The 92,589-nt window shown below is 67.8% G+C and carries 68 protein-coding genes and 1 tRNA gene (1 of these 69 cut by a window edge); 39 read left to right on the plus strand and 30 right to left on the minus strand.

Annotation, left to right across the window (positions count from 1 at the left end; genetic code table 11):
• The 4 genes from J2W22_RS23095 to J2W22_RS23110 all read left to right on the plus strand — a co-directional run.
• On the plus strand, positions 1-412 hold the 3' portion of the coding sequence (locus tag J2W22_RS23095; RefSeq protein ID WP_307120619.1) for an Hsp70 family protein. The gene continues 878 nt to the left of window position 1, outside the view; the window shows 412 of its 1,290 coding nt (coding positions 879-1,290); the start codon falls outside the window, past its left edge; its stop codon occupies positions 410-412.
• Positions 413-635: 223 nt separating this feature from the next.
• Positions 636-977, plus strand: coding sequence for an iron-sulfur cluster insertion protein ErpA (erpA, locus tag J2W22_RS23100; RefSeq protein WP_307120620.1), 342 nt, complete (start codon positions 636-638; stop codon positions 975-977).
• A gap of 10 nt (positions 978-987) precedes the next feature.
• Complete coding sequence (gene xth, locus J2W22_RS23105) at positions 988-1,761, plus strand: exodeoxyribonuclease III (RefSeq protein WP_307120621.1); 774 nt, start codon at positions 988-990, stop codon at positions 1,759-1,761.
• A gap of 360 nt (positions 1,762-2,121) precedes the next feature.
• Complete coding sequence (locus J2W22_RS23110; RefSeq protein ID WP_307120622.1) at positions 2,122-2,397, plus strand: hypothetical protein; 276 nt, start codon at positions 2,122-2,124, stop codon at positions 2,395-2,397.
• 127 nt (positions 2,398-2,524) lie between these two features.
• Here the strand turns inward: J2W22_RS23110 and J2W22_RS23115 are convergent, their stop codons facing one another.
• The gene (locus tag J2W22_RS23115) at positions 2,525-3,682 is read right to left on the minus strand and encodes a GNAT family N-acetyltransferase (protein WP_307120623.1); all 1,158 of its coding nucleotides are present in this window, start codon (positions 3,680-3,682) and stop codon (positions 2,525-2,527) included.
• Positions 3,683-3,836: 154 nt separating this feature from the next.
• Here J2W22_RS23115 and J2W22_RS23120 point away from each other — a divergent pair, with 154 nt between their 5' ends.
• Positions 3,837-4,940, plus strand: coding sequence for a fatty acid desaturase family protein (locus tag J2W22_RS23120; protein ID WP_307120624.1), 1,104 nt, complete (start codon positions 3,837-3,839; stop codon positions 4,938-4,940).
• 205 nt (positions 4,941-5,145) lie between these two features.
• Here the strand turns inward: J2W22_RS23120 and obgE are convergent, their stop codons facing one another.
• Positions 5,146-6,195, minus strand: a complete 1,050-nt coding sequence (gene obgE, locus J2W22_RS23125; RefSeq protein ID WP_307120625.1) for a GTPase ObgE — start codon at positions 6,193-6,195, stop codon at positions 5,146-5,148.
• Between the two features lie 104 nt (positions 6,196-6,299).
• Here obgE and J2W22_RS23130 point away from each other — a divergent pair, with 104 nt between their 5' ends.
• The 6 genes from J2W22_RS23130 to J2W22_RS23155 all read left to right on the plus strand — a co-directional run bounded on the left by J2W22_RS23130 (position 6,300) and on the right by J2W22_RS23155 (position 12,983).
• The gene (locus J2W22_RS23130) at positions 6,300-6,935 is read left to right on the plus strand and encodes an SRPBCC family protein (RefSeq protein ID WP_307120626.1); all 636 of its coding nucleotides are present in this window, start codon (positions 6,300-6,302) and stop codon (positions 6,933-6,935) included.
• 112 nt (positions 6,936-7,047) lie between these two features.
• A complete protein-coding gene (lptF, locus tag J2W22_RS23135; RefSeq protein WP_307120627.1) occupies positions 7,048-8,259 on the plus strand; it encodes an LPS export ABC transporter permease LptF in 1,212 nt (403 codons plus the stop codon).
• The gene (gene lptG / locus J2W22_RS23140) at positions 8,256-9,350 is read left to right on the plus strand and encodes an LPS export ABC transporter permease LptG (RefSeq protein ID WP_307120628.1); all 1,095 of its coding nucleotides are present in this window, start codon (positions 8,256-8,258) and stop codon (positions 9,348-9,350) included. The genes lptF and lptG overlap by 4 nt, the downstream gene beginning before the upstream one ends.
• A 68-nt stretch (positions 9,351-9,418) precedes the next feature.
• The gene (proB, locus tag J2W22_RS23145) at positions 9,419-10,525 is read left to right on the plus strand and encodes a glutamate 5-kinase (RefSeq protein ID WP_307120629.1); all 1,107 of its coding nucleotides are present in this window, start codon (positions 9,419-9,421) and stop codon (positions 10,523-10,525) included.
• Positions 10,522-11,427 (plus strand): NAD-dependent epimerase/dehydratase family protein, encoded by a 906-nt coding sequence (locus J2W22_RS23150; protein WP_307120630.1) that lies wholly within the window; start codon positions 10,522-10,524, stop codon positions 11,425-11,427. Before proB ends, J2W22_RS23150 begins: the two co-directional genes overlap by 4 nt.
• Before the next feature lie 23 nt (positions 11,428-11,450).
• Entirely contained in the window at positions 11,451-12,983 is a 1,533-nt protein-coding gene (locus J2W22_RS23155) for an HAD-IIIC family phosphatase (RefSeq protein ID WP_307120631.1), read from the plus strand.
• Positions 12,984-13,093: 110 nt separating this feature from the next.
• Here J2W22_RS23155 and J2W22_RS23160 read toward each other — a convergent pair whose 3' ends face one another.
• Positions 13,094-13,582, minus strand: a complete 489-nt coding sequence (locus J2W22_RS23160) for an Lrp/AsnC family transcriptional regulator (RefSeq protein WP_307120632.1) — start codon at positions 13,580-13,582, stop codon at positions 13,094-13,096.
• 83 nt (positions 13,583-13,665) lie between these two features.
• Between J2W22_RS23160 and J2W22_RS23165 the strand changes: the two genes are divergently transcribed.
• Positions 13,666-14,658 (plus strand): DMT family transporter, encoded by a 993-nt coding sequence (locus J2W22_RS23165; protein WP_373423014.1) that lies wholly within the window; start codon positions 13,666-13,668, stop codon positions 14,656-14,658.
• A gap of 97 nt (positions 14,659-14,755) precedes the next feature.
• Here the strand turns inward: J2W22_RS23165 and J2W22_RS23170 are convergent, their stop codons facing one another.
• Positions 14,756-16,378, minus strand: a complete 1,623-nt coding sequence (locus J2W22_RS23170; protein ID WP_307120634.1) for an NAD(P)/FAD-dependent oxidoreductase — start codon at positions 16,376-16,378, stop codon at positions 14,756-14,758.
• A 220-nt stretch (positions 16,379-16,598) separates the two neighbouring features.
• On the opposite strand from J2W22_RS23170, the gene J2W22_RS23175 reads away from it, so the two are divergent.
• The 3 genes from J2W22_RS23175 (at position 16,599) to J2W22_RS23185 (ending at position 20,117) form a co-directional block, all read left to right on the plus strand.
• Positions 16,599-16,841, plus strand: coding sequence for an acyl carrier protein (locus tag J2W22_RS23175; RefSeq protein ID WP_116842527.1), 243 nt, complete (start codon positions 16,599-16,601; stop codon positions 16,839-16,841).
• A gap of 78 nt (positions 16,842-16,919) precedes the next feature.
• Complete coding sequence (gene spt / locus J2W22_RS23180; RefSeq protein WP_307120709.1) at positions 16,920-18,110, plus strand: serine palmitoyltransferase; 1,191 nt, start codon at positions 16,920-16,922, stop codon at positions 18,108-18,110.
• A 45-nt stretch (positions 18,111-18,155) separates the two neighbouring features.
• Entirely contained in the window at positions 18,156-20,117 is a 1,962-nt protein-coding gene (locus J2W22_RS23185) for an ATP-binding protein (protein WP_307120635.1), read from the plus strand.
• Between the two features lie 151 nt (positions 20,118-20,268).
• On the opposite strand, the gene J2W22_RS23190 is transcribed toward J2W22_RS23185, so the two are convergent.
• Positions 20,269-20,616 (minus strand): hypothetical protein, encoded by a 348-nt coding sequence (locus J2W22_RS23190; RefSeq protein WP_307120636.1) that lies wholly within the window; start codon positions 20,614-20,616, stop codon positions 20,269-20,271.
• Positions 20,617-20,621: 5 nt separating this feature from the next.
• Positions 20,622-21,236, minus strand: a complete 615-nt coding sequence (locus J2W22_RS23195) for a TetR/AcrR family transcriptional regulator (protein WP_307120637.1) — start codon at positions 21,234-21,236, stop codon at positions 20,622-20,624.
• A 110-nt stretch (positions 21,237-21,346) separates the two neighbouring features.
• On the opposite strand from J2W22_RS23195, the gene J2W22_RS23200 reads away from it, so the two are divergent.
• Positions 21,347-22,501 (plus strand): hypothetical protein, encoded by a 1,155-nt coding sequence (locus J2W22_RS23200; RefSeq protein WP_307120638.1) that lies wholly within the window; start codon positions 21,347-21,349, stop codon positions 22,499-22,501.
• 3 nt (positions 22,502-22,504) lie between these two features.
• Here J2W22_RS23200 and J2W22_RS23205 read toward each other — a convergent pair whose 3' ends face one another.
• The 4 genes from J2W22_RS23205 to hspQ form a co-directional block, all read right to left on the minus strand.
• On the minus strand, positions 22,505-23,065 hold the full coding sequence (locus J2W22_RS23205) for a GNAT family N-acetyltransferase (RefSeq protein WP_307120639.1): 561 nt from the start codon (positions 23,063-23,065) through the stop codon (positions 22,505-22,507).
• 174 nt (positions 23,066-23,239) lie between these two features.
• On the minus strand, positions 23,240-23,509 hold the full coding sequence (rpmA, locus tag J2W22_RS23210) for a 50S ribosomal protein L27 (protein WP_307120640.1): 270 nt from the start codon (positions 23,507-23,509) through the stop codon (positions 23,240-23,242).
• 24 nt (positions 23,510-23,533) lie between these two features.
• Entirely contained in the window at positions 23,534-23,911 is a 378-nt protein-coding gene (rplU, locus tag J2W22_RS23215) for a 50S ribosomal protein L21 (protein ID WP_184000535.1), read from the minus strand.
• A gap of 119 nt (positions 23,912-24,030) precedes the next feature.
• On the minus strand, positions 24,031-24,414 hold the full coding sequence (gene hspQ / locus J2W22_RS23220; RefSeq protein WP_307120641.1) for a heat shock protein HspQ: 384 nt from the start codon (positions 24,412-24,414) through the stop codon (positions 24,031-24,033).
• Between the two features lie 121 nt (positions 24,415-24,535).
• On the opposite strand from hspQ, the gene J2W22_RS23225 reads away from it, so the two are divergent.
• The 10 genes from J2W22_RS23225 to J2W22_RS23270 all read left to right on the plus strand — a co-directional run bounded on the left by J2W22_RS23225 (position 24,536) and on the right by J2W22_RS23270 (position 39,294).
• Positions 24,536-24,625 (plus strand) — tRNA-Ser (locus tag J2W22_RS23225).
• 161 nt (positions 24,626-24,786) lie between these two features.
• Positions 24,787-27,030: a M20/M25/M40 family metallo-hydrolase gene (locus tag J2W22_RS23230; RefSeq protein ID WP_307120642.1), complete on the plus strand. Its 2,244-nt coding sequence runs from the start codon at positions 24,787-24,789 to the stop codon at positions 27,028-27,030.
• Positions 27,031-27,235: 205 nt separating this feature from the next.
• Positions 27,236-30,343 carry a YdbH domain-containing protein gene (locus tag J2W22_RS23235; RefSeq protein ID WP_307120643.1) on the plus strand — a complete coding sequence of 1,036 codons (3,108 nt, stop codon included), beginning with the start codon at positions 27,236-27,238 and terminating at the stop codon, positions 30,341-30,343.
• A gap of 37 nt (positions 30,344-30,380) precedes the next feature.
• Complete coding sequence (locus tag J2W22_RS23240) at positions 30,381-30,563, plus strand: YnbE family lipoprotein (RefSeq protein WP_307120710.1); 183 nt, start codon at positions 30,381-30,383, stop codon at positions 30,561-30,563.
• Positions 30,563-30,940 carry a YdbL family protein gene (locus J2W22_RS23245; protein ID WP_307120644.1) on the plus strand — a complete coding sequence of 126 codons (378 nt, stop codon included), beginning with the start codon at positions 30,563-30,565 and terminating at the stop codon, positions 30,938-30,940. The genes J2W22_RS23240 and J2W22_RS23245 overlap by 1 nt, the downstream gene beginning before the upstream one ends.
• Before the next feature lie 166 nt (positions 30,941-31,106).
• Positions 31,107-32,144, plus strand: coding sequence for an N-acetyltransferase DgcN (gene dgcN, locus J2W22_RS23250; RefSeq protein ID WP_307120645.1), 1,038 nt, complete (start codon positions 31,107-31,109; stop codon positions 32,142-32,144).
• Positions 32,102-33,091 (plus strand): N-acetyl-D-Glu racemase DgcA, encoded by a 990-nt coding sequence (dgcA, locus tag J2W22_RS23255; protein WP_307120646.1) that lies wholly within the window; start codon positions 32,102-32,104, stop codon positions 33,089-33,091. The genes dgcN and dgcA overlap by 43 nt, the downstream gene beginning before the upstream one ends.
• A 33-nt stretch (positions 33,092-33,124) precedes the next feature.
• A complete protein-coding gene (locus tag J2W22_RS23260) occupies positions 33,125-34,765 on the plus strand; it encodes an N-acyl-D-amino-acid deacylase family protein (RefSeq protein ID WP_307120647.1) in 1,641 nt (546 codons plus the stop codon).
• 103 nt (positions 34,766-34,868) lie between these two features.
• Positions 34,869-37,706, plus strand: a complete 2,838-nt coding sequence (locus J2W22_RS23265; protein ID WP_307120648.1) for a TonB-dependent receptor domain-containing protein — start codon at positions 34,869-34,871, stop codon at positions 37,704-37,706.
• A 13-nt stretch (positions 37,707-37,719) separates the two neighbouring features.
• A complete protein-coding gene (locus J2W22_RS23270) occupies positions 37,720-39,294 on the plus strand; it encodes an N-acyl-D-amino-acid deacylase family protein (RefSeq protein ID WP_307120649.1) in 1,575 nt (524 codons plus the stop codon).
• An 8-nt stretch (positions 39,295-39,302) separates the two neighbouring features.
• Here J2W22_RS23270 and J2W22_RS23275 read toward each other — a convergent pair whose 3' ends face one another.
• A complete protein-coding gene (locus J2W22_RS23275) occupies positions 39,303-39,740 on the minus strand; it encodes an Lrp/AsnC family transcriptional regulator (protein ID WP_307120650.1) in 438 nt (145 codons plus the stop codon).
• Complete coding sequence (locus J2W22_RS23280; RefSeq protein WP_307120651.1) at positions 39,737-40,729, minus strand: cyanophycinase; 993 nt, start codon at positions 40,727-40,729, stop codon at positions 39,737-39,739. The genes J2W22_RS23275 and J2W22_RS23280 overlap by 4 nt, the downstream gene beginning before the upstream one ends.
• A 112-nt stretch (positions 40,730-40,841) precedes the next feature.
• Here J2W22_RS23280 and J2W22_RS23285 point away from each other — a divergent pair, with 112 nt between their 5' ends.
• Positions 40,842-43,649 (plus strand): TonB-dependent receptor plug domain-containing protein, encoded by a 2,808-nt coding sequence (locus tag J2W22_RS23285; RefSeq protein WP_307120652.1) that lies wholly within the window; start codon positions 40,842-40,844, stop codon positions 43,647-43,649.
• Positions 43,649-44,959: a M20/M25/M40 family metallo-hydrolase gene (locus J2W22_RS23290; RefSeq protein ID WP_307120653.1), complete on the plus strand. Its 1,311-nt coding sequence runs from the start codon at positions 43,649-43,651 to the stop codon at positions 44,957-44,959. Before J2W22_RS23285 ends, J2W22_RS23290 begins: the two co-directional genes overlap by 1 nt.
• A 3-nt stretch (positions 44,960-44,962) precedes the next feature.
• Here J2W22_RS23290 and J2W22_RS23295 read toward each other — a convergent pair whose 3' ends face one another.
• The 3 genes from J2W22_RS23295 to J2W22_RS23305 form a co-directional block, all read right to left on the minus strand.
• The gene (locus tag J2W22_RS23295; protein ID WP_307120654.1) at positions 44,963-45,145 is read right to left on the minus strand and encodes a hypothetical protein; all 183 of its coding nucleotides are present in this window, start codon (positions 45,143-45,145) and stop codon (positions 44,963-44,965) included.
• 168 nt (positions 45,146-45,313) lie between these two features.
• Positions 45,314-48,235 carry a TonB-dependent receptor plug domain-containing protein gene (locus tag J2W22_RS23300; protein WP_373423021.1) on the minus strand — a complete coding sequence of 974 codons (2,922 nt, stop codon included), beginning with the start codon at positions 48,233-48,235 and terminating at the stop codon, positions 45,314-45,316.
• 199 nt (positions 48,236-48,434) lie between these two features.
• Positions 48,435-51,494, minus strand: a complete 3,060-nt coding sequence (locus J2W22_RS23305; protein WP_373423015.1) for a glycosyl hydrolase family 28-related protein — start codon at positions 51,492-51,494, stop codon at positions 48,435-48,437.
• Positions 51,495-51,650: 156 nt separating this feature from the next.
• On the opposite strand from J2W22_RS23305, the gene J2W22_RS23310 reads away from it, so the two are divergent.
• Complete coding sequence (locus tag J2W22_RS23310) at positions 51,651-52,178, plus strand: gluconokinase (RefSeq protein WP_307120656.1); 528 nt, start codon at positions 51,651-51,653, stop codon at positions 52,176-52,178.
• Positions 52,179-52,754: 576 nt separating this feature from the next.
• Here J2W22_RS23310 and J2W22_RS23315 read toward each other — a convergent pair.
• Complete coding sequence (locus J2W22_RS23315) at positions 52,755-53,432, minus strand: FadR/GntR family transcriptional regulator (protein ID WP_307120657.1); 678 nt, start codon at positions 53,430-53,432, stop codon at positions 52,755-52,757.
• Positions 53,433-53,475: 43 nt separating this feature from the next.
• Entirely contained in the window at positions 53,476-54,816 is a 1,341-nt protein-coding gene (locus J2W22_RS23320; RefSeq protein WP_307120658.1) for a GntP family permease, read from the minus strand.
• A gap of 318 nt (positions 54,817-55,134) precedes the next feature.
• On the opposite strand from J2W22_RS23320, the gene J2W22_RS23325 reads away from it, so the two are divergent.
• Positions 55,135-55,365, plus strand: a complete 231-nt coding sequence (locus J2W22_RS23325; protein ID WP_184000650.1) for a helix-turn-helix domain-containing protein — start codon at positions 55,135-55,137, stop codon at positions 55,363-55,365.
• A 66-nt stretch (positions 55,366-55,431) separates the two neighbouring features.
• Positions 55,432-58,422 carry a glycosyl hydrolase family 28-related protein gene (locus J2W22_RS23330; protein WP_307120659.1) on the plus strand — a complete coding sequence of 997 codons (2,991 nt, stop codon included), beginning with the start codon at positions 55,432-55,434 and terminating at the stop codon, positions 58,420-58,422.
• A 17-nt stretch (positions 58,423-58,439) separates the two neighbouring features.
• On the opposite strand, the gene J2W22_RS23335 is transcribed toward J2W22_RS23330, so the two are convergent.
• The 3 genes from J2W22_RS23335 to J2W22_RS23345 all read right to left on the minus strand — a co-directional run bounded on the left by J2W22_RS23335 (position 58,440) and on the right by J2W22_RS23345 (position 62,722).
• Complete coding sequence (locus J2W22_RS23335) at positions 58,440-59,222, minus strand: DeoR/GlpR family DNA-binding transcription regulator (protein WP_307120660.1); 783 nt, start codon at positions 59,220-59,222, stop codon at positions 58,440-58,442.
• A 68-nt stretch (positions 59,223-59,290) separates the two neighbouring features.
• Entirely contained in the window at positions 59,291-60,586 is a 1,296-nt protein-coding gene (gene rhaI / locus J2W22_RS23340) for an L-rhamnose catabolism isomerase (RefSeq protein WP_307120661.1), read from the minus strand.
• 18 nt (positions 60,587-60,604) lie between these two features.
• Entirely contained in the window at positions 60,605-62,722 is a 2,118-nt protein-coding gene (locus J2W22_RS23345; protein WP_307120662.1) for a bifunctional rhamnulose-1-phosphate aldolase/short-chain dehydrogenase, read from the minus strand.
• Positions 62,723-62,837: 115 nt separating this feature from the next.
• Between J2W22_RS23345 and J2W22_RS23350 the strand changes: the two genes are divergently transcribed.
• From J2W22_RS23350 to J2W22_RS23365, 4 genes are read left to right on the plus strand one after another with little or no spacing between them, the layout of a single operon-like run.
• Positions 62,838-64,271 carry an FGGY-family carbohydrate kinase gene (locus J2W22_RS23350; RefSeq protein ID WP_307120663.1) on the plus strand — a complete coding sequence of 478 codons (1,434 nt, stop codon included), beginning with the start codon at positions 62,838-62,840 and terminating at the stop codon, positions 64,269-64,271.
• Positions 64,268-65,416 carry an FMN-dependent L-lactate dehydrogenase LldD gene (gene lldD, locus J2W22_RS23355; RefSeq protein WP_307120664.1) on the plus strand — a complete coding sequence of 383 codons (1,149 nt, stop codon included), beginning with the start codon at positions 64,268-64,270 and terminating at the stop codon, positions 65,414-65,416. The genes J2W22_RS23350 and lldD overlap by 4 nt, the downstream gene beginning before the upstream one ends.
• A gap of 1 nt (position 65,417) precedes the next feature.
• A complete protein-coding gene (gene rhaT, locus J2W22_RS23360; RefSeq protein ID WP_307120665.1) occupies positions 65,418-66,473 on the plus strand; it encodes an L-rhamnose/proton symporter RhaT in 1,056 nt (351 codons plus the stop codon).
• A 2-nt stretch (positions 66,474-66,475) separates the two neighbouring features.
• Positions 66,476-67,171: a triose-phosphate isomerase gene (locus J2W22_RS23365; protein WP_307120666.1), complete on the plus strand. Its 696-nt coding sequence runs from the start codon at positions 66,476-66,478 to the stop codon at positions 67,169-67,171.
• Between the two features lie 523 nt (positions 67,172-67,694).
• Here the strand turns inward: J2W22_RS23365 and J2W22_RS23370 are convergent.
• The 9 genes from J2W22_RS23370 to J2W22_RS23410 all read right to left on the minus strand — a co-directional run bounded on the left by J2W22_RS23370 (position 67,695) and on the right by J2W22_RS23410 (position 83,280).
• The gene (locus J2W22_RS23370; protein ID WP_307120667.1) at positions 67,695-70,157 is read right to left on the minus strand and encodes a glycoside hydrolase family 3 protein; all 2,463 of its coding nucleotides are present in this window, start codon (positions 70,155-70,157) and stop codon (positions 67,695-67,697) included.
• Positions 70,158-70,243: 86 nt separating this feature from the next.
• The gene (locus tag J2W22_RS23375) at positions 70,244-70,555 is read right to left on the minus strand and encodes a hypothetical protein (protein WP_307120668.1); all 312 of its coding nucleotides are present in this window, start codon (positions 70,553-70,555) and stop codon (positions 70,244-70,246) included.
• 5 nt (positions 70,556-70,560) lie between these two features.
• Positions 70,561-72,210 (minus strand): AMP-binding protein, encoded by a 1,650-nt coding sequence (locus J2W22_RS23380; RefSeq protein WP_307120669.1) that lies wholly within the window; start codon positions 72,208-72,210, stop codon positions 70,561-70,563.
• Positions 72,207-73,811: a tannase/feruloyl esterase family alpha/beta hydrolase gene (locus J2W22_RS23385; protein WP_307120670.1), complete on the minus strand. Its 1,605-nt coding sequence runs from the start codon at positions 73,809-73,811 to the stop codon at positions 72,207-72,209. Before J2W22_RS23385 ends, J2W22_RS23380 begins: the two co-directional genes overlap by 4 nt.
• Entirely contained in the window at positions 73,808-74,683 is an 876-nt protein-coding gene (locus J2W22_RS23390; RefSeq protein WP_307120671.1) for an alpha/beta hydrolase, read from the minus strand. The genes J2W22_RS23385 and J2W22_RS23390 overlap by 4 nt, the downstream gene beginning before the upstream one ends.
• An 8-nt stretch (positions 74,684-74,691) precedes the next feature.
• The gene (locus J2W22_RS23395; RefSeq protein ID WP_307120672.1) at positions 74,692-76,170 is read right to left on the minus strand and encodes a carboxylesterase/lipase family protein; all 1,479 of its coding nucleotides are present in this window, start codon (positions 76,168-76,170) and stop codon (positions 74,692-74,694) included.
• Complete coding sequence (locus J2W22_RS23400; RefSeq protein ID WP_307120673.1) at positions 76,167-79,373, minus strand: alpha-L-rhamnosidase; 3,207 nt, start codon at positions 79,371-79,373, stop codon at positions 76,167-76,169. Before J2W22_RS23400 ends, J2W22_RS23395 begins: the two co-directional genes overlap by 4 nt.
• A 101-nt stretch (positions 79,374-79,474) precedes the next feature.
• Entirely contained in the window at positions 79,475-82,159 is a 2,685-nt protein-coding gene (locus tag J2W22_RS23405; RefSeq protein ID WP_307120674.1) for a TonB-dependent receptor domain-containing protein, read from the minus strand.
• 245 nt (positions 82,160-82,404) lie between these two features.
• The gene (locus J2W22_RS23410; protein WP_307120675.1) at positions 82,405-83,280 is read right to left on the minus strand and encodes a metallophosphoesterase; all 876 of its coding nucleotides are present in this window, start codon (positions 83,278-83,280) and stop codon (positions 82,405-82,407) included.
• Positions 83,281-83,416: 136 nt separating this feature from the next.
• On the opposite strand from J2W22_RS23410, the gene J2W22_RS23415 reads away from it, so the two are divergent.
• The 3 genes from J2W22_RS23415 (at position 83,417) to J2W22_RS23425 (ending at position 88,008) form a co-directional block, all read left to right on the plus strand.
• The gene (locus tag J2W22_RS23415; RefSeq protein ID WP_307120676.1) at positions 83,417-83,953 is read left to right on the plus strand and encodes an RNA polymerase sigma factor; all 537 of its coding nucleotides are present in this window, start codon (positions 83,417-83,419) and stop codon (positions 83,951-83,953) included.
• Positions 83,950-84,906: a FecR family protein gene (locus tag J2W22_RS23420; protein WP_307120677.1), complete on the plus strand. Its 957-nt coding sequence runs from the start codon at positions 83,950-83,952 to the stop codon at positions 84,904-84,906. Before J2W22_RS23415 ends, J2W22_RS23420 begins: the two co-directional genes overlap by 4 nt.
• Positions 84,907-84,996: 90 nt before the next feature.
• On the plus strand, positions 84,997-88,008 hold the full coding sequence (locus J2W22_RS23425; protein WP_307120678.1) for a TonB-dependent receptor: 3,012 nt from the start codon (positions 84,997-84,999) through the stop codon (positions 88,006-88,008).
• An 88-nt stretch (positions 88,009-88,096) separates the two neighbouring features.
• On the opposite strand, the gene J2W22_RS23430 is transcribed toward J2W22_RS23425, so the two are convergent.
• Positions 88,097-90,976, minus strand: a complete 2,880-nt coding sequence (locus J2W22_RS23430; RefSeq protein WP_307120679.1) for a TonB-dependent receptor domain-containing protein — start codon at positions 90,974-90,976, stop codon at positions 88,097-88,099.
• Between the two features lie 206 nt (positions 90,977-91,182).
• Between J2W22_RS23430 and J2W22_RS23435 the strand changes: the two genes are divergently transcribed.
• Complete coding sequence (locus tag J2W22_RS23435; RefSeq protein WP_307120680.1) at positions 91,183-92,277, plus strand: membrane dipeptidase; 1,095 nt, start codon at positions 91,183-91,185, stop codon at positions 92,275-92,277.
• Positions 92,278-92,589: the final 312 nt, after the last annotated feature.

A 92,589-nucleotide genomic window follows, 5' to 3' on the forward strand; every position in this document is an offset into this window, starting at 1 on the left:
CGAGCGGATGATCGCGATCGTCGAGGGCGAGATGGGTTATCAGCTCTATCACGCGGTCGGTGCGCTCAAGCGGGCGCTGTCGGCCGAGGAGCAGGCGCATTTCCATTTCGAAGGTCCGGACCTCCGCATCGAGGCGGACGTCACCCGCGCCGCCTTCGAGGCGTGGATCGCGCCCGACATCGCCCGGATCGAAGGCGCGGTCGACCAGGCACTGACCCAGGCTGGCGTCGAGCCCGCCGCGATAGACCGGGTCTTCCTCACCGGCGGCACCTCGCTCACTCCGCGCGTCCGCCGGCTGTTCACAGATCGCTTCGGCGCCGAGCGCATCGCCAGCGGCGGCGAGCTGACATCGATCGCGCACGGCCTCGCCCTGATCGGCCAGCAGGACGACATCGCCGCCTGGGCGGCCTAGGCGGGCAGTACCACTTCGCCGATGCGATCCGGGAGCAGGTGGAACAGCCTATAAATTGTCACCCCGGCCTTGTGCCGGGGTCCACTACGCCGCACGTCCGATCCCATGGCCTCTTGTCCCGTGCTCGCCTCCCGGTGGACCCCGGCACAAGGCCGGGGTGACGAGGATAATTGGATCTCTTGGTGACATTGCCTCTCGGCCCCCGCGCGCCTATCTCCACCCCATGGCAACGCTAACCCAGCCCGAGATCGCATTGACCCCGTCCGCCGCCGCGCGCGTCGCGGCGATTGCGGCGAAACAGGGCAAGCCGGCGATCCTTCGCCTCTCGGTCGAGGGCGGCGGCTGCTCGGGCTTCCAGTACAAGTTCGGTTTCGCCGAGGACGTGGAAGGCGACGACACCGTCGCAGAGCTGGACGGCGTCCGGCTGGTGGTCGATTCGATCAGCCTCGACCTCGTCCGTGGCTCGGCCGTGGACTTCGTCGACAATCTCGGCGGCGCGCATTTCACCGTGACCAACCCCAACGCGGCCTCGGGCTGCGGTTGCGGCACCAGCTTCTCCGTCTGAAGAGCGCCCCTTGCCCAAGATCGTCACCTACAATGTCAACGGCATCAAGGCGCGCATGGAGCGCCTGCTGGAGTATCTCGCCGAGCAGCAGCCCGACGTGGTCTGCCTGCAGGAACTGAAGGGGGCCGACGAGACGCTGCCGGTCAAGGATATCGAGGCGGCGGGCTATGGGGCCGTGTGGCACGGACAGAAGGGCTTCAACGGCGTTGCGGTGCTGGCGAAGGGCCAGCAGCCGGTCGAGCGCCAGCGCGGCCTGGCGGGTGATCCAGAGGACGCCCACAGCCGCTATATCGAAGCGGAGATCGGCGACCTGGTCGTCGCCTCCATCTATCTGCCCAACGGCAATCCGCAGCCCGGCCCCAAGTTCGATTACAAGCTGAAGTGGATGGAGCGCCTCGCCGATCGTGCCCGGGCGCTGCTCGCCGAGGAGCGCCCGGTGGTGCTGGCAGGCGATTACAACGTCATCCCCAATGATGACGACACTTTCTCGGTCCGCGCCATGTCGCAGGACGCGCTGATGCAGCCCGAGAGCCGCGAGCGGTACCGCGCGCTGCTGGCGCAGGGCTGGACCGATTCGCTGCGCACCCGTTTCCCGGGCGGCGGCGTCTGGACCTTCTGGGACTATCAGGCGGGCGCCTGGCAGCGCGACGCGGGCTTTCGCATCGATCACCTGCTGCTCAGTCCGATCGCGGCCGACCGTTACCTCGGCGCCGGCGTCGACAAGGAATATCGCGGCCGCGAAAAGGCCAGCGACCACGCCCCGACCTGGGTGTCGCTCCGCTAGATCGAAGCGGCAGGTTAAGGCTAAAACCCAATACTCGTGCTCCTGCGAAAGCAGGAGCCCGGAGCCGCGCGGGTCTAGGCTAGGTGACCCTGGGCACCTGCTTTCGCAGGGGCGCCCGGAGGATCCCAGGACTGGAACTGGCCGCTTCTGAACAGCGCAGTGTCCGCTTCCGGACGCCTCGTTCCATGCGCGCACCAATATTTGGTGTGTATTGCCGTGTTATAGCACGTCATCACACCGTCATAATCATGTAAGTCATTGATATTACGTGTTTCTCGAAATTGGCACGCCGATTGCGAAGCATGGGGCACAGGCGGAAAGCAGCGCCTGTCCATGTCTAAGGTTCGAGGAGTAATGGATATGCACAGCAAGACCCTTTCCGCCGCCGCTGCCCTTTTCGCCAGCGTTGCCCTGGTTGCCGGCGCCGTCTCGCCCGCCGTTGCCGCTGCCGCCAACGACCCGGCTGCCCCCGCCAAGGCGCGCCAGGAGCAGACGGAAGCCAAGAACGACACCCGCAAATATTGCATCGACACCACGGCGACCGGATCGCGCATCGAGAAGCGCGAATGCCGCACCCGCGCCGATTGGCTCGAGGTCGGTGTCGATCCGCTGAAGCTGATGAAGCAGGCCCGCTAAGACCCATGGAGCGTCGCGCGGCGGATTTCGTGAGCGTTCGCCGCCGCCCGGTGCTCCCCCCGGTCATGCCCCGACCGGTGCCGGCCTGTTCCCCCAGGAGCAGGCCGGCTGGTCGCGTCCAGTGCCGTCAGAGCGGCTTCTGGTAGATCACATATTCGCGGTTCACCCAGGAATCGATCGCCGCGGCGATCGCGTTCATGCCCTGGTTGTCGTCGAGCACCCAGCCGATCTCGCCGCGGCTGGCGCCGTAATTGGCCACTGCCGCGCGGCGGATATACTCGATCATCATGAAGGCCAGCTGGCTCGCCATGCGCGACGCCTGGAGCCGCTTGACCACGCCCATCAGCGGCACGCGCATCGTCCGCACCTTCGGCTTGCGCAGCCACCACAGCAGCTTGGCCCAGCCGAACGGGAACAGCGAGCCGTTTAGCGGCTTCACCGCCTCGTTGAGGTCGGGCAGGGTGACCATGAACGCCACCGGCTCGCCCTCGAGCTCGGCGATCATGATCAGGTCCTCGAACACCAGCGGCTTCAGCTTCTTGCCGACATCGTCGATCTCGGGCTGGGTGAGCGGGATGAATCCCCAATTGTCCGACCATGCGTCGTTGAGGATCGCCAGGATGATCGCGGCCTCCTCGTCGAATTTCGACTTGTCGACCTTGCGGATGCGGATCTTGGGGTTCTTCTCGCCATTCTCGACGATGCGGTTGATCAGCGGCGGGAAGCGCTTGCTGACGTCGAGCTCATAGGTGAGCAGCGACTTGGCCGGCTTGTAGCCTGCCGCCTCGATCCAGCCCTGATATTTCGCCGGGTGATGCCCCATCAGCACGGTGGGGGAATGGTCGTGCCCCTTCACCAGCAGGCCGGGCTCCTCCCAGATCGACAGGCTGACCGGGCCGAGCGCCCGGGTCATGCCCTTGCCGCGCAGCCAGTCCTCGGCGGCGTTGATCAGCGCGCGGGCGGCATTCTGGTCCTCGGCCTCGAACATCCCCCAGAAGCCGGTGCCCGGGCCGAAGCCCTGCTCCGCCGGCATTTCCAGAGCGAGGAAATCGATATGCGCCGAGATGCGGCCCACCGCCTCGCCGTCGCGCTCGGCGAGGAAATATTGCGCCTCGGCATGGCTGAACCAGCCATTCTTCTTCGGGCTGATCGTTCCCGCCACCTCGTCGCGCAGCGGCGGCACCCAGGCCGGGTCGCCGCTGTTCAGGCGGTAGGCGACTTCGATGAACTGCTTGGTGTCGCGCTTGGAGGAGACGGGACGGATGCTGAGCGGGCCGCTGGCCAAGGGGAAAACCCTTCCTGAGGTTTGATTCAGCGCAATGCAGTCCTTCGCCAGCGGTTCAGTGTCAAGCGCGGCAATCATGGCGGGCCGGGGTGCCTCTCCCTGACCCCTGGAATGCCACCATAAAGCCACTATCTCCCGCCAAATGGCAGACATCATGACGAAATCGCTTGCCCTGAAGATCCATGATGCCGAGCCGGCGACGACCCCGGCCCCGGCGCGTATCAAGCTTTCCGGCGTCCCCGACGATCGCGCGATGCTGCGTGCCGCGGCCGAACTGACCCGCGACCTGCACACGCCCAATCCGCGCATCTACTGGACGGACATGTTCGTGTCGGCCGGGATCGGCTATGGCGCGCTTGCCGCGGCCATGCTGGTGCCGAGCGTGCCGCTGGCGCTGCTCGCTGGCGTGGTGGCGGTGCTCGCGCTCTACCGCGCCAGCTTGTTCATCCACGAGCTGACCCACCTCAAGCATGCGCTGCTGCCCAATTTCCGGCTCGGCTGGAACCTGCTGGTCGGCATCCCGCTGCTCGTGCCGAGCTTCACCTATGAGGGCGTTCACACCCTCCACCACGCCCGTACCCGCTATGGCACGGTCGAGGATCCCGAATATCTGCCGCTCGCGATGATGAAGCCGTGGACGCTGCCGGTATTCCTGCTCGCCGCCGTGCTGCTGCCGGTCGCCATGCTGATCCGCTTCGCCGTGCTGGCGCCGCTCTCGGCGGTGATCCCCAGCCTGCGCCGCGTCGTCGTCGCCAAATATTCGGGTCTGAAGATCAACCCGGCCTTCGAGCGCCGCCCCCCAGAGGGCGAGCTCAAGAGCCAGTGGTTCTGGCAGGAGCTGGGCGCCAGCATCTATTCGATCGCGCTGCTCGCGCTGGTTGCGACGGGGATCATCCCGCTGCACGCCTTCGCCATCTATCTCGGGGTGATCGCGGGCGTGGCGGTGATCAACCAGGTCCGCACGCTGGTCGCGCATCTCTGGGAGAATGACGGCGAGCCGCTCACCGTCACCGCCCAGTATCTCGACAGCGTCAACGTGCCGACCCCGGGCTTCATGGCCTATCTCTGGGCGCCGATCGGCCTGCGCTACCACGCGCTGCACCATCTGCTGCCGAGCCTGCCCTATCACGCGCTGAACGAGGCGCACCGTCGCCTGTCCGACGCGCTCGAAGAGGCCTCGGCCTACCACAAGGCCAACTACCCCTCGTTGCGCGGGCTGATGCACCGCCTTGCCGCCAGCACGATGGGCGCCCGCTGAACCAGCGGAACGACTGAAACAGAAAAAGGCCGGGCAGCGATGCCCGGCCTTTTTGTTTGTGCGTCGCTCCACACCAACCCGTCACCCCGGCCTTGTGCCGGGGTCCACCGGGAGGCGAGGGAGGAGCAAGAGGCTCTTCTGGCAGTTCGGGAGGCGTAGTGGACCCCGGCACAAGGCCGGGGTGACGAAGGTTATTTGGCTAGCTTCAAATCGGCGACCACTCGATCGCGTCCTCGCCCTCGTCATCCTCGGCGACCTTGCCGTGATCGGTGCCGATCGCCTCGAGCAGCTGGTCGAGCGCCCAGTCCACGCCGACGCCGCTCGCGCCCGAGATCGGGATCACCGGCCCGCCGCTCGCTTCCTCCAGCTCGGCGGAGAGCGCCGCGATCAGCTCGTCGTCGAGCATGTCGATCTTGTTGAGTGCCACCACCACCGGCTTGTCGACCAGCCCGGCGCCATAGGCTTCCAGCTCGCCGCGCACGATCCGGTAGCTTTCGGCGACATCGGGATCATTGGCGTCGACCAGGTGCAGCAGCACCCGGCAGCGCTCGATATGGCCCAGGAAGCGGTCGCCGATGCCGGCGCCTTCCGCCGCGCCTTCGATCAGGCCCGGGATGTCGGCGACGACGAACTCGCGTTCCTTGTGCCGCACCACGCCCAACTGGGGGCGGGTGGTGGTGAAGGCATAGGCGCCCACCTTGGCCTGGGCGTTGGTCACCTGGTTGATGAAGGTCGACTTGCCGGCGTTGGGCAGGCCCACCAGGCCCGCATCGGCGAGCAGCTTGAGCCGCAGCCAGACATAGGCCTCGTCGCTCGGCCAGCCGGTGCCGTGCTGGCGCGGCGCGCGATTGGTCGAGGTCTTGTAGCTGGCGTTGCCGCGGCCGCCGTCACCGCCGCGCAGGAAGACGACGCGCTGGCCCTCCTTGGTCATGTCGAGCAGCAGCGTGCGCTCCTCGTCATCGGCCAGCACCTGGGTGCCGATCGGCACCTGGATCACCAGGTCCTCGCCGCCCGCGCCGGTACGGTTCGAGCCCGCGCCGCCGCTGCCGCGCGGGGCGCGGAAATGCTGGGTGTAGCGGAAGTCGATCAGCGTATTGAGGCCGGCGACCGCCTCGAAGATGATGTCGCCGCCCTTGCCGCCATTGCCGCCGTCGGGGCCGCCATATTCGATGAACTTCTCGCGCCGGAAGCTCACGGCGCCCGGGCCGCCCGCGCCGGAGCGGACGAAGATCTTTGCCTGGTCCAGGAAATGCATCGCAGGCCCATAGGCGAATGTCGCAAATCCGTCACCCCATGGTGACGGACTATTTACGGTGGCGCGCGACAATCGCGCCGAAATCAACGGCGGGGATTGGGGCGATGATCCGCGAGGCACTGATCGGATGCGCGCTGCTGGGCGGCGGCGGCTATTATGCGATATCGAGCTACAACAGCGCGGACGTGGTCCGCACGGTCAACGCGACGCCGCACGACACCTGGCGCGGCTTCGATCTGGTGCTGAACGGCGCCAAAGACGGCTGGAAGGGCGACGGACCCGGCCAGGGGCTCAGCTGGCCCAAGGTGACCAGCGTCGATTCGCGCTCGATCGACTATAGCGTCAGCAAGGACGGCGCCGAGGCGATCCGCCTGACCTTCCGCTTCGAGCCGCTCGATGGCGGCCGCAAGACGAAGCTCAGCTTCGACGCCGATTTCAAGGGCAGGGCGGCGATTGCCAACTACAACCCCAAGGTGCGCGAGGCGATGGCCAGGGTGCTCGACGAGTTCATCGTCCAGATCGAGAATGGCAAGGCGATCAGCTCGGCCGAGCGCTTCTTCGACATGGAGCGCCAGATGCGGGCCAGCCCAGGCTATGCCGAAGGGCAGCGCCAGGCCGAGCAATGGCGCCAGCAGCGCGCCCAGGCCGCGGCGGCTGCGCCGATGGTCGATCCGGACAGGGGCAAGCTCGACCCGAAAGGCGCCGATACGACGCCACGGAATCCGTCCCTGCGTTACTGACGCGCAACTTTCCTGCTGGCGCTGTCCGGAACCGGGAGTATAGGCTTTCGGTTGACTAGGACGGCGCCCCGCGCGCCGGCGAGAATAAACCTAAGGCAACCGTCGCGCGCAGATGAACTCGATCGATCGGTACATGGCGCGGCTGATCGCGGTGCCCCTGGTCTCGACATTGCTCATATCGGCAATGCTGCTGGTGCTCGACCGCATGCTGCGCCTGTTCGAGTTCGTCGCGACCGAGGGCGGGCCGGTCAGCGTCGTCTGGCGCATGCTCGCCAACCTGCTTCCCGAATATCTCGGCCTGGGCATCCCGATCGGCTTGATGCTGGGCTGCCTGCTCGCCTTCCGCCGCCTGGCGACCTCGTCGGAGCTCGACGTGCTGCGCGCGGTGGGCATGGGCTATACGCGCCTGCTCAAGGTGCCCTTCATGTATGCGATGGCGCTGGCGGCGCTCAACCTGGCGATCGTCGGCTTCGTCCAGCCCTGGTCGCGCTACAATTACGAGCAGCTTCGCTTCGAGCTGCGTTCGGGTGCGCTCGGCGCCTCGATCAAGGTGGGCGAGTTCACCAGCTTCGGCGCGAAGATGACGCTGCGCATCGAGGAGAGCAAGGACGAGGGCCGCAAGCTCTCGGGCATCTTCGTGCAGATGATGACCAAGGACGGCACGCCCGTGGCGGTCACCGCCCAGAGCGGCCAGTTCCTGCGCTCCGACGATCCGGACGTGATCATCTTCCGCCTGCAGAACGGCACGCTTGTCCACCAGGACCGCAACTCGCCGGTGCCGCGCGTGCTCACCTTCACCACGCACAATCTGCCGATCCCGCTGCCCAAATATGAGCAGTTCCGCACCCGCGGCGGCAAGAATATCGAGCGGACCCTGCCCGAGCTGGCGGTGATCGGCCGCAATCCCAATTCGAGCACTGAGGATCGCGAGACCAGTCGCGCGGCCTTCCACTTCCGCCTGGCGGAAGTCGCCTCGATGTTCCTGCTGCCCTTCCTCGCGGTGGCGCTGGGCGTGCCGCCCAAGCGCTCGACCTCGGCGCTGGGCGTGTTCCTCTCGATCGTGATGATCGTCACCTATCACAAGATCAACGAGTTCGGGCAGTCGTTCGGCAGCAGCGGCGCGGTCGATCCGATCATCGCGCTCTGGGGGCCGTTCCTGGTCTTCGCCGCCCTGGTGATGTGGATGTACTATCAGATCGCCTATGTGCCGGGCGGCCAGCCGATCGCCGGGCTCGAGAAGGTCTTCTCCAAGCTCACCAAGTTCGTCCTGCGCTACATGCCCGGGCGCCGCCGCAGGCTGCGCCGCGAGGAGGCTGCGGCATGATGAGCAGCTTTTTCCCGTCGCGGACCATGTCCGCCTACATGGCGCGCATGTTCCTCACGCGCACCTTCGCCATCCTCGGCGCGCTGGTGCTCATCCTCCAGTCGCTCGACCTGCTGACCGAGAGCGGCACGATCCTGGCGCATGCCGGCAACGGCGATGCCGAGATCTGGCGCTATGTCAGCCTGCGCGTGCCGCAGATCGCCGCGACCTTCCTGCCCTATTCGGTGCTGCTCGGCTCGATCCTGACCCTGAGCCAGCTCAACCAGAACAGCGAAGTGATCGCGATGAAGGCCTCGGGCCTGTCCGCGCACCAGGTGCTGGCGCCGCTGCTGCTCACCGGCATGGTGGTGGCGGTCATCTCCTTCGGCTTCAACGATCGCATCGTCACCCGCGCCACCTCCACGCTCGAGCAGTGGAAGAAGGTCAACTACGCCCCGTTGCCGATTGATCGCGGCGACCGCAGCAATGTCTGGGTGAAGGGCGACAACAACCTGATTCAGGTGCAGCAGGTCCGCGGGCGCGGCGATGCTGCGCAGCTCTACGGCATCACCGTCTATGAGCGGCAGGACCGCTCGCTGGTCAGCATCCTCACCGCGCCGCACGGCGTGCGCGACGGCAAGGGCTGGCGCGTCGACAATGCCGAGCGCTTCACCGTCGCCAGCGGGCAGAAGACCAAGGTCGGCACCACCATTGTCGGCCATGACCTCCGCCCGGACCAGTTCACCCTCGCGCATGTCGATGCCGATTCGATGGGCTTCTTCGCGCTCAACGAGGCGATCGGGGACCTCAAGGTCGCCGGCCGCCAGACCGACGCGCTCGAAGGCGCCCTGTGGCACAAGCTGGCCGGGCCGCTCTCGGCGATCCTGATGCCGCTGCTCGGCGCCGTCTCGGCCTTCGGCATCGCCCGCTCGGGCAAGCTGTTCGTGCGCGCCGTGATCGGCATGGCGCTCGGCTTCCTCTATTTCGTCGCCGACAATTTCGCGCTCGCGATGGGCAATCTCGGCGCCTATCCGCCGTTCCTCGCCGCCTGGGCGCCGTTCCTGCTGTTCCTGATGATCGGCGAGGCCGTCCTCCTCCGCACCGAGGAATAGCCGCTCTCACGGCTCTCCCAAGCCTTCCTGTCTGGCGGGATGGGGCGGGGGACCATATAGCGGCGGCCATGTCGCTCTTCCCGCCTGCTTCCTGCCCGCGCATCGTCGTCAAGATCGGTTCGGCCCTGCTGGTCGATCCGGATGGCAGCGTGCGCCGCGCCTGGCTCGAGGGTATCGCCGCCGATATCGCCGAACGGGTCAAGGCGGGCCAGCAGGTCGCGGTGGTCTCCTCGGGCGCGATCGCGCTCGGTGCGCGGCGGCTCAAGCTCGCCAGGGGCGGCCGCGCCAGCCTCGAGGATGCGCAGGCTGCCGCCGCCACCGGGCAGATCGAGCTGAGCCGGGTATGGGCGGACGTGCTGGGTGCCAATGGCCTCACCGCCGCGCAGATGCTGGTCACGCTAGGCGACCTCGAGGATCGCCGCCGCTATCTCAACGCCGCCGCCACGCTCGACCGGCTGCTCGGCCTGGGCGTCGTGCCCGTGCTCAACGAGAATGACAGCGTCGCCACCGAGGAGATCCGCTTCGGCGACAATGACCGGCTCGCCGCGCGCGTCGCCCAGGCGGCGGGGGCGGGGGGCGTAGTGCTGCTCTCCGACGTCGACGGGCTCTACGACCGCAACCCGGCGCTGCCCGGCGCGGTCCATATCCCCCGGGTCGAGCGGATCGATAGCGGGATCGAGAACATGGCCGACAAGGGCTCGGCCTCGGGCATGGGATCGGGCGGCATGGTCTCGAAGATCGCCGCCGCGCGCATCGCCAATGCCGCCGGCGCGCATCTCGCCATCGCCTCGGGCCGGATCGCGCATCCGCTGGGGAGCGAGGCGAAGCACACGCTGTTCGTCGCCGAAAAGGCGGCACCGGCCCGCAAGGCCTGGCTGGCCGGCGGAATCACCGCGCATGGCACGGTTCATGTCGACGAAGGTGCGGTAAAGGCGCTGAAACAGGGCAAAAGCCTGCTCGCCGCGGGCGCAAACCGTATCGAGGGGGTCTTCGCCCGCGGCGATCTGGTCGTGATCGCCGGCCCCGACGGCAGGCCGCTCGCCCGCGGCCTCGCCGAATATCCGAGCGACGACGCCACCCGAATCCTCGGCCGCCGCAACGAGGAACAGGCCGAACTCCTCGGCTACGCCCCCCGCTCGACACTGGTCCACCGCAGCCATATGGCGCTGCTGTGACCACCATCGCCCTCACCGGCGGCACCGGCTTTGTCGGCACCCGCCTGATCGCCCTAGCCCTCGAAGCCGGCCATCACGTCCGCGCCCTCACGCGCCGCCAACAGGCCGAGCGCGCGGGCATCACCTGGGTGCAGGGTGACCTGAACAACACCGCCGCCCTCGCCGAGCTGTGCGAAGGCGCCGACGCGGTCATCCATGTCGCCGGCGTGGTCAACGCCCCCGACAAGGCAGGCTTCGCCGCCGGCAATATCGACGGCACCCGCAACATGCTCGACGCGGCGAAGGCAAAAGGTGTCGGCCGCTTCGTGCATGTCTCCTCGCTCGCCGCGCGCGAGCCCGATCTCTCCGCCTATGGCTGGTCCAAGGCCGAGGGCGACAAGCTGGTCATGGCCTCGGGCTTCGACTGGGCGATCGTCCGCCCGCCGGCGATCTACGGCCCTGGCGACCTCGAGATGCTCGAGCTGTTCCGGCTGGCGAAGAAGGGCCTCGCGCTCATGCCCCGCGGCGGGCGCATCTCGCTGATCGAGGTCGGCGATCTCGGCCGCCTGCTGCTCGCACTCGCCACCACCGATGGCTGCAACCAGATCCTCGACGCCGATGACGGCACCGAGAGTGGCTGGAGCCACAAGCAGTTCGCCCAGGCGATCGGCACCGCGCTCGGCAAGCGGGTCGCCAGCTTCGCGCTGCCGCGCATGCTGCTGATGGCCGGCGCGCATATGGACCGGCTGGTCCGCGGCAAGAACGCGAAGCTCACGCCGGACCGCGTCGCCTATTTCTGCCACGAGGACTGGGTGATCGATTCGAGCCGCCGGCCGCCCTCCAACCTGTGGAAGCCCCAGGTCGAAGCCGAAGCCGGCCTCGCCGCCACCGCAGCCTGGTATCGCCAGCAGGGGCTGCTCTGACGAAAAGCATCCTAAAATGAAGGATGCTCAAGCTCATCATCTGGGATCTCGACGATACGCTCTGGTCCGGCACGCTCGCCGATGGTGAGGCCGTGCAGCTCCATCGCCACCGCGCCGAACTGGTCCGCGCCTTCAACGCGCGCGGCGTCGTCTCCTCGATCTGCTCGAAGAACGACTTCGCCACCGCCGAGGCGAAGCTGCGCGAGTTGGGCCTGTGGGACGAATTCGTCTTCCCGCACATCGCCTTCACGCCCAAGCCCGAGGCGATCCGCGCGATCATCGCCGACATGCAGCTGCGCCCCGCCGACGTCCTGTTCGTCGACGACAATCCGGTGAACCTGCGCGAAGTCGCGCATGCGATCCCCGAGATCCAGCTGCTCGAGATCACCCTGTCCGACGCCGATGATCACCTCGCCGGCCTGCTCGCGCTCACGCCTCCGGGCAAGAGCCGGGTCGAACGCTACCGGATGCTGGAGCGCCGCAAGGCCGATCGCGCCGCCGTCCCCGCACTCTCGAACCACGCATTCCTGCGCACCTGCGGCATCCGCGCCAGCGCGCCGTACCTGATGGACAATCTCGATTTCGCCCCGCGCATCGCGGACCTGATCAACCGCTCGAACCAGCTCAACTACACTGGCTCGCGCGTCGAGCAGACCCGGCTGGAGGCCGATATCATCGACGTCGTCCGCTTCGACAGCTGGTCGATCTTCGCCTGGGACAGCTATGGCCGCCACGGCCTGGTCGGCTTCGTCATGGTCGACCGTGAGGCCAGGGCCTTCGTCCATTTCACATTCTCCTGCCGGATCATGCACATGGGCATCGAGGCTTATGCCCTGTCCAAGGTCCGCGAGAAATGGCCGGAGATCGAAACCGGCGCCTGGGATTTCGATCGCACCGACCCGGACTGGATCGCCGATGCCGATTTCCACGACCCTGAGGTCCGCGGCGCGATCCTCGCCGAGCAGGCCCCGCAGCTGATGGCCGAGCCTGCGGTGCGCATCATGTTCGATTGCCAGTCCGGCGGCATCGCGCATTACAGCCGCTTCCGCCCGGCGATCGAGTTCGATCACCACCCGCGCGTCTTCGCGATGCGGATGATGGACGAGGGCAGCTGGCGCGACCAGGATTTCCCGCCCTTCCTCGTCTATGGCGCGGCGGTCGATTATCTCGACGGCCGCTGGGGCGAGCGCTGGCCGCTGGTCGATATCGGCCTCTACCAGACCTGCGTCGTCCGCACGCTGATCATGCTGATCGAGCAGGAGCGCCGCATGCTCGTCGTCCTGCCGCCCGAGGACGCGCCCGAGGACAAGTACCGTGCCGTCCACAACCTCACGTCCGAGCGCTGCCGTCGCCTCAATGCGATCTGGCGCAAGGCGGCGCGCGAGAATCCCGACCATGTCTGGGTGCTCGACGTGGCGGACATCGCCGGGCCGGACGAGATGTCCGACGTCACCCATCTCCACGCCGGGCTGCTCCAGAAGATCGCCGGCCAGGTCGATTGCTGGATCGAGGCGGTCGCGCTGGGCAGCGGGGGCGAGGTGCGCGACGCTGCCTAACTCCAACCGTCATCCCCGCGAAGGCGGGGATCCAGGGTAACAGAGTGCTGTCCCAGGTGACTCTGGATCCCCGCCTTCACGGGGATGACGGGTGAGAGGGGTAATGCGCCTCAAGGAATGATAATGCTCGTATCCGTCTTCACCCGGTCGAGGGCGATCAGCGAGCGATAGCTGGCGATGAACGGCTTCTCGGCGAACAGCTTCTTGGTCAGCGCCGAATAGGCGCGCATGTCCGAGGTGACGATCACCAGCATGAAGCTCACCCCGCCGGTGACGTAATAGCATTGCTGGACCTCGGGCGTGTCGAGGAACATCCGGCGCGCCAGCTCCACCGTCGGCGCATGCTCGTTGATCAGCTGCACCTCGACGATCGAGGTGATGGTGAGTGGCACCGCGTCGGGATCGACGATCGCCACGTTGCGCGCGATCACCCCCGATGCCTCCATCGCCGCGATCCGCCGCTGCACTGCCGCCGCCGACAGGTTCACCGCCTCGCCGATCCGGCGCTGGGGCATCTTGTTGTCCGCCTGGACGAGTCGGAGGATCGCCCAGTCGAAATCGTCGAGCGCCCGTGCGGATTTGTCGCGTTCCCTTGCCATGCAGCGAGTTTTTGTTGCATCGGGAGCATGAATCAAGAGCGCTCAGCCCGCACTCGCGATGATATTCCCCGCTTCAGAAGGGAATGCGCATGCCGAACGAACGCGGATCACTGGTGCTGGGCGTGCTGTGCGGGGCCGCCGCCGGCGCGCTCTGGGGGCTGGTGTTCCTCGCCCCCGAACTGGCCCGCGCCTTCGGCCCGCTCGAGCTGACCATCGGCCGCTACCTTGCCTATGGCCTGATCTCTGCCGCCCTGATCGCCCCGCGCTGGCGCAGCTTGGCCGCGCAGCTGGGTGGGAGTGAGTGGCGCGCGCTCGCCTGGCTCGCGCTCTTGGGAAACACGCTTTACTACATCCTCCTCGCCAGCTCGGTGCAACTCGGCGGCGCCGCGATCACCGCGCTGGTCATCGGCTTTCTCCCCGTCGTCGTGACCATCGTCGGCAGCCGTGCCAAGGATGCCGTGCCGCTCGCCCGGCTCGCGCCGTCGCTGCTGCTCTGCGTCGCCGGCGCGCTGTGCATCGGCTGGCAGGCGCTGTTCCTGCCCTCGGCCCGCCCGGTCACCGCCCAGCTCGCCGGCCTGCTCTGCGCGATCGGCGCGCTCGCCTCGTGGGGCGCCTATGCGGTGTACAACAACCATATGCTGGCGCGGGTGCGGACCGTGTCCTCGCACGACTGGAGCCTGCTGATCGGCATCGCCACGGGTGCGCAGAGCCTGGTGCTGATCCCGCTCGCGCTGCTGCTCGGCACGCGCGGCCATGGGGCAGGGGACTGGGCGCTGTTCGTCGCGGTCTCGGCTGGGGTGGCGGTGTTCGCCTCGATCGTCGGCAATGCGCTGTGGAACCGGATGAGCCGGCTGCTGCCGCTCACCCTGTCCGGCCAGATGATCACCTTCGAGACGCTGTTCGCCTTGCTCTACGCCTTCGCCTGGGAGCATCGCGGGCCGACGGCGCTGGAGGCGGCAGCGTTCGTGCTGGTGGTGGCGAGCGTCGTGACCTGCGTCGCGGCGCATCGGCGGCCCAATTCCCTCTCCCGCTTTCGCGGGAGAGGGAGGGAGACGCCGAAGGCGGCGAAAGGGTGAGGGCCTGTACGGCGGGCTAGGTGCTCGCCGCCCCTACGGACCCTCACCCTGCCTCGCTGTGCTCGGCGTCCCTCTCCCGCAACAGCGGTAGAAGGAGTCAGCCGCCCACCAAGCTCCGCGCCACCGCCTCGGCGGTCTTGATCCCGTCGATCGCCGCGGACAGAATCCCGCCCGCATAGCCCGCGCCTTCACCCGCCGGGAACAGCTGCGCCACGTTCAGGCTCTGATGATCCTTCCCCCGGGTGATCCGCACCGGTGAGGAGGTGCGCGTCTCCACGCCTGTCATGATCGCGTCGGGATGGTCGTAGTTCGCGATCTGCCGCCCGAATACCGGCAGCGCCTCGCGGAACGCCTCGATCACGAAGCCGGGCAGGCATTCCGAAAGGTCAGTCATCTTCACCCCCGGCTTGTACGAGGGGATGACTTCTCCCAGCGCGGTCGAGGCGCGGCCGGCGAGCAGGTCGCCCACCCGCTGTCCCGGCGCATGATAGTTGGAGCCGCCGGCGATATAGGCCAGGTCCTCCCAGTGCCGCTGCAGCTCGATGCCTGCCAGCGGTCCGCCCGGAAAATCCTTGGCCGGATCGATTGCGACGACGAGGCCCGAGTTCGCGTTGAACTCGGCGCGCGAATATTGGCTCATCCCGTTGGTGACGACCCGGCCTTCCTCGCTGGTCGCCGCCACCACGCGCCCGCCCGGGCACATGCAGAAGCTGTAGACGCTGCGTCCGTTCGAGGCGTGATGCACCAGGCTGTATGCCGCCGCGCCCAGGTCCGGATGGCCGGCGCAATTGCCGAAGCGCGCCCGGTCGATCCAGCTCTGCGGATGCTCGATCCGCACCCCGATCGCGAAGGGCTTGGCCTCCATGTGAACGCCGCGCCGGTGGAGCATCTCGAAGGTCGGCCGGGCGCTGTGGCCCACCGCCAGCACGACGTGATCCACCTCGAGGAAGCTGCCGTCCTGCAGGTGGAGCCCGCGCATCCGCTGGTTGCCGTCGGGGGTGCGTTCCAGCTCGATATCGTCGACCCGGGTCTCCCAGCGATATTCGCCGCCCAGCGCCTCGATCGTGCGGCGCATGCTCTCCACCATGGTGACCAGGCGGAAGGTGCCGATATGCGGATGCGCTTCCCAGAGAATGTCGTCGGGCGCGCCGGCCTTGACGAACTCCTCCAGCACCTTTCGGCCGAGGAAGCGCGGGTCCTTCACCCGGCAATAGAGCTTGCCGTCGGAAAAGGTGCCGGCGCCGCCCTCGCCGAACTGGACGTTGCTGTCGGGATCGAGCTTGCCCTGGCGCCAGAGGCCCCAGGTGTCCTTGGTCCGCTGGCGCACCACCTTGCCGCGGTCGAGAATGATCGGCCGGAAGCCCATCTGCGCCAGGATCAGCCCGGCGAACAGCCCACAGGGGCCCGCGCCGATCACTACCGGTCGCAGCCCGCTCCAGCCGTTCGGGGCCATCACCGGGAAGTTGTAGGTCATGTCCGGCGTCGGACGCAGGTCCTTGTCGCCCGGAAAGCGCACCAGCACCGCCGCCTCGTCGGCCAGTTCCACGTCCACCGTGTAGACCAGCTGGATCGCATTGCGCCTGCGTGCGTCATTGCCCCGGCGATAGACCGAGTGGCTCTTCAGCTCGGCGGGCTCGATTCCCAGCCGTTTGACGATCGCTTCGGGCAGGGCCTCGGGCGAATGGTCGAGCGGCAGATAGAGTCCGGAGAGACGAAGCATCCCGGGCCTCTAGCGGGGAATGCCCCGCGCCTCAAATCCTCCGCTTGCAATGTAGGATTTTGTCTGCTTGCCTTCTCGCGGGCGGCCCTGCCGGCCCGGGTGGCGGGCGGCTGAAAACGCGTTTGGCGTGTACTTCGTGTACTTTGGCGCGCGCCGCAGGAACGGCCCGTTGTTGCCGCAATCGCTTGGCACTGGGTGACGATACCACTAGAGGGACCCCATGACCGACCGCGCTTCCGTCTTCGAGACCGTCACCGCCCAGATCGAGCCCTTCAACAAGAAGGGCGTCGCGCTGACCGACAGCACCACCTTCGCCGGGGATCTGGAGTGGGACAGCCTGACCGTGATGGATTTCGTCGCGGCGATCGAGGACGAGTTCGACATCATCATCACGATGAACATGCAGGCCGAAATCGAGAATATCGGCCAGCTGGTCGATGCCGTGCAGAAGCTCAAGGGCTGATTTGACGTGACCGATGGCCTGAACACTGCCGACGCGCTCCCCGCCAATCCGGCCGCGGTTGCGCCCGAAACCGACCTGATGTCGAAGTTCGACGCGCTCATCGGCGAGCGCGAGCGCCTGCTCGCCAGCGGCGTCACCGATCCCTATGCGGTGGTGATGGAGCAGGTGAAGTCGCCCACCGAGGCGGTGATCAAGGGGAAGGATACGATCCTCCTCGGCACCTACAACTATATGGGCATGACCTTCGATCCGGACGTGATCCAGGCCGGCAAGGACGCGCTCGAGAAGTTCGGCTCCGGCACCAACGGCAGCCGGATGCTCAACGGTACCTTCCACGATCACATGGAAGTCGAGCAGGCGCTGCGCGACTTCTACGGCGTCACCGGCGCGATCGTCTTCTCGACCGGCTACATGGCCAATCTCGGCATGATCTCCACGCTCGTCGGCAAGGGCGAGTATGTCATCCTCGACGCCGACAGCCACGCCTCGATCTATGACGGCTGCAAGCAGGGCAATGCCGAGATCGTCCGCTTCCGCCACAACAGCGTCGAGGATCTCGACAAGCGCCTTGGCCGGCTACCCAAGGAAGCCGGCAAGCTCGTGGTGCTCGAGGGCGTCTATTCGATGCTCGGCGACATCGCCCCGCTGAAGGAAATGGTCGAGGTCGCCAAGAAGCACGGCGCAATGGTGCTGTCGGACGAAGCGCACTCGATGGGCTTTTTCGGCCCGAACGGCCGCGGCGTCTACGAAGAGCAGGGCCTCGAAGGCCAGGTCGACTTCGTCGTCGGCACCTTCTCCAAGTCGGTCGGCACCGTCGGCGGCTTCTGCGTGTCGAACCACCCGAAGTTCGAGGCGATCCGCCTGGCCTGCCGTCCGTACATCTTCACCGCCTCGCTGCCGCCCAGCGTCGTGGCGACCGCGGCGATGTCGATCCGCAAGCTGATGCACGCGCACAACAAGCGCGCGCATCTCTGGGAAAATGCCCGCACGCTGCATGCCGGCCTCAAGGAAATGGGCTTCAAGCTCGGCACCGAGAACCCGGACTCTGCGATCATCGCGGTGATCCTCGAGGATCAGGTCCAGGGCGCGATGATGTGGCAGGCGCTGCTCGAGGGCGGCCTCTATGTGAACCTCGCCCGTCCGCCGGCGACGCCGGCCGGCACCTTCCTGCTGCGCTGCTCGCTCTGCGCCGAGCACACCGCCGAGCAGATCCAGCGCGTGCTGGGCATGTTCAAGGCGGCGGGCCAGGCCGTGGGCGTTATCGGCTGAGGACTCTTTCCTGTGCGCCCGGGCTCGACTAAAAACGATCCCGTAATGAGTGAGAGTAACACCGCTCTGGAACGTGCCATTCGGGCGACCAACTGGCGGTTCCTGATGCTCGGCGGGCTTGCGCTGCTGGGGATCGCCGTGCTCGTCGCGGTGGCGCTCCTCCAGCAGCGCACCGATGCCGAGCGCGATCGGGCGATCGCACGCCAGCAGCACACGTTCGACGTGATCATGCGCGCCAACCAGCTTTCCGGCGCGATCGCCGGGGCGGAGGCCGCGCTCGGCCGCTATGTGGTCAGCGCCGACAAGAATCTCGGCCAGCAATATGGCGACCAATGGGGCCGTGCGGGCGAGCAGCTGGCGCGGCTGAAGCAGATCACCGCCGACAATCCCGCCCAGCAGGCCCGCATCGTCCGGCTGAAACAGGCCTTCGACGCCCGCGGCAAGGAGCTCGCCACCACCGCCCTCTACTCGACCTACAAGCGGCACAGCGATGCCTGGGGCAGCTATTACCAGGTCCGCCTGAGCCCGGCCCGCACCCAGCTCGAGCAGGTGCTCAACGAAGTGGTCGATGCCGAGCGGGTCACCCTGCACGACCGCACCAAGGCAGCCGCGGACCTGCTCGCCAATTCGGGCCTGGCGTCGCGGGTGCTCACCGGGTTCGGCGTCCTGATCGTGCTTGGCGCGGTGCTGCTCGGCTGGATGGCGATCGAGGCGCAGGGCGACCGGGCGGTCGCCGACGCCAATGCCGAGACCGAACGCGAGCGCTCCGTCGAGCTGCAGCGGGCCGTCGCCGATGCGACCGAGCAGCTGCGTGCCGAGGCCGCCGAGCGCGAGGCGGCGCAGGAGCAGCTTCGCCAGGCGCAGAAGATGGAGGCGGTCGGCCAGCTCACTGGCGGGATCGCCCATGATTTCAACAATATGCTGGCCGTGGTTCTGGGCGGGCTGGAGCTCGCAAAGCGCCATCTCCACACCGGCGGTCCCGATGCGCAGCGCCATATCGAGAATGCGATGGAAGGCGCCAATCGCGCCGCGGCGCTCACCCGCCGCCTGCTCGCCTTCTCCCGCGCCGAGCCGTTGCTGCCCGAAGCGGTGGAAGCCGGTGCGCTGATCGACGGCATGGCCGATCTGCTCGACCGCACCCTGGGCGACGGCATCGCGGTGGCAACCTCGGATGAAGGCACCGGCTGGCGGATCTGGGTCGATCGCCACCAGCTCGAGAATGCGCTGCTCAACCTCGCGGTGAACGCGCGCGACGCGATGGAGGGGAAGGGGACGCTCAGCTTCGTCACCGGCGGCACGAGCCTGGCCGAGAACCAGGTCGGCGAGTGCGCCGCGGGTGATTACGTCACCATCGAAGTGGGCGACACCGGCATGGGGATGACGCCCGAGGTGCTGGCGCGTGTGTTCGAACCTTTCTTCACCACCAAGCCGGTGGGCAAGGGCACCGGGCTGGGGCTCAGCCAGATCTTCGGCTTCGTCCGCCAGTCGGGAGGCGAGATCGGCATCGACACGGCGCCGGGCAAGGGCACCCGGGTGACGCTTTACATGCCCCGCCATCTCGGCGAAGCGAGGGCCGAAGCCGCGCCCGCGTCCGAGGGCGTTCCCGTGTATAGTGGCCGGCCGCTGGAAATCCTGGTGGTGGAGGACGACCCGCGCGTGCTCACTGCGACGCTGGGCGCGCTCAAGGAACTCGGCCACCAGGCCATGGGCTGCGACGATCCGCATGCCGCGCCCGGCGCGATCGCGACGCTGCGGTCGCTCGACCTGATCGTCTCCGACGTGCTGATGCCGGGCCAGACCGGCCCCGAGATGATCGCTGCCCTGGGCGATCGGATCGACGGCGTCGCGGTGCTGTTCGTCACCGGCTTCGCCGGCGAGGCGGACGCGGCGATGTTCGGCGGCCGCACCGTGCTGCGCAAGCCCTTCACCATCGCCGGCCTGGCGGCGGCGGTGGAAGAGGCGATGGCGCAGGAGGCACGCCGCTCGGGCCGGGTGGCGGCGGCGTAGGGGCAGGCCGCTCCGGCTTTACTTTCCTGACTTCTTTTTCCCCGGCGAAGGCCGGGGGCCAGACTAAGCGTGCGCGGCGAAGTCGCGCCAAGGCACGCGACTTTCAAGGACTGGGCCCCGGCCTTCGCCGGGGAAAAGAAGGTACTCCGGACTAGTCCGCCTTCGCGGTCTCGGGCTTGTAGCTCACCACGCACCAGGCCGGAGCGCAATTGGCCGAGGCCTCGATGATCGCGGCATAGCGCTCGATCACCGCGCAGTCCGTGCCTGCGGCGTAGAGGATGATCGGCCGGCGCGGCGTCTCGCGGCCAGCGCCGCTGGCGAAATCCTCCAGCGCGGTGTCGCTGGTCGGCAGGATGCCCCAGAGCGCCTGTCCGCCCTGGTCGCGCACCGCATGCGCGTTGGCGCTCTTCTTCGGCAGCCTGTCGCCCCATTGGGCGGAGAGATTGCAGGTCTTGTCCGGCACGCTCAGCGACAGCAACGCGATCGGGAACAGGATCATTGCAGTTACTCCTCGCGGATATGCTGGTGCCCGTGATGCTCGCCCATGGTGCGCGAGAGCTGCGCCGCGGCGATCTCGCGGGCCTTGTTGCGCGGCAGGCCGAGCGCGCGGGCCATCGGCGCGCCGAGCAGCGCGTCGCCCACCGCCATCAGCACCAGCTGCAGCGTCTCCTCGTGGAGCGAATGGGTCTTGTCGTCATGCCCCTCGGCCAGCTCGTCGACCAGCCGGTGGATCGCCTCCAGGATCGGATCGAGCGCGTCCTGGTTGCCGGTCAGGATCATCCAGCTCGCCAGCGCGCCGGCGCCGCCCTTGTCGAACGCGTCGAAGGTCAGGTTGACGACTTCATGGTCGTCATGGTCGCCGGCGCGGGCGCGCATCACCGCCGCGCCGATCTTGCCGGTGACGCTACCCGCGATATTGGCGGCCAGCGCCTTTTGCAGGCCCGCCGCCGAGCCGAAATGGTGGAGCAGATTGGCGTGCGTCCGCCCGATCTTCGCCGCCACCGCCTTCAACGTCACCGCGCCCGGCCCGGCCTCGAGCAGCAGCTCGCGCGCGGCCTCGAGCGCGGCGTCGCGGGATTCTTCGGGAGAAAGGCGTTTACGGGGTGCAGTGGCGGTCAATTTGGGGGATGGCTCCTGTTGTCCCAGCTTAGTGACCCAAAGGCGCCGTAAAGCAAAGTCCTATCATCTTTCGGTAATCGGCTCGGATCAGGCTGGCGTGGGAGGATTGCATGCGACAGCGGCTCTGGTGGATCCTGATGGCAGGGCTTCTCGGCTGGCCTCCGGCCGCGCATGCCGAATATGGCGTCGAGATCGTCTGCAGCCGCACTGCCAATATCGCACTGGTGCGGTTCGGCTGGAGCGAAGCGGGCTCGCCGGTCGCCTATCGTGCGCTGCCGATGCGGATCGATGGTGGCCTGTCCCATGGCCGTTCGCAGCGTCGGAGCGAGTGCCGATTGCCCAATGGCTGGAAACTGCGGATCCGCGACGGCGAGATGCAGGGGGTCGCCCATGGCATGGGCGGGGCCGATCCGCCCGCCTTCTTCAGCCTGTGGGTCAACCGGCGACGGGTGCTCTCACGCGTCGAATGGAAGCCGGGCTATGGCGACAGCGGCTCCGAAAAGCCGTGGCTGGTCGGGCTGGTGATCCAGCCGGATCGCATGAGCCGCTGCGAAGCCGGGCCGGGAGCCGGGGAAACCGAGCCTGGCACCGGACCGATTGCGTGTCGAAGCGAGCGCCTCCGGCTTGCCGATCATCGGATCGATCGCATCGAATATCCGCTGAACGGCCGCAAGTGGAAGGAGGGCAGTTGGTTCGCCGATCCGGTTGCCGCCGATCGGGGCTTCTGCGCGCGTTACCTCCGTACGATGCTGAAACCGATGTTCGGCCGCCCGGCGATATATTCCGCGCTGCAGGGGGACGAGCGCGCCCCGCTCGCCGCCCGTTTGCCGAAGCGGCCGCTGCCGAGCACGCCAGGAGTGGAGCTTGCCGACACCGAGATCGCACCGGGCGTCCGGCGGCGCCTGGTACTGCGGGGCGGGTCGGATCACTTCTTCGATGGCGATCTGGTTCTCGTGCTGCCGCCCGACACCGATGTGGCGCCGTTGCTGCCCAGCTTCGATTTCGATCCGAAAGAGGCAGGGGACGCGCTGATGCTGGCGCCGCGGCGGGAATGGACGCTGCTCGCCGGCGGGCAGCGCGGCATCTATCCCGGCGTAAGCCCGCGTTACGCCCACTTCGTGCCCCAGCGCATCGACGGGCGGCTCTATTTCCTTGCCAGCCCCGCCAATCAGGAGATCCAGCCGACCGCGCTGCTGCTCGGGCTGAAGCCCGAAGGCGGTGTCCGCCGGATGTGCGTCATCCGGCGGATCGAACCGCATTTCTAGGGCTCACGCCGCCATTCGGTGGTCCTCGTCGCCACCGCCGCTGCAATCGCCTTCGGACAGGTCGATTTCGTAGCGTGCGGTGGTCGCCTCGCAGCCGCGGCCGCGCGAGTAGATGGTGGCGAGCTTGCCGGTCGGGCGGAAGCCGAGCTTGCGCAGCACCCGGCCCGATGCGGGGTTGTCGATGAAGTGGCCGGCGGTCACCCGGCGGATGCCGAGCGCCCGCGCGGCGTGCAGCACCGCGCGCCCGGCTTCGGTCGCGAAGCCGCGGCCCCAGGCATCGGGGGTGTACCAATAGCCGAGCTCGTTGGGCTCGTCCTTCCATTCGCTCAGGCCCGTGCCGCCGATCAGGCGCGTGGCGCCGTCCCGGTGCTCGAACACCAGGAACTTGGTATCGACGGGATTGTCGAAGCTGGCGAGGAAGGTCTCGGCCGCTTCCACAGGATAGGGCCAGGGCGCGCGCGACAGATTGCGCACGACGTTCTCATGGCCGATCGCCTGGGTGAGGGCGGCCGCATCCTCGGGCCAGCCGGGCCGCAATGTCAGTCTCTGCGTTCGCACGAACATGACCGTCTCCTTGGTCCTGCGACGCCCCACGCCACTTTAGTGTGACGAGCTTGTTGCGCCGTGGTGTCAGGGAGGAAATAAAAAAGGGAGCCGGGGCGACCCGTCTCCCTTTTCAGCTGGTTCGTTCGTCGAACCCGGGTCACCCTGGTGGGCAACCCGGTCGGTCACCCGATGTTATTCGGCAGCTTCCGCAATCATGTCTACCGAGCAGAACTTGCGGCCGAGCTTGCCTTCCTTGAACGACACGCGGCCATCGACGAGCGCGAAAAGGGTATGGTCCTTGCCCATGCCCACGTTCACGCCCGGATAGATCTTGGTGCCGCGCTGACGCACGAGGATGTTGCCGGCGACGACTGCTTCGCTGCCGAACTTCTTCACGCCAAGACGACGACCGGCCGAATCACGACCGTTACGCGAAGAACCGCCTGCCTTCTTATGTGCCATGGTCTATACTCCTCGTATCTTCGCTTACGCTTCAGCAGCCGGGGCTTCAGCCTCGGCGGGAGCGGCGGCCTTCTTCGCCTTCGGCGCGGCCTTCTTGGCTTCCTGAGCACCGATCGCGGTGATCTTCAGGATGGTGTGGTTCTGGCGGTGGCCGTTCTTGCGACGATAATTGTGGCGACGGCGCTTCTTGAAGACGATGACCTTCTCGCCCTTCGCCTGCGCAATGATCTCGGCCGAGACGGTCAGGCCGTCGGTCGACTTCAGCTCACCACCTTCGCCGGCGAGCAGAACGTCGCCGAGCGTGACCGTCGAACCGGCCTCGCCGTCGAGCTTCTCGACAACGATCTTGTCTCCCGCGGCAACGCGATACTGCTTGCCGCCCGTGCGCACGATAGCGAACATCGGATCTCTTCTCTGGTTCAAATGCTTGTGCCCGCCAAGGTTGCACCCCGGCAGGAGGAAGGGCGCAGCTAAGGGAGAGAGTCGCCGAAGTCAACCGATAACTACCCATAAAGGGCAGTTTAGTGACGGTGCGTACGCTTCAAAGTGTAGCGGCCCGCGGCATAGCCGTCGAAAAGCCCGCTGATCGCCGGGTGGTCGATCGGCTCCTCGCTTTCGTCGGCCACCAGATTCTGCTGGCTGACATAGGCGACATAGCTCGATTCGTCGTTCTCGGCGAGCAGATGGTAGAAGGGCTGGTCCTTGCGGGGGCGGACGTCCTCGGGAATCGCCTCGTACCATTCCTCGCTGTTGGCGAAGACGGGGTCGACGTCGAAGATCACGCCGCGGAACTCGAACTGGCGGTGGCGCACCACATCGCCGATCGCAAAGCGCGCGGTGGCGACCGGGGGCATCGGGGCTCCGGGATCATAGGGGGCAGGGGAGGCGCCGGGCGTCTGAGTCATGCCCTTAATCTAATATCTCTGTGATTTGGTACAAGGATGCGCTTGCAGTATCCGAAACGCTGCGCTAGGGGCCGCCCCTCACAGCGACCGACGCGGAGTTTTCCGCGTACAATCGCCTCGCGGAGAGGTGGCAGAGTGGTCGAATGCGCCGCACTCGAAATGCGGTTTACGGGTAACCGTAACGAGGGTTCGAATCCCTCCCTCTCCGCCACTTAATCCATTGAATTTTCAGTATATTTTGGGCGATGAGGGCGGGCGTTCTGCTGCATCCGCAACGCGCTCGCAGGGGCGTGTCCCAACCATCATCCCCACCTCCAGGCTTGTCCCCTCGCCAATCCCCTGAAATGATCTCCGCAAAAGGGGGAGGCGAACATGGGGTTCTCGCGGTTCAAGAGCGGATGGCGGCTGGCCATCCTGTGTCTGGCGCTGCTGCTGATCTGGACGCTCCGCCCGATCGGCGTCGAATCCCCGCATCGCGCGCCCGGCGAATTCAACGCCCAGCGCGCCGTTGGCCGCCTCGCCACGATCCTCGGCGACGAGCGCGCCCATCCAGCCGGCACCCCGGCCAATGAAGCGGTCCTCCAGCGGCTGATTCAGCAGGTCCGCGCGCTCGGCTTCACCCCCGAGATCGACGAGCGCTTTCACTGCAACACGGTCCGCAAGGGCGCCGCGATCTGTGCCCGCCCGCGCAACCTGCGCTTCTGGGTGACCGCGCCCGGCGACGGCGCAGTGATGCTCGCCGCCCATTATGACTCGGTCCCCGCCGGTCCCGGCGCCTCGGACGACGGCATCGGCGTCGCCACCGTGCTCGAGGTCGCGCACCTGCTCAAGGCCAGCGCGCCCAAACGCCCGGTGCTGGTGGTCATCACCGATGCCGAGGAAGCCGGGCTGGTCGGCGGCGCCGCCTTCGCGGCCCAGGACCCGCTCGCGAAGCGCATCGGCGCGGTGGTCAATTTCGAGGCGCGCGGCACCACCGGCCCCGCCAACATGTTCCAGACCAGCACCCCCAATGGCCGCGACGTCCAGGCGCTGGTCGCGGGCGGCTATGTGCCCGCCGCCGATTCACTCGCCAGCGATCTCTATTCGATCCTGCCCAACGATACCGACCTGACCGTGCTGCTCCCGCTCGGCATCGACGCCGCCAATTTCGCGATCATCGGCGGCGGCAAACGCTACCACACGCCGCTCGACTCGCTCGCCAATCTCGATCGCGCCTCGCTCCAGCAGATGGGCGACAGCGCGCTCTCGGCGGTTCGCGGCTTCGGGGTCACGCCGAAGCAGGGCGTCGAAGGTTCGAAGCTGTTCATCGACCTGAACGGCTGGTGGTTCCTCGTCCTCGCCAAGGGCGCCGCTCTCGCGCTGACGCTGATCGGCCTGGGCGCCGCGATCCTGCTCTTCGCCCGCGAGCGGTCCGGCGCCTCGGTTCGCACCGCCTTCGCACCGCTCGCTGCGGTGGTCGCCGGCACCGGCGTGGCGATCGGTGCAACCGCGCTCATCGCCCTGCTGCGCGCCGAAGCCGACTATGCCACTGCCTGGCCCGCCGCGATCCGGCTGGTACAGGGCGCGGCGGCGCTGGCCGGTGCCACACTGGCGTTGCGCGTCCTCCGCGTGCCGGCAGGCGCCCAGCTCGCCGCCGCCGCCTGGTGCTGGTTCGCCGCGATCGTGCTGGCGCTGTTCGCCTTCGTTCCGGGCCTGTCGGTGCTGGCGGTATGGCCGCTGCTGCTCGTCGTCGCCGCCGCTGCGACCCGGCTCGTCCCGCGCCTCCGGCCCGCCACGCCCTGGCCTATGGGCCTGGCCGGACTACTGTTCGGTCTGCTCGTCCTGCCGGTGATCGGCGGCTTCCAGGAGGGGCTGTTCCCTGAACATGCCGCGCCGATCGCGCTGATGCTTGTCTTCCTGCTGCTGTTCCTCACCGTCTTCCGCGAGGCAACGGCCTGGACCGCCACCGCCGCCAATGCCGTGGTGCTGGCGATCGCTGCGGTCACGGCCCTCTCCGTACCCGCCTTCAGCGCCAGCGAGCCGCGCCACCTGACCATCGTCCACGCGCAGATCGAGGGCAGGTCCTTCTTCGCGATCGCCGACAATGGCCCGCTGCCCCCCGCGATGCGCCAGGCTGCGCGTTTCGCCGATACCCCGGCCGAGTCCGGTGACCGGGCGGACCGAGGCAAGTCGTGGCAGGCTCCCGCGCCTGCGCTGGCCGAAGACGGCGCGTTGACCGTCCTCTCCGACACGACGGACGCCAGGGGCCGCACGCTCAGCCTGCGCGCCGTCGCGCCGCTGGCCGATCGGCAGGAGCTCTTAGCCCAAAACGGCGAGGGCGTGCGCGGCATCACCGTGCAGGGCGCCCCGCAGAAGCTGGAAGGCCCGCTGCGCTATATCGGCTGTGCCGGCCAGAGCTGCCGCACGCTCGACGTAACCCTGCTCCTCGATCCCAAGGCACCGCTGCCCGAACTGAGCTGGCGCCGGACCCGCTATGGCGCGGGCGCGGCCGCTGCCGCGCTGGTGGCGGCCCGACCCGCCACTGCGCAGCCCGCCCATGTCGGGGACCGTCAGGTCATCGTCCGCAAGGTCGACCTCACGCCGCCTGCCGCCGCGCCACCGGCCGGCGCCCACTGACCAGGCCGAACAACGTCGCTCGCTTCGGCTGGCGGCGGTGGCCGATCGCGTTTCGCGGGCGGCCCGGCGCTGCTCGCCTTCAATTCGGAACTTTGATACGGCGAAATAGCTCTGGGTGATTGCGGCCCCGCAACGATATGGGCGCAGGCGAGTTGGAGCGGGTGTGGACCGTAGCGAAGAAGACCGGAGCGCTGGGGAGGACGCAGTGGCGGTGCCGCGCGCGCTTCGGCGCTGGCGGCGGCCCGCGCTCGGCCTGCTTGTCCTCGTCGCGGTGGTGGCTACGGCGGCGTGGCTTCAGCGGCGCACCATCGCGCGCAGCTTTGTAGATCGGGAACTGGCCCGGCTCGGCGTTCCCGCCCGCTACGAGATCGAGCAATTGTCGCCCTGGCAGCAGCGGCTGACCAATGTTTCGATCGGCGATCCGCGCAATCCTGACCTGACGGCGGACTGGATCGAGCTGCGCACTTCGCTCTCCCCCTGGCGCGCCGAGGTGCTGGTGGTGAAGACCGGCACGGTCCGGATGCGCGGGCGGATCGTCGACGGCGCGCTTTCGCTGGGCACGATAGACCGGCTGATGCCGGCACCGTCCGGCAAGCCGTTCGTGCTGCCGCGCCTGATCGTCGATGTCCGCGACGCGCAGCTCCGGCTCGACAGCGATGCCGGCCAGGTCGATCTCGGCCTGAGCGGCAAGGGGATGCTGAGCGACGGGTTCGCCGGCATGCTGCGTGCGCGGTCTGCACGCCTGCAGGCTTCCGGCTGCGTTCTCGACGGGTTCACCTCGCAGATGCGCGTGCGGATCCGCAGCGGTGCTCCGGCTATGGAAGGTCCCGCCCACGCCACCCAACTCGCCTGTGGGGACACGCGCATCGCGCAACCGCGCATCGACCTGCGGGCATCGCTGGATGCATCGCTCGCGCGCTGGAGCGGGCAGGCAGGAGTGAGCGCGGCGACCGTAGAAGCGGGGCCGGGACGGCTGAAAGGGCTGGGCGGCAGCATCGATTTCACCGGCGACCGGCGCCGTACCCAGGGGAGCCTTTCCCTGCGCTCCCGGGAGATCGCCGCCACCGAGGCAAAGGCGGCTGCGGCGACGATATCCGGTCGCTACACCATTGGCGACGAGGTCGCGTTTCAGGGCAAGGCAGCGGTGGAAGACGGTGTCTTGCCACAGGCTTCGCTCGACCGGATCTCCGGATATGCGGACAGCGGTGCAGGTACGCCCGTCGCGCCGCTCGCCCGGCAGCTGGCGGGTGCCCTGCGCGAGGCCGGTCGCAGCTTCGATGGTTCCACCGGCATCGACCTCGCCATGTGGAACGGCCGTACCGACCTACGCCTCACCAACCTGGATATCGCAGCCCGTTCGGGTGCGCGACTGCGCTTCGGGCAGGGGGCGGGTGTCGCGCTTGGCCTGCCGGGTGGCGGCGTATCGCTGGAAGGCCAACTTTCGCTGGGCGGCGGCGGGCTGCCGGACGCGATGCTGCGGCTGTCCCGCCGCGTCGGCAGCCCGGAGCTGCGCGGCACCGGCTTTGTCCGGCCCTATGCAGCGGGCGACGCCAGGCTCGAGCTGGCGCGGCTCGATTTCAGCATGCGCGGCACCGCCGGCTCAGTCCGCACCGTTGCGACCCTGTCGGGGCCGTTCAGCGGCGGACGGGTCGAGGGGCTGTCGATGCCGCTCCAGGCGCGCTGGGATGCCCGCGCCATCGAGGTGAACCCCGGCTGCACCCCCGTCAGCTTCGCGCGCATCGCCCTGTCGAGCCTCGTCGTGAACGGCGATCGCCTCCAGCTCTGCCCGGTCGGGCCCGCGATGCTGCGCTGGAACGCCAAGGCGCTCTCCGGCGGCATCCGCACGCTCAAGCCCAAGCTGGAGGGCAGGATCGGCGACAGCCCCCTGCATTTCTCGGCGGACATGGCGCAGCTCGAACTGGCCGCGAGCCGCTTCGCCCTCGCCAATGCAGCGATACGGTTGGGAACCGATACGCCGACCCGTCTCGATATCGGCACGCTGACCGGCAGCTACCGCTCCGGCCTGGGCGGAAGCTTCGAGGGGCTTGGCGGCCGGATCGGCGCGGTGCCGCTGCTGCTGTCCGAGGGCAAGGGCGAATGGGTGTTCGAACGCGGCGACCTGTCCCTGAAGGGCGGCTTCACCCTGGCCGATACCGAGGCGCCCGCGCGCTTCGAGCCGCTCGCGAGCCGGAATGCGACCCTGTCCCTCCACGACGGCAAGATCACCGCGCGGGCCGGCCTGATCGCGCCGAAGCAGCAGCTGCCGGTGGGCACGGTGGACGTCTCCCATGACCTGGAGAGCGGCACCGGGCAGGCGCTGCTCGATATCCCGGGCATCGCCTTCCACACCGACGGGCTCCAGCCCAGCGACCTCACCCGGCTTACCTATGGCGTGATCGCCGATGTCGACGGGCTCGTCGCCGGCTCGGGCCGCTTCGCCTGGAACAGCGAGGGCGTCACCAGCACCGGCCGCTTCACCGCGACCGATATCGACCTCGCCGCCGCGTTCGGCCCGGTGCAGGGGCTCACCACCCAGCTCGACTTCACCGACCTGCTGGGCCTGCGCACCGCGCCGGGCCAGACGGCGAGCGTCCGCGTGGTCAATCCCGGCGTTCCGGTCCGCGACGGCCTGGTCCGCTACGAACTGCTCGACGCCACCCGGGTGCGCGTCGAGGCCGGGCGCTGGCCGTTCGCTGGCGGCGAGCTGGTCCTCGACCCCACCGTCCTCGACTTCGGCGAGAAGGGCGAGCGCCGGCTGACCTTCCATGTGAAGGGCGTCGATGCCGCGCTGTTCCTGAAGGAGATGGCCTTCGACAATCTCGACGCCACCGGCGTGTTCGACGGCACGCTGCCGATGATCTTCGACGCCAATGGCGGGCGGATCGAGGGCGGCGAGCTCCACGCCCGGGCCGGCGGCCACATCGCCTATGTCGGCGAGGTCACCCGCAACGATGTCGGCATCTGGGGGAACATGGCGTTCCAGGCGCTGAAGTCCCTGAACTACAAGAACCTCGCCATCCGGATGAACGGCCCGCTGGCCGGCGAGATGATCACCGACATCAGCTTCTCCGGGATCAGCCAAGGCAAGGGCACCCGCTCCAATTTCCTGATCCGCCGGCTGGCGAAGCTGCCCTTCGTGTTCAACGTGCGGATCAGCGCGCCCTTCCGCCAGCTGCTCGACTCCGCCCAGTCCTGGTACGATCCCAGCCGGCTGATCGAGCGCAACCTGCCTGCATTGATCGAGGAGCAGAATCGTGCAGAGGAAGCCGCCAAACAGACCGTTCAGCCGCGCGAAAGCGCTCCTGTTCCATGAAAGGTACGCTATGCAGCTTGGAAGCATGACACAGGCAATGCCGCGCTGGCTCGGGCGCCTCGGGGTGATGCCCGTGGTGCTCGCCGGCGGCTGCATCAACGTGACCGCGCCCGACAAGCCGATCGTCATCAACCTCAATATTTCGATCACCCAGGAAGTGGTCTATCGTCTCGACAACAAGGCGAAGGCTCTCATCCAGGAAAATCCGGGAATTTTCTGATGCGCAAGTTGCTCTCCACCTCCGGCCTGGCGGCGCTCCTCTCGGTCGCCCTGATCGTCCCCGCTTCGGCCCAGCGCGATCCCGCCTATCAGGCGGCGCGCCAGGCGGGCCTCGTCGGCGAGCAGCCCGACGGCTATCTCGGGATCGTCGGCACGGCTACGCCCGAGCTCCAGGCCATCATCAACAACATCAACATCCAGCGGAAGCGCCAGTACACGCAGCAGGCGGCGTCGGGCTCCACCGTGGAGCAGATGGCCTTCGTCACCGGCTGCAACCTGATCTCGCGCACCGTTGCGGGCGAGAAGTATCGTGCGCCCGACGGCCGTTGGCTCACCCGCGGCAGCGACGCGCCGGTGCGGGATCCGCGCTGCCTCTGATCATGAAGGGAAGGGCGGCGGGATGCTGCCCTTCCGCTTTCCTGCGCTGATCGGGCGGCTGCAGGCCTGTCCATAACCATAGGCTATGCTGCAGCGCAGCCTTCGACGCTATCAAGCCCGGCATATTTGGCAATCATGTGACTCGCAGCGGCAGGCGGAGTTTCCAATGATTGCCAGTCCCTATCTCCTCTATCTCGGCCATTCGAACGACGAGGTCGGCATCAAGACCTCGCGCGGGCTGGCGGTGTTCCGCCCGGACGAATGTGTCGGCGAGTTCCGCCATGACGATTGCCCGCTGACCCTCGGCCTGCCGCGCATCGGCTTCGCCGAGGCAGTCGCCGCCGGCGCGAAGACCCTGGTGCTCGGCATCGCCAATGCCGGCGGGCGGATGGGTGCCGATCTGGTCGCCGATGCGATCGCCGGGATCGAGGCGGGGCTCGACGTCGCCTCGGGCCTGCACCACCGGCTGCGCGAGGAACCTTCGATCGTCGCGGCAGCGGCGAAGCATGGCCGCAAGCTTCACGACGTCCGCGATCCCAAGGCCGGCATTCCGGTCGGCAACGGCAAGCGCCGCGCGGGCAAGCGGCTGCTCACCGTCGGCACCGATTGCTCGGTCGGCAAGATGTACGCCACGCTCTGCCTGGAGCAGGGCATGCGCGTCCGCGGCATGACCGCCGATTTCCGCGCGACCGGCCAGACCGGCATCCTGATCGCCGGCAGCGGCGTGCCGCTCGACGCAGTGATCGCCGACTTCATCTCGGGCGCGATCGAGGAGATATCACCGGCGCGCGACGATGACGGCTGGGACCTGATCGAAGGCCAGGGCTCGCTGTTCCACCCGAGCTTCGCCGGCGTCTCGACCGGCCTGCTGCACGGCGCCCAGCCGGCGGCTTTGGTGCTCTGCCACGATCCGATGCGCGCCCATATGCGCGGCCTGCCGCACTATCCGGTGCCGGGGCTCAGGGAAACGCTGGAGGCCAATCTGGCCGTCGCGCGGCTCACCAGCCCGGACGTGCAGGCGGTCGGCATCGCGCTCAACACTTCCAAGCTCGCGCGGGCGGAAGCGGAGCGGCTCTGCGCCGAGACCGCCGACGCGCTCGGGCTGCCCTGCACCGACCCGTTCGCCATGGGCGTGGACCCCATCATCGACAGGATCGACCAATGCTTCGAACCCTCGCCGCGCGTAGCGACGCTTTCAAACTAAGCACCCCGTTCCGCATCTCGCGGGGGGTGAAGACGGTCGCCGAGGTGGTGACTGTCTCGATCTTGGCCGAGGGCGTGACCGGTTGGGGCGAGGGTGTGCCCTATCCGCGCTACGGGGAGTCGATCGAAGGCGCGCTGGCCGAGATCGAGACTGCCCGCAGCGCGATCGAGGGCGGAGCCTCCCGCGAGGAACTGCTCGCACTGATGCCGGCCGGCGCGGCACGGAACGCGGTCGACTGCGCGCTCTGGGACCTGGAGGCGAAGCTCGCTGGACGCAGCGTGACCGAACTGCTCGGCCTTCCGCCGCTGGGTGCGACGCCGACGGCGATGACCGTAAGCCTCGACACGCCCGACGCGATGGCTGTGGCTGCGGGCAAGCTGGCGGACGTGCCGCTCATCAAGATCAAGGTCGATCGCAGCGATCCCGAGGCGCAGATCCGCCGCGTGCGCGAGATGGCGCCGAAGCCGCGGGTGATCGTCGATCCGAACGAGAGCTGGACGATCGTCGAGATAGAGCGGCTCCAGCCGATGCTCGCCGAGCTGCGCATCGACCTGCTCGAACAGCCGCTGCCGGCGGGTGAGGACGATGCCCTGGAGGGCTTCAACCCGCTGATCCCGATCGCCGCCGACGAATCCGCCCATATCGCCGACGATGTCGCGGCGCTGGCGAGCAAATATCAGGTGATCAACATCAAGCTCGACAAGACCGGCGGCCTCACCGGCGCGCTCGCGCTCGCCGATGCGGCGGCCGCGGCGGGGCTGGGGGTGATGACCGGCAGCATGATCTCGACTTCGCTGTCGATCGCACCCGCGCTGGTGATCGCCGCGCGCTCGAGCTTCGTCGATCTCGATGGCCCGCTCTGGCTGGCGGAAGACCGGCCGGGCGGCGTGCGCGGGGAGGGCGGCGTGCTGTCGCCGCCGGCGCCGGGCTTCTGGGGAGCGCCATAACCGAAAGTAATAACCAAAAGAGGGAGTCGCGACATGGTTCAGGGTCGGAAGGGGAAGATCGGCGTGGCGGCGGGCGCTGCGCTGGTGGCCGTAGCGGGCGTCGCGCTGGCGCGCGGCGCCGACCAGGAACCTCCCGCCGACCTGATCCTGCGCGGCGGCACCGTCTATCCGGGCAACGCCGCCCCCTTCAAAGGCGATGTCGCGGTCCGCGGCGATCGCATCGTCTATGTCGGCCCCAAGGCGCCGGGCGGTGCGAAGAAGATCATCGACGCGACCGGCATGATCGTCGCGCCCGGCTTCATCGACACGCATAGCCATGTGAACAACGCGCTGGCCTCGGGCGATCCGGCCGCGCGGCTGGTGCTGCCCTTCCTTACCCAGGGTGTGACCACCGCCTTCATCGGCGTGGACGGCGGTGGCGATCCCGAGGTCGCCCGCACCTTCGGCCGCGACAGCGGCGCCAAGGGCGGCGAGGGCGAGGCGGCGCTGGGCCAGTCGAGCCGCGACTATGGCATCAACTTCGCAACCTATGTCGGCCTGGGCGCCGTCCGGCTCAAGGTGATCGGCCCCGACGACCGGGCACCCACGCCCGAAGAGCTGGCCAGGATGCAGGGCCTGGTCTCCACCGCGATGTGCCAGGGCGCGCTCGGTCTCTCTACCGGCCTGTTCTACGCGCCGCAGAGCTTCGCCAGGCTGGACGAGGTGGTCGCGCTGGCCAGGGCCGCGGCGGAAAAGGGTGGCATCTATGATAGCCATCTGCGCGACGAATCCTCCTACACGATCGGCCTGAAGGGCGCGGTCGCAGAGGCGATCGAGATCGGCCGCGAGGCGGGCATCCCGGTCCATATCGCGCATATCAAGGCGCTCGGCGTCGATGTGCAGGGGCAGGCGCAGGCGATCATCGCCCAGATCGAGGCGGCGCAGAAGGCAGGGCAGATCGTCCACGCCGATCAATATCCCTGGTCCGCCTCCGGCACCGGGCTGTCGGCGGCGCTGATGCCCCGCTGGGCGCAGGATGGCGGGCGTGCGGCGATGCTCAAGCGGTTCGAGAATCCGGCGGCGATGGCGAAGATGCGGCCCGAGATCGCCGACAACCTCCGCCGCCGCGGTGGTCCCGCGTCGCTGCTCATCACCTCCGGCCCGGCCGATGCCGAGGGCAAGACGCTCGAGCAGATCGCCAAGGCCAGCGGCGTCGATCCGATCGATGCGGCGATCGCGATCCTCAAGAGGCGCGAGGCCGGTGTCGCTTCGTTCAACCAGAGCGAGGCGGACATCGCCGCCTTCATGCAGCGGCCCTGGGTTGTGACCAGCTCGGACGCCTCGCAGGGGCATCCGCGCTACTATGCCTCCTTCGCCCGCAAATACGCGACCTATGTGAAGGACAGGCAGGTGATCGACCTGCGCGCCTTCATCGATCGCAGCACCGCCGTCACCGCGGCGATGTTCGGGCTGGAAGGCCGCGGGCAGCTCAAGGCCGGCGCCTTTGCCGACGTGATCATGTTCGATCCGGCCCGCTTCGCGCCGCGCGCCGACTACATCCATCCCGCGCTGTTCTCCACCGGCATGCGCACGGTGGTCGTGAACGGCGTGGTTGCGATCGAGAATGGCGAGCCGACCGGCGCTGCCGGCGGCCGCCCGCTACCCCGCCAGCCGAAACCGGGGAGCTGTCGATAGGAGGCCAATAAGGAACCGCAGGACGGGGCCGATGCGGTGCAGCCGGGGCAACCGGCGCACGGAAGGCATCATCGCTCCACTACACCGATGAAGGGGAAGAAATATGACAAGGTCACTGAGAGCCGCCTCTCTGCCCGCGCTGGCAGTCGCGCTGCTGTGGAACGCCGCGGCGTTCGCGCAGGACACCCAGACCCCGCCGGCACCGGCGCCCGAACCCGAAGCCCAATCGGCCGAGATCACCGTCACCGGCACCCGCATCCAGCGCGATGGCTATCAGGCTCCGACGCCGCTCACCGTGATCAATTCGGAAGACATCGCCGCGACCGCGCCGGCCAATGTCGCCGATTACGTCAATGAGATTCCCTCGCTCGTCGGCAGCGTCACGCCGGCCAATTCCAACCTCAACATCTCGGCGGGCACCGCGGGCGTCAACGCGCTCAACCTGCGCTCGCTCGGCACCGCGCGCACGCTGGTGCTGCTCGACGGCCAGCGCTCGGTCGGCTCGACGGTCACCGGCTTGGTCGACGTCAACACCTTCCCTCAGGGCCTGATCAAGAGCGTCGAGATCGTCACTGGCGGCGCCTCTGCCGCCTATGGCTCGGACGCGGTCTCGGGCGTGGTCAACTTCATCCTCGACAAGGAATATTCGGGCCTCAAGGGCTCGGTCGAGTACGGCATCTCGACCTATGGCGACGCGCCCAACTACCGCGCGACGCTGACCGCCGGCACGGGCTTCGCGGGCGGCCGCGGCCATATCCTGCTCAACGGCGAGATCGCGGTGAAGGAAGGGCTGCACGGGGTTCCGCGCGACTGGAACAACAAGGGCTGGTACCTGATCAACAACCCCGCCTATGCCGTGGTCCAGGGCGTGGGCAACGGTCAGCCCGAGCGCCTGGTGGTGTCCGGCGCGGGCCTCAGCCAGGCGACGCGGGGCGGCGTCATCCTCAATACTGCGCTGCGCGGCACCCAGTTCGGCGTGGGCGGCGCGGTCAGCCAGTATAATTTCGGCACCAACCGCGATCCCTGGCAGATCGGCGGCGACTGGCAGGCGACCCAGGTCAACGGCTTCCAGTCGCTCGACCCCGAGGAGAACCGCAAGAGCCTGTTCGGGCGGGTGAGCTTCGAGGTCGCCGAATGGCTGAGCGTGTTCGGCCAGGCCTCCTATGCCAAGTCGGAGAATCTCGGCTGGCTCGGCGTGCAGCTCAACCAGAACAACGTCACGATCCAGGCGGACAATGCCTATATCCCGGCCTCGGTCCGCGCGCAGCTGGGCGGCATCACCCAGTTCACCCTCGGCACCAGCAATGCCGACCTGCCGATCCGCAAGAACGACACCGAGCGCGAGCTGCAGCGATACGTCGTCGGCGCAAACGGCAGCTTCCCGCTGTTCGCCGGCACCGCGCGCTGGGACGTCTATTACCAGAAGGGGATCAGCCGCACGCGCGAGATGGCGCGGGACATCACCAATACCGCCCGGCTCGCGCTGGCGCAGGATGCGGTGTTCGCGCCGGCCGGCAATGCGATCGGCGTGCCCGCCGGCACGATCGTCTGCCGCTCGACGCTGACCGCGCCGACCAATGGCTGCGTCCCGCTCAATCGCCTCGGTATCGGCGTCGCAAGCCCCCAGGCGCTCGCCTATGTCCTCGGCAATCCGTATCGTAGGCAAAAGTTCGAAGAGGATGTCGTCGCCGCCAACCTGGCCTTCGACGCGTTCGATCTGCCCGCCGGCGCGGTGTCGGTCTCGGTCGGCGGAGAGCATCGCCGCGAGAAGGTCAGCGGCTCGGTGCCCACCGAATTCCAGAGCGGCTGGTTCGTCGGCAACTTCCTGCCCAGCTTCGGCAGCTACAGCGTCACCGAAGGCTATGTCGAGCTCGTCGTGCCAGTGATCAAGGGCCTCGACCTCAACGGCGCGGTGCGCGGCACAGACTATTCGACCTCGGGCTATGTCACCACCTGGAAGGCGGGCCTGACCTTCGAGCCGATCCCCGACATCCGCTTCCGCGCCACCCGCTCGCGCGACATCCGCGCGCCCAATCTCGGTGAGCTGTTCACCGCCGGATCGACCCGCATCAACGTGCTGCTCGATTCCTCGCAGAACAACGCCTCGGTCACCTTTGCCGGCACCACACGCGGCAACCCGCTGCTCCAGCCGGAGAGGGCCGATCAATGGGGCGTCGGCGTGGTTCTCCAGCCGACCTTCCTGCGCGGCTTCGCGATGTCGGTCGATTACTACAACATCAAGATCAACGGCGCGATCGGCTCGGTGGCCGCCCAGACGATCGTCGATCGCTGCAACCAGGGCGTGCAGGCTTTCTGCACGGCCGTGGTCCGCGGGCCCAATGCGTTCGGCAACAATCTCCAGGTGTTCGAAAGCCCCTTCAACTTCGCAGTTCAGAAAGCGCAGGGCATAGATTTCGAATCCTCATACCGCACCCGGATCGGCACCGGCAACTTCACCCTGCGCGGCATGGCGACGCGCTACATCAAGAACTACTTCGACAACGGCATCGACGCGCCGACCGACACGGTGGGGATGAACGCCCCGGGCGGCACCCCGAAATGGCTGTACCGTGCCCAGGCCAGCTATGACGTGGACGACTTCAACATCACGCTGATCGGGCGCGGGGTCAGCGACGGCGTCTACGACACCAGCTTCATCGAGTGCACCAGCGGCTGCCCGACCTCCACCGTCACCAACCGCACGATCAATGACAACCGGATCAAGGGCGCCTTCTACATCGACACTTCGATCACCCAGGAGTTCAAAATGGGCGGGAAGGAGATGCAGCTGTTCTTCGCCGTCTCCAACCTGCTCGACAAGGATCCGCCGGTGGTGGCGCCGGGGCCGGCGGGCAGCGCCTATGCGACGCCGGCGACCAACCAGTCGATCTACGACCTGCTCGGGCGGACCTTCCGCATCGGCGCCCGGTTCAAGATGTAAGGGAGAGGGATCGATGAAGACCCTGACTCTATCGGCCGTCGCGTTGCTCGCGACGGCCTCCCCCGTATTCGCCCAGGACTATGACGTGCTGATCCGCGGCGGCACCGTCTATGACGGCAGCGGCGCGCCCGGCCGGAGCGCCGATGTCGCGATCCAGGGCGACCGGATCGTCGCGGTGGGGGCCATCCCCGCCACGGCGACTGCGAAGACCCTGGTCGATGCCCGCGGCAAGATCGTCGCGCCGGGCTTCATCGATCCCCATTCGCACGCGGCGCCGAACATCCAGACGCCCGAGCTCGCACCCGCGCTGCCGATGCTCCACCAGGGCATCACCACGCTGTTCGCCAATCCGGACGGCGGCGGCCCGGCCGACCTCGCCCCGCAAATCAGGGACCTCAGGACCAACACCCCTGGCGTCAACGTCGCGCTGATGATCGGCCACAATGCCGTGCGCGCCGCGGTGATGGGCAATGTCGACCGGCTCGCCACGCCCGAGGAACAGGCCAGGATGGAAGGGCTGGTCACCGCCGCGATGAAGCTCGGCGCGTTCGGCCTGTCCGACGGGCCCTTCTACATCCCTGCCAAATATTCGAACACCGCCGAAATCGTCGGGCTGGCCAAGGCCGCCAGCGCCTTCCCGCATGCCTTTTACGAAAGCCATATCCGCGACGAGGGCAATTACGACATCGGCGTGGTCGCCGCGGTGGAGGAAGTGATCACCGTCTCGCGCGAGGCGAAGATTCCCGGCGTCGTCACCCATATCAAGGTGCTCGGCCCCCAGGTCTGGGGCAAGTCGGCCGAGGTGATCGCGCATATCGACAAGGCGCGTGCCGCCGGCGTGCAGGTCTGGGCCGACCAATATCCCTATACCGCCTCCGGCTCGAGCCTGATGGCCTCGCTCGTCCCCGGCTGGGCGCAGGAGGGCGGGGCGGATGCGCTGGCCAAAAGGCTCGAGGATCCGGCGATGCGCGCGAAGATCCGTGCCGAGATGGTCCCCAATCTCGCCCGCCGTGCCGGGCCGCACGCGATCCAGATCCGCGCCTACAAGGCCGATCCCTCGCTCGACGGCAAGCGGCTCGACGAAGTCGGCGCGATCCTGAAGCTCGATCCGCTCGATGCGGCGATCGAGATGCTCAAAAAAGGCGGGGCGCCCACCGTGTCGTTCAACATGAGCGACAAGGACGTCGAGGCGTTCATGCAGCAGAGCTGGACGATGACCTCCACCGATGGCGGGCTGCCGCCCTTCGGCAAGACCGCCGAGCATCCGCGTGCCTACGGCGCCTTCCCGCGCAAGCTGCGCAACTATGTGCTCGACAAGCCGGTGATCGGCATGGCCCAGGCGATCCATGCCGCCACCGGGCTGCCGGCCCAGGTGTTCGACGTGGTCGATCGCGGGGCGCTGCGAAAGGGCGCGTTCGCCGACGTCATCGTCTTCGATCCGAAGACGGTGCGCGACACCGCGACCTATGAGAAGCCGCACGCCTATGCCCAGGGCATGGACTATGTCTTCGTCAATGGCCGTGCCGCCCTGGCGAACGGCAAGCCGGTGGCGGAGCGGTTCGGCCGGGTGCTGTTGCGCACGCCCTGACGGGCCGCTCAGCGCTGGAGCTTGGTCGCCAGGATCACGGAGGAGGTGGTGCGCTCCACCCCTTCCATGGCGCCGATCGAGTCGAGCAGGTCGTTGAGCCGGTTGACGTGCGGCGCCTCGATCAGAGCGATCAGGTCGTACTCGCCCGAGATCGCGTAGAGCCCGGCCACCTCGGGCATCGTCACCAGCTGGTCCTGGGTCGCCTGGGTAGCCTTGGGGTATAGCTTGATCATCACATGGGCGCGGATCAGGCTGCGGTCGTAATCCTCGCCCAGCCGCACCGTATAGCCGGTGATCGTGCCCTGGCGCTCGAGCCGCTCGATGCTGCTGTAGATCGTGGTGCGCGAGACACCCAGGGCAGTGGCGAGCTCGGAGACGTTGCGCCGGGCATCCGCGCGCAGCAGCGCGAGGAGCTGGGGATCGATCTCCTCCGGCCGCAGCGTCATTTCGGCCCCGGCGCTCCGATCAGCTTGCCGCCTGTCACCCGCGCGACACCGCTGAAGGCGGGGCGGGTGACGCGCAGCGTGTTGAGGTCCAGCGCGCCTTCAGGCCCGATGCCGGTGATCTGCACGCCGGTCCAGTTGAGCGGCTTGCCGGCACGGATACGCGCGGGTGCCGCCGGCTGGACGAGCCAGGCATGGCCGCCGGGCGGGGTGTGGAGCTTCGCCTTGCCATCGGCTTCGACGCAGAGCGCCGCGCCTTCATCCACGCCGAGGCCGACCGCGCGCGGGTCGTGCAGTCGCGCCTTGGCTACGAAGGCGATGAGCCGGCCCAGCCGGTCGCGTTTGGCGAAGTGCGTGTCGGTGACGATGTGCGCCATGCGGGGCATGTGGAGGAAATCGGTGACGAGGGTCACCGCCGGGCCGCCCGGATCGGCGAGCGCGGCAGGGCTGTCGATGCTGCCGCCGTCCATCGCGCCATAGCCGGTGCCGCCCAATATCGCGAGGCCGGCGCTGGTGCCGCCGATCGGCCGGCCGGCGCGGAGATGCGCGTTCAGCGCACGGGCAACGGGGGTGCCCTTCCAATAGCGGACGTAGTTGGCCTGGTCGCCGCCGGCGAGGAAGATGCCGTCAGCCTTGGCTATGGTGGCGAGCACGCGCGGGTCGGTCGATGCGGCGCGGCTGTGGAACACGATCGTCCGGACCGAGGCGACGCCGCCGACCTGGTTGTAGATCTCTTCGCCGGCCTGGCCTTCGCCCGAGGCGCGCAGCACGACGATATGGCCGTGCCCGGCCCGCTCGGCGAACCAGCGGAAGGCGGTATAGTCCCAGTCGCCACCGCCCACGAGCATCAGGGCAGGGGCCGTGGGGCCGCTCCGCTTCGCGGCAAGGTCGCCGATCTCGTAATAGCTATAGGCCGGGTCCGGCCGCGCCGAGGCGACGGGCGGTACGAAGAGGATCAGGACGGCCAGAAGGAGCCGCGAGAGTGTCTTCAAGGCCATAGTCCTTTGCAATTCGTTCGTAACCCATGCCCAGAATGCATTTTTATTGTTTCATTCTGATCCCTGTCGATATCAATATGTCACAAACGGATCAGGGGGTCGATATATGCGCCACACGAAGTTCACCGCTCTGGCTCTGGCGAGTGCCAGCCTGATCGCATTGCCGGTCGCGGCGATGGCGCAGACGACCGACCAGAATGCCCCTGCGGCGGGCCAGGAGGCGAGCGAGGGCGAGGGGCAGATCGTCGTGCTTGGCTCGCGCATCCCGCGCATTCAGGCCGAAGGTCCCGCGCCGGTGACCACGATCACCGCCGACGACATCCTGCGCAACGGCTATCAGAGCGTGCCGGACGTGCTGAAGGCGATCACCCAGAATGGCGGCGAGACGCAGAGCCAGCAAAGCTTCTCGGGCGCGGACTTCACCCCCGGCGCGCAGCAGGTCGATCTGCGCGGGCTCGGCCCCAACCACACGCTGGTGCTGGTCAATGGCCGCCGCATCGCCGATTTCCCGCTGCCCTTTGGCGGCAACAGCAACTTCACCGACATCTCGAACATCCCGGTCGGCCTGATCGAGCGGGTCGAGGTGCTGAGCGGCAGCGCCTCGGCGATCTACGGGTCGGACGCGATCTCGGGCGTGGTCAATTTCCAGCTCAAGTCCAAGCCCGACGGCACCCGCATCGATTACCGCGCCGGCTTCACCGAGCATGGCGGCGGCAATTCGCAGCGCCTGTCGCTGACCACGGGCTGGGAGACCGGCGGCTTCCACGGCGTGGTCGGCATCGAGCTGCTCGATCAGCGCCCGCTCTGGGCCTATCAGCGCAAGCTCCAGGATTCGAGCCTGGACAGCCCGTCGCCCTCGACCGCGATCGCGCGCCGCAACTTCCTGCGCACCGACGAGGACAATGACTATCTCGATCCGGGCGCGAGCGTTTGCGCGTCGCTGTCCAAGCTCAACGGCGGCACGACCTACTACGCCACTCGGCCGGAGTACGGCTACGATATCGTCAATGACGAATATATCGACGGCCATTATTGCGGCAGTAACGAAGCGATCGGCTATGGCACGACGATCAGCCGGCGCCGCGCGATCAGCGGCTATGGCGCGATCGGATACGACCTGAGCGACAAGGCACAGCTCTTCCTCGACGTGCAGGCCAGCTATTCGGACCTCAAGCTGTTCCGCGACGTGCTCGACTGGTTCTACGTCGCGCCGGACGGCAATGAGGAAGGCACCTTCTTCAATCCCAACATGCCGACCAGCCTGACCTATAGCGGTGCGCAGCTCGACAACTGGTACCGCCTGTTCACCCCCGAGGAGATGGGCGGCCTGAACGTCGGCATGACGCGCAACCGCTCGGTCAGCTACAACATCACGCCGGGCATCAAGGGGCAGCTGGGCGCGAAGTGGAACTACGAGTTCAGCGTCAACCACGCCGAATACAGCTCGAAGGTCGGCTTCCCCCAAGTCGTGATCGACAAGTCGAATGCCTTGTTCCTGGGCCAGCAGCAGGGCATCGATCCCGCCAGCGGCTATGCGATCTTCAACGCCGACATCAACCGGCTCTACAAGCCGCTGACTCCGGCCGAATATGCGTCGATCACCGCGATCTCGACCTATCGTCCGAAGACCTGGGTCAACAATGTCTCGGCGACGATCAACACCACCAGCCTGTTCCAGCTTCCCGCCGGTCCGGTGGGCTTCGCCGCAGTCGCCGAGGTCGGCAACCAGGGCTATGAGATCAACCCGGACCCGTTGGCGCTCAGCCAATATTATGTCGGCCTGATCGATTCCGACGGCCATGGCACGCGCCAGCACTGGGGCGTGGGCGGCGAACTTCGCGTGCCGGCCTTCACCTTCCTCGAGCTGAGCGGTGCGGGCCGCTACGATCACTACAGCTTCGCCGGCAACGGCTTCGGCAAGTTCACCTATAATCTCGGCGCCGAGCTGCGTCCGATGAAGAGCCTGCTGATCCGCGGCGCCTATGGCACCGGCTTCCGGGCGCCCGATCTCCACTATATCTTCAAGGGGCCGGGCAATACGCATACCGGCGGCACCGATTATTATCTCTGCGAGCAGGGCGGCGAGGATATCGGCAATTGCCAGTATGACGATGTCGACTTCATCGCCCGCCACAACGGCAACCGCCGCCTGCGGCCGGAGACCTCAAGCTCGCTGAACGGCGGCTTCTTCTTCCAGCCGAGCCGGAACTTCGATTTCTCGGCGGACTATTTCCGCGTGAAGATGAAGAACCAGGTGCTCAACATGAACATCGACACGGTGCTGCGCGACGAGGCGGAGTGCCGTGCGACCAACGGCACCACGCCGACCTGCCTCGATGCGATCGCCCGGGTGCAGCGCTATGCCGGCGGCGCGCTGGCCGGCGAGATCCAGTCGGTCTCGATCAATCCGATCAACATCGCCGAGGAGACTACCGACGGCGTCGACATCGCCGCACACCTGCGCGTGCCGACCGCCGGGATCGGCCGCTTTTCGCTGGCGGCGAGCTACACCCATGTGTTCAACCACACGGTCCGCCAGTATCCGGGCGATCCGATCGTCGACAAGCTGGCCTTCGAAAGCGGCTACTACATCCCGCGCGACAAGGGCACGGCGAGCCTGACCTGGGATCTCGGCAAGTTCTCGACCACGCTGACCGGCCAGCGGCTCAGCCGCCTGCCCAATTATGCCGAGGACGGCTATATCAAGGCGAGCTACCTGTTCAATCTCTCGGCCCAGTACAGCATCACCGAGCGGGTGCGCCTGTCGGGTACGGTCAACAATCTGTTCGACCAGAACCCGATCAAGGACAGGACCTACAGCTCCTATCCCTATTACGACATCTCGTGGTTCGACGGGGTGGGGCGCAGCTTCTATGTCCAGCTGACTTACAAGATGGGTGGAGCCAAGCTCTGATGCGTACCCTGGCGACTGCGCTTGCTCTGCTGGCCCTGACCGCGGCACCCGCCGCGGCACAGGGGCTTTCCAAGGCCGAGAAGGTGATCGACCGCACCGTCGATGCCGAGTTCGAGCGCTCCGTGGCTTTGCTCGCCCGGCTGGTCGATCAGAATAGCGGCACGCTCAACCTCGACGGCGTCACCAGGGTCGGCGAGATGATGCGCGCCGAACTCGAGCCGCTCGGCTTCGCGATCAGCTGGAAGCCGATGGGCGAAGTGCAGCGCGCGGGCCATTTGATCGCCGTCCACAAGGGCAAGCCGGGCGGAAAGCGTATCCTGTTGATCGGCCATCTCGACACCGTGTTCGAGCTCAGCTCGCCCTTCCAGAAGTTCGTCCGCACCGGCGACAAGGCCGAAGGGCCGGGCGCTGGCGACGACAAGGGCGGCATGGTCGTGATCGTCTCCGCGCTCAGGGCGATGCAGGCGGCAGGCACGCTCAAGGACGTCAATATCGAGATCGTGCTGACCGGCGACGAGGAGGATGCCGGCAGCCCGCTCAGCATCTCGCGCGCCGACCTGATCGCCGCGGGTAAGCGCGCCGATGTCGCGCTCGATTTCGAGGGCCTGGTGATCGACGGCGGCAAGGATATGGGTTCGATTGCCCGCCGCTCGGTGACTGACTGGCGGATCACCGCGAGCGGCAAGACCGGCCACAGCTCGCTGATCTTCACCTCCCAGTTCGGCGATGGCGCGATCAACGAACTCGCGCGGATCCTGGCGACGTTCCGCAAGGAGCTGCCCGAACCCAATCTGACCTTCAACGCGGGTGTGATCGCCGGCGGTGCCCGGGCCGAGATCGACGAGAGCGGCAATGCCAAGGCGGGCGGCAAGACCAACATCATCGCCGCCACCGCGGTCGCCACCGGCGACTTCCGCACGCTGAGCGTCGAGCAGACCGAGCGGGTCCGCGCCAAGATGGAGGCGATCGTCGCCGCGCATGCGCCTGGCACCGATGCGAAGATCGAGTTCGGCGAAGGCTATCCGGCGATGGCGCCGACCGAGGGCAACAAGGCGCTGCTCGCCGCGCTCAACGGCGTGAACCGCGACCTGGGCCTCCAGAAGATGGCGCCGCTCGATCCGCTCAAGCGCGGAGCGGGGGATGTGTCCTTCGTCGCGCATGATGTGGACAGCCTGGCCGGGCTTGGCACCTATAGCACCGGCGATCATGCGCCGGGCGAGACGGTCGACCTCGCCAGCATCCGCCGGCAGGCCAAGCGCGCGGCGATCCTGATCAGCCGCCTTGGCACCGGCCGCACCGCGCGGCGCTAACCCTCAGTCCTTCCGGCCGCGGACCGGCGGCAGGTTCGAGAGCTTGGTCAGCAGCAGGGGCAGGTCGCCGCTGATATAGGTGTCCGTCGGCACCGCCCAGCATTCGTCCAATGCGGCAAGCGTTGTCGCCCCGCGCCCACGCCGCGGCTGGGCACCGGGCGTCTTTCCTGTGCTGTTGATCGGCATTCCGCTCTCGAAAACAAAATGGACCAGGCCCGCCGGTCAATACCGGCGGGCGCTGGCCCTGGAACCCTAGAACGTCGTCCCGCAGGATCGGGTTCCCATCGCGATAACAACAAAACAGGTTGGCGATGCGTGGCACCGCCAACCCGAGGGGACATCGCTTGGGGGCAATCAGAATTTCAGGCGGACACCGACACGATAGGTGCGGCCGAGCGTGTCGTAGAGCGCCGGATTGACGTCGAGGCCGGTATTGGTCTGCGGCGACGGCTCCGGATCGTGGTCGAAGAGGTTGTCGACCTTGAAGAACGACGTGATGTTGTCGTTGATGTCGAGCGTGCCGCCGACGTCGACATAGAAGGCACCCTTCATCTTGTTGTAGTCGATCGTCGGGTGGTTGCCGGTCGAGGCCGGGCAGCCGGTGGTGCAGACGACATATTGGTTGCCGATCACACCGTCGCTGAACCAGCGCTCCGTCACGCTTAGGCTGAACCGGTCATTGGCGTAGGTCTGCACCGCCAGCCACTTCCAGTCCGGCGTGTTGCCGCTGTTGGCGCCCGCCTGGTCGACCGTGTCGACCCCGGCGATGCCGGCGCGGACGAGGAATTCCTGCACATGCGTGCCGAGTGCGCGCAGCGTGAAGCTGCCCGGCAGGCCCAGCGGCCGCTGCCACTGATAGCTCGCCTCGATGTCGAACCCGCTGGTCTTCCACGACGCCAGGTTGAACGGCTGGACGTTGATGAAATTGCCGCCCTGCACCGGGCTGTTCAGCACGAAGCCGCCGCAGAAGGCCTGGTTGCCGTCGAAGCAGAACTGGACGATCTGCTGCGCCGACAGGCTGGAGATCACCCCGCTAAGCTTGATCGTGTAGTAATCGACCGAGATGTTCAGCCCCGGCAGCCAGGACGGCCGCGAGAGGACGATGCCGACTTCGGTGTTGCGCGCGATTTCCGGCTTCAGATTGGGATTGCCGATCGTGTTCTGGAACGCCTGCACCGCGCCGGCGGGCGGGAACGGGTTGTTGAAGCTGGGCAGCGTCGTCACGGTCGGTGCCGCGAACAGCTCGGAGAGGTTCGGTGCGCGGACGTCGCGCGAGGTCACCGCGCGTAGGCGGATGCCGTCGAGCGGGGTTTCCCAGGTGCCGCCGATCTTCCACGCCCAGACCGTGCCCGAGGTGCTGTAGTGCGTCACGCGGCCCGCGCCGTTCAGGTTGGCGCTGCCGATGCCGTCGCCCTTGAACAGCGGCAGGTTGAGCTCGAGGAAGCCCTCGTACACGTCATACTTGCCGCCGCCATTCTTGTAGTTGCCGGCCGCCCAGTTGCTGCCCAGGGTGGAGTTGAGCAGCGGATCCGCCGGATAGTCGGCGTTGTTCGGGCTGATCGACGAGACGCCGGCGCCATAGGCATCGGCGTTCACCCGGTAATATTCCTTGCGATATTCGCCGCCGAACGCGACCGAGAGCGGGCCGGCCCACAAGTCGAACGGCTCGCCCGAGAAGTTGATGCTGGCGACGTCCTGGGTAAGCTTGGTGTGCTGGAACGGCCCGTTCTCCGGCGTGACATAGGCGAGCGCGGAGGCGGTCGGGGCCACGTTGCCGAAGATGTTGATCGGCTGGCATCCCGCTGCGCGCGCGGCGGCATCGGCGCAGACGATCGCGCCGTTCAACGTGATCGCGTTGGTCGCGGCGACGTAGCGGTTCTGCAGCACGATATCCTCGACATTGATGTCGGAGATGGTGGTGCCATGTTCGTAATAGGCGTCGTAGCGCCAGCCGCCGCCAATCTCGCCCTTGGCGCCGACGACGAAGCGATATTGCCGCCGGTCGGTGAACACCTTGGGATCGGGGAAGTTGGCATTGGCCGAGCCGAAGCCGAACGAGGTGATGCCGGCCTGGGTGCAGCGGTCCTTCACCAACTGCGGCACATAGGGATTGGCGCACTGCACCGTCAGGCTCGCCCGGTTATAGCCCGGGCTCGGCTGGTTGCTGGTCTTCACCTGCGCGATGTTGGCGGTGAAGTAGAGCTCGTTGTTCGGGGCGAAGTCGAAGCCGATCCGGCTGAAGCCGTTGATGCGCTCCAGCGCCGACTTGAGCGAGGCGCCGCTGCCCGGCGCGCCCGACAGGTCGCCGCCGACGCAGAAGGCATTGCCGGAGAAGCAGCCGGTGACGCCGCCGGCGCCGTTGGGCACGCCGCCCGAGCCATAGGCGAAGTTGTAGGGCTGGCCGGCCGCGTCGAACGCGATGCCCTGAAGCGGGCCGTTGTTGATCAGGCCGTAGCGGGCGTACTGATAGGGCTGCGCATAGTCGCGGTAGCGGAACTGCGGCAGGCCGTTGTTGGTCTGGCCGGTGTTGACCAGCGTGGTCGCGCGATACCAGTCGCGGCTGCCGGCAAGATCGGTGCCGAAATCGCCGGGGCCGACGCCGTCCTCATGATCATATTCGCCGCTGACGATCAGGTGCAGGCGATCGTCGAACAGCGAGCCGCCCCAGGCGGCCTGGGCCATGATCTGCTTGTCGTCGCCATAGCGGGTGATGCCGCCCTGGACATTGGCCTTGAATCCCTTGAACCGCGTGTCGGTGATGAAGTTGACCACGCCGCCGACCGCGTCCGAGCCATAGGAGGCCGAGGCGCCGCCATTGACCACGTCGACGCGCTTGACCAGCAGCTGCGGGAACATGCTGATGTCGGGAACGCCGGTCACGTTCGCGCCGACGACGCGCTGGCCGTCGAGCAGGGTGAGGGTACGGATCGCGCCCAGGCCGCGCAGCGAGAAGGAGCTGAGGCCCTGCTGGCCGCTCGAAGTGCTGAACGTTCCGGTGGCGGCACCGGTCGAGCCCTGCAGCGAGGGTAGCTGGACCACGGTGTTGAAGATGTTGGGCGAGGCGGTCCGCTCGATATCCTCGCCGCCGATCACCGTGGTAGGCGTCGGTGCGGTGAAGCCGCTCGTCAGGATGCGGGTGCCGGTGACGATGATCTGGCCGCCGGCATCGGGCTCGCTCTGCTCGGCGGGGGCGGGAGCCTCCTGGCTCTCTGCCGTCGGTGCCGGGGCCGGTGCGGGCGTCGTCTGGGCGGCGGCAGGCGTGGCCGCCAGTGCCATGGCGAGCACCGCGAGGCTGGTAGCGGTACCAGAAAGCGCGGTCAGCCTGCGGCGATCAACGGTAGGTGCGATCATCATCCATCCCCTTCGTTCGGCGCCGCCTTTCGAGAGGCAGTTCGCCATTGTCTTCGCGCTTTAGCCCATCAAGGGGTGCCCAACATCTACGACCATGGTCGCAGATGCCGGGCGGGGGTGGGGATCAGGGGCGCGCCGTGTAGAGCGCGTGATGCGTGAGGATGAACAGGGTGCGGCCGTCGGGGCCGCCGAAGAGCAGCTGCAGCGGCCGCTCGGGCACGTCGATCCGGCCCGCCTCGCTTCCGTCGGCCGCGTAGACGAAGACCTGGCCGTTCGCGACATAGACGCGGCCGTCCGGCCCCGCCGCGACGCTCTCGCCGCCGCGCGCCGCGAAGGGCTTGAGGTCGGTCACCGCGCCGCCTTCGCCGAGCAGCCCGCTATAGGTGCGGTCCTCCGAGCCATTGGCGATGTAGATCCGTTCGCCGACCTTGCCGGTGACCCAGCCATAGGTGTCGAGCGTGTCCGAGAAGCGCCAGCCGAGATGGTTGCTCGGCCCCTGCTGCCACACCCTGAACGCGGGCAGCACCAGCGAACCGTCGGGGGAGACATATTCGCGCGTCTTGGGCGCCGCGATGTCGCGCGCGAACATCTCGGCGAGCGTGGTGAAATGATCGGTCGCCGCGTCATACTGGTCGCGGAACTCGCCATTGTTCCAGAAGCTGCCGGGCAGGGCGACGCGGGCCCTGGCGCGATCCTTGGTCGCGGTCGGCGCGATCGGCTTCACGTCCTGGGGCTCGCCTGGCTTGATGCTGTAGACCGTGGCCTCGGGTCCGTCCGACGACAGCACCAGCAGATTGCCCGAGCCGTCGACTGCAAGGTTGATCGGATCGAGCGGGGCATCGGCGACCACAGACAGGCCTTCCTTTGCCGACCAGCCATGGATGCGGTGGAACTGGCGATCGACGAAATAGAGCTTGCCCGACGCGTCCACCGCGCCGCCGCCCAGCGCATAGAAGCCCTGGGCGAGCTGCTCGACCGGCACCAGCGAAGGCGTTGCGGCGGGGGCGGGTGTGTCGGTCACGTCGAGCACGGCGAACTCGCGCTCGCGCACTTCGAGCCCGCGCGTCACGTCCTGGATGGCATTGGCGTACGGGTATTTGCTGGCGCGCAGATAGGTGCCGCAGCCATTGGCGTCGCAGGTCGAGAAGCCGCTCTCGGCATTCACATGGACGTTGCGGAAGCGGATGTCCTTCGATCCGTAGAGCTTCACCGCAGCGCGCGCCGGCTGGAGCGAGCGGGTGACGCGGTAGCCGTGGAAATTGGCGAACAGGATGTCGCTCGAATTGCGTACTTCCAGCGCGATCGTGTTGCGGCTCTCTCCGGCCTCTTCCTCGGTCTGCGGCGCCAGGAACTCCCAGCCCTTCACCCGGTCGAGGACGATCTCGGCGCGCAGGTGATGCTCGGCGGACATCTGGTAGACGATCCCCGGCGTGCTGGTGTCCGACACGTACAGCCCGGCCTGGGCATAGGTGTTGGGCGTCCATAGCCCGTTGAAGGTACCGCCGCCGCCATCGGTGACCCACAGGCTGGCATATTGGCCGTCCCAGCGCTTCTTCGGATCGGCATCGGCGGTGTGGTTGGCGTTGTACGGATCGAAGCGGCTGCCATCGGCGAGGTTGGTGCCGTGGCCGCCCTGGAACTTGATGTCGTCGACCAGCGACTTCTCGCCGGCGCGCCACAGCAGGCCGGTCGCACGCGGGTTCACTCCGCCGGTGAACAGGCCGAGGCCGGAGACGATCGCGTCGCCCCCCTTGGCGCTCTCGACCAGCGCCTTGGCCGGGCCGACGCCGCGATAGGCGGGCGTATCGTCGGCGAGGACGATCTGGGTAAGGCTGGGGTGCAGGCCGATCAGCACGCTGTCCGGTCGCAGCCGCAGCGTGTCGCTGACCTTGTAGAAGCCGGTGGGGAAATAGACGACACGGTTGGTGTCGATCGCCTTCTGGATCGCGGCGGTGTCGTCGGTCTTGTCGTCCCCCTTGGCGCCGAGCGACCGGACATTGGCCCAGGCCGATACGGCGGGGAAGGCGCGGATCGCGGCGTCGCGGCGGCGGGGCAGGGCGCCGATCGGCGCGGCGTCCATGCGGGTCGCGAAGCTGCCTGGCTGGCCGAGCCCGGCGAGGGTGAGGCCATAGGTGAATTCCTTGACCCGGTAACGCGGGGCGGGGCCGGCGACGGTCTTGCCGCTGTCGCGGAAGCGGGCGAACACCGGGGTCCCGGTCGCCACCGCATTGTCGAAGCCGATCTGGGTATAGGCATTGCCTTCATTGCTGATGATCACGCCGGCCTTGGCGACATTCTCGAAGCGCACGTCCTTGCCCCACAGCCAGTCGCCATAGCCCTTGTCGATTTCGATCCCGACAGGGGTGTCGCGGAACACCGTGTTGACCAAGGTCAATCCCGCCTCATGCTCGCGGATCGCGGCGTCGCGCTGCCCCTCGAAGGTGGAATCGAGCAAGGTGTACTGCCAGGCGGGCGAGGTCTTCTCGGCCAGGATGCCGTAGCGCCCGCCGAAGAAGCGCAGGTTCATGCCGAGATTGCCGACCTGGTAGATGCCGGCCAGGCCGGAGCCCAGGTGGAAGTCGATATGGGCGAGATAGGCGTGCTGCGCGGTGTGGAAGCGCACGCCGGTCGCCGCCGGGTTGCCCGCGCCGATCTCGAAATCGACATTCGCCATCGAGGAATAGAAGGTCCCCGAATTGGCGTCGGCGATATCGGGATTGAACGGCACGCTGGTCGGCGGGGGCACCGGCACTCGGCCGCGCAGCGGCGATCCGCCGGGCCCGGGCGCCTTGCCGTTGGGCTGGTTGCCGGTGAAGAATATCATGCTGCCCACGCCCCGCTGGAAGCCCGGCGTGTTGGCGCCCAGGACGAAGACCGGCCGGGTCTTGCCCACCCCGAACAGCCGGACTCCCGGCCACATGTAGATCGTCCGGGTGATGCGGTGCCGGCCCGCGGGCAGGAAGACGATGCCGCCGCCGGGCCTGGCCGCCGCCGCGTCGATCGCCGCCTGGATCGCCGCGCTGTCATCGGCCACGCCGTCGCCCTTTGCCTTGACCGTGACGGCGGCGGGATCGGCCGGGGCAGTGGCGAAGACCGAGACCGAGCGAGCAGTCTGGGCCTCGGCGCTCGCGACCTGCATCGCCGCGACCACCACAAACCCCGCGATCCGCATCCTGCCGTCCATGCCCTGTCCCCTTTTTATACTCACACGATAGCACGCGGATACGCATGCGGGGGCACCCGCGCGACCGCGACAAAGGTCGCAATGGTCAAAGCCGCCGCCGGCGAACATTAGCTTGCCCAACCGAAGTCGGGGAAGTTTGTGGAAGCGCAGCGAAAAATGACCGGAGTGCCGTCCTTTGCCATCGTCGTGATGGGCGTCAGCGGCTGCGGCAAGTCGACGCTGGTCGCGCACCTCGCCGCGCATCTGACCGCGCCCGCGTTCGAGGGCGACGATTTCCATGCGCCCGAGAGCGTCGCCAAGATGCGCAGCGGCCAGCCGCTCGACGATGCGGACCGCTGGCCCTGGCTCGACAGGCTGGGCGCGGCGATCGGCGCGGCGGTGCGCGCGCAGGGCATCGCGGTCGCCGCCTGCTCGGCGCTCAAGCGCAGCTATCGCGAACGGCTGGAGGCGGCCGCCGGCGTGCCCATCGCCTTCGTCCTGCTGGAAGGCGATCGCGAGGAGATCGCGCCGCGCCTGGCCGCGCGGGCCGGGCACTACATGGCGCCCAGCCTGCTCGACAGCCAGTTCGCCACGCTCGAGCGTCCCGGCGCCGACGAGCGCGCGATCGCGCTGCACTGCTATCGGCCGGTGGAGGAACTGTGCGGCGAGGTGCTCGCCTGGGCTGGGGTGGAAGCGGGCGTTTAATCCGTCATCCCGGCGCATCCATTTGCCGTCATCCGGATGCGCTTATGGCCCGGCGTGCCTTTGGCACCCGGGGCTGGGCAGAAGGAAAGGACCGGCGCGTTCTTCTTCTCGTGACGCTCGGGCTCGACGACGCTTTGGCATTGGTGTTCGTAGATATGTGTGTCGCGTCGAGACTTGTTATCCGCGGCGTGCCTCCCCCTGTATTGCAGCCTGAAGAGAAGCCAGGGGTGTTTTTAAGGCGAGGGGCTCTACGGTCATCTGGCGAAGCTTCGACTTACGCTGCCGAACGATTCCGCCACCGGTCCTCCGACGCTGCCACGTGCAATCGCCGGCCTTCTGTCCTTCGTGCTGGCCTGGTACGAAGGATGGTGAGGTATGTAACCTATTTGGTTCATATTGTCAAGCGGAATCTATCAATGGCCGTCATCCCGGCGAAAGCCGGGATCTCGTGCGGCTCCGTCCCGCGCCATCGCCTGAGATCCCGGCTTTCGCCGGGATGACGGATTGGGGTCGGCGTGGCGGGGCGACGGTTTGGGGCGGGGATGACGGTAAGGGTCTCGGGATGGTGGTAAGGACCTAAGGCATCAGCCGCTTGCGCCCTTGCGACAGATGCCAGCGCATCGCCAGCGCGGCGCCGTCGCCGTCCTGGGCCCGGATCGCATCGACGATCGCGTCATGCTCGTCCATCATCGATCCGATCACTTCGGGCGGGCGCGAGCGCGAGATGTCGACGCCGGCGCGCAATATCCCCATCACGTCGTGCTGGAGATGGTCGAAGGTCGAGATGAACGCGCTGTTGCCCGTCGCCTCGGCGATCGCGCGGTGAAGCCGCCAGTCCTCGTCATGCGCCGGCGCCGAGGAGAGCAGGGCGGTGCGCAGTGCCTCCAGCGCCGCGTCGATCTCGTCCATCTGCTCCTGCGAGCGGCGCTGCGCCGCCAGCCGCGCCGCCTCCGCTTCCAGCACGAAGCGCACCTCATAGGTGCCGAGCGTCGCCGCCAGCCCGTCCATCGGCACGTGCGAGCCAAGCCGGGCGGAGGGGCGGCGCTTCACATAGGAGCCGGCGCCGCGCCGCGCCTCGGTGATCCCGTCGGCGGCGAGCCGCACCAGCGCCTCGCGCACGATCGTCCGCGACATGCCGAACAGCTCGGCCAGCCGCGCCTCGGACGGCAGCCGGTCGCCGGCCACCAGATCGTCCTCGTTGATGATCCCGACGATCGCCGTATAGGCGCGATCGGCGAGCCTGCCCTCCTGCACGGCGCCTCTCTTCTTCGCGCCTCGATTTTCTCCGGGGCGCGTCTCAGACAAGGTAGCTGAGGCCCAGCACCATGGCCAGACCGGCCACTGAGATCACCGTCTCGAGCAGCGACCAGGTGCGGAACGTGTCCGCCGTCGTCGTGCCCATATAGCCCTTTACCAGCCAGAAGCCGGGATCGTTGACATGGCTGAAGAACACCGATCCCGCGCCGATCGCCAGCACGACCAGCTCTGGCGAGGCGCCCGAGGCGGCGACCACGCCCGGCATGATGCCGACCGCGGTGATCGTCGCCACCGTCGCCGATCCGGCCGCCAGGCGGATGCCCACCGCGACCAGCCAGCCGAGCAGCAAAGGCGAGATCGAGTACATCATCACCAGCCGCGCCAGCAGGTCCGAAAGCCCGGCGGTGACCAGCACCTGCTTCAGCGCGCCGCCCGCGCCGATGGCGAGCAGGATCGCGCCGGCCGCGCCCATCGTCTCGAACCAGATCGCGTCCTGGATGCCTTCCTCGCTCAGCCGTCGGCCGAACAGCAGGGGCAAGGCGAGCAGGTTGGTGATGAGCAGCGCGAGCACCGGATTGGCGGCCGCGGCAAGCAGGGGTGAACTGGCCAGCGCCGGCACCAGCTTGGCGAGTTCGCCGGTGGCGATCAGCACGATCGGTAGCAGCACGATGAACAGCGAGACCGCGCGGTGCGGCGGCTGCAGGTCGTGCACCGGATCGCTCAGCACCGGTTCGGTGAGCTTGACGCCGGGGGTGACGAACTTCGCGAGCACCGGCCCGGCCAGGATCGCGATGGGGATGGCGATGATCACGCCGTAGAGCATGGTCAGGCCCAGGCTGGCGTTGAGCGCCTCGACCGCGAGCAGCGGGCCCGGATGCGGCGGCACCAGCGCATGGACCACGCCCAGGCCGGCAAGCGCGGGCATGATCAGGCGCAGCTTGGTGCCGTCGGGATCGCCATTGTCGGGCATCGCCTTGGCGGCGGCGACGACGATCGGCAGCAGCAGCACCAGCCCGGTCTCGAAGAACAACGGCAGGCCGATGATGATGGCGATGCCGAGCGTGGCCCAGGGCGCCGCCTTGGGCCCGGTCAGCCGCAGCGCGCCGGTGGCGAGCGAGGCCGCTGCGCCGGAGAGGTGGAGCATCGCGCCGAGCGACAGGCCCAGTGCCACCACCAGGCCGGTGCCGCCGACGATGTCGCCCACGCCCTTCTGCACCGCCTTGGCGGTGTCGCCGAGCGGCAGACCGGCGAACAGGCCGACCGCGAAGGCGCCGACGAGCAGGCCGATAAAGGGATGGAGCCGCCAGCGGACGATCAGCAGGATCGCAAGCACGATGCCGGCGATGGCGGCAATGACCAGCCGGATGTCCTCGCCGTTCATTCGGCGATCCCCTGGGCGCAGTCGAACGCGAATCCTGACATCGTTGTCCTCCCCGGAAGTCCTCGGCTTTTTCTTGCAAGCGCGTTGAACGGACAGAGTTGTACGACAGATTTTTCCAATTCGGCAACGAAAAAGGCTTGCTACCGCTACCAAATGCGGAACATATTAAAATCTGTCCAACCGATTCCGGCAAAACGGAACGGGGACGGGATCGGGCGGAAGCGCCGGTCCGCAAGCATGACACCATGCGCCTCGGGGAGAGGATCGATGAAGGTGACCGTTCAGGAAGCGAGCCAGAAAGCGGCAGTCTCCGCCGCGATGCCCCATCTCATGGATGGCGCGGGCAGGCCCGTGCATCTCACGCCGACTCAGCTCAAGGTGATGCAGGGCGTGCATTCGGGGCAGCTCAACAAGCAGATCGCCTATGAGCTCGGCATCGCCGAGGCGACGGTGAAGGCGCATATGACCGCGCTGATGCGCAAGCTCAACGTGCGCAACCGCACCCAGGTCGCGATCGCGGCCCAGAGCCTGGCACTCCGCCAGGCCTGATTTTCCCGGCCCGGCATCGCCCGGGCCTTACCGACGTTCGTCCAGCCCGTTTTCCGGAGAGCCATGATGACGGCCTATCGCCTGCTTTGCGCGGCCCTGTTGCTGTGCCCGCTTCCTGCCTTTGCCGGATCGACTTCGGTCTATCTGACCCAGCCCAACGATCCGCGCGCGATCACCGTCAAGGGCGTCGGCGACGGCCGCGCGGACGACAGCGAGGCGATCCAGCAGGCGATCGATGCTGCGGCCAAGGGCGGGCAGGGCGGCCTCGTCTTCCTGCCCTCGGGCCGCTATCGGATCAGCCGGACGATCTTCGTGCGCTCTGCGGTGCGCGTGTTCGGCGTCGGCGCGACGCGTCCGGTGATCGTGCTGGGCGACGACACGCCGGGCTATGGCGCCGGCGTCGCGGCGATGGTCTCCTTCACCGGCGAGGACCAGTACCGCGTCGGCAAGGTGCCGGTGCCGCCGCCCACCAGCGTGCCGACCAACCCGAACATCTATGACGCGACATCGAGCACCTTCTATTCGGCGATGGCCAATGTCGATTTCGAGATCGGCAAGGGCAATTCGGGCGCCGTCGCGGTGCGCTTCCGCGTCGCCCAGCACGGCTTCCTGCGCCACATGGACTTCCATCTCGGCTCTGGGCTGGCGGGGATCTACCAGGCCGGCAACGAGTGCGAGGACCTGCGCTTCTATGGCGGGCGCTACGGCATCCTGACCGAGAAGACCTCGCCCGCCTGGCAGTTCACCCTGATCGACAGCGAGTTCAGCGGGCAGCGCGATGCCGCGATCCGCGAGCATGAGGTCGACCTGACCCTGGTCAACGTCGCGATCCGCGACGTGCCGGTGGGGATCGAGATCGACAAGGGCTATTCGGACTCGCTCTGGGGCAAGGATGTCCGCTTCGAGAATGTCTCGAACGCGGGCGTGCTGATCTCGAACGAGGACAGCGTCTTCACCCAGGTCGGCTTCATGAATGCGCTGGCGCAGAACACGCCGGTGTTCGCCCGCTTCCGCGACAGCGGCAAGACGGTGGCGGGGCAGGGGCGCCAGTATCGCGTCACCGATTTCTCGCACGGCCTCAAGCTCGGCGCAGTCGGAGAGATCGGCGCCTTCGCCACCGACGTCTCGATCGCCCCGCTGTCGAAGCTCCCGGCCCGGCGCAAGCCTGCCATCGCGGCGCTGCCGCCGGTGAGCGAATGGGCCAATGTCCGCGATCTGGGCGTGAAGGGCGACGACGAGACCGACGACACCGCCGCGCTCCAGCGCGCGATCGACACGCACCGCGTGCTCTATCTGCCGCTCGGCCGCTACCGGGTGACCGACTCGCTCAGGCTGCGGCCGGACACGGTGATCATCTCGCTGCACCCGAGCCTCACCCATCTCTATCTGCCCGACTCGACGCCCGCCTATGCCGGCGTGGGCAGCGCCAAGGCGCTGATCGAGAGCGCGAAGGGCGGCAATGCGATCGTCTCCGGGCTCGGCCTGTGGACCGGCGGGGTGAACCCGCGCGCCACCGCGCTGCTGTGGCGGGCCGGCGAGGCCTCGATGGTCAACGACGTGAAGATCCAGGGCGGCGGCGGCACGCTGCTTACAAAGGGAAGCCCGATCGGCTTCGGCGATCCGCGCGCCCGCTTCGACGGCCAGCATCCGAGCATCTGGGTCACCGATGGCGGTGGCGGCACCTTCGCCGCGGTCTGGTCGCCCAACACCCTGGCCTCGGCGGGCTTCTACGTCTCGGACACCAAGACGCCCGGCTATGTCTATGAGCTCTCGGCCGAGCATCACTACCGGACCGAAATCGTGCTCGACCGGGTCGAGAATTGGGAGTTCCACGCGCCGCAGACCGAGCAGGAAGTGCGCGACGGCGTCAACGCGGTGTCGACCGAGTTTCGCAACTCGCGCAACATCCTGTTCGCCAATTATCACGGCTACCGCGTCACCCGCTCGGCCAAGCCGATGGACGTGGCGGTGCGGCTCTACAACTCCAGCGACATCCATTTCCGCAACGTCCATGTGAACGCCGAAAGCGCCTTTGCCAGCTGCGACGACAAGGGCTGCGGCACCTATGTGCGTGCCAGCAAATATCCGTTCGAGAATGCGATCAAGGACATGACCGGCGGGCTCGAGGTGCGCGAGCGCGAGTTCGCCCGGCTCGACGTCGGCGCGGTGGCGACGGCCAAGGCGCAGGTGCCGGTGACGCCGGGGGTCGAGAAGCTGGCCGACGGCTTCTACTCGATCGCCGGCGCAGCGGTGGACGCCAAGGGCAAGCTCTATTTCGTCGACCGCCAGTTCCAGCGCATCCATGGCTGGTCGGAGAAGGAAGGCCTGTCGGTGCTCGCCGATGCGCCGCTCGACCCGGTCAGCGTGGCGGTCGACCGTTCGGGCCGGCTGATGGTGCTGTCCTCGGCCGGGCATGACGCCAGCGTCTACAGCATCGATCCTGCCGCGCCTTCGGACGTGAAGGTGATCGCGCCGTCGCCGGTGCAGGACCGGGCCGGTGCGCTGACCGCGCTGCCCGGCAATATGTGGGCCAATGGCGAGTTCGCCGACCGGATCGATCCGAAGACCTATCAATTCCCGCCGATCGCGGACTTCTTCACCCGCGCGATGGGCACGCCCAAGCCGCGTGAATATGTCTCGCCCGACAGTTCGCTGGTCCTCCCGGCCTTCCGAGTCTGGAACCAGGGGCCGGACGATCACCAGGGCTGGCGCTGGTCGGATACGCTCGACGCCTATGCGCTGGTCACTGCGAAGCCGGGCGAGCGGGTGTTCCTGACCAATGGCTCCGAGAACCGCACCTATAGCGGGCTGGTCGGCGCCGGCGGGACGGTCACCGACCTCAGGATCGTCGCCGATCGTGGCGGCGAGAGCGTGGCGCGCGATGCCGCGGGCAACCTCTATGTCGCGAATGGCCAGGTGTTCGTCTACGATCCGGCGGGCAAGCCGCTGCGCCGCATCGACGTGCCCGAGCGGCCGCTGCAGCTGATTCTGGGCGGTGCGGACGGGCGGACGCTGTTCATCCTCACCCACCACACGCTGTACAGCATGAAGATCTAGGGGGCTGATCCCATCGCTCAGGCGATGATCAGCTTCACCCCGGCAGCCTCGATCATCCGGACATGGGCATCGCTGATGTCCGGATCGGTCACGATCACGTCGAGTTCGTCCAACCCGCAGACCACCGAGCCCGAAGGGGCGGCGAACTTCGAGCTGTCGACCAGCAGCGCCACCCATTCGGCGCGGTCGATCATCTGGCGCTCGGCGGCGGCGAGCACGACATCGGCCTGCATCACGCCCTGCGCGCCGACGAACGCCGCGCCCATGAACAGGCGGGGGGCGTGGACGCGCGGCATGCATTCCTCGCCGCCGATGCCCAGGATGATGTTCTGCTCGCGGAACACCGATCCCCCGGGCACTGCGATGCGCGTGCCCGGCTGGGGCAGCAGCGCGCTCACCACGTGCAGCGAGTTGGTGAGCACCTGAAGGTTCAGCCCGGCCAAATGGCGGCACATCTGCAGCGTGGTCGATCCGCCATCGATGATGATCGACTCGCCCGGCTGGCAGAGCGCGGCGGCGGCACGGCCGATCGCTTCCTTCTGCTTGCGGTTGCGGTCGATATTCTCGTGGAAGGGCACGCCGGCCAGCGACTGGACGTCGCCGCGCTCGCCCGCCTCGTCGTCCACCAGCCGCGCGCCGCCGCGCACGCGCTGGATCACGCCCTTGCCCTCGAGGCGGTCGAGATCGCGGCGCAGCGTGGCGGGCGAGGCCGAGATGCTCGCCTCCAGGCTCTTGAACGACACGAAGCCCGTTTTCCCGATCAGATCGAGGATCAGGCTATCGCGCTCTTCGACATGCATTTGCGTTGAGGCCCCAATATTTCTGAGGCCTTGTGCCGGGCAAATCCGCCGAAATCAATCTTTTCCGCTCAAACGATGCCAGCGCCTAACCCCACTATGGTGCGTTCCTGCGCCTTGCGCGCCCGCCAGCCGCTTTCCCTGTAAGCGATGATCGCATCGATTGCGCCGCCCGCTTCCATCCGCGCCATGGCGAGGATCGGCGTCACGTCGGTGCGATAGGCCTTTCGCAGGGTGAGGAACGCCAGCATCGTGTCGTTCGCCGCCTGCGCCGCGGCCAGCGCCTCGCGATCGACCAGGCTCGCCTTGGCGAAGGCGCCCGCAATGGCTTCCGCGGACGAGATCATGCTCTCGATCGGATCGGTGACGTTGTGCGACTGGTCGATCATGTACGCCGGATCGAATCCGTCCCGCGGATTCAACTCGGCCTCGATCAGTTCGTTGAAGACGAGGAAGAGCTGGTGCGGGTTGATCGATCCGCTGTCGAGATCGTCGTCGCCATACTTGCTGTCGTTGAAGTGGAAGCCGCCCAGCTTGCCGAAGCGGTGGAGGCGGGCAACGATCTGCTCGATGTTCACATTGGGCGCGTGGTGGCCGAGATCGACGAGGCACTGCGCCTTGGGGCCGAGCTCCTGCGCGGCGAGGATCGAGGAGCCCCAGTCCGAGATCACGGTGGAGTAGAAGGCCGGTTCGAACATCTTGTGCTCGAGCAGCATGCGCCAGTCGCCCGGCAGCGCGGCATAGACCTGCGTCGCCGCTTCCAGATAGCGGTCGAGCGAGCGGGCAAGATCCTGCTGGCCGGGGAAGTTGGTGCCGTCGCCCACCCAGACGGTGAGCGCGCTGGAGCCGAGCTGGCGGCCGATCTCGATGCACTCGATATTATGCTCGACCGCCTGGGCGCGCACACCCGCGTCCCCGGCCGAAAGGCTGCCGTCGCGGTAGCTCAGCTTCTGCCCCGGCTGGTCCTGGAAGGTGTTCGAGTTGACCGCGTCGAAGCCGAGACCCTGCGATGCCGCCTCCTCGCGCAGCGCCGCATAGTCGCTGACCTTGTCCCAGGGGAAATGCGGGCTGACGCGCGGCGTGACGGTGGAAAGCTGGTGGATCACCGCGCAATCGGCCAGCTTCTCGTGGATGCTGGTGGGCTCGCCTGGGATCGGGAACTTGGCGAAACGGGTGCCGCCCCGGCCGGCGCCCCAGCTGGGCACCGCGACCGAGAAATCGGCGACGCGGGCCTTTACCGCATCGATATCGATCCCGCGGCGGGCGAGCGCACGGCCCAGGCTGTCATATTCGTCGTGCAGCGCTTCCACGCGCGCCGCATTGTGGCTCTCGATCTGATCGACCGAAAGCGGCAGTTCCTTCGCCATTGCACCCTCTTTTCTATTTTATCGCGTGAACGCCTGCGCGTTCCCGGCATCCACATTGACGATGTTGCCCGTCGATTTGGAAGAGGCTTCGGACGCGAAGAAGTGCACCGCCTCCGCGATATCCTCGGGCAGCACGTCGCGCTTGAGCAGCGAGCGGTTGCGGTAATGCTCTTCCAGCGCCGATCCCGGATCGATGCCGTGCGCCCCGGCGCGCTCCTTGCGCCAATCGCCGTCCCAGATCCGCGAGCCCTTGATCACCGCGTCCGGATTGACCGTGTTGACGCGGATGCCGTGCGGGGCGCCTTCCAGCGCCAGGCAGCGGGCGAGGTGGAGCGACGCGGCCTTGGCCGAGGCATAGGCGGAGGCGTTGACCGCCGCCGCCAGCGCGTTCTTCGACCCGATGAACACGATCGAGCCGCCGCCGACCGCGCGCATCAGCGGGAAGGCGGCGCGGGCGCTGAGGAAATAACCCTCGGTCAGCACGTCGTAATTGCGGCGCCACAGCTCGACGCTGGTTTCCTCCAGGGAGGCCGAGGAGGCGATGCCGGCATTGGCGACGAGGATATCGAGCCCGCCGAACTCGCGGGCGCACGCTTCGAACGCGGCTGCGACCTGGGCTTCGTCGGTGACGTCGCAGGTCGCGGCGCGGACGACGTCGTTGCCAAAGGCCTGGGCCATTTCGGCGCGGACGCGCTCGGCACCGTCGCTATCTCTGTCCACCAGCATCACGCAGGCGCCGTCCTGGAGCAGGCGGCGGACCGTTGCTGCGCCGATCCCGCCGGCACCGCCGCTGACCAGCGCGATGCGGCCGACCAGCGGCTTCGGCTTGGGCATGCGCTGGAGCTTGGCTTCCTCGAGCGCCCAATATTCGATGCCGTACGCTTCCTTCTCGGGCAGGCCGACATAGTCGCCGATCGCCTCGGCACCGCGCATCACGTTGATCGCGTTGCCATAGAATTCGCCGGCGAGCCGCGCCGTGGTCTTGTCCGCGGCGAAGGTGATGCGGCCGATGCCGGGGATCAGCACGACCACCGGATTGGGATCGCGCATCGCCGGATCGCCGGGCTCGACGCAGCGCTGGTAATAGGCCGCATAACCCTGGCGATAGGCCTCCAGCGCATCGGCCAGATAGGCTTCGTCCTCGATCCGGGCGGGATCGAGCGGCAGGGGAGCGATCTTGGTGCGCAGGAAATGATCGGGGCAGGAGGTGCCGATCGGCACGAGCCGCGCGAAATCCCGGCTGCCGATGAACTCGAGCGTTTCGGCATCGTCGGAGAAATGGCCGATCTTGCCGCGCGCGCCGACCATCAGGCCGCGCAGCTTCGGCATGAGCTTGGCGACGGCAGCAGCGCGTTCGCCGGCGGGCAGGGGTCTGACGCTCTCGCCGCCGAAAGCCGGGCCCTGGGCGAGGCGCGCGTTGAGATACTCCGCCGCGTCGGCGATCAGCGCGATCGTGTTGTCGTAGCAGGCCTTCGAACTCTCGGCCCAGCAGATGATGCCGTGCCCTTCGAGCATCACGCCGCGCAGGCCCGGCTGCTCGGCGGCAAGCTTGCGGAGCTGGAGGCCCAGCTCGAAGCCCGGGCGCTTCCACGGCAGCCAGCCGATCGCGCCGCCCCAGATCTCGTCCGTGGCCGCCTTGCCGGCGCTCGATGCGGCCAGCGCGATGATCGAATCCGGGTGGACATGGTCGACATGCGCATAGAGGAGGTAGCCATGCAGCGGCGTGTCGATCGACGCGGCGCGCGCGTTCAGGTTGAACGTGCAGTGCGGCAGATAGCCGACCATCTCGTCCTCGAACGCGACGCCGCGATAGCGGCTCTCGAGCGCGAGCAGCTTGTCCATGTAGAGTGTGGCGAAGCCGTCGAGCTTCATCGAGCCGATATCGCCGCCCGAGCCCTTCACCCACAGCACGCTCACAGGCGCGCCGGTGAGCGGATCGGCCATCTCGATCTTGGCCGAGGTGTTGCCGCCGCCGAAATTGGTGACGGTCAGGTCCGATCCGAGCAGGTTCGAACGGTAGAGCAGCAGGCCCTCGGGCGACATGCCCGCGGCTTCGGCATCGGACCAGCGGTTACGCGGCACGGCGAACGGGATGGCAGAGGCTGCAGCGCGCACCCTTGTCTCGTCATCAAGCATCCGGAATCACTCTCCCCCAGCGCCCGGTTCGGCGCGAAGTCTGTCTATCAAGGTATCTAGCCAGATACAATCAACTTCGCTAAATATCAATCATAACAAATAAGGGGAGGCAGCATTGGGTGATGGGCTGAGCGTTGTGCTCGATCTGGGTAAGACCTTGTCGAAGCTCAGCCTCTGGGACGAATCGGGCGCGATGATCGCGCGGCGGACGCGCCCCAATGCGCCGATATCGGCGACGATCGGCGAGGCGGAGGTCCGTGTGCTCGATGCGGCGGGGATCGAGGCCTGGGCGGTGGAGGTGCTGCGCGAGTTCGCCCGATTCGGCCGGGTGGCGCGAATCATCCCCGTCGGCCACGGCGCGGCGGCGGCGATCGTGCGGAACGGGGCGCTGGCGGCACCGCCGCTCGATTACGAGCAGGCGATCCCCGCGGACTGCGTCGCCGCCTATCTGAACCAGCGCGATCCGTTCGCGCGCACCGGCTCGCCCGCGCTGCCCGACGGGCTCAACCTGGGCCTGCAGCTCCATTATCTCGACATGCTCGATCCCTGGCTGCTGAGCGGCGACGCGACGATCCTGCCCTGGCCGCAATATTGGGCCTGGTGCTTTTCGGGCGTGGCGGCATCCGAGGTGACCAGCCTGGGCTGCCATAGCGATCTCTGGTGCCCGGCCTCGGGCAGGCCTTCGGCGCTGGCGGAGCGGCGCGGCTGGGCGGCGCGGCTGGCGCCGCTGCGGCATGCGGGCGAGGCGATCGGGACGATCCGCGCCGAATGGGCGGCGCGGACCGGGCTGCCCGGCGACGTCGCGGTGCATTGCGGGCTGCATGATTCGAACGCGGCGCTGCTGGCGGCGCGGGGCTTTGCCGAGATCGCCGACGGCGAGGCGACGGTGCTGTCGACCGGCACCTGGTTCGTCGCGATGCGGACGCCGGGCAAGGGCGCGCGGGTCGACCTGGCGGGGCTGCCCGAGGCGCGGGACTGCCTGGTCAATGTCGACGTGCACGGCACCCCGATCCCCTCCGCCCGCTTCATGGGCGGGCGCGAGATCGAGCTGTTGACGGGCATCGACACAAGGCGGGTGGACATCAATCCGGACCAGCCGGCGATCATCGCGGCGCTGCCCGGCGTGGTCGCGGCGGGGGCGATGGTGTTGCCGACGCTGACCTCGGGCGTGGGGCCGTTCCCCGGCGGGGCGACGCGCTGGATCAACCGGCCGGGCGAGTCGATCGAACTGCGCGCGGCGGTGTGCCTCTATGCCGCGATGGTCGCCGATGCCTCGCTCGAGCTGATCGGCACGAAGGAGCGGGTGCTGGTCGAGGGCCGGTTCGGCGAGGCGCAGGCGTTTGTCCGCACGCTTGCCACGCTGCGGCCCGACCTGCGCGTGCTCGTCTCGAACCAGCATAACGACGTGTCCTATGGCGCGCTGCGGCTGACCGATCCGGCACTCGCGCCGCCTTCGGAGCTGGTCCAGGTGCAGCCGCTCGATTGCGATCTGGCCGGCTACGCCGCACGCTGGCGCGCCCTGGTAGCGGGCAGCAGCGAGGCAGCATGAAGGCGGCATCGATCCTGGACTATCGCGAACTGGCGCGGCGGCGGCTGCCGCGCTTCCTGTTCGACTATATCGATGGCGGCTCGTACGCCGAGGTGACGCTCGGCCGGAACGTCGCCGACCTGGAGGCGGTGGCGCTGCGCCAGCGGGTGCTGCGCGACATCTCCGACATCGACCTGTCCACGACGCTGTTCGGCCAGAGGCTGGCGATGCCGATGGCGCTGGGGCCGGTGGGACTGGCGGGGCTCAATGCGCGGCGCGGGGAGGTGCAGGCGGCGCGGGCCGCGGAGGCGGCGGGGGTGCCGTTCACCTTGTCGACCGTCTCGGCCTGCCCGCTCAGCGAAGTGGCGGGTGCGGTGGCGACGCCGCCCTGGTTCCAGCTCTACATGATCCGCGACCGCGGCTTCATGATCGACCTGATGCAGCAGGCGGGCGCTGCCCGTTGCCCGGTGCTGGTCTTCACTGTCGATATGCCGGTGCCGGGCACGCGCTACCGCGACTATCGTTCGGGCCTGGCTGGGGCGCCGGGGCTGGGCGGATCGCTGCGCCGGCTCGGCCAGGCGGCGACGCATCCGCGCTGGGCCTGGGACGTCGGGCTGTGGGGCCGGCCGCACCATCTCGGCAATGTCGCGCCGGTGCTGAAGGGCAAGACTGGGCTCAACGACTTCTTCGCCTGGATGCGCGACAATTTCGACCCGGCGATCCGCTGGGACGACCTGGATTTCATCCGCCAGCACTGGAAGGGGCCGATCGTGCTCAAGGGCGTGCTCGACGCCGAGGATGCCCGCGAAGCGGCGGCGCGGGGTGTGGACGGGGTGATCGTCTCCAACCATGGCGGGCGTCAGCTCGACGGGGTGCCGTCCACCGCCCGGGCGCTGCCGGCGATCGCCGATGCGGTCGGAGACCGGCTGACCCTGATGGCGGACGGCGGGATCCGCTCGGGGCTCGACGTGGTGCGGATGCTCGCACTGGGGGCGAAGGGCGTGCTGCTCGGCCGGGCCTGGGCCTGGGCGCTCGCCGGGGCAGGCGAGGCCGGGGTGGCGCATGTGTTGCGCCTGCTCGAGGCCGAGATGCGCGTCGCGATGGGGCTGACCGGCGTGACGCGGGTCGAACAGATCAACGAGAAGATACTCGCGGGAGGGGAATAAGATGGGCGGAAATCCGCTGATAGGCGTATTGTTTCATTGGCTTGGCGGGCTTTCCTCCGCCAGCTTCTATGTACCGTACCGCCGCATCCGGGGCTGGTCCTGGGAGATATTCTGGCTGGTCGGCGGGGTCTTCTCCTGGCTGATCGCGCCCTGGCTGTTCGCCTCGATCCAGACGCACGACCTGCTCGGCGTGCTGACCCGCACCCCGCAATCGACCCTGCTCTGGTGCTGGTTCTGGGGCGCGATGTGGGGCTTTGGCGGGCTCACCTTCGGGCTGACCATGCGCTATCTCGGCCTGTCGCTCGGTATGGCGGTGGCGCTCGGCCTTACCACGGTGATCGGCACGATGGGGCCGCCGATCTTCCGCGGCACGCTGGGCGAGCTCGCCGGCACGCTGAGCGGACAGATGACCTTTGTCGGCATCCTGATCACGCTCGCCGGCATCCTGGTCGTCGCCGCGGCCGGGCGACGCAAGGAGTGCGAGATGGCCGGCGCGACGGCACAGCAGAGCGTCAGCGAGTTCAACCTGCCCAAGGGCCTCGCCATCGCGGTCTTCTCCGGCGTGATGTCGGGCTGCTTCGCCTGGGGGCTCGACGCCGGGGCGCCAATCCGCGCCGCCACCGTCGCGGCGGGGACCGACCCGCTATGGCAGGGGCTGCCGGTGCTGTGCGTCGTGCTGCTCGGCGGCTTCACCACCAATTTCCTGTGGTGCGGCTGGCTGATCCTCAAGAACCGCTCGGCGCCGCAGCTTGCCGGGGCCGGCACCAGCGAGAAGCCGCCGCTGCTGCGCAACTATGCGCTGGCTGCGCTGGGCGGCACTTTGTGGTACTTCCAGTTCTTCTTCTACACGATGGGCGAGAGCCAGATGGGGAAGTACGGCTTCTCCTCCTGGACGCTGCACATGGCGAGCATCATCCTGTTCTCGACGCTCTGGGGCTTCGCGCTCAAGGAGTGGGCGGGGGTCAAGCTGGGCACCAAATCGCTGGTCTGGCTCGGCATCGGCGCGCTGCTGCTCTCCACAGTGGTGATCGGCGTCGGCAACTACCTCGCGGCATGAGCATGGCGAGGCGCCCGCTGATCCTGGGCAACTGGAAGCTGCACGGGCTGGGCGCCGACCTGGCCGAGATCGCACGGATCGACGCGGCGGTGGCGGAGCTCGGCGTCGAGGCGGGGCTGATGCTGCCGGCGACGCTGGTCGAGCGCGCGGCGCGGCAGATGCGGGCCTTGGCGATCGGCGGGCAGGATTGCCACCCGGCCGCCGAGGGCGCGCATACCGGCGGCGTCTCCGCGGCGATGCTGCGCGATGCCGGGGCGACGGTCACGCTGGCCGGACATAGCGAGACGCGCGAGGACGGGCTGAGCGTTGCGGCCAAGGCACGCTCGGCGCAGGCGGCCGGGCTGTCGGTGGTGATCTGCGTCGGCGAGAGCGAACGCTCGGCCGATGCGCGGGCGCTGGTGGCGGCGCAGTTGCGCGCGTCGCTGCCGCCCGAGCTCGACTGGTCGCGGGCGGCCATCGCCTATGAGCCCGTCTGGTGCATCGGTGGGGACGCGGTGCCCGACGAAACGCACCTCGCCCGGATCTTCGAGATGCTGCGGGCCGAGGCGGGTACGGCGCGGCTGCTCTATGGCGGCGCGGTCGATGGCGGCAATGCCGAGGCGCTGCTGGCGCTGCCCGAAGTCGATGGGCTGCTGGTCGGGCGGGCGAGCCGCTCGGCCACGGACTTGGTGCCGGTGCTGGAGGCCGCGGCGGGCTAGGCCGTTCCTACAGGCGGGTTTCCGGCGACTCGGCAAAGTCCACGAAGTACACGCCAAAGCCGGGTTCCCGGCGGTGGAAGTTCACTAAGTTCGTACTAGTGGCGGCTGCGCCATGCGTGCCGCGCAACGGAATTGCGCGAACGGGATCCTATCTTTCCTACAGGTCAAAGAGCGGTCGGGGCATGCGCCCTGACCGCGTCAGCCCAGCAGGCGAAATCCTACATTGCAATGTGGTTCCCCGAGGAACTGGCTTTCCCCGAGCGACTCACTTTCCCCGGCGAAGGCCGGGGCCCAGACTAAGGAGTGCGCGGCGAAGACGCGCCAAGGCGCGTGACGTTCAAGGCTGGGCCCCGGCCTTCGCCGGGGAAAGAAGAGGGGCAGGGTACCGATGAAAATAGCCGTCACCCCGGTCCTGTGCCGGGGGCCACCAAGCCGCAAGTGCCGGTCTGGAGCTGCCTGTCCATGACTCGCCTCCCGGTGGACCCCGGCACAAGGCCGGGGTGACGGAGTTGGTGGGTTATCCCTATTCGATCGGCTTGGTCGCGGTGACGCGGATGTCCTGCTTCAGCCGGATATCGTCCGAGGCCGCGCCGGCCAGCAGCTGATAGGCGCCGGCACGCGCGATCCAATGGTGGCTTGCCGTGTCCCAATAGCCGAAGGCGCGGGGGTTCACCGCGATCTCCACCACCCGGCTCTCGCCCGGCTTGAGCGCGACCTTGGCAAAGCCGGCGAGCTGCTTGATCGGCTCGTCCGCCGTGCGATCGGCGCGGGCGACATAGAGCTGGACGACTTCCTTGCCGGTCCGCTTGCCGGTGTTGCGCACCGAAAGCCTGACCTTCAGCGGAGCGCCCGGCGCGACGCTGGCCGGGGCGGCGAGCCCGGCATAGGTGAAGCTGGTGTAGGACAGGCCATGGCCGAAGGCGAAGAGCGGGGTGACCCCCCGCGCCTCATAGCCGCGATAGCCGACCAGCAGCCCGTCGCTGTACTTGGCCTTCATCTCGGTCAGCACCGTCGGATCGTCGCTGCTCTTCGCCGGGAAGGTGACGGGCAGCTTGCCCGAGGGATTGACCTTGCCGGTGAGGATGCCGGCCAGCGCCGCGGCGCCTTCCTGGCCGGGCAGCCACATGTCGAGGATGCCGGGGACTTGCCCGGCCCAGGGCATGGTCATCGCCGCACCGGCATTGACCACCACCACGGTGGAGGGATTGGCCGCGGCAACCGCGGAGATCAGCTTGTCCTGGTCGCCGGGCAGATCGAAATTCGCGCGGTCATAGCCTTCGCCCTCGGTCAGCGACGAGGAGCCGGCGATGACGATCGCGGCATCGGCGCGCTTCGCCGCGGCGATGGCGGCATCGAAATCGGGCCGGGGCGTGCGCACGCCGAACTTGAGCGCCTCATAGGGCGTCTGGCCGGTCACATAGTCGAGCCGGATCGGATAGAGTTTCCCGCCCTCCAGCTGGACCGAGACGGTGCGCTGCGGGACCGGGAAGCCGATCACGTCGCGATTGTCGGCCTTGGCCGGGGTCGCCTTGTCGAGGATCGTCTTGCCGTCGAGCGCCAGCACGCCGGTGCCGGTGCCGCGGATGCTGAACTCATAGGTGCCGGTGGCCGGCGCGCGCAGCACGCCCGACCAGCGCATCGCCGCATAGCCGATCACCTTGGCGCTCGCGATGTTGGCGCTGATCCGCTTGGTGAAATCGGTGGCGCGCTGGCTCTTCACCGGCGTGCCGCTGAAGTCGGCATTGGCGAAATAGTCCGCCTGGAGCCCGGTCTCCTTGCTGTCGGCCGAGGGGCTGAACAGCGCGGGATCGCCGGTGGGCGGGGTCTCTTCGCTGTCGACGCCCTTTTCGTAGACCACTTCGACGCCGGGCAGCGCCGCGCGGATCGCCTCGAGCGGGGTGACCAGCTTGTCGAACGGCGTCACGGCCGAGCTGCCGCCGCCCTGGATGCGGGCGATGGCGGCGTTGGGGCCGATCACGGCGAGCGTCCTGATACCCGGCTTGAGCGGCAGCACGCCGGCATTCTTGAGCAGGACGATCGCCTCTTCGGCCGCCGTCTGGGCAGTGGCGCGGTGACGCTCGCCGCCGATCTCGCCCTTGGGCAAGGGGCCGTCGAGCGCGCCGCTGCGGACGATCAGCCGGACGATGCGCCGGGCATTGTCGTCGAGCTGCGCCTTGCTGACCTCGCCGGCCTGCACCGCGGCGAGCAGCTTGGCGCCGAAATGCTGGGCGGGGCCGGGCATCTCGAGGTCGAGCCCGGCATTGACCGCCGCGGCGGTGCTGTGGGTCGCACCCCAATCGGAGACGACGAAGCCCCGGTATCCCCATTCCTTCTTGAGCAGGTCGGTCAGCAGCCAGGGGTTCTCGCTGGCATAGGTGCCGTTGACCTTGTTGTACGAGGCCATGACCGACCAGGGATCGGCCTGCTTCACCACCATCTCGAAGGCCGGGAGGTAGATCTCGCGCAGCGTCCGCTCGTCGACGATCGAGTCCACGAAGAAACGGTTGGTCTCGTGGTTGTTCGCGGCGAAATGCTTGATCGAGACGCCGATGCCCTTGCCCTGGACGCCCGCGACATAGCCGAGCCCGAGCTCGCCGGCGAGCAGCGGGTCTTCCGAATAGGTCTCGAAATTGCGGCCCCAGCGTGGGGTGCGGACGATGTTCACCGTCGGCGCGAGCAGCACCGCGGCGCCATAGCCGCGCGCCTCCTCGGCGATCGCGGCGCCGACGGCTTTCGCCAGGTCCGGGTTCCAGGTGGCGGCGAGGGCGACGCCGACCGGGAAGACGGTGGCGGGCTTGCCTTCGGGCGAGCGGACGCCGGTGGGCCCGTCGGTCACCTTGATGCCGGGGATGCCGAGGCGTGGGATCGACTGGAGCGTCATCGAACTCTCGCCGGCGAGCAGCGAGACCTTCTCCTCCAGCGTCAGCCGGCCCATCAGGTCATCGACCCGCTTCTCCAGCGGCGCGCGCTTCTCACGATAGGTCATGCGGTCATTCTGGGCCTGTGCGAGCGCGGGTGCACTCGCAATCAACGCCGCTGCGGCGACGCAGGCAAGGATATGCGACCTGCTCATTATTTGATGGCGGCGAGATCGGTGGCGGTCTTGGCGAGGATCTCGTCGGTGAGCTTGCCGTCGGAATAGGCCTTGAGCTGGTTGAGGCTCAGCCCCTTGAACATGTCGTATTGCGGCAGGCCGATCATGCCGGGCAGGTTCTTGTCGATCACCGCCTTGCCCTGGGCATCGGCGACGATCTCCTGGATCGGCGTGTCGAGGGTGAATTTCGGGGCGGGGGCCGGCGTCGCGGCGGGCGCGGGGGCCGGGGCGGTCTGGGCCAGTGCGGTGCCCGGCAGCGCGAGCAGGGCGGCGATCAGCAGCTTGTTCATGTTCCTCATCCTTGGCTTGTGGTTGCGAGACCCAGCTCGGCGATCATCGCCTCGCGGATCAGAAATTTCTGGACCTTGCCGGTCACGGTGGTGGGGAAGGCGTCGACGAAGCGGACGTATCGCGGCACCTTGTAATGGGCGATGCGGCCCCGGCAGAAGGCGCGGACCTCCTCCTCGTCACCGGTCGAGCCGGCGCGCAGGCGAATCCAGACGCAGAGTTCCTCGCCCATCCGCGCGTCGGGCACGCCGACCACCGCGACGTCCTCGACCGCGGGATGGCGGTAGAGGAACTCCTCGATCTCGCGCGGATAGATGTTCTCGCCGCCGCGGATCACCATGTCCTTCAGCCGGCCGACGATATTGCCATAGCCGGCATCGTCGATCACCGCGAGGTCGCCCGAGTGCATCCAGCCTTCGCTATCGATCACCGCGGCGGTCTTTTCCGGCTCGTCCCAATAGCCGAGCATCACCGAATAGCCGCGGGTGCAGAGCTCGCCCGGGGTGCCGGCGGGGACGACCTGGCCGTCCTCATCGACGATCTTGCATTCGAGGTGCGGCTGGACCCGGCCGATCGATCCGATGCGGCGCTCGAAAGGATCGTCCGCCACGGTCTGGAAGCTGACCGGGCTGGTCTCCGTCATGCCATAGGCGATGGTGACCTGGGGCATATGCAGCCGGCCGATCACCGCGCGCATCAGCGGCTCGGGGCAGACCGCGCCGGCCATCGCGCCGGTGCGCAGCGAAGCGAGGTCGAAGCGGTCGAACTCCGGGTGGGCGAGGACGGCGATGAACATGGTCGGCACGCCGTAGAGCGAGGTGCAGCGCTCGCGCTCGATGGCGGCGAGGGTCGCGCCGGGATCGAAGCCGGCGGCGGGGTAGACCATCGTCGCGCCGTGGGTGAGGCTGGCGAGATTGCCCATCACCATGCCGAAGCAATGGTAGAGCGGGACGGGCACGCAGATGCGGTCGCCGGGCTCCAGGCGCTGGGCGAGGCCGACGAAATAGCCGTTGTTGAGGATGTTGCGGTGGCTGAGCGTCGCGCCCTTGGGCTGGCCGGTGGTGCCGCTGGTGAACTGGATGTTGATCGCGTCGGTGGCGCGCAGCTCGGGGCCGATCGCTGCGAGCATGTGGCGGCTGGCAGCGTCGGCATGGCCGGCGACCTGGTCGAATGCGATCCAGCCGGGCTGGGTGGCGGCACCGATGCAGAGGATGTGGCGCAGCGCCGGGAGATCGGGGGCGATCTCGGCGACCATCGCGGCATAGTCGCTGGTCTTGAAGCGATCCACGAACACGAGCGCGGCGAGGCTGACCTTGGCCATGGTGAACGCCGCCTCGCTGGTGCGATAGGCGGGGTTGATCGTCACCAGGATCAGCCCGGCGCGCGCGGCGGCGAACTGGGTGAGCGTCCATTCGACGCAATTGGGCGCCCAGATGCCGATCCGCTCGCCGGGTTCGAGCCCGAGCGCAAGCAGGCCGGCGGCAAGGGCGTCGGCCTTTTCCAGCAGCTCGGCGAAGGTCCAGCGTATGTCCTGCTCGACCGAGACCAAGGCCTCGCGCTCGCCCCAGCGAGCGGCGGCGCGTGCCAGCGCCTCACCGATCGTATGCTCGATCAGCGGTGGCGCGGTGGCGCCTTTGACCAGGCTGAGGGCAGTCATCGCGGGGCGACGCAGGTGAAGTTGGCGGCGTCGTCGGTCGAGCCCTTGCCGGTCCAGCGCGCGACCTTGGGGAAGGCGCACAAGGGGCGGGTGCGGACCGGCTTGGCCGGGAAGCCGAGATAGCCGAACAGGTCGTTGTCGTACTTGGTGGCGATCATCGTCTCGGGCGCCGGGCCGCCCTGGCGCCATTTGTCGAGCGTGCCGAGCGCGTCGATCACATTGGGACCGGGGCCGGCGAGGCAGTGCGACATGCCGGGGACCATGAACAGGCGGACCGAGTCCCTGGCGGCCGCGCCGACGCGCTTCTGGACCGCCTGATAATAGTCGATCGTGTTGCCGGGCGCGATCGCGGCGTCGTTCCAGCCATGATAGAGGATCAGCTTGCCGCCGCGCTTGAGGAACGGGGTGATGTCCGGATTGTCGCTGTCGAGCACCGGGGCGAGGCGGCGGGCGGCCTGATAGTCGCGGGTGAGGTCGAACGAGGCGTTCTGCCAGTCCGGGTTCGAATGGACCATGTAGCGGAAGAACTCGCCGGCGAAGATGCCATGCTGCGCCTTGGAACCGGTCAGCCAGGTGTCCCAGGTGCCGGGCACGCCCTCGGCACCGGGCATGGTGCCGGGGAAGAAGCTGCGGCCCCTGGCGTCGACGGGGCCGCGATAGAGCGCGCGGGCGGCGGTGACCTGCGGTGCGGTGAGGCAGGAGGGGCCATCGCCGGCCTTGCACTGGAGTGTGCCGGGATCGAAGCCGCACTGGCGCGGATCGTCGAGCACGCCGTCCTTCACCCCGTCCTTCGCATCGCACTGGGCGAGTGCGGCGTCCTGGAGCAGCTTGAGCTTGGCGTTGGGGATTGCGCTTTCGGGCCGGGCGAAGACGGCGCGGTCGTCGGCCATGAAGGCGGTCATCAGCCGGGTCCAGGCATTGGCCGGGGCGCCCGCGATAATCGCGTCATAGTCGTCCGGGTAGCGCTGCGCCTCCATCAGCGCCTCGCGGCCGCCGTCCGAGCACCCCTGGAAATAGGCCGCCTTGGGGGCGCTGCCGTAATAGGCGTTGATGACGGCCTTGCCGACGCCCGAGGCGAGGTGATTGGCGCGGTGGCCGAAATCGATGATGCGATCGGGCTCGTTCAGCGCCCATTTGCCGTCGGTATCGGCGGTGCCGACATGGCCCATGTCGGTGCCGACCGTGGCATAGCCCTTGGCCAGCGCGCCCTGCATGGTGAGCTGCGGCAGCAGCATCGAGCCGCCATAGCCGCCATTGCCCGCGCCGAGCAGCTTGCCGTTCCACGCGCCGGCTAGGGGCAGCCACACCTCGACCTTGATCTTTGAGCGCGGCGTCGGGCTCAGCTCGGCATAGACGCGGCAGAAGCCGGCCTGGGCGGGCAGGCCGGGCGTGCCCTCCTTGGTGTTGACCATGCCGCCCTTGGCGACCTGCTCGGCCTTGACGACCTTGCCGTCGGCCAGCGCGAGGCCGGTGAGCGCGGTGCAGCTGTCGGCCACCGGATCGGCGGGAGCAAAGGCGGCGACCGGCTCGGGGCTGGTGCCCGAGACGAGCAGCGCGGTGGCGACGGCGCCGAGCGCGCCGAGATGGGCTATCCGGTTCATTTGTTGAGCAACCCCTTGGCCTGGAACCACTTCTGCGCATGCTCTGGCCAGGCGTCCGATGCCTTGCCGCTCTTGGTGATGCCGAAGCCGTGACCGCCCTTGGGGAAGATCACCAGCGTCGCATCGGCGCCTGCCGCCTTCCAGGCATCGACCAGCCGGCCCGCCTCGGGACGGACGATCGGATCGTCCTCGGCGACCATGGCGAGCAGCGGCGGGGCCCTGGCGGGCACGGCCAGCGGATCGCCGACCAGGCCGGGATACATGGCGACGATAAAGTCCGGGCGGCTGGCGGGCTTGGCGCCGAGCACGGTCCACATCGTCACCGCGCCGCCGGCGGAGAAGCCCATCATGCCGACGCGGTCCTGTTTCACCCCGAACTTGCCTGCATTGGCGCGGACATAGCGCATCGCTTCCTCGCCATCGGCGGTGGCGAGCGGGCGCAGCGGCACGATCGCCGCCTCAAGCGACTTGAAGTTCATCAGGCGTCGGATCAGCACCATGCCGAAATCATCGCCGGTCGGCAGCAGGCGGTAGCGCAGCACGAAGGCGGTGATGCCCATGCTGTTCAGCCATTTGGCGACGCCGTCGCCTTCATTGCCGATCGAGAGCAGGTGGAAGCCGCCGCCCGGCGCGATGATCACCGCGGTGCCGTTGGCGATCTTCGGATCGGGCCGGAACACGGTGAGCGTCGACTCGGAGACGTTGCGGGTGATGACCCCGTACGGCTTCTTGTCGGCGGTGGTCTCCGCCGCCATCGGGCCCATCGACCCCGGCGCGCCGTTCGGCCACAGCCGGATCACTTCCTGGGCATGGGCGGTGACGCTGCCGGTGAACAGCGCGAGCAGCGCCAGGATCCGCAAGAGGCTACGCATGGACTTCCTCATTTCTTCTTGGCCGCGTCGCGCGCGGTGGCGATCGCCTTGATCTCGGGCGTGCCGGCAGGGGCGGGCGCAGCGCCGTTATTGCTAATCACTAGCATCTGGCCGTCCGTCCCAAAGCGCGGCCAGCCGGGGTCGCCGGTCCTGGCGAAACGGACCCAGTGATCGGCGACCAGCTTGGCTGCTGCCATGTCGGCGGGCGTCGGCGTGCCGCCGGCGGCGGCGAGATTGTCGAACTGATAGGGCACGTCTGTGGCGTGCGAGGCACCGGCCAGCGTGGCGCGCTTCGCCTCGGCGACATAGCCGAAGCGATAGAGCCAGGTCGGCGCGTTCGCCACTTGGCGCCGGACGAGCGAGAAGGCAGGCTCGGTGAAGGTGAAGTCGCTCGGGATGTGCCGGTCATAGGCTTCGGCCGAGCCATAGGCGGCGCGCACATTATCGGCGGCGGCACCGAGCTTCTCGGTCGCCTTGGCGACGAAGCCCTTGAGGAAGGGCGCGGGGATGAAGCCGAGCTCGTCGCTGTTCGAACCGATCACCATGCGGATGCCGCGCGCCTTGCCGGCGGCGAGCAGCGTGTCGGTGTCGCCGGTGACGATCCGGCCATCGGCCATCGGACCCGAATATTTGGCTTCGTCCGGATTGAGCAGGCCGATGCCGCCTTGGACCTTGTCGGCCGGCAGCGCACGCAGCGCGGCAAGGTCGTCGGCGCCCGCGCTCTTCGCAAAGGCCAGGCCCTTGGCTTCACCCGTGGCAATATCGGGCCAGCCGTCACGGCCACCGCCCGAGGCAGCGATCGCCTTGGCGAACAGCCCCTTGGCGGCGGGCGAGACCATCAGCCGGTTGACCGATTCCCCGCCGGCGGACTCGCCGAAGATCGTGACATTGGCGGGATCGCCGCCGAAGGACGCGATGTTGCGCTTGACCCATTGCAGCGCGGCGATCTGGTCCATCAGGCCCCAATTGCCATTGGCGCCGGTGCCGGCCTCCTTGCTCAGTGCGGGATGCGCGAAGAAGCCGAAGCGGCCGAGACGATAGTTCAGCGTGACGACCACGACGCCGCGCGCCGCGAGCCGGGTGCCGTCGAGGATCGCCGAGCTGCCCGATCCGGTCGAGAAGCCGCCGCCATGGATATAGACCATCACCGCCAGCTTCGCCCCGGCGCGCGGCTGCGGGGTCCAGACGTTGAGGAACAGGCAGTCCTCGGACATCGGCAGCGTCGTGTTGGCGAGGTCACCCGGCATGCGCGCCTGGACGCAGTCATTGCCATAGCCGGTGGCGTCGCGCGTGCCGGTCCAGGCCGGCGCGGGCAGCGGCGCATGCCAGCGCAGCGGGCCGACCGGCGCGGCGGCATAAGGAATGCCCTTGAAGCTGGTGACGCCCGATGCGGTGGCGCCGTTCAGCGTGCCGGCGGGCGCACGGACTTGCTGTGCCTGCGCGGTGCCGGCGAGGAGCAGGGAGAGGGCGATCAGGGAGGATTTCATCGATTGCCCTTGGTGACGAAGGTGAAGCTGCCGGGGCCAGTGGTGTAGATGGTCGCGGCATCGGTCGTGCGGAGCAGGGTGGCGCCCGTGGGGACGGCTTCGAGCGCGCCGAAGCGATTGGGCACCCAGATCTCGCCACTGGCGTTCATCGGCACGGTGGCGCTGAGCGTCAGGCGGCCATTCTCGACTGTCCAGCCGGCCTTGGCTTCGCCTTGCGGCGTCGCCATCGTCGCAGCCGCCGAAGCCAGCCCCTGCGGAATCTCGGGGCGGACTAGCACCTGGCGATAGCCCGGCGCACCGGGGCGCAGCCCGGCGAGGCGCTGGCGCATCCAGTCGGCGATCGAGCCGAAATAATGATGGTCGCGCGAGCGGGCATTGAGGCCCCAGGACTCGAACAGCGTGCCGTTGCCGCTGGTCAGCCAGAAGCCCCAGCTCGGCTCGTCGGTGCGCGTCGCCAGCCGATAGGCGATATCGGCATGGCCATAGTCGCTGAGCAGATCGAGCAGGTAGCGCGTGCCGAACACGCCGGCGCGCAGGCCGCGTGCCTCCACGTCCTTGGCCAGCGTATCGGCGACCTTCTGCGCCTGGCCGTCGGGCGCCATGCCGAAGGCGAGCGGCAGGATGTTCTGCGACTGGGTGGGGCCCTTGGTCGCCCCCTTGTCGTCGAGCGTGCGGTACCAGCCGTTCGCGCCGTCCCAGTAGCGGACATTATAGGCGCGGCGGATATCGGCGGCGAGCGCGGCGTAGCGCTCCGCATCGGCATGGTTGCCGATCACCGCCGAGGACTTGGCGAGCAGATCGGCCTCATGGAAGAAATAGGCGGTGGTGATCGCGTCGATCCCGCCATTGCTGGTGGCGAAGATGTCGAGCGGGCCGGGGGCGCTCCATTCGCTCAGGCCCTTGTCGTGGCGATAGTCGGGCGCCTTGAAGACGGTGGCGGTGTAGTCGACCAGCCGCTTCTGCATCGCGTGCATCCGCGCGAGGATGCGGGTGTCGCCCTGCACCTGGTAGAGTTCCCAGGGCAGGATCATCGCGGCGACGTCCCAGGGCGTCGACGGCCCCCAGACGAACGACCAGCCGGGCGTTCCCTCATAGCCATACCAGGGCGTGGCTGGGACGATCTCGGGCAATTCGCCGCTCGGCGCCTGGGCGTCGGGATAGTCGTTCAGCCACTTGGTCCAGACGCGGGCTATGTCGAGGCTGCGCGCGGCGGCGCCGGCCGAGGCCTGGGCGTCGCCGGTCCAGCCATTCTTCTCATAGGTCGGCGTATCGGTCTGATAGCCGTGCATGTTGTTCAGGATCGTGCGGATCGCCGCCTGGTCTATCGCCTCGAGCAGCTTGTTGGCGCTGGTGAAGCTGCCGGTGCGGGCGACGGCGCTGTGCGCGACCTTGCCGGTGAGCGTCGCCAATGTCGGCGTGCCGGGGAAGCCGCGCAGCTCGACATAGCGGAAGCCGCGATAGCCGAAGCTCGGCTCCCAGCGCTCGCGGCCCTTGCCCGCCAGCGTGTAGCGATCGGTCTGCAACTGCGCGTCGATCAGGCCCGAGGCGGGGACGACCATGCCGGCATCGTTGATCCGCTCGCTGGCGACGAGCGAGACAGTGGCGCCGCGCGGGCCGGTGACGTTCAGGCTGGTCCAGCCCGAGAAGATGCGGCCGAAATCATAGACCCAGACGCCGGGCTTGATTTGGGTGAGCGAGACCGGCGCGATCTGATCGACCGGGGCGATCGGCTCGACATTGGCGGCCTGGAGCACGCCCTTGGGACCCTCGACCGCTTGCGCGGCGGTCCAGCCCTTGGGCGCGAAGCCGGCCTTGTCCCAGCCCGCCGGGAGCAGCCGCGCGTCGTAGCGCTCGCCGCGATGGACGGAATCGTTGCGGGTCGGGCCCGAGAGGGTCTGCCAGCTCCTGTCGCTGGCGATGGTCTGGCGTGTGCCGTCGGCGAAGGTGACTTCGAGCTGCGCCTTGAGCGCGGGCTCGCCGTGCCAGGGCGCCTGGTTGAAATACCATTCGTTGGGGTCGGTGAGGCCGTACCAGCCGCGGCCGAGCTCGGCGCCGAGGACATTCTGCCCGGCGCGGACGCGGGTGGTGACGTCGTAGCTCTGGTAGAGCACGCGCTTGTCGTACGCGGTGAAGCCGCTCGCCATCGCGCTTTCGCCGACGGTGCCGCCGTTCAGCACCATGCGCAGCCAGCCGGCGCCGGCGACATAGAGGCGGGCGGCGGCGATCTTCTTCGCCGGCAGGGTGAAAGCCTTGCGGACGAGCGGGGCGGGGGCTTCGATCGGCAAGACGATGTCGATATTGGGCACGCCCGCGGCGACGGTGAGCCCGTCGGCCTCGACCGTGCCGCCGACGAACGGGTTGTCGTTTGCCGGGAAGCGCGTGGCGAAGGCCGGGCTGCCGGTGCCGGTCACGCTGACCGCGTGAATCGTCGCGGCACTGGCCTCGCGCGCGGAGAAGCCGATCGTGCCGTGCGGCTGGCTGGTATCGGTGAGCAGGTCGACCTGCCTGCCGTCGATCGCGGTGGCGATGCTCGATCCCTTGGCCGTGATCGTCACCTTGTGGCGCACGCCCTTGAGCGTGATACCGGCGAGCGGCACGCGCTTGAGCTCGGTGGTCTTCACGCCCGAGCTGCTGCCGCCCGGATAATGGCGGACGCGGGCGATCAGCACCGGGCCGGTCTTCTCCTCGGCAAGCGTCCAGACATAGGCCTCACCATAGGTCTTGCCGGCGGCGCGGGCGCGGAAGAGCAGGTCGACGGAACTGCCCGTGAGCGTCAGGTCGCTCTCGAAGCGGACGTCGCTCCAGTCATGGTCGCGGCGCGCCGGGCCGGCGATCCACCTGCCCGACCAGTCGGCGGGGGCCAGCAGGCCCATTTCCCACCAGGCGGGTGCGCTCCAGCCGCTCTCGCGTCCGTCCGCGTCCCAGGTCCTGACCTGCCAGGCGTAGCGGGTGCGGGCCTTCAGGGCGGGGCCGGCATAGGCGATCTGGCTGTTGTCGGAAGAGACGACCTTGCCGCTGTCCCATACCGGCTTGTCCCCGGCGGTGACGCGGATCTGGTAGGCCACCTGGCGCTTCGCCGGCGAATGCCAGCCGAGGCGCGGCGCCGGCTCGTCGATGCCGAGCGCATTGTCGGCATATTCCACCGTGAGCCCGGTGGGCACGCCGTCCTGCGCCCAGGCGGCCATGGCGGTGAGAAGAGCCATGGCCGCGGCGCCCGAGACCAACAGGGTACGGACTGGCCGTGACGAAGGAGTACGCATCGCCAGGGCGGATAACGGGAAAGACACCTGGGGGACCCCTTTCCTTAGAATTTGGTCCGGATGCCGAAGGTGACGAGCCGTCCCAGCGTGCTGCCATTGGTATAGGCGGCCGCGCTGTTCAGCCAGGGCGGATCCCGATCGAAGATGTTGTCGACGTTCAGCGTCAGCATCGCGTTCTTGAGGAAGCCGTGCGTGCCCAGGTCATAGGCGAGGAAGGCGTCGACCGTCTGGAACGCGCCCACCCGGGTCTGCGGCATCACGCCGAGGATCGGGAAGCCGCCCTTGTAGTTGTACGAGGCCGAGGCGATGAACCCGCCCGACTTGCCGCCCAGGGTGGCGACGAAGGCGGTGCGGCCGACGCCGTTCTTCAGGTCGTCGGCAAAGGCGCCGCCCGAGACCGCCTGCGACTTGCGGTTGAGCGTGTAGGTGCCCGCGATGCTGGCGTTGATCGCGCCGAACCCGGTCAGGCGGGTATAGGCCAGGTTGAAGTCGAGGCCGTCGGTGTTGACCGCGCCCAGATTGTTGCGGCGTGCGTCGATGATCACATAGGGGCCGAGCGGGCCGGCATAGAGGCTGGCGATGCTCGGGGCACCGACCACGGCGAGGCTGCCCACCCGTGCCTGGGCCTGGGCCAGGGTCGGGCTCAGCGTGTAGAAGCTGGCATAGTTCGGATTGGTGAACAGCGTCGGCGACAGGAAGGGCGCGAGCCCGATCGCCTCCTTGAACTTCACATTATAGTAAGTGAGGTTCGCCACCAGCCCCGGCACCGCCCTGGGCGTCCAGTCGAACCCGGCGGACCAGGTATCGGCGCGCTCGGGCTTCAGGTTCGGGTTGCCGCCCGCCAGCACGATGGTTGAACGCAGCGGATCGGTGGGCAGCGCGCCCGGCGCCAGGAACGGGCTGAACGGCAGCACCGTCGCGCGCGAGTCCGAGGTGTTGGTGGTGTCGGCAAGGCTCGGCGCGTGGAACGAGGTGCCCCAGTTGCCGCGGATCGTCAGGTCGGTGAACGGCTTGTAGTTCACCCCGATCTTCGGGTTGGTCGTGCCGCCCTGGTCGCTATAGTCGTCATAGCGGACCGAGGCCGAGAGCTGCAGCCCGCGCAGGCCGGCGCTGCCATTGCCGGCGCCGACGATCGGGACCAGCAGCTCGCCGAACGCCGAGCGGACGTCACGCGAGGCGCGCGAGGTCTTGACGTTGGCAAAGGCACCCACCGCGCCCTGCGAGATGCGCGACGAGATGTTCTCGGCATGATATTCCGCGCCGACCGCGAGGCGGATGTCCCCGCCGGCGAGATGCGCGAGGCTGCCGTCGAGGATCAGCCGGCCCTCGGCCAGTTCCTGGGTGGCGTCGCCGTAATTCTCGTAGTTGCGGATCGCGGCGAGCGCGGCCGGGCTGCTGGCGGCGAGGTTGTAGGGGTTGAGCGCCATGCCCGGGATCAGGCCGGCCAGCGCGAGCGTCGCGGTGGTGGTGTCGAGCGCCGCCTGGCGGACGAGGTTCTGGCTCCGCCCGAAATTGCTCTCCGCGCGCAGCTGCCAGCCCTTGCCGAGCGCGAAGGAGAAGCCGGGCGTCACGCCATAGGAGTCGAAACGCTGGTGGCTGGTCAGGCTGTTTCCGAAGACATCGGCGAAGGAAATGCTCACATTGTGCTGCAATTCGCCGGCGACGGTGCGGAAATTGGGGTTGAGCAGGCTGATCGTGCCCGAGAGCATCCCCTGCGCCTCGCGGCTGGTGGTGTCGCGGCGCGACCAATAGGCGGTGGCCGAGAAGGTGACCGCGCCGTCGAGATGCTGGGTCAGCGACGCGAAGACCGAGTGCCGCTCCTCACGCGGGAAGATGCTGGCATAGGCATTCTGGTCGCACTTGTTGACCGTGCCGGCAGTGCGGGCGGGCAGGGCATAGCTGGTCGCGCCGATCTGGATGTTGCCCGGCGCGCAGGTGGTGACCCGGAAGTCGCCGCCGCCCTTCGAGCGCCGGTCGGCCGAGGTATAGTCGCGATCGATACCGAGAATATCGTCGTGCTTCGCATAGGCATAGGCGACGAACAGCGATCCGCTGCCCCAGTCCTTGCCGGCGGTCAGGCTGCCGTCGACCGAGTGATAGTCGTCGGCGAAGCCGTAGCGCAGATTGGCCGAGACGCCGTCGAAGCGCTTGCGGGTGATGAAGTTGACCACGCCGCCGATCGCGTCCGAGCCATAGATGGCCGAGCCACCGTCCGGCACCACCTCCACGCGCTCGAGGATGTCGGGCGGCAGGATCGAGGGATCGACCGTGGTCTGCAGGATGCCCGCGCCGACGCCGCGATGGCCGTTGATCAGCACCAGCGTGGTGCTGCCGCCCGAGGCGCCGAGGTTGCGGATATTGGGGCGGATCACCGGCAGGCCGAACGAGGGCGTGCCGGTGGGCACCGTGCCGAAATTGCCGATCTGTGGGATCTTGGCGAGCAGGTCGTTCGACGAGGTGACGCCGCGCGCGGTGATCGTGTCGCGGTTGATGCCTATCACATTGGTGCCGGTCGGTGCGACGCCGCGCAGCAAGGTGCCGGTGACGATGATCTCTTCTTCCACCGCCTGCGCATCGGACGGCGCTTGGGCAGCCTCGGGCGCCGCCGGCGTGGCCTGTTGCGCCTGCGCCGTGCCGGCCGCGGCCAGCATGGTGGCGAGGGCCAGCATCGAGAGCCCTGCCTGCTTCGCGAATCCGCGCGCACGCGGCTCGATAATCTCGCTGTTCATATTCCCTCCCCAATTGGTCCTTCGGACTCTCATTTCCGCGGAGCGCTGTGCCCTCCGCCGGTGGGATCGCTCATCCGGCGACTTTTTCCACAATCATTCAATCTCGCTCTTTTTCGCTCATGTCAATGATCAAAATAGATTGAGCGCGCCGGGCACGGAGCAGCGGCCGGCGACCGTACGATCGCCGTGTGGCCAGCCATTATCCGGATTGCGCCGCAGCGGCGGCGAGACTCGACGGATCGGGATCAGCGCAGCAGCAGGACCATGTCCTGCTGGCGGCCGGTGCCACGCAGCTCGATCCGGTCGGGGAAGAAGTCGAGCCGGGCATAGGAAGTGCTCTCGGTATCGAGCATCGCCTTCAGGTTCACATAATGCACCCCGGCATGGCGGCCGTAATTGCCGTCATGATTATGCCCGTCGAGCCAGAGCTTGGCCGAGGGGTGGCGCTCGATCACGGCCATCACCGCCGCGGCGTTCCACAGATTGTGCGGGTTCTCGGGATAGACCGGGAAATGGGAGAGCAGGGCGACCTTGAGCCCGCGCTTGTCCGCGCCGGCCAGCTGGGCGTCGATCCAGGCGAGCTGGGTGTCGCCGATGCCACCGTCCCAGAGCGGCTTGTCGGCATAGAGCCGGGCATGCGCCTCCATGCTCGTCTTGTGCTGTGGGCTGCCCTCGGGCCAGCCATAGCTGCTCAGGTCGTTGCCGTCGGTCACCACGAACAGCCAGCCCTTGCGCTCGAAGCTGTAATAGCGCGCCGGCATGCCGAGCTTGGCGGGCAGCTGCGGCTTGTAGGCATCGGGGATCGAGAATTCGTGATTGCCGAGCGCGAAGTGCCAGGGATGGCGCGAGCGCTTCACGATCGGCAGCATCGCATCGAAGCTCGCCCAGTCCTTGTCGATGAAGTCGCCGAGATGGACGACGAAATCGAGCTTCTGGCGATTGAAGTCGGCGACCGCGGCGGCGAGCTTGCCCGGGGCTGTATGATAGAGCCGCTGGCCGTTATCGGCTTCCTCGGCATATTGCGCGTCGGCGATTGCCCCGATGCTGAACTGCGGGCGCTCGGGCGCAGGCCCGCTCGCGGTCAGGCCCAGCAGTGCGAGCGACAACAGCACGACGCGCATCTCATTCCCCAAAATAGAGTCGCCGGTCGCTTAAGGGGGAAGTGTGTCATCCGCGCTTCACGGACTCGGCCTAGGCGGGTGCCGAGAATCGCAACGATCCAGGGTCCGGGGACGGCAAGATGCGCAGGTTCGCGTCATGAACGAGATGACCGCGGTGGCCGATCGGCGGGCAAGCGCTGCCGAGGACATGGCGCTGCGCCAGGCGCTGCACCGCTTCGTCACCGGGCGGATGCGCGACGGGGTGGAGGGCGAGGACATCGTCCAGGAAACCTATGTCCGGCTCTATGATTATCGCCGCAAGCGGCACATCGCCGATGCCGGGGCCTTCTGCTTCGCGGTGGCGCGCAACCTGGTCCACGATCATTTTCGCCGGCTCCGCGCCTTGCCGCCTGCGGCCGAGCTGGCCGAGGACATTGCCTGCCCGCAGCCGCGCGCCGACGAGGTGCTCGATTATCGCCAGCGGGTCGACATATTGGTGCGGGCGCTGAAGGCGATGCCGCCGCTGCGCCGCGAGATCTTCATGAGGCGCCGGCTGGACGGCGTGCCCGGAGCGGTGGTCGCCGCGGATCTCGACATGACCCAGGCGGCGGTGGACAAGCATTGCACCCGCGCGCTCGCCGATCTTCGCCACGCGCTGGAACGTCGTGGCCTGCCGGCGGGAGGCCGGGCATGACCCGCCGCGCCGCGTTGCGCGAAGCCGCGCACTGGGCGATGCGCGAGGACGATGCGGTGCTTGCCGAGCGGCCGCCCCAAGCCGCGGGCGACGTCCAGGCGGTGCTCGACGATCCGGCGCTGGGCGAGGCGCTGAACGCGGTTGCCGCGATCGGCCGGCTTTCCGACGACGAGGTCCGCGCGATGCGCGACAGGCGCCGGCGTGCGCTCGGCACCGGCGTCGCGGCGGTGCTGGTCGGCGCGGTCGGCATCGGGACCTGGCAGAGCGGCCTGTTCGAGCCCGGGGTGCCGGTCGTCCAGCATATCGAGACCAAGCGCGGCGAGCAGCGCACCGTGGCGCTTGCCGACGGCTCGAAGATCCAGCTCGACGGGGCGACCAGCATCGACGTGACGATGGACGGGCGTTCGCGCTCGGTCGCGCTGCAACGGGGCGAGGCCTATTTCGACATCGCGCATGAAGAGCAGCGCCCGTTCACGGTGCGCGCGGGGGCGGCGACGACGCGGGTGCTCGGCACCGCCTTCTCGATCGACCTCAGCCAGCGCTCGGTGAAGCTCGCCGTCTATCGCGGCAAGGTGCGCTTCGGCGGAGCGGATGGCGGCAAGGACGGGGTGGTCGTGCCGGCCGGCTGGCGCTCGAGCTATTCGGGCGGGACGGTGGTGCCGCCGGTGCGCTTCGACACCCGCCAGCAGGACTGGCGCCAGGCCTGGGTCGACACCGACGACATGGTGCTGGGCGAGCTGGTCGAGGCGCTCAACCGGCGTGGCGGCCGGCTGATCGCGCCGCCGCCGCCGAGCCTGGCGCGCCTGCCGCTTTCCGGCCGGTTCAAGCTCGACGATGCCGAGGAGCTGCTCGGCGCGATGGGCGAAGTCTATGGCTTCCGCGTCGCCCGCGAACGCGACCAGCTGCGCCTGATCGCAGGCGGCGAGGGTGACGCAAAACCGTCATCCGAGTGACGCTGCACTGCAACAAAATTCTTTTGTCCTGATGGCCCCGCGCACCCGTCTTCCGCTCGGAGGCGCAATCGCGCCGGAGCGGAGGAAGACATGACTACCAAGGGGATTTCACTGTTCTCGCTGGCGATCGCGCTGGCGACGCCGGCCATCGCGCAGGCCCAGCCGACGGGGGCGGCGGCCAATGGGGCGATGCGGTTCGATATCGCGGCGTCCGACCTGCGCGGCGCGCTCACCGAATTCTCGCGCGTCACCGGCCTGCAGGTCGTGGTCGCGCCGTCGGCGGTCGCCGGCCGCCGCACCGCCGGGGTGCGCGGCGCGCTGACCACCCGCGCGGCGCTCGACCAGCTGCTGCGCGGCACTAGCCTGGTCGCCTCGATGCGCGGCAGCGTCGTGGTGCTGAAGCCGGCAGCCAAGGCGCCGGCACCGCGCCCGACCACGGTGGCGACGGCTCCGCGTCCGGTCGCGGTGGCCGAGGCCGCACCCGCCTATGTCCAGGAGCAGCAGGCCGAGGAGCCGGCGACCGACATCGTCGTCACCGGCTTTCGCCAGAGCCTGACCGAGGCGCAGCGCCTCAAGCGCGGCGCAGTCGGTGCAGAGGACGACATCGTCGCCACCGATATCGCTGCCTTTCCCGACCTGAACCTGGCGGAATCGCTCCAGCGCGTTCCCGGCATCACCATCACCCGCGATAGCGGCGAAGGCCGCCAGATCGCGCTGCGCGGCCTGGGCGCCGACTTCACCCGCACCCAGCTCAACGGCATGGAAGTGCTGGGCAACACCGCATCAGGCATGGACAACCGGGGTGGCGTCAGCCGCTCGCGCTCGTTCGACTACAGCCTGTTCGCCTCGGAACTGTTCAACCGCGTCGCCGTGCAGAAGTCCTATGCGGCGGAGCAGGACGAGGGCGGCATCGCCGGCACCGTGCAGCTGACCACTGCGCGTCCGTTCGACTATGCCGGCTCGAAGTTCGTCGTCTCGGCCAAGGGCCAGACCAACACCAACACCAGCGGCGTGACCCCGCGTATCGTCGCGCTCGCCTCGACCCATTCGGACACGTTCGGCGCGCTGGTCTCGGTCGCCTACAGCCAGATCCGCAGCAACGAATATGGCTATCGCAACTGGGGCTGGGGCCTGACCAAGTACGCCGCGGCGAACATCGGTCCGAACATCGACGCCGATACCCGCACCAAGCTGCTGAACGGCGTGTGGCAGTCGACCGCCCAGTCGCCCTCGAGCTGGTACACCGATCGCAAGCGCCTGGGCATCACCGGCGCGCTGCAATATCGCCCCAGCGACAAGTTCAAGATCGACGTCGACCTGCTCTACGGGCGGCTGTGGGACTATCGTGACGATTATGCGCTCGCCACCGCCGGCGCCAACCCGCTGACCGGCACGACGATCAACGGCACCCAGATCATCCAGAGTGCGGTGGTCGACGGCACCAACACGCTGCGCGCGGCGAGCTTTACCGGCATCGACCTGCGTTCCGAGCACCACATCGTGAAGAACCACACCGATTTCTACCAGGGCGTGGCCAATGCCGAGTGGAACCCGACCGAGAATCTGACCATCCACGCGCTGGGCGGCTATGAGCAGTCGGACTTCGGCCAGCCGGTGTTCGACAAGGTGTTCATGGAAGCGAAGAACACCGCCTTCAGCTTCGACATGCGCCCGACGATCCCGGTCAACACCTATGGCATCAGCCTGACCGATCCGAACAACTGGCAGCTCCAGCGCCTCGACGTGCAGGAGAACAAGATCACCAACAGCTATGCCAATGGCAAGCTGGACGCCGCCTACAAGCTCAACGACGCGCTGACCTTCAAGGCCGGCGGCGAGTACAAGCACTTCATCAACAGCGGCTATACCTGGGTGAACAAGGTGTTCCACAACACCCCGACGCTCACCACCGTCCCGAACGACCTGAAGAACACGGTAGGTGTCGACACGCTGCTCCAGTACATCGTCGGCAACGTCGACGGCATCTATGCGCTGATCGGCGACAAGCGGAACCTGACCGCGGCGAACCTGCAGGCGGGTAGCGATTACCGGGTCGACGAGCAGACCTGGGCCGGCTTCGCCCAGGTCGATCTCGACACCATGGTGGGCGGCATGCGGCTGCGTGCCAATGCGGGCCTGCGCTACTACTCGACCGACCTGACCTCGTCGGGCCATCTCGCGACCGGCGCGGGCTTCGTGCCGGTGTCGATCGAGACCAACAGCAGCGGCTGGCTGCCGGCGGCGAATGTCGCGCTGGACGTGGCCAAGGACGTGGTCGTGCGCCTCAGCGCGAGCCGTAACGTCAACCGTCCGGGCCTAGGCGACCTGGCTGCGGCCGGCTCGATCACCACGCGCCCGAACGGCGGCTCGCTGAGCCTCGGCAACCCGTTCCTCAAGCCGTACAAGGCGACTTCGGTCGAAGGTTCGGTGGAATGGTACATGGACGCGCACGGCTTCGCGTCGGTGGGCTTCTTCTACAAGAACATGGACAGCTTCATCACCACCGCGACGACGACCATGCCCTATGGGCAGACCGGCCTGCCGCTGTCGCTGCTGATCCAGGGCCAGGACGCCAGCACGCCCTATGACGTCTCGCAGCCGGTCAACGGCCCCGGTGCGAAGATCAAGGGCATCGAAGTCGCGTTCCAGCACGACTTCACCTTCCTGCCCGGTCCGCTGAAGCATCTCGGCGTCGTCGCCAACGGCACCTGGTTCGATGGCGAGCGCACCGCCATCTATGGCACCGGGGCAAACCGCGCCACGCGCATCCTGCCACTCGACGCGCTCTCGAAATGGGCGTTCAACGCGACGCTCTATTATGAGAACAAGCTGTGGGGCGTGCGCGTCTCGGATGCCTATCGCAGCGAGTATCTGACCGGCATCGGCACCGCGATCACCAATTCGGGCAGCGGCATCCGCGGCACGAACAATGTCGACTTCCAGGCGCATGTGAACATCCGCCCCGGCATCCGCCTGATCGCCGAGGGCATCAACCTGACGAACGAGCCGATCCGTCAGTTCGACAGCGTGGATGCCTATCGCCCCGACGTCTACACGACGAGCGGCCGTACCTTCACCTTCGGCTTCAGCGCCGAATTCTGATCATGGCGTGTGGATCGCCGGCCGGTGCGCATTCCGGCCGGCGATTTCGCCAGGCCCCGGGCGGTTCGCCGCCCGGGGCTTTTTTCCGTCAGAAACGGAAATCCACGCCCGCATAGAACAGCCGGCCGTAAAGGTCGTAGGTGTTGGCCGAGGTCTGGGTGCCCGGGAAGGTGACCAGGCTGGTGTCGCCGAACACCGGCGGCGTCTTGTCGAAGATGTTGTCGACGCCGAGATAGAAGGAATAGCGGCTCTTCTCGCCCGCGTTGAAGCGCAGCTGGGCGTCGTGATACCAGAAGGCGCCGGTGCGGATCGGATTGATCGCGGTCAGATCGTCCACCACCGACGACAGGTAATTGGCCCGCCAGTTGAGCGAGGCGCCCGGCAGGGCGAAGGTCGCCGAGACATTGACCTTGTCGCGGAAGCCCGTGCCCAGGCGGCCACAGGCATAGCAGTCCAGCTGGCCCAGCTCGTCCTGGGTCGGGCCGCCCGGATAGGAGGTTTGCTGCTGCTTCAGCAGATGCGTCCAGCGGACATTGAGGTCGAGCTTCGCCTCGCCCGAGAAGCGCACCGCATAGCGCGCCTGGGTGTCGATCCCCGAGACTTGGAACGAACCGGTGTTGAGGTTGATCGCGTTGACGCTCTCGAGATGCCCGGTCGCGTCGCGGACGATGTTGTTGCAGAAGATCGCCTGGCCGCCGCCATTGATGCATTCGTTGAGCGAGGTCTGCTGGCCGATGATGCCGATCGCGTTCTCGACCTTGATATCATAATAGTCGACCGTGAGGCTGAAGCCGCGCAGGAAGCGCGGCTCGAACACGCCGCCCAGCGTCAGCGTCTTGGCCGTCTCCTGCTTCAGGTTCGGGTTGCCGCCGGTGAAGCCGTTGATGTTCTGGATCTGCGCGGTGGAATAGACGAACCCGCCCGCCCCGGCGGCGCTGGCGATCGCCGCATTGGCGAGGCAGGCGGCCGGCAGGTTGGTCAGCGAGATCGGGGCACCGTCGCCCGCGCCGCGGCGCTGGTCGCAGGGATCGACGACCGCAGGGAAGGTCTCGTTCTGCGCCGAATAGAGTTCCGAGATGTTCGGCGCGCGGGTGGCGCGGGAATAGACGCCGCGGAAGCGCAGGTCGCGCACCGGCGCCCATTCGCCACCGACCTTCCAGCTCCACACCCCACCGACGGTGGAGTAATCGGCATAGCGCGCCGCGCCCTCGAAGCTCAGACGGTGGATGAAGGGCAGGTCGGCGAGGACCGGCGCGCTGACTTCGACGAAGCCTTCCTTCACATTATATGCGCCGCGCGTGTCGCTGAGCTGGTTGCCGAGCGTCAGGCCGAGATTGGTGGCCTCGTCGAAATCCTCAGTGCTCTTCTCGTGGCGATATTCGCCGCCGACCGCGAAGCCCAAGGGCCCACCCGGCAGCTTGAACAGGTCGCCCGACAGCGTGGCCGAGACCACGTCCTGCTTCACCCGCGCCTCGTAGCGGCTCTGCTCGCCGTTCCGGGTGACATAGGCGGCCGCCGCGGCGGAGACCGTGTTGAAGCCGAAGATGTTGAGCGGCACGCAGGCCGCGTCGTTGTTGTTGGGATTGGCATCGGCGTTGATCGCGCAGACCGGGCCATTGGGCCCGGCGACCACGTTGAGCGCATTGGCATAGTTCGGGCCATAGACCGTGCCCGAGTGGGTGACGTCGCGCGTCTCGCCGTGCGTATAATAGACGTCGTAGTTCAGCGACGGCGAAAGCTCGCCCCGCACGCCGGCTACCGCGCGCCAGGTCTCGCGGTCGTTCCGATTGCTGCGGTCGAAGATGTCGTTCGAGCGCCGACGGAAGGGCAGGGCAGTGACCCCGGCGCTCACCATCGCGTCGCGGATCGCCGTCGGGATCAGCGGATTGGTGATCGGGATGCCGCCGAACGCCGATCCGTCCGCATAGACGAGGTCGGTCGAGGCCACCGCCTGCGGCTCCAGGCTGCTGTTGGACTTCGACTTGGCATAGGTGAACTCGCCATAGACCGTCGCCGCCGGCGAGAAGCTGAACTTGGCGAGGCTCGAGGCGAGATAGCGCTCGACGGGAAGCCCCAGATAGCGATCGGCATTGCGGTTGTAGCCGTCGATGTTGGCACTCTGATAGTTCTTCACATTGTTATATGCGTCGAAGGTCAGCGTGCCGGCGCCGGGAGCGAAGCTGCCGTTCGGGCTGAACAGTCCCTGCGCGCTGTACGAGCTGCGGTTGGGATTGTCGGTCGCGGAGAAGCCGCGGTCGCGCGAGCGCAGGCCGTTGTCCTTGTCATAGCTGCCCGCCACCACGATGTGACCGCGTCCGTCGGCGAAGCTGGTACCGGCGGTCGCCGAGACGAGCTGGCGCCCCGCATCGCCCTTGTCGGACAGGCCCGCCTGGGCGTGCAGCCTCAGGCCCTGGAACTCGTCGTCGAGGATGAAGTTGACGACGCCCGCGATCGCTTCCGAGCCATAGACCGCCGAGGCGCCGCCGGTGACGACATCGACCTGCTTGATCAGGTCGGTCGGGATGTTGTTGAGGTCGACGATCGACGTGCCGGGGATACCCGCGACGAAGCGCCGGCCATTGACGAGCACGAGCGTGCGCGACGAGCCGAGATTGCGCAGATTGACCGATGCCTGGCCGTTGCCGGTGGTGGCGAAGTTGGTCGAGGTGCGGCTGATGTTCTGGCCGACCGCGGGCAGGTCCGCGAGCACGTCCTGGATGTTGGCGGCGCCGGTCTGCGCGATTTCCTCGCTGTTCACCACCGCGACGGGCACGGTCGCGGCCAAGTCGGCGCGGGCGATGCGCGATCCGGTGACGACGATGGGATTGTCCTCGCTGCCTGCCGGCGCATCCTGTGGGGCGGCTGCCGGCGTGTCCTGCGCCGATGCGATGCCGGCGAACGAGAAGCTGGCGGCCAGCGAGGTTGCGGCGAGAAGCCAGCGACGGCGATTATGGGGGACCCGATCCATTTTTCCTCCTTTTGATGTGCGTGCCCGGGCTCTTGCCTGCCCCTGGGGACGCATGTCGGTTAATTTCCACTGATTTAGTAGAGTATTGCTAGACAGGGTTCCTTTGCGGCGGCGAAACATTTTCTGCGGGCAAATCCGCGCGGAACGGGCAGGATCGCGGGCATGTGTGCCCGGCCGGGCAGAAGGTATGACGGGAAGGACCTGGGATGTGGACGAGACGATCGGTTGCGGGCGCACTGGCCGCGACGCTTGCGGCGCCGGCGCTGGCGAAGCAGCCCAGGCCTAGCCGGCTATTCTTCGACTCCCTCAGCTTCCTGCCCGAGGACATGCGCGAGATCCAAGGCGCCGGGCTGGGCGGGATGATCGCCGATGTGTCCGACCTGATCGAGGTCCGCGGAGCCGACGGGGTGCCGCGCTACAGCCGCAACTTCGCGGCCAATGATCCGGCGATCGACAAGGCGGTCGAGCGGCTGCGCAAGTCGCCCTATGCCTATCTGGCGCGCAAGGGCAGCGAGATCGGGACGCGGCCGGGGTGCGCGGTGTTCCTCCAGTTCCAGTCTACCGAGATGGTCGAGCGCGACCTGTCGCGGTTCGCCTATTTCCACGGCAAGGGCCTGCGGGTCCTGCAGTTCACCCATCATAACGACACGCTGTTCGCCGGCGGCGCGCTCGAGACGCGGCAGACCGGCCTTACGCCGCTCGGCATCGAGGGGCTGGCCGAGATGAACCGGCTGCGCATCCTGCCCGATGTCTCGCACGGTTCGGTGCCGACGATGCTCGAGGCGGCGGAGCGCTCGAAGACGCCGATCGCGCTCAGCCATGGCGCAGTGCGGGCGATCGTCGATCATCCGCGCTGCGCGCCCGACGAGGTCATCCGCGCCATTGCCCGGCGGGGCGGGGTGATGGGCATCTTCATGATGAGCTTCTGGCTCACCCGGCGGAACCCGCCGACCGTTGCCGACTATGTCGCGCAGATCCGCCATGTCGTGCAGGTTGGCGGGATCGACGCGGTCGGCGTCGCCAATGACTTCCCGATGGCCGGTCAGGCGAACCTGGTGAAGCTCCACAATGACAATGGGGCAGGGGTGAAGGAGTATCTCGGATGGTGGCGGGCGCTGCGGGGCCAGGGCGTACCGGGGTTCGATTGGACGCCCGAGCATGTCGTCATTCCCGCGCTCAACCGGATCGACCGCATGGCCCGGATCGCCCGGGCGCTGGAGGCGGACGGGTTCCGGCCGCGGGAGGTCGACAAGATCATGGGCGGCAACTGGAAAAGGCTGCTGACCGACGTGCTTGGCTAAGGCCGGGCAGCGGGAGGGCGCGATGTCGCGTCCTTATAGCGCGAAAACCCCCGATAGCTGCGTGCTTGCGCAGTTTCATGGGCGGAAATCGTATCCCGGATTCGCCGATTCACCCCCGATTCGACCTCTGATTCGGCCGATTCGGCGCCTTGAGCGACAGTTTGATGACCTTCAAAAAATAGCGAACATACTGTTATATATGGATTTTCCGACTAGGTTTCTAAAAAAAGACAGAAAGTTGCGAATGGCTGTTGACGGGTGGGGAGGTCGGGCATAGAAGCCACTCCACCGACGCGGTGCTCCTGACGGAAC

Source organism: Sphingomonas kyeonggiensis (assembly GCF_030812785.1).
GTDB classification, from domain to species: Bacteria; Pseudomonadota; Alphaproteobacteria; order Sphingomonadales; family Sphingomonadaceae; genus Sphingomonas; species Sphingomonas kyeonggiensis_B.

Coding starts and splice junctions, on each gene's coding strand:
- erpA (WP_307120620.1), top strand. CDS start 636: ATGGCAACGCTAACCCAGCCCGAGATCGCATTGACCCCGTCCGCCGCC.
- J2W22_RS23110 (WP_307120622.1), top strand. CDS start 2,122: ATGCACAGCAAGACCCTTTCCGCCGCCGCTGCCCTTTTCGCCAGCGTT.
- J2W22_RS23120 (WP_307120624.1), top strand. CDS start 3,837: ATGACGAAATCGCTTGCCCTGAAGATCCATGATGCCGAGCCGGCGACG.
- obgE (WP_307120625.1), bottom strand. CDS start 6,195: ATGCATTTCCTGGACCAGGCAAAGATCTTCGTCCGCTCCGGCGCGGGC.
- J2W22_RS23130 (WP_307120626.1), top strand. CDS start 6,300: ATGATCCGCGAGGCACTGATCGGATGCGCGCTGCTGGGCGGCGGCGGC.
- lptF (WP_307120627.1), top strand. CDS start 7,048: ATGAACTCGATCGATCGGTACATGGCGCGGCTGATCGCGGTGCCCCTG.
- lptG (WP_307120628.1), top strand. CDS start 8,256: ATGATGAGCAGCTTTTTCCCGTCGCGGACCATGTCCGCCTACATGGCG.
- proB (WP_307120629.1), top strand. CDS start 9,419: ATGTCGCTCTTCCCGCCTGCTTCCTGCCCGCGCATCGTCGTCAAGATC.
- J2W22_RS23155 (WP_307120631.1), top strand. CDS start 11,451: ATGCTCAAGCTCATCATCTGGGATCTCGACGATACGCTCTGGTCCGGC.
- J2W22_RS23160 (WP_307120632.1), bottom strand. CDS start 13,582: ATGGCAAGGGAACGCGACAAATCCGCACGGGCGCTCGACGATTTCGAC.
- J2W22_RS23165 (WP_373423014.1), top strand. CDS start 13,666: ATGCGCATGCCGAACGAACGCGGATCACTGGTGCTGGGCGTGCTGTGC.
- J2W22_RS23170 (WP_307120634.1), bottom strand. CDS start 16,378: ATGCTTCGTCTCTCCGGACTCTATCTGCCGCTCGACCATTCGCCCGAG.
- J2W22_RS23175 (WP_116842527.1), top strand. CDS start 16,599: ATGACCGACCGCGCTTCCGTCTTCGAGACCGTCACCGCCCAGATCGAG.
- spt (WP_307120709.1), top strand. CDS start 16,920: ATGTCGAAGTTCGACGCGCTCATCGGCGAGCGCGAGCGCCTGCTCGCC.
- J2W22_RS23185 (WP_307120635.1), top strand. CDS start 18,156: ATGAGTGAGAGTAACACCGCTCTGGAACGTGCCATTCGGGCGACCAAC.
- J2W22_RS23190 (WP_307120636.1), bottom strand. CDS start 20,616: ATGATCCTGTTCCCGATCGCGTTGCTGTCGCTGAGCGTGCCGGACAAG.
- J2W22_RS23200 (WP_307120638.1), top strand. CDS start 21,347: ATGCGACAGCGGCTCTGGTGGATCCTGATGGCAGGGCTTCTCGGCTGG.
- J2W22_RS23205 (WP_307120639.1), bottom strand. CDS start 23,065: ATGTTCGTGCGAACGCAGAGACTGACATTGCGGCCCGGCTGGCCCGAG.
- rpmA (WP_307120640.1), bottom strand. CDS start 23,509: ATGGCACATAAGAAGGCAGGCGGTTCTTCGCGTAACGGTCGTGATTCG.
- rplU (WP_184000535.1), bottom strand. CDS start 23,911: ATGTTCGCTATCGTGCGCACGGGCGGCAAGCAGTATCGCGTTGCCGCG.
- hspQ (WP_307120641.1), bottom strand. CDS start 24,414: ATGACTCAGACGCCCGGCGCCTCCCCTGCCCCCTATGATCCCGGAGCC.
- J2W22_RS23230 (WP_307120642.1), top strand. CDS start 24,787: ATGGGGTTCTCGCGGTTCAAGAGCGGATGGCGGCTGGCCATCCTGTGT.
- J2W22_RS23240 (WP_307120710.1), top strand. CDS start 30,381: ATGCCGCGCTGGCTCGGGCGCCTCGGGGTGATGCCCGTGGTGCTCGCC.
- J2W22_RS23245 (WP_307120644.1), top strand. CDS start 30,563: ATGCGCAAGTTGCTCTCCACCTCCGGCCTGGCGGCGCTCCTCTCGGTC.
- dgcN (WP_307120645.1), top strand. CDS start 31,107: ATGATTGCCAGTCCCTATCTCCTCTATCTCGGCCATTCGAACGACGAG.
- dgcA (WP_307120646.1), top strand. CDS start 32,102: ATGCTTCGAACCCTCGCCGCGCGTAGCGACGCTTTCAAACTAAGCACC.
- J2W22_RS23260 (WP_307120647.1), top strand. CDS start 33,125: ATGGTTCAGGGTCGGAAGGGGAAGATCGGCGTGGCGGCGGGCGCTGCG.
- J2W22_RS23265 (WP_307120648.1), top strand. CDS start 34,869: ATGACAAGGTCACTGAGAGCCGCCTCTCTGCCCGCGCTGGCAGTCGCG.
- J2W22_RS23270 (WP_307120649.1), top strand. CDS start 37,720: ATGAAGACCCTGACTCTATCGGCCGTCGCGTTGCTCGCGACGGCCTCC.
- J2W22_RS23275 (WP_307120650.1), bottom strand. CDS start 39,740: ATGACGCTGCGGCCGGAGGAGATCGATCCCCAGCTCCTCGCGCTGCTG.
- J2W22_RS23285 (WP_307120652.1), top strand. CDS start 40,842: ATGCGCCACACGAAGTTCACCGCTCTGGCTCTGGCGAGTGCCAGCCTG.
- J2W22_RS23290 (WP_307120653.1), top strand. CDS start 43,649: ATGCGTACCCTGGCGACTGCGCTTGCTCTGCTGGCCCTGACCGCGGCA.
- J2W22_RS23295 (WP_307120654.1), bottom strand. CDS start 45,145: ATGCCGATCAACAGCACAGGAAAGACGCCCGGTGCCCAGCCGCGGCGT.
- J2W22_RS23300 (WP_373423021.1), bottom strand. CDS start 48,235: ATGGCACTGGCGGCCACGCCTGCCGCCGCCCAGACGACGCCCGCACCG.
- J2W22_RS23305 (WP_373423015.1), bottom strand. CDS start 51,494: ATGGACGGCAGGATGCGGATCGCGGGGTTTGTGGTGGTCGCGGCGATG.
- J2W22_RS23310 (WP_307120656.1), top strand. CDS start 51,651: ATGACCGGAGTGCCGTCCTTTGCCATCGTCGTGATGGGCGTCAGCGGC.
- J2W22_RS23320 (WP_307120658.1), bottom strand. CDS start 54,816: ATGAACGGCGAGGACATCCGGCTGGTCATTGCCGCCATCGCCGGCATC.
- J2W22_RS23325 (WP_184000650.1), top strand. CDS start 55,135: ATGCCCCATCTCATGGATGGCGCGGGCAGGCCCGTGCATCTCACGCCG.
- J2W22_RS23330 (WP_307120659.1), top strand. CDS start 55,432: ATGACGGCCTATCGCCTGCTTTGCGCGGCCCTGTTGCTGTGCCCGCTT.
- J2W22_RS23335 (WP_307120660.1), bottom strand. CDS start 59,222: ATGCATGTCGAAGAGCGCGATAGCCTGATCCTCGATCTGATCGGGAAA.
- rhaI (WP_307120661.1), bottom strand. CDS start 60,586: ATGGCGAAGGAACTGCCGCTTTCGGTCGATCAGATCGAGAGCCACAAT.
- J2W22_RS23345 (WP_307120662.1), bottom strand. CDS start 62,722: ATGCTTGATGACGAGACAAGGGTGCGCGCTGCAGCCTCTGCCATCCCG.
- lldD (WP_307120664.1), top strand. CDS start 64,268: ATGAAGGCGGCATCGATCCTGGACTATCGCGAACTGGCGCGGCGGCGG.
- rhaT (WP_307120665.1), top strand. CDS start 65,418: ATGGGCGGAAATCCGCTGATAGGCGTATTGTTTCATTGGCTTGGCGGG.
- J2W22_RS23365 (WP_307120666.1), top strand. CDS start 66,476: ATGGCGAGGCGCCCGCTGATCCTGGGCAACTGGAAGCTGCACGGGCTG.
- J2W22_RS23370 (WP_307120667.1), bottom strand. CDS start 70,157: ATGACCTATCGTGAGAAGCGCGCGCCGCTGGAGAAGCGGGTCGATGAC.
- J2W22_RS23375 (WP_307120668.1), bottom strand. CDS start 70,555: ATGAACAAGCTGCTGATCGCCGCCCTGCTCGCGCTGCCGGGCACCGCA.
- J2W22_RS23380 (WP_307120669.1), bottom strand. CDS start 72,210: ATGACTGCCCTCAGCCTGGTCAAAGGCGCCACCGCGCCACCGCTGATC.
- J2W22_RS23385 (WP_307120670.1), bottom strand. CDS start 73,811: ATGAACCGGATAGCCCATCTCGGCGCGCTCGGCGCCGTCGCCACCGCG.
- J2W22_RS23390 (WP_307120671.1), bottom strand. CDS start 74,683: ATGCGTAGCCTCTTGCGGATCCTGGCGCTGCTCGCGCTGTTCACCGGC.
- J2W22_RS23395 (WP_307120672.1), bottom strand. CDS start 76,170: ATGAAATCCTCCCTGATCGCCCTCTCCCTGCTCCTCGCCGGCACCGCG.
- J2W22_RS23400 (WP_307120673.1), bottom strand. CDS start 79,373: ATGGCTCTTCTCACCGCCATGGCCGCCTGGGCGCAGGACGGCGTGCCC.
- J2W22_RS23405 (WP_307120674.1), bottom strand. CDS start 82,159: ATGAACAGCGAGATTATCGAGCCGCGTGCGCGCGGATTCGCGAAGCAG.
- J2W22_RS23410 (WP_307120675.1), bottom strand. CDS start 83,280: ATGCGCGTCGTGCTGTTGTCGCTCGCACTGCTGGGCCTGACCGCGAGC.
- J2W22_RS23415 (WP_307120676.1), top strand. CDS start 83,417: ATGAACGAGATGACCGCGGTGGCCGATCGGCGGGCAAGCGCTGCCGAG.
- J2W22_RS23420 (WP_307120677.1), top strand. CDS start 83,950: ATGACCCGCCGCGCCGCGTTGCGCGAAGCCGCGCACTGGGCGATGCGC.
- J2W22_RS23425 (WP_307120678.1), top strand. CDS start 84,997: ATGACTACCAAGGGGATTTCACTGTTCTCGCTGGCGATCGCGCTGGCG.
- J2W22_RS23430 (WP_307120679.1), bottom strand. CDS start 90,976: ATGGATCGGGTCCCCCATAATCGCCGTCGCTGGCTTCTCGCCGCAACC.
- J2W22_RS23435 (WP_307120680.1), top strand. CDS start 91,183: ATGTGGACGAGACGATCGGTTGCGGGCGCACTGGCCGCGACGCTTGCG.